Below are 113,241 nucleotides of genomic sequence, written 5' to 3'. Positions count from 1 at the left end.
GCATTTATCGGAAATTCGTCATACGAAAGGGAAATCCCTAATGAAAAACCTGGATGTATTGGTTGATCGGCGCTAGCTAGTGGCTTAGGATAGCCGGGTAGTTAAAAAAAACCGATTTCATAAATGAAATGAAAAGAGAGACATCCATCATCCCAGCCGCGCCGCGCAAGCCCGCAAGACCCGCGCTTCGCTCCGCAGGAATCGAATGAATTACGAATTCGATTTTGACAGTGCGCTGGCCCACCGGCCCATGTTCCTGGACGGCGCCTGGATGACTTTGCAGATGCCGTTCCGGGCGACCCTGGCGGGCTTTGTCATCGGCGTCCTGTGCGCCGTGGCGCGCAGCGGCGGGCCGCCGTGGCTGCGCAGGGTGGCAGGCGCCTATGCCGAAGCCATCCGCAATACGCCATTGTTGATGCCAAGCCATTCCGGAAAACGTCCCGAGCGCCGGAAAATGACCGGGGCGATACAGAACCAGCGCGGCGCATGGGGCGCCGCGCCTTGCGACTATTGAATTGGAGTAGACAATGGCAGGTCGTTTGGCAGGAAAAACCGCAGTCGTCACCGCGGCGGGGCAGGGCATAGGCCGGGCCACCGCCGAGGCATTCATTGCGCAAGGCGCGCAAGTGATCGCGGCCGACATCAACGAGCACTCGCTGGCCAGCCTGCAAGGCTGCCAGGCGCGGCGCCTGGATGTGACCAAGCCGGCCGAGATCGCCGCCCTGGCCAGCGAACTGGGCAGCATAGACATCCTGTTCAATTGCGCCGGCTATGTGCACGACGGCAGCATCCTGGACTGCGATCTCGATGCCTGGAATTTTTCCATGGATCTGAACGTCACGGCCATGTACCACATGATCAAGGCTTTCCTGCCCGGCATGCTGCAACGCAAGCAGGGCTCCATCATCAACATGTCTTCGGCGGCCTCCAGCATCAAGGGCGTGCCCAATCGTTTCGTCTATGGCACGAGCAAGGCCGCCGTGATCGGCTTGAGCAAGGCGGTGGCGGCCGATTTCGTGTCGCAGGGCATACGCTGCAACGCGATTTGCCCCGGCACGGTCGAGTCGCCTTCGCTCAGGGGACGGATCGCGTCGCAAGCCAGCAAGTATGGCAAGACGGAACAGGAAATACAGGCGGCCTTCGTGGCCCGCCAGCCCATAGGCCGCGTCGGCAAGCCGCAGGAGATCGCCGCCCTGGCCGTTTACCTGGCGTCGGACGAATCATCTTTCACCACCGGCACGACACATATTATTGATGGCGGCTGGTCCAACTAGCCGCCGAATTTGAAAGGAAGGAAGTCATGAAATTATTACGTTACGGACCCGTTGGAAGCGAAAAGCCAGGATGCCTGGATGCGCAGGGCAAGCTGCGGGACCTCTCGGGCAAGCTGCCCGACATCACCGCGCAGACCCTGGACCCGGCGCAGCTGAAAAGCTTGCAGGCCATCGATGTTGCCAGCTTGCCGCTGGTCGAGAATCCCGGCCGCATCGGCACGCCCTATTCGGGGATAGGCAAATTCATCTGCATAGGGCTCAACTATAGCGACCACGCCGCGGAAACCGGCGCCGAAGTGCCCAAAGAACCTATCCTGTTCAATAAATGGTCGGTGCCCACGGGGCCCAACGATCCGGTCGTGATACCCAAGGGTTCGCTGAAAACCGACTGGGAAGTCGAGCTGGGCGTGGTGATAGGCTCCAAGGCGCGCTATGTCAGCCTGGACGAGGCGCTGAAGCACGTGGCCGGCTATTGCGTCGTCAACGACGTCTCCGAGCGCGAATACCAGATCGAGCGCGGCGGCACCTGGGACAAGGGCAAGGGCTGCGACACCTTCGGCCCCGTGGGCCCCTGGCTGGTCACCGCGGACGAAGTCGCCGACCCGCAAAACCTTGCGATGTGGCTCGAGGTGAACGGCAAGCGCTTCCAGGACGGCAGCACCAAAACCATGATTTTCGACGTGGCTTATCTGGTTCACTACATCAGCCAGTTCACCACGCTTTACCCCGGCGACTTGATCTCCACGGGCACGCCGCCGGGCGTCGGGCTGGGGCAGAAGCCGCCGCTCTACCTGAAGGCCGGGGACGTCATGCGCCTGGGCATAGAAGGCCTGGGCGAGCAAGAGCAGAAGGTCCACGCCTGGGACGCGAGTTTGCTGGACTAGCGCTACAAAAAGACAAAAACAACCTGCATCTTTTTTTATGAAAGACCGGAGAGAGACAAAATGACAAATAGATTCCTGCTCAAATCAGCATTGGCCCTCGCAGCGGGCCTGATCGTCGGAACGGCGCAGGCCGCCTGGCCCGAAAGGCCGATCACCATGATAGTGCCGTGGGGCGCTGGCGGCGGGACCGACGCCACGGCCCGCATCATCGCCGCGGAGCTGGAAAAGCAACTGGGCCAGCCCGTGAACGTGGTGAACCGCACGGGCGGCAATGGCGTGGTCGGCCACTCTGCCATCGCCAAGGCCAAGCCGGACGGCTACACCCTGGGCATGCTTACCGTCGAGATCGCCATGATGAAACGGCAGGGGCTGACCAAATTGGCCCCCGCCGACTACACGCCCCTGGCGCTGATGAATGTGGATCCCGCCGCGGTGTCGGTCAGTTCCACCGCGCCCTATAAAACCATGGCCGAGCTGGTGGAGGCCATCAAAGCCAATCCGGGCAAGCTGAAAGCGTCCGGAACCGGGCAGGGGGGCATCTGGCATATCGCGATGGCCGGCCTGCTCAAGAATATCAAGCTGGATCCCAAGGACGTGCCTTTCATCCCCTCGAATGGCGCCGCGCCCGCCATGCTGGAACTGGCGGCCGGCGGCATAGAAATCGTGCCGACTTCGCTGCCGGAAGCGCGCTCCATGATCGAGGCCGGCAAGGCCAAGCCCCTGGCGGTCATGTCGGCCCAGCGCGAGCCTATGTATCCCGATGTGCCGACCCTGCAGGAGTCGATAGGCAGCGACTGGACGATAGGCGTATGGCGCGGCATTGCCGGGCCCAAGAACCTGCCCGCCGACGTGACCCAGAAGCTGGTGGCCGCGCTCAAGAACGTCAATGAAAGCAAGGAATTCAAGGACTTCATGAAGTCGCGCGGCTTCGGCGTCGGGTATGCCGGGGGAGCGGATTACGGCGCTTTCATGCAGAAGTCGGAACACGACCTTGGCGAGGTCATTGCCGCCATAGGCATGGCGCGCGAACCTGCCCAGTAATCCGCCCGGCAATTTTCCGTAGACATTTCCGATGAAGGGGCCGGCAGCGCTGCAGGGCCGGCGCCCTCATCTTTTCTGTGAGCGACGATGAAAATCAATGACGCCCTCATCGGCTTGATACTCGGCATTTTTTCCATTCTTGTCTTCTTGATGGCCCAGACTTTTCCGGTCATTCCCGGCCAGAACTTCGGCGCGAGCCTGTTTCCCACGATCATTGGCATCGGGATGCTGCTGTGCTCCCTGTTGCTGATCGTCCACGGCATCAAGAACCGGAAGACCGATGCGCCCATGGCGATGCCCGCCTGGCTGCGCAACAGGGCATCCGTCCTGCGCTTCCTGCTGATCCCCGCCACATTGGTGTTCTATTTCGAAGCCGCGGATTTTCTCGGCTTCCTGATAGCCGCCAGCCTGCTGCTGCTGGTGCTGTTCCTGGCCTTCAAAGTGCGCTGGCCCATAGCGATCGCCGTGGCCGTGATAGGCGCGCTGGTCATTCATTTCATGTTCTACAGCGTGCTCATGGTGCCTTTGCCATGGGGCTTGCTTGAACCGGTTGCGTGGTGATGCGATGGAATTGACAAATATCCTGGCGGCCTTCCAGCAAGTCTTCGACCCCTTCGTCCTGGGCGTCATTCTCATAGCGGCCATATTCGGCCTGTTCGTCGGGGCGGTGCCGGGGCTGAGCGCCACCATGGCCGTGGCGCTATTGGTGCCCATCACCTTTTTCATGGATCCCGTGCCGGCCATCGCGATGATGGTCACGGCAACGGCCATGGCGATCACGTCCGGCGACATCCCGGGCTGCCTGCTGCGCATTCCGGGCACCCCTTCTTCGGCGGCATATACCGACGAAGCCTTTTCGATGACCAAGAAGGGGCAGGCCGATATCGCGCTTGGAGCCAGCATTATTTTCTCGTTCGTGGGGGGATTGTTCGGCACCGTGGTGCTGATAGTCGCCGCCCCGGTGCTGGCGGACATCGCGCTCAGTTTTTCCTCGTACGAATTTTTCTGGCTGGTCGTGCTGGGCCTGTCCTGCGCCATCTTCATTTCGCCCGCCAGCACCTTGAAAGGCTTCGTGTCGCTGTTCATAGGCCTGCTGCTGGCCTGCGTGGGCATGAACAATCCGGCGGCCTTTCCGCGCTTCACTTTCGGCAACGAAGCGCTGCTCAATGGCGTTACCCTGCTGCCCATGATGGTGGGCATGTTCGCCATATCCGAAGTGCTGCGCTATGCCACGGATTCCGAGCAGAAGCGGGTGGAAATCAAGACCAGCGTGGGCAACATCTTCACCGGCATGTGGAGGCTGACGCGCAAATATCCCAAATCGATATTGCGCGGATGCGTATTGGGCACGGCGGTGGGGGCGTTGCCGGGCGCCGGCGCCGATATCGCGGCCTGGATGTCCTATGGCGTGAGCAAGAAGTTTTCCAAGGAGCCGGAAAAGTTCGGCACCGGCCATGTGGAAGGCATCGTGGAAGCGGGCGCCGCCAACAATTCGGCCCTGGCCGGCGCCTGGATTCCGGCGCTGGTATTCGGGATACCCGGCGATTCCATTACCGCTATTGTCATCGGCGTGCTGTACATGAAGAACATGGCGCCCGGCCCGATGATCTTCACCAACAGCCCGGTCGAGATGTATTCGATTTTCATCGTGTTCATCCTGGCCAACATCATCATGCTGCCTCTGGGCTATCTGGCCGTCAAGGCGGCCAAGAAAGTCCTGAACGTGCCCAGGAACATCCTGATGCCGCTGATACTGATATTTTGCATCGTAGGCGTGTTCGCCATCGACAACAGTATTTTCGATGTGGTCGTCATGCTGTGCGTGGGCCTGCTTGCCTACCTGATGGAAGAGAACGAATTCCCGATCGCGCCGGCGGTGCTGGGCGTGGTCCTGGGCGGCATGCTCGAAGAGAACTTCGTCTTTTCGATGATCAAGGCGGATGGCGATTTCATGATGTTCTTCAGCCGGCCGATAGCCTGCGGCCTGGGGATTTTCGCCATCCTGATTTGGGTCATGCCCTTGTTGAAAGGGCTTTATAAAACGGTTGCGGGCTCGCGGAGGGCGGTGGCATGAATGATTTGCAAGACAAGGTGGTTCTGGTGACGGGCGCCTCCACAGGCATAGGCGCGGCGGTCGCGCAGGAATTCGGCAGGCGGGGCGCCAGCGTCGTGGTCCATTACTTTTCCTCGCGCGATGCCGCGAATTCGGTGGCCGGTCAGATCGACGCTACCGGGCAGCGCGTGCTGGCCGTGCAGGGCGACCTGCGCCACACCCGCGACTGCGAGGCCCTGGTCGCGGAAACCGTCAAGAAATTCGGCCGCATCGATGTCCTCGTCAATAATGCCGGCGCCCTGGTCAAGCGCGTGCCCGTCACCGACATGACGGACGAGATATTCGAGGACGTGGTGAATCTGAATGTCCGTTCGGTGCTGATGTGCACCCGGTACGCCGTGCCCCACATGCCGCAGGGGGCGTCGATAATCAACCTGACCAGTGTCGCCGCGCGCAGCGGCGGCGGCCCGGGCTCCAGCCTGTACGCGGGGTCCAAAGGCTTCGTGAGCACGATCACCAAGGGGCTGGCGAAAGAACTCATCCCCAGGCGGATACGGGTCAATGCCGTGGCGCCCGGCGTCATCACCACGCCATTCCACGAAAAATTCACCACCGCGCAACAACTGGAGGCAATGATGGCGTCCATACCGATGGGGCGCCTGGGCACCGCCCAGGAATGCGTGGGCGCCTTCCTGTATCTGGCCTCCAATGCGCTGTCGGGCTATGTCACCGGCCAGATCATTGAAGTCAACGGCGGCCAGTACATGCCCTGACGATGTGCCGCGGTCTCATTCTATAAGCAAACCTATCGGGAACCTCGATGCTGGAAAATGACAAGAACAAGATGACGCGCAGTGTGGGAAAAGGGGCCGATCTGCTGTTCAGGCTGCTTACGGTGGTCATGGCCCTGAGCCTGCTGCTGATGCTGGTCCTGGTGTTCGGCAATGTGGTGATGCGCTATGCCTTCAATTCGGGCATCATGATTTCCGAAGAAGTGGCGCGCATGACCTTCGTCTGGCTGATTTTCATCGGCTCCGTCCTGGCCTTTCGCAGCAAGCAGCACCTGGCGGTGAATATGCTGGTGTCGCGGCTGCCGGCCAAGTGGCAGAAGATCATACATGTGATACGCCAGTTGTTCATCCTGGCGATACTCTGGCTGCTAATAGACGGCGGATGGGCGCAGACCGTGATAGGCATGAGCACGGTGACGCCGGTCGCGGGCGTGCCCATCGCGATTTTCAGCGCGGCTGTCTGGTTTTGCGCCAGCGCAATGGCCTTGATGATAGTCGCCGATTTGTTCGTGGCCATAAGGGCGCCGGCGACGACGGAAAACATCCCCAAGTTCCAGACATCCTATGACTATATCGAAGATGTCTGAGCCCGGCATGGCCCGGCCATCTTTCCATGCGTCACATGCCCGCTGTCGCGCCGGCGCGGAACTATCCGCCGGCGCGAATCAACCAATAAGAAATAGAGTGTCATGACAGTATTAATCTTTGTAGGCGTCCTGCTGGGCTTCATGGCTTTCGGCGTGCCCATCGCATTCGCCTTGCTGCTGAGCGCCATAGCGCTGATGTTCCACCTGTCTTTCTTCGACGCGCAGATCCTCGCCCAGAACATGCTCACCGGCGCGGACAGCTTCGCCTTGATGGCCGTTCCGCTGTTCATGCTCGCGGGCGAGGCCATGAATGCCGGCGGCATGTCGCGCAGAATGGTATTCCTGGCCAGCACCTTTGTCGGGCATATCAAGGGGGGCCTGGGCTATGTGGCCATCATGGCCAGCATCCTGCTGGCCGCGCTTTCCGGCTCGGCCGTTGCCGACGCCGCCGCCCTGGCCTCCATGCTGGTTCCCATGCTGCGCAGCCGCGGCTATGACATGAACCAGGCTACGGGGCTGATCGCCGCGGGCGGCATTATTGCGCCTATCATTCCGCCGTCGATTTCCTTCATCATTTTCGGGGTGGCGGCCAATGTATCCGTGACCAGGCTTTTCATCGCGGGCATCGTGCCGGGCCTGCTGATGGGGCTGACCCTGGTGCTGGTCTGGGCCTTTATTTCGGCCAAGTCCAAAACCATCCAGTCGTCTCCCAAGGAGCCCTGGCCCATCCGCGCGAAAGCCATGAAAGAGGCCGGCTGGGCCTTGCTGCTGCCCATCATCATTATTGGCGGCCTGCGCGGCGGCATCTTTACCCCCACCGAAGCCGCCGCGGTCGCCGCCGTCTACGCGCTGTTCGTGGGCATGGTGGTCTACAAAGAGATCACGATCAAAAGCCTGTACCCCCTGCTGGTCAATGCGGCGATGACGACCGCGGTCGTCATGTTCCTGGTCGCCGCGGCCCTGGTCACGTCTTATATGATCACCTTGGCGGATTTGCCGCAATCGCTGATCGAAATGCTGGGCCCGCTGGTGGACTCGCCCATGCTGCTGATGTTCGCGATCGTTATCCTGCTCACCCTGGTGGGCACCGCGATGGACTTGACGCCCACCATCCTGATCCTGGCCCCGGTGCTGATGCCGGTCATCAAGAAGGCCGACATAGACCCTACCTATTTCGGCGTCATTTTCATCATGGTCGGCTGCACGGGCTTGCTGACGCCGCCGGTGGGCACGGTTCTTAATGTGGTCTGCGGCGTGGCGAAAATCAGGATGGAAGACATCATCAAGGGTGTCTGGCCATATGTTGTGGCGTATACGGGACTGATAGCATTGCTGGTGATATTTCCAGAAATAGTATTGGCTCCGATGCGCTGGTTTTATTAATAACGATATAAAGGTAGAGACAAATGTCTGTTTTGCTCAAGAAAAAGTTCAATCTCAAGAATATCGTCGTCGGCTTGACCGCGGCCGCCGCCCTGGGGCTTGCGTCGCACAGTGCGCTGGCCAAGGATGTCAAGACGCGCATCGTGCGTTTCGGCTATGGCCTGGCGGACGACAGTCCCGCCGGCCAGGCGACGCGCTATTTCGCCGACGAGGTCAAGCGCCTGAGCGACGGGAAAATAAACGTCAAGACCTATGGCAACGGCGCCCTGGGCTCGGACGAACAGATGCAGAATGCCCTGATAGGCGGTTCGCAGGAAATGACTTTCGTCTCGACGGCGCCGCTGGCGGGCATGGTCAAGGAATTCGGCGTTTTCGATCTGCCTTTCCTGTTCGACAACGACAAGGTCGCCGACTACGTGCTGGATGGCCCTGAAGGCAAGAAGCTGCTCGACAGCCTGACCGGCAAGGGCCTGATCGGCCTGGTGTACTGGGAAAACGGCTTCAGGAATATCACCAACTCGCGCCATGAGATTTCCAAGGCCGGGGATATCAAGGGCATCAAGCTGCGCGTCATGCAGAACCAGGTCGCCCTGAGCGTATTCAATGGCCTGGGCGCGAACGCCATCCCCATGCCTTTCACCGAGCTGTTCACCGCGCTCGAAACCAAGACGATAGACGGCCAGGAAAATCCGCTGAGCACGATACAAACCAGCAAGTTCTATGAAGTGCAGCCTTACCTGACCATCTCGAATCACGTATACACTCCCTTTGTGCTCCTGGCCTCCAAGAAGTGGTGGGACGGCTTGTCCGGCGACGAGAAAGGCATCATCCAGACCGCGGCCGCCGATGCGCAGCAGTTCCAGCGCAAGACCAGCCGCGATGCGGCCATTTCATCCCTGGCCTACCTCAAGGACAAGGGCCTGAAGGTATCCGAATTCTCCACCGCCGAAAAGGAGAAGATCCGGGACGCCCTCGCGCCCATACTGGCGGATCTCACGGTCAAGATCGGCGAGCCGACCGTAACCGCGATTCTGGCCGAGGCCAAGAAAGGCCAGGACCAGAAATAGCCGCCGCATCAGTTTTCATACGCATACCTCAAGGGGAATCCAGCCATGGCCATATCAGACAACAAACCGCTACGCAGTCGCCGCTGGTTCGATAATCCGTCAGACCCGGGAATGACGGCTTTGTATCTCGAACGCTATATGAACTTCGGCATCACGCGTGAAGAATTGCAATCGGGCAAGCCCATCATCGGGATAGCCCAGACCGGGTCAGACCTGTCCCCATGCAATCGCCATCATATCGACCTGGCTACGCGGGTGCGCGACGGGATACGCGACATGGGAGGCATCCCCCTGGAGTTTCCCGTGCATCCCATTCAGGAGACCGGCAAGCGTCCCACCGCCGCCCTGGACCGGAACCTGGCGTACCTGGGCCTGGTGGAGATACTGCACGGCTATCCCCTGGACGGCGTGGTGCTGACCACGGGCTGCGACAAGACGACGCCGGCCTGCCTGATGGCGGCGGCCACGGTCAACATTCCGGCCATCGTGCTGTCGGGCGGCCCTATGCTGGACGGGTGGTGGAAGGGCAAGCTGGCGGGTTCGGGAACGGTGGTCTGGGATGCGCGCAAGCGTTTCTCGGCCGGTGAAATCGGCTATGACGAGTTCATGAACAATGTGGCGTCCTCCGCGCCGTCGGTGGGGCACTGCAATACCATGGGCACGGCCTTGTCCATGAATTCGCTGGCCGAAGCGCTGGGGATGTCCTTGCCGGGTTGCGCCGCCATTCCGGGCCCGTACCGCGAACGCGGCTGGATGGCGTATGAGACCGGCCGCCGGATCGTCGGCATGGTCCATGAAAACCTGCGTCCGTCCGACGTCATGACCAAGGCCGCTTTTGAAAACGCGGTGGTCGCGGCGGCGGCGCTTGGCGCTTCTTCGAACTGTCCCATCCATATGATCGCCATCGCGCGCCACATGGGCGTCGATCACACCCTGGACGACTGGCAGCGCCTGGGCCCGCAGATACCTTTGCTGGTGGATTGCCAGCCGGCCGGGCGCTACCTGGGCGAAGCCTTCCATCGCGCGGGCGGCGTGCCGGCGGTCATGAAGGAATTGCTCGAGGCCGGGAAAATCGATGGCAGCGCGCTGACGGTAACCGGCAAGTCCGTCGAAGAGAACCTGCGGGACGTGGCCGAACCGGACCGCGACGTCATCCGCGCCTACCAGACGCCCCTGCGGCTGGCGGCCGGCTACGTCGTCCTCAGCGGAAATCTGTTCGAAAGCGCGGTGATGAAAACCAGCGTGATCGACGCCAAGTTCAGGGAACGCTTCCTGTCGGACCCCGAGCATCCCAATGTGGTCGACCTGAAGGCCGTGGTTTTCGAGGGACCCGAGGACTACCATGAGCGCATTGAAAGCCCCGGCCTCGGCGTGGACGAAAAGACCTTGCTGGTGATCCGCAACTGTGGCCCGGTGGGTTATCCGGGCGGGGCGGAAGTGGTCAACATGCAGCCGCCGGCGTCCCTGCTTGCCAAAGGCGTGGACACCTTGCCCACCATGGGCGACGGGCGCCAGAGCGGCACGTCGGCAAGCCCGTCCATCCTGAATGTCACGCCGGAATCGGTGATAGGCGGCGGCCTGGCCCTGGTGGAGACCGGCGACCTGATACGGATAGACCTGAACAACTGCAAGGTGGATTTGCTGATATCGGACGACGAGCTCGCGCGGCGCAAGGCGGCATGGGTCCAGCCCGTGCTGCTCAACCAGACGCCCTGGGAGGAGATCTCGCGCAGCATGGTGGGGCAGCACGGCACAGGCGCCTGCCTGGAGCCCGCGACGCTGTATCTGAACATCATCGAGCAGCGCGGCGAAGCCAGGAATAACCACTGATGCGGCGGTCCGGGCCGGCGGCGCATGCCCCCGGCCCGGACGGGTGTGCTATTTCAAGCGAGGGATCCCAGAGCAATCGCCGTTATACTGATCCTGTGTGACCGCAACCAGGAGCGATGTATGGATGTCAACGCGCTATTGCTGGCCCGGATCCAGTTCGGCTTTACGATCTCTTTCCACATCATATTCCCGGCCATCACGATAGGCCTGGCCAGCTACCTGGCGGTGCTCGAAGGGTGCTGGCTCAAGACCCGCAATCCGGTGTACCGGGACCTCTATCATTTCTGGATCAAGATCTTTGCCGTCAACTTCGGCATGGGCGTCGTATCGGGGCTGGTCATGGCCTACCAGTTCGGCACCAACTGGAGCTATTTCTCGGATTTCGCGGGGGGCGTGACCGGGCCGCTGCTGGCCTACGAGGTGTTGACCGCCTTTTTCCTGGAAGCGGGCTTCCTGGGGGTCATGCTGTTCGGCTGGACCCGCGTCGGGCCCGGCCTGCATTTCTTCGCCACTATCATGGTGGCGCTCGGCACCCTGGTCTCGGCGACATGGATACTGGCCTCCAACAGCTGGATGCAAACGCCGGCCGGCTACGAAATCATAGCCGGGCGGGTCGTGCCGGTCGACTGGCTGGCGGTCATCTTCAATCCCTCTTTTCCCTATCGCCTGGCGCATATGGGAGTGGCCGCCTTTCTGGCCACGGCGCTGATCGTGGCGGCCGCGGCCGGCTGGCAACTGCTGCGCGGCAACGACAACCCGGCCATCCGCAAGATGCTGTCCATGGCCATGTGGATGATACTCATCGTGGCTCCCTTGCAGGCGGTCATAGGCGACTTCCATGGCCTCAACACCCTCAAGCACCAGCCGGCCAAGATAGCGGCCATCGAGGGGCACTGGGAGAACAGGCCGGCCGGCGAGGGGGTTCCCCTGACGCTGTTCGGCTGGCCCGACATGCAGGAAGAAAAGAATCATTTCGCTGTCGAGATTCCGCGCCTGGGCAGCCTCATCCTGACGCACAGCTGGGACGGGCAGTTTGCGGGCCTGAAAGAATTCGCGAAAGCGGACCGGCCCAACTCGACGGTGGTGTTCTGGACTTTCCGCGTCATGGTCGGGCTGGCCTTGTTGATGATAGCCCTGGCGCTCTGGGCTGCCTGGGCGCGCTGGCGCGAACGGCTATACGACTCCAGGGGGCTGCTGCGTTTCGCCCTGTACATGGGGCCCAGCGGCCTGGCCGCCATACTGGCGGGCTGGTTCACCACGGAAATCGGGCGCCAGCCCTGGATAGTCTATAACGTGATGCGCACCGCCGATGCGGTGACGCCGCATGGCGCCCTGGAGGTAGGGGTGACGCTGGCCCTTTTCGTCATCGTTTATTTCGTCCTGTTCGGCGCGGGCATCATCTACATCTTGCGCCTGATGCGCAAGGGTCCTGTCCCGCACGAAGGCGACGCCCCGCCGCAAGGCGGCCCGGGCGAACGGCATACGCCCAGCCGGCCGCTGTCGGCGGCGCCCGACAATGACGCCGCCGATACGCTGGCGCAGGCAACTCGAGGATAAGGCTATGGGTATCGATCTGGCCCTGCTATGGGCGATTATCATTCTGTTCGGCATCCTCATGTACGTCGTGATGGACGGCTTCGACCTCGGCATAGGGATACTCTATCCCTTCATCAAGGGCAAGGACGACCGCGATGTCATGATGAATACCGTGGCCCCCGTCTGGGACGGCAACGAAACCTGGCTCGTGCTGGGCGGCGCCGGTTTGCTGGCCGCCTTTCCCCTGGCCTATTCGGTGATACTCAGCGCATTCATGCTGCCGCTCATCTTCATGCTGCTGGGCCTGATTTTCCGGGGCGTGGCCTTCGAGTTCCGTTTCAAGGCGCACGAGAACCGCCGCCATCTGTGGGACAAGGCATTCATCGGCGGGTCGATAACGGCCACCTTCTTCCAGGGGGTGACGCTGGGCGCCTACATCCAGGGCATCAACGTCGTCAACCGTGCCTACGCGGGAGGCCCGCTGGACTGGCTGCAGCCCTTCGCGATCTTTACCGGCCTGGGGCTGGTGGCGGCTTATGCCTTGCTGGGGTGCACCTGGCTCATCCTCAAGACCGAGGGGCCTTTGCAGGACCGCATGCGGCAGCTCGCGCGCCCGCTGACGCTGATCCTGCTGGCGGTGATAGTCGTGCTCAGCATATGGACGCCCATGGCCCATAGCGACATCGCCCGGCGCTGGTTCAGCCTGCCCAACTTGTTCTGGTTCGCTCCCGTGCCTATACTCGTATTGCTGGCGGCCTATTACCTGCTGCGCTCCTTGAACAACGATCCCCACGGCGGGCCCTTCCTGCTGACGCTGGCGCTGATCTTCCTGGGGTATAGCGGGCTGGGCATCAGCGTGTGGCCCAATATCATCCCGCCCGACATCAGCATCTGGGACGCTTCCGGGCCGGCGCAAAGCCAGGGCTTCACCCTGGTCGGCGCCTTGCTGATCGTGCCCCTCATCCTTATGTACACGGCCTGGTCGTACTATGTATTCCGCGGCAAGGTCAAAGCGGGCGATGGTTACCACTGATGCCGCAGCCGCCCAAGAAAGACCGGCCCTCCTGGGGCAGTCGCGTGGCCTGGCTCATAGGCATCTGGGCGGCCAGCATAGGCGTGCTGGCCATCGCGGCCTATCTGCTGCGGCTGCTGATGAATTGGGCGGGAATGACGGCCGGGCACTCTTGATTTGGATCATGGGTAGCCTTGCCCGCGTGTGATACCGTCGTCGATTGCGCATTTTATTTCCGCCGCCGGCCCTGCTTCCTACAGGCCTCGGCGCGGGCACCAAGGATCAAGACATGCAACAAATGGAAAACACAGCGATAGCGCTGGCGCAGCCGCAGGACATCTCCACGGAAGTGCTCATCGAGAAATACGCCAAGGGCGGCGAAACCAGCATTACCGAAGTGCGCGCGCGGGTGGCCGACGCGCTGGCGCAGGTGGAGGACCCCAGGCAGCGCAAGAAATACGCCGGGGAATTCCTCTGGGCGATGCAGCATGGCTTCATTCCCGCCGGCCGCGTCAACAGCGCCGCGGGCACCGATCTGCAAAGCACGCTGATCAATTGCTTTGTGCAGCCGGTGGGCGACTCGATCACCGAGCGCGTCGATGGCAAGCCGGGCATATACACCGCGCTGGCCCAGGCCGCGGAAACCATGCGGCGCGGCGGCGGCGTGGGCTACAATTTTTCCGCCATCCGGCCGCGCGGCGCCATGGTCAAAGGCACCGGCAGCAGCGCTTCGGGCCCGATCTCGTACATGCGGGTTTTCGACCGTTCATGCGAAACGGTCGAATCCGCCGGCGCCCGCCGGGGCGCGCAAATGGCCGTCATCAACGTCACCCATCCCGACGTCATGGAATTCATCACCGCCAAGCAAGAGCGCGGCCAATTGAATAATTTCAATGTTTCCGTCGGCGTCACGGACGAATTCATGCGGGCCGTCGAAGCCGATGACTGGTTCGAGCTCACCCATGCGACCGAGCCCAATGGCGACTTGAAAGGCAAGGGAGCTTACCGGCGCGACGACGGCCAGTGGGTCTATCGCAGGGTACAGGCCCGCGAGATATGGGACCTGATCATGCAAAGCACCTATGCCGCGGCCGAGCCCGGCGTGCTGTACCTGGACCGCATCAACGCCGAAAACAACCTGGCCTATTGCGAAACCATAGAAGCCACCAATCCTTGCGGCGAACAGCCGCTGCCCGATTATGGCTGCTGCTGCCTGGGCAGCCTGAACCTGACCGCCTACGTCGCTGCGCCCTTCACGGCCAACGCCTCTTTCGACTTCAAGCAATTGCGCAAGGCCACCCGGCTCGCGGTGCGCATGCTGGACAACGTGCTGATGGCCACCAAATGGCCTCTGGACGAACAGAAGCGCGAAGCGGACGCCAAGCGCCGGCTGGGCCTGGGGTTCACCGGGCTGGGCGACACCCTGATCATGCTCGGGGTACGCTACGATTCCGAGCAGGGGCGCGAACTCGCCGCCGATATGGCGCGCGAGATGCGCGACGCCGCCTACGAGTCCTCGGTCGAACTGGCCGGGGAGCGCGGCGCCTTTCCTTTGCTGGATGCCGAAAAATACCTGCAGGGCGGCTTTGCGTCGCGCCTGCCCGAGGGCATCCAGGAAGCCATACGCAAGCACGGCATACGCAATTCCCACCTTACGTCCATTGCCCCCACAGGCACGATTTCCCTGGCTTTCGCCGATAATGCCTCCAATGGCATAGAGCCCGCGTTTTCGTGGTTTTACAACCGCATGAAGCGCATGGCCGATGGCAGCAAAAAAGACTATACGGTGGAGGACCATGCCTATCGGGTCTATCGCGCCCTGGGCGGCGACGTGAACGACCTGCCTGCCGCTTTCGTATCGGCGCTGGAAATCTCCGCGATCGATCACATGCTGATGGTGGCCGCCGTGGCGCCTTATGTCGACGCCGCGATCTCGAAAACGGTCAACGTGCCGGCCGATTATCCTTACGACGAGTTCAAGGACCTCTACATGCAGGCGTGGCATCGCGGACTCAAAGGCATCACCACTTACCGGCCCAACAATATCCTGGGCGCGGTATTGTCGGTTCCCGCCGAAGCCAGCACGCCGCAGCCCATCACCTTGTCGGAGCAGGACAAGCGCCTGGTGCTGACCGAAGTCGCCATGTCGCCGCCGCTGGCATCCCTGCGCTGGCCGTCCCGTCCCGGCCTGCCCGCGGGCGCTTCCGGCTGGGTCAGCGAGACCATACATACGCCCCAGGGCGAATTCGCGGTGGTGGTGGCCGACCAGGCCAGCGTGCCGTTCGAGGTGTGGGTGCTGGGCGGCCAGCCGCCGCGGGGGCTGGACGCCATCGCCAAGACCCTGTCGACCGATATGCGCGCCAATGATCGCGGCTGGCTGCGCAAGAAGCTTTCGGTGCTTTCCAGCGCCTATGGCGACGGCTTCCAGATGCCCATGCCGCCCAGGGGCGAGCTGGTGCAGGTTCCCAGCGCCACGGCGGCCCTGGCCCGGCTGGTGGAGTGGCGCTACAACGACCTCGGCGCGCTCGAAGCCCAGGACGACGATCCGACGCCGGTGCTCAATGCGCTCTTCGCCCCGCACGAGCCCAAGACGGGCACCGACGGCACCCTGGCCTGGGTCGCCGACGTGCGCAACCCTTCCACTCAGGACGACTTCGTGCTGATGCTCAAGGAATTGCAAATGCCCGACGGCAGCCGCCGCCCTTACAGCATGTGGCTGACCGGCGCGCACCCGCGCGCCCTCGATGGCCTGTGCAAGCTGCTTAGCCTGGACATGCGGGTGGTCGATCCGGCCTGGATAGGCATGAAGCTGCGCAAGCTGCTCAACTACGCCGAACCGCGCGGCGATTTCCTGGCGCGCGTGCCCGGCAGCGAAAGGCAGGCCAATTATCCTTCCACGGTGGCGTATGTGGCGCAATTGGTGATACACCGCTACGCCATGCTGGGCATCCTGACCGAAGAGGGCATGCCCATCAACGCCATGGGCGTCGTGGCCGACGAGCCCGCGCAAGGCTCTTCCGGCAACACGGCCATGGTGGGCAAGCCTTGCAACGAATGCGGCAATCACACGGTCATCAAGAAAGACGGCTGCGATTTCTGCACGGCCTGCGGCGCGATAGGCAGTTGCGGATAAGGTTGTTCAGGGCCGGCCGGAGGCCAGCATCTTCGCAAGGTCAGGCGCCGGCCAGGCGCAGCGCCTTGCCGAAGAAGGCGCTGCTTTCCCGGGCGAGTTCATTGAGGATGTCGAAGTGATCGCAGCCGGGAACGGTGTGGCGCTCGATAGGTCTTTCGGACGTGGCGTAGCGGCGGGAGTAAAGGTCGGCCTGGCGATGGAATTCCGCGGATTCGGCGCCCCCGCAGACCACTAGCTGCGGCGCAAGCGGGTGCGGGGGATGGTTGACCGGGCTTAACTCGCGCGCTTCGGTGCCGTCCATTTGCAGCGCATCGTTGATGGACGTGCGGCGCAGCGGCGCCAGTTCGTACACGCCGGAGATCGGAATCCCCCCTTTGACCAGGTCTTGCGGCAGGCCGGAGCCTATCGCCGGCCAGTCGGCGGCCATGATCATGGCGGCGAGATGGCCGCCCGCCGAGTGCCCCATCACGAACAGCTGCCCGGCCGACAGGCCCAGCCTGCCGGCGTGGCGCCAGATCCATGCCAGGGCGCCGCGCGCCCTGGCGGTGATGTGGGACAGCGAGACGGCGGGGCACAGGTCGTAATTGACGATGACGACGGAGACGCCGTTCTTGACGAAAGGCTCGGCAATGAAGCTGTATAGGGATTTGTCCCCGCGCTGCCAATAACCGCCATGGAAATAAACCAGGGTCGGGCGGCGGCTGGCGTCGGCGGCGGGAAAGACGTCCAGGCGCTCGCGCGGACCCGGGCCATAGACGACATCCAGGCTGCACGGCGCCGCCGCCCGGTAGGCGGCGCTGCGCCGCGTCCAGTCGGGCAGGACGGCCAGGCCATAGTCGGGGCGGCCCGCCAGCGCGTTGTATTGCGCTTCGATGTCGGCGTCTTGCTTCAAGGCCGGCGCGCCGTGCGGTGCTTGACGGTTTTCCCGTCGTAGACATAGACGTCGACCGCATCGGGCGTATGCGGGCTGGGGGTCTGCAGGGTAAGCTGGCGCCCTTTGGCGCTGACCTTGATCTGGTCGTTGCAGGAGCCGAATTCGGGCGACAAGGTATAGCCGGATTTATCGAGCACTATCCAGCGGTAGGAGATGGGGCAGCCATTATTGCCGCTATTGATGGAAACCAGCGCCGCCTGCGCCGCGGGCATGTTGAAGGCGTAGGTGATATTGAGAATGCCGCGGACTTGCGGATCGACGTCGGTGTTGTCGACCTGCAGGCGGGACTCGTATACGTATTCGCTGCTGGCGACATGCAGGTCCCCATAGGGCGTGGATAACTGCAGGCGCGACGGGCTTACCGGCCAGGTGGGGGGTGCGGCCGCGAGGGCCTGGCTGCCAAGCAGCAGCAGTATGCTGGCCAGGAGCCGTGGAACTGGAGCGGGTATGGCGGGACTCATATCAGGCCGATTGTTACGATGTTGCGCGTGAATACCACGCTTTGTAAAGCCTATTACATTTCATTTTGCGTGGACTTGCAAGTGGCTTTCGGCCGACTTCGAAAAAGAATTAACCATGGGCTCTAAGTCGTAGTAATCATTAGGTATAAGAGCGCCACGGTCATGAGAGAAAAGTAGACTATCACCCCGGCCACCAGGCTTTTCAGCACATTCTTGAATTTTTCGGAAAAGGTGGGTGTAAGGGAGCGGCGCAGGCGCTGCACGTTCCACCACCATGTGCCGGCCGCCGCGAGCATGCTGAGCAGGATAATTGCGATTTTCATGCGCTCATTTTAGCCAGGGAAGGCCGGGAACGGTTTCAGGCGCTAGTAGAAAGCCCCGCCCGCCGGCGCGAGGGTGGTCAGCCACCAGACGCCGGCCGCGATCGCCGCGGCCAGGGCCGCCGCTCCCAGGCGCACCAGCCAGGTGTCCTGCGCGCCTTGAACAGGCGCGCCCGGCTCAGCGGCGACCTCGGCATCCCCATGGATCATGGGGCCGAGCAGATCCTGATGGCGTTTCAGGCGATACCACAGGATGGCCGCGACATGCAGGGCGATCAGGGCGATCATGACCCACTCGTTGAGCTTGTGCAGCCCGGTCAGGGTGGAGGACCATTCGTCGCTCAAATAGGCCAGCGGCCCGGAGGTCAGGACGTCGTCGTTGGCGAACAGCCCGCTGACCGCCTGGAAGCCTATGGACAGCAAAAGCGCCATGACCGAATAGGCGCCCAGTGGATTGTGGCCCGCGAGATGGGCCGATTGCCCGCGCAGATAGCGCCAGGCGGCCGCGGGGCCGCGCAGGAACTGGCTGAAGCGGGCATAGCGCGGGCCTACCAGGCCCCATACCAGGCGAAAGGCCATCAACCCCAGGGTGACCAGCCCCAGCCAGACGTGCCAGTCCATCCACAAGCCGCCAAGCTTGACGGTAATGTACGAGCCGATGACGCAGCACACCAGCACCCAGTGGAACAGGCGGGTGGGAAGATCCCAGACGCGGATGCGGACGGTATTCGTGGCCATGGCTGCGGCGGCTATGGGTTCGCGGCGCGGAGCGCCCATTCAATGCATGCTGGTTTCATTGCTGCGCTTGAGCAGTGCTATCAGCTTCTGTTTCAGGCCGGACGAAAAGATGGGCACGAGCAGCAGCTTGCCTTCGGCGTCCACGGTCGATTTGATCTCGATGAACTGATTGACGAAGGCGGAGGTGTTGCGGGCGTTTTTTTCGTAGGCCTGGAGCAGTTTGTTGGCGGCGGCTTGGGCCTGGAAAAGCACGGTCTCGGGCTGCTCGGGCGTCTGGCTGGCGTAGTGGGTGATCAGCACATCCATGTCGTCCAGGAACAGGCTTAGCGCGTAGCTGCCGCGACAGTCGGCGCGTTCATAGCCCCATTGCTTTGTAGTCATGTTGACTCCCTGGTTGAAGGCGTAGGCGGATGATAAGGGGCAAGGCTTAGTTGATGCTGCGCGACGCGTGCTGCTGAGCCTGCATTTCGATGATCAGTTGTTCAAGATGGGGCGAGGTCTGCAGAGCCAGGACGGGCGCCGTTTCCGGGTCGGAATCGTCGCGCTCCAGCTGCAGCAGGATGGTCTGGCCTTCGAAGGCGCCGGGATTGGCCTGGATCTGCACGTATTGGTTCAGCAGGCGGTCAACGGCCTTTTGCGCTTCGAACAATTGTACGGACAGCGGGGACTGCGCATGCAGGGTGAACTGCTGCTCTATGGTTTTGGCCAGATCCCAGCTGAAAAACATCAAGGCCTTCTGGCCGTGGCATTCGGGATGCAGGAATCCCCAGGATTCGTTTGGTGTGGTATTCAAATTTCGTATCTTTCAGGTTAAGCCGCGACACCCGCCGTGTTGCGGCGCCGCCGCGGCGCGAGCCTTGATTTTATCCGCGTTTTGCATGTTGCGGTTTGCGCCCGCATAGGCGTATGCATCCCGGGACGGCGCGACGGTGTTTGTTATGTAAGTTCTGCGTAAGTTTCAAATTGTATTTCTAATACTGGCTTGATGGCATGCGCGCAATTGCGCAGCCGGGCTGAATAATTAACGCCGCCGCATCCGCGTATGCAAGACGGCAATAAATACGAGACAAGCATTTTGTAGCAAAGTTTCCCTAGACCGACCATTCCGGCATTTTATGCCGGAAGTCTGCGGTTAATCATATCGCTTTACGATATCGTAGAACGATATAAATACGGGGAAAAGCGGGCGGGCGAGGCATTGCCCGGTAGTCTTCAAGCCGGCAAACAGACCGGCGGCGGCACAAGCACCATTTTTGGCACATCACAAAGGAGAAACAGGATGGACGACAGAAAATCAAGCAATAGCGCGAGGGCGGGCGTAGGCCGCCGCTCCATGTTGAAGATGGGCGCGGGCACGGCGGCCGCCGCGCTGGTGCCCGGGCTGCCGGGCGTCGCCCTGGCAGCGGATGAAAAGAAGCCGGTGGGCAACTATCCGGCGGGCGTGGCGGGCGATTCGGTGTTCGTAGGACTGACGCTCGATCTGACCGGACCCTATTCGGCCGAGGGCGCCGACGAGCGCAAGGGCTATGAACTGGCTATCGAGCAACTGAACGCCGGGGCCGAGCAGATCAGGAAAATTTCGCCGCTGACCAAGAAAGGCATTCTGGGCAAGACGGTCAAGTCCGGTGTGGCGGACGCCGAAACCAAGCCCAACACCGCGGTCCAGGCCGCCAGCCGCTTCATCCACGACAACAAGGCCATGATGATCTCCGGCAGCGTCAGCAGCGCTGTGGCGATTGCGCTGCAGAAAGTCTGCGACCGCGAAAAGACGATCTACCTCTCGGCCATCAGCGGCTCCAATGAAACCACCGGCGTCGATTGCCAGCGCTACGGGTTCCGCCTGTGCCATTTCGCCTATTCGGCTTCCAAGGCGATCGCGCCGGTGCTGGCCAAGAACCTGGGCAAGGACCGCAAGGCCATCTACCTGGTTCCCGACTACACCTATGGCCACACCACCTACGACTCGATGGTCGAGTTCACGGAGAAGCAGGGCTGGAAGACGGTCGGCGAACAGGTGCACCCCCTGGGCGCCAAGGATTACAGCTCATACCTGATCAATATCGCCAACAGCGATGCCGACACCCTGGTCGTCGTGGCCTACGGCGCCGACGCCGCCAACTCGATCAAGCAGGCCAAGCAGTTCGGCATCCTCGACAAGATGTCGCTGGTCGTGCCTTACATGGCGCCCTTCCTGGGCGAGGAGGTCGGGCCGGAAATCATGCAGGGCGTGTACGGCGCGACCGGCTTCTGGTGGACGCTGCAGGACAAATACCCGATCGCCAAGGATTTTGTCGAGGCCTTCGAGAAGAAGTTCGGCGGCAAGCCCCATGATTCCGCCTACATCGCCTATTTGCAGACGGCATTGTGGGCCGACGCCTGCGAGCGCGCGGGCAGCTTCTATCCGCCCGACGTGATCAAGGCCTACGAAAAGGGCGAGAAGCGCCAGGGCCCCGTCGGCGAGGTCTACTTCCGCGGGGAAGACCACCAGGGCATCATCAACTTCCCCATCGTGCGCGGCAAGAAACCGGCCGATATGAAAAGCAAGGAAGACCTGTTCGATATCGTCGAAGTGATCAATGGCGCCGATGTCGTACCGGCTTTGGGTGTCCTGGGCTGCAAGCTGGGCGCGTACGCATAGGTTTAGCGACTGCGTTTAGCGCACTTACCGCAAAAGGAGGAGCTTGAATGCCGAGCATGTCGTTGTTCTTGTCGCAGCTATTCAACGGGCTGGCAACAGGCCTGTTGCTGGCGCTTATCAGTACCGGTTTGACCATTATCTACGGCACGCTCGGTGTTGTGAATTTCGCGCATGGCGCCCTGTTCGTCGTCGGGGCCTATGCCGGCTTTACGGCCTATGGCATGACGGATTCGTTCGTCATCGCCATTGTCGCCGGCGCGCTGGTCACGCTGTTCGTCGGCCTGGTCATCGAGCGCGGCCTGATGCGCCTGTATTACGGCCGTCCGCCCGAAGACCAGATCCTGGTGACCTTTGGCATAGGCATCATTCTCATCGAGGCCGTGCGCGCCATCTATGGCGGCATCAGCCAGTCCGTGCCGACCCCCGCATGGGGGCAGGGCATAGTCCATATCGGATCGCTGGTCTATCCGCTGTATCGCCTGCAGGCCCTGGCGATCGCCGCCGGCACGCTGGGGGTGCTGTATTTCATCCTGTACCGCACCAGCCTGGGGCTGATCGTGCGCGCCGGAATTGAAGACTCGCAAATGGTCAATGTCCTGGGCATCAATGTCAAACGCACTTTCCTGCTGGTGTTCGGCATCGGCGCCATGGCGGCCGGCTATGCCGGCGTGATCGATTCCCCGATTGTCACCCTGGCGCCCGATATGGGGCACCGGATACTCGTCGATTCGTTCGTGGTTGTCGTCATTGGCGGTGTGGGGTCGTTTCCCGGCGCCATCATCGGCGGCATCATCGCGGGCGAAATTCTCAGCCTGACTTCCATGTTTGATCCCGCCTATTCTGATGTGATGCTGTTCGTCGTGATGGCCCTGGTGCTCATCTTCCGTCCGCAGGGCTTGATGGGCCAGGAGGGCCGCGAATGAGCACGCATAATCTACCTGGCGCCTTTGCGCGCCGCCAACTGCCCGAACTGATCGTGGGCGTCTGTCTGCTTGCCGCGCCATTCGCGCTGCCGTATCTGGGCATGAGCCCCGATCTGCTGACGCGCATATTGATCTGGGGTCTGTTCGGCCTGGGCTTCGATCTGCTGTTCGGCTACACCGGCCTGCTGTCCTTCGGCCAGGCGGCTTTCTACGGAACGGGCGGCTTCGTGGCGGCCTATCTGCTGACTTCCGGCCTGGTGCCGCATATGCTGCTGGCCCTGCTGATCGGGACGGTGGTGGCGGCGTTTGCCGGGCTGGTCATCGGCTACCTGACCCTGCGGCGCACGGGCATCTATTTTGCAATGAGCACGCTGGCCTTCGGCGAGATGTTCTACTTCCTGCAGAATTCGTCCTTCAAGCGCTACACGGGGGGCGAGAACGGCATTGCCGGCGTGCCTCCGCCGGAAATAGACCTGGGCTTCACGACCATCCATATTTCCAGCGGCTGGCCCATGTACTGGTTCGTGGCGATCTTCTTTTTCGTCGGCTACCTCATCGCGCGCCGCATCGTCCGTTCGCCCTTCGGCGCGGTGCTCAAGGCCATACGCGGCAATCCCAAGCGCGCCATGGCCCTGGGCCACGCCATACAGAACTACAAGCTGACGGTTTTTGTGATCGCCGCGGCGTATGGCGGCCTGGCCGGCGGGCTGCTCGGGGTGTTCCAGGCTTATATGCCGCCGGACGCCTTCGCGCTGGATACCTCGTCGCAGCTGGTGATCCAGACGGTCATGGGCGGCGCGGGAACCTTGCTGGGGCCGCTGTTTGGCGCCACCATCTGGCTTTACCTGTACGAAGGGCTGCAGCAGGTGGCGAATATCGGCGCCTACTGGAAGCTGATACTCGGCATCGTGTTCGTGGTGCTGGTCACCGTGTTCCGCCATGGCGTGGCCGGCGGCGTGCTCGATTACGTCAAGCGCCGCCGCCGCAGCAGCCAGGTGGTCGATCCGGAGGCCGATTCCAAGGTCAGCTCGCAGCTCGATATCGTCGCGCCGGCGGCGGGAGGGCGCGTGGGCGCGCCGGTACTCGAAGCCCGCGGCATCACCAAGCAATATGGCGGCCTGACGGCGGTCAACGATGTAACCTTCGCCTTGGCCGAGGGCGAGCTGCGCGGCGTCATCGGCCCCAACGGCGCCGGCAAATCGACTTTCTTCGCCATGCTGGCGGGCGAGCTGGCGACGACCACTGGCCAGGTGTTCTTCCGCGGCCAGGAGATCACCGGCATCGGCGTCACGGCGGTCTGCCAGCTGGGCATGAGCAAGAGCTACCAGATCAACCAGCTTTTCGAGTCGCTCACTGTCAGGCAGAACGCCATGATCCCGGTTCTGGCGCGCAGCCGCGGCAAGTTCCGCGGCGATATGCTGCGCGGCCTGCATCGCTCGGAAGGCCTGGACGGGCAGGTCAATGCCGCGATCGAGCTGGTGGGGCTTACGCACCAGGCCGATACCCTGGTTTCCGAGCTTCCTTATGGCGAAAAGCGCCGGCTGGAAATCGGCCTCGCCCTGGCCACCGGCGCCAATGTGCTGCTGTTCGACGAGCCCCTGGCCGGCCTGGGGCCGGAGGAACGCATACACGTCGTCGCTTTACTTAAATCGATACGCAAAGGCCGCAGCATGGTCATCGTCGAGCACGACATGGACGCCATGTTCGAACTGGCCGAGCGCATCACCGTACTATATGAAGGCCGCAAGCTGGCAGAGGGCACCCCCGACGAAATTCGGATGGATCCCGCTGTGCAGGCAGCCTATCTCGGAGGGATGGACGAGCATGAGTCTGCTTGAGGTCGACAAAATCAACAGCTACTACGGGGATTCCCACATCCTTTTCGATGTCTCCATGCGCGTGGAGGAAAACGAGGTGGTGGCCCTGCTGGGGCGCAATGGAGCAGGCAAGAGCACGACGCTCAAGTCCCTGATGGGGATGGTGCAGCCCAAGAGCGGCGTCATCCGCCATAACGGCGTCGAAGTGCAGCACCTTCCCCCCTATCAATTGGCCAAGCGCGGCATCCAGCTGGTGCCGGAGGAGCGGCGCATTTTCGGGCAGATCACGGTCCAGGAAAACCTGCAGCTGGCCGCGATGACGGCGCCGCAAGCCCGTTCGCTGGAAGAAATTTACGAAACCTTCCCGCGCCTGGCCGAGCGCAGGCGCAACCGCGGCAAGCAGCTTTCGGGCGGCGAGCAGCAAATGCTGGCCATCGCCCGCGCCATGATACGCAACGCCAGCATCATCCTGCTCGACGAGCCTTTTGAGGGCCTGGCCCCACTGATCGTGCGCGACCTGATCGAGGTCTGCCGCAAGCTGGCTCAAAGCGGGAATACCATAGTCATCGTGGAGCAGAACGTGCGCGCCGCCTTGTCGCTGGCCCATCGCTGCTACATCATCAACAACGGCCACATGGTGTACGAGGGAACACCGGCCGAATTGCATGGCGACAATACCGTCATCGAGAAGTACCTGGGGGTCAAGGTCTGATTGTCCGGCTGGCGGGACGGTGAAAACCGGCAGCGCCTACTACTCCCGGCCTCATTGCGGAAGTATCATTAGGCTTGTGCTTGCGGCTTCCATCGGAGCCGCAAGCGAGCTCAAGCCTGCGGTGCGCCCGGAGTCCGGGCCTGCGCGGCACCGCCGCCCAAGAGTGTTAACCTCGGGTTTCTTTCTGTTTTGAGGTTATTTATGCTGCCCTTGCACGGCGCTGACGCTGGCTTAGTAGAAAACGAAAAATCGGGCGATGAGCCGGGCGGGCCGGCGGGCCAGCAGCTGGACTACATCACATCGAGCAAGCTGCCCACCCCCTGGGCGACGTTCGGCATCCATGTCTTCGTCGAAGCTGCCACCGGCAAAGAGCACCTGATGCTCACCCTGGGCGAGGTCGGCGACGGCGAGCCGGTGCTGGCGCGCGTGCATTCGGAATGCCTCACGGGCGACGCCTTGTTCAGCCAGCGCTGCGATTGCGGCGCCCAGCTTGAAACGGCGCTCAAGGCGATTGCGGCGCAAGGCCGCGGCGCTTTGCTGTACATGCGCCAGGAAGGGCGCGGCATCGGGCTGGTGAACAAGATACGCGCCTACCGCTTGCAGGACGCGGGGGCGGATACGGTCGAGGCCAACGAGCAGCTGGGTTTCCCGGCGGACATGCGCCGCTATGATTTATGCAAGCCCATGCTGGATCATTTCGGCATCGCGTCTTTGCGCCTGATGACCAACAATCCGCGCAAGGTGGATACGCTGGAAAGCCTGGGGGTGCCAATAGTGGAGCGCATCCCCATCCAGGTGAATCGCAACCCCTTCAATGAAAACTACCTGAGCACCAAGGCGGCCAAGCTCGGGCACTGGCTGAAAGAGCGACTTTAAGCTTTAAGCTCAGATTTCCGACATGAAGCGCATCCTGAAGCGTCGGCCCTTGATGTTGCCGGCGCTCAGCTTGGCAAAGGCTTCTTTCGCTATCCGCCGGTCCAGCGCGACGAAGCTGACGAATTCCAGGATATTGATCTTGCCGATCTGGTCGGCGGCGAAGCCGGCGTCCTTGGTCAGCGCCCCCAGCAGATCCCCGGGCCGCAGCTTGTCCTTTTTGCCGCCTTGGACGCAAAGCGTGATCATGGGCGGGTTCAAGCGGCCGCCCGGCGCGGGCTTCAGGGTGCCGGGGCTGGCCCAGACTATGGGCTGCCCCTGATATTTCTCGATCTGGCTGGCCCAGCGCATTTCGTCGGGCGAGCACAGGCTCAGCGCCAGGCCTTTGGCCTGCCCGCGGCCGCTGCGGCCGATGCGGTGTATATGGACTTCGGCGTCCGGCGTGACGTCGACATTGATCACCGCGTCCAGTGTCTGGATGTCCAGGCCGCGCGCGGCGACATCGGTGGCCACCAGCACCGAGCAACTGCGGTTGGAGAATTGCACCAGCACGTCTTCGCGCTCGCGCTGCTCGAGGTCGCCGTGCAGCGCCAGGGCGCTGAAGCCGCGTGATTCCAGGTACTGCATCAGTTCGCGGCATTGCGCCTTGGTGTTGCAAAACGCCAGGGTGGAAACCGGCCGGAAGTGTTCCAGCAGCTGTCCCACCACGGCGAGGCGGCGGCCGGGCTCTATTTCATAGAATAGCTGCTCGATCTGGCTGGCGTCGTGGACCGACTCCACCTTGACCTCGGCCGGCTTCTTCAGGAATCGGGCGCTGGCCTTGCGGATGTCGTCGGCATAGGTGGCCGAGAACAGCAGGGTCTGGCGCTGGGCCGGGCAGGCGCCGACGATGTGGGTCACATCATCGTAAAAGCCCATGTCCAGCATGCGGTCGGCTTCATCCAGCACCAGGCTGCGGATGCCGGATAGATCCACCGTGCCGCGATCGATATGGTCCATCAGCCGGCCCGGCGTGGCGACCACGATATGGGCGCCGAACTTCAGCGATTCGACCTGCGGGCGTATCGGGGTGCCGCCGCATAGCGTGATGATCTTGGTATTGCCCACGGCGCGGGCCAGGCGCCGCAGTTCATTGGCGACCTGTTCGGCCAGTTCGCGGGTGGGGCACAGCACCAGGGCCTGCGTTGCCGACAGGGCCGCGTCCAGGGTATGGACTATGCCCAGGCCGAATGCGGCGGTCTTGCCGCTGCCGGTTTTGGCTTGCGCGATCAGGTCGCGGCCCGCCACGATGAGCGGCAGGGCTTGCGCCTGGATGGGCGTCATGGCCTGGTAACCGAGGTTATCAAGATTATCGAGTATGGCGCGCGAAAGCGGCAGGGAGGAAAAGGAGAGGGGGGTCACAATAGGCAGGCAATCTGTGCGTCTGGCCCGGGACCAGGATTGGTTCAGGGTCGAGACGGCTGGCTTGATTGTAGCCCCTGATTGAAATCCGGCCGCCAGGCGGGCAAGGCGGCCGGCAGCGCGCTGCCGGCGCCGGACTCAGGCCGCGGCTTCGGCCGATTCGGGGACGAACGAGCTGGTGGCCAGGACCTTGATGCATTCATCCGCCGTCTGCAAGGCGTTTGCAAGGCTCTCGGCGCCCATGGCGGTGCCTTCGGCGCGCACGACGCGCACATCGGTGATGCCGAAGAAACCAAATATGGTCTTCAGATAGGTTTCCTGGTGTTCCATGGCGCGGCCGGCTTCGCTGGTCGAGTAGATGCCGCCCCGGCTAAGCGCCGCGATCACGGTCTTGCCCTTGGCCAGGCCCACCGGGCCGTTTTCGGTATAGCTGAATGTGCGGCCTGCCTGGGCAAGGCGGTCTATCCAGGATTTGAGCTGGCTGGGTATCGAGAAGTTGTACAGGGGGGCGCCCACTACAATCACGTCGGCGGCCAGGAATTGCGAAACCAGGGCTTCGGACAGGGCATTTTCGCGGCGCTGGGCGTCGGTCAAGGCCTCGGTCGAAGGCGGCAGGCGGAAACCCATGGCGTCGCTGGAAAAGTGGCTGGGCGTGTCGGCGGCCAGGTCCAGGTATTGGACCTCGGTGCCGGGATGGTCGGCCATCCATTGCGCCACGATATCTTTGGTGAGCTTGCGCGAAATGGAATTGGCGCCGTTGATGCTTGAATCGACATGCAGCAGTTTCATGATTTCTCCGGGTTGGTTTGCAACAATGCATGGTCACATTGTGCATTCGCACCGCGACATTGATAAGTCAGTGAAAATGCGATAGATTGTCCTGAATTTGAGGCGAATGGAAAGGCGATGCAAGACTTGAACGACATGCTGTATTTTGCCGAGGTGGTCAACGCGGGCGGCTTCGCCGCGGCGGGGCGCGCGCTGGGCCTGCCCAAATCGCGGCTGTCGCGGCGCATAGCCAGGCTGGAGGCGCAACTGGGCGTGCGGCTGCTCCAGCGCACCACGCGCAAACTGTCTCTGACCACGGCGGGCGAGCTGTATTACCGCCACTGCGCCGCCATGTGCGACGAGGCCGAGGCCGCCGCCGCCGCGGTCGCCCACGTGCAGTCCGAACCTCGCGGCATCGTCCGGGTGGTATGTCCGGTGACCGTCGCGCAAACCGTGCTGGGCCCCATCCTGCCGGACTATCTGGCGCAGTATCCGGCGGTCCAGGTCCACATGCAGGTCAGCAACCGCGTGGTCGATCTGGTCGAAGAAGGGGTGGACGTCGCCTTGCGCGTGCGCTCGTCGCTCGCCGACAGCGGCAGCGTCGTCGTCAAGCACCTGGGCCTGACCCAGGCCTTCCTGGTGGCCAGCCCGCGGCAGCTCGAGCGCCAGGGCAGCCCCGGCGATCCCAGCGACCTGACGCTGCTGGACTCGGTATCAATGTCGGTCAACGATGGGCGCGCCTTGTGGCAGCTGTTCGGCCCCAACGGCGGGCAGTATACCGTCACGCATCGCCCCGCCTTTGTCGCGGATGATCTTCTGACGCTGAAGTTCGCGGTGCTGGGCGGCATAGGCATGGGCATCCTGCCCGACTATATGTGCCGCGATGAACTCGCCGACGGCAGGCTGGCGCTGGTGCTGCCCCATTGGGCGCCCCAGCCCGGCATCGTGCATGCGGTGTTCGCGTCGCGCCGCGGCCTGGTGCCGGCGGTGCGCTCTTTCCTGGACTTCCTGGGCGAACGCCTGGCGCCGGAGGCGCAACCATGAATTCCCGGATTACCCGGGAGCGCCGCGCTTATTAGCGGGACAGCAGGCGCCGCATCCAGTCCAGCAGGACGGTGGGCAGCAGTTCGGGTTTGGGCAGCAGGGCATATTGGCGCGGCCCGAATACGGCCGGCAGATAGCTGGCGGCTTGCCGGTCTATGGTCAGGCAGAAGGGAAAGATCCCTTGCAGCTTGGCTTCGCCGACGGCGCGCCGCATGTCCTCCACGCCATAGCGCCCTTCATAATCGTCGGCGTCATTGGGTTTGCCGTCCGACAGGAGCAGCAGCAGCCGGTGCTGAGACGCTTCTTTCATCAGCAGCATGCTGGCGTGGCGCAGGGCGGCTCCGGTGCGCGTATAGCGCTCGGGCTCCAGGGCGGCGATGCGCCTGGCGATCTGCATGTCGTAGCGCTCATTGAAGTGCTTGACGGCGCTCACCGTGACGCCCTGGGGCCCTTCGCCGGAGAATGCCTGGACGGAGTAGGGCTCGCCCAGCCCTTCGAGCGCCGTGCACACCAGCAGCAGCGCTTCGCGCTCGACGTCGATGACGCGCTGCGTGGCCGACAGCCAGGAATCGGTGGAACCGCTGATGTCTATCAGCAGCATGATGGCCATATCGCGCTTGCCGGGGCGCTGGCTTTCGTAAAGCGCTTGCGGCATGGCGCGGCCGGCGCGCCTGTCCGCAAGCGCCTCGATGTAGGCGGCCAGGTCTATGCCGTCGCCTTCCCGCTGTTTGCGCAGCCGCGTGCGCTCGGGCCTCAGCATTTCGAAGCGCCGGCGGATCACGTCCAGCCTGCAGCGGTGCTTTTCCAGGGTCTGCTCCACCCATTCCGCGGACGCGGCCCCGGGCGCCAGCAGGTGCACGGTCGTGCCGGGGTCGCGGTAGGCGCCGAGCCGGTAATCCCATTCGGGATAATGGACGCTGGCGGCCCCGGCCTGCATGCTTTCCGGCCGGGTGGTGGCATGGCCGTCCGGCGGATCGTCGGACAGCAGGATGTCCTTGGGGCGCCCCGGCGTGGAAACCAGCCTGGCCTCGGCCAATTCCGAAAGGGAATCGGCGAACTCCTCGGCGGGCGTTTGCTCGTCCCGGTCGGTGGGCCGCTGCATGCCCATGGGGTCTTCCGCATGTTCCATGGGCTGGGACGGCTGTACCATCCAGACCCCTTGCCGTTCGTCGTCTTCGTCCTTGGCGGCGGCGCGCGCTTTGGGGCGGCGCGCCAGCCTGGCGCTGCGCGGCGGCTTGCCGGGCCCGCCAGTGTCGCCCTGGTCCATGGCATTGAAGCCCGAGGCCGGCGCCGCGGCCGGTACGACATCCCCGGTCCAGTAATCCTTGAGCACGGCGGCGGCGCCCCATCTGGACGAAGCCAGGTCTATGGCGGCCAGCCGGGGCGCCAGCCGCCTCGCGCGCGCGATCGACAGCGCCGGCGTGGCGCAGCCGGCGATGCCGTCCGGCGCCGCCCCGCAGCGGCTTTGCAATATGGAGCGCAGCAACAGTTCCAGAGGGCGGTACCACGGTGAAATCGTCTCCAGGGGGGGCCGCGCCGCCAGCGCGCTGGCGCGCAGGGCGTGTATGGAATCGGCCAGGCCGGGCAGCATGCGTGCCAGCGCCTCGTCGCTGGCGCAGGCTTCCAGCAGCAGGCAGATATCGCGCTCGAGCGGCGAAGGCAGGGCGGCGATGGCCTGGACGCCGCCGCGCCGCGCCCGCATGGCTTGTTGCAGCGCCATGGTGCGGAACCGTTCCAGGCTGGCGTCGAAGTCGCTGCTTTGGAAATCGCCAGGCAGCCACAGGGAACTGCCGTCGGTGGCCGGTATGGCGCGCGCCGGCAGAGGCAGATCACCCCTGCGGAATAGCGCCGCAAGCGCGGTGCGAGGCGCGGCCGGCTGGGCGACGCGCAGGGAGTAGCGGACCCCGAAGACCGCGCCTATCAATAAATCCACGCGGTCGGCGACATCGGCCAATTGTATGATGCCGGGGGCGTCCGGCTTGTGGCGGCGGCGCTGCCAGAGCTGCCGGGCGAATATGGTCGCATGGCGCGCGGCGTCGGTGATCAGGTCTTCCGCTTCCGCCATCGCCAGTCCCCGGGCGCCGGCTCAGGCAAAACTCAGGTCGACCAGGTCGCGCATGGCGCCGACCAGCGAGCCGTCGTCCGACAAGGGCGCAACCAGCCCGGCATAGCAGGCCCGGCGCAGCGGAATGCCGCCGGCTATCAGCTTGGCCGTGGCGACCAGCAGGCGGGTGCTGGGCACCTCCGCCAGCCCGCGGTCCTGCAGGCCGCGCAGCTTATGGGTCAGCGTGACCAGCGCATGCGCCGTGCCGGCGTCGACGCCGCCCTCGTGCACCAGGATGGCGATTTCGCGCTCGGCGGGCGGGAAGTCGAAATCCAGGGCGACAAACCGCTGCCGCGTGCTGGGTTTCATGTCTTTCAACATGCGTTGATACCCCGGGTTGTACGACACCACCAGTTGGAAGCCGGCGGCGGCATGGATGAGTTCGCCGGTTTTCTCCAGCGGCAAGGTGCGCCGGTAATCGGTCAGCGAGTGCAGGACCACCACCGTGTCCTGGCGCGCTTCGACCACTTCATCCAGATAGCAGATGGCGCCATGGCGCGCGGCGCTGGCCAGCGGCCCGTCCTGCCAGACGGTATCGTCATGGTGAATCAGGTAGCGGCCGACCAGATCGCCGGCGCTGAGGTCGTCGTGGCAGGAAACCGTGATCAAGGGCCGGCCCAGCCGCCATGCCATGTATTCCACGAAGCGCGTCTTGCCGCAGCCGGTCGGCCCTTTGAGCATCACCGCCAGCTGATGGGCGTGGCACTGCTCGAATACCGCCACTTCATCGCCCGAAGGGATGTAGTAGGGCTCCGCCACCTCAGCCCGCCCGCCCGCCGCTTGCCGGCGCCACGCCCAGAGGCGTGGCGCCGGCTTCGACGCCGGCGGCATCGAGGCGCGGCGCATGCCGGAAGAAATCATAGATGAACAGGCCGACGCCAATCGCGAACAAGGACGCGCAGGCGATCAGCATGACGAAGTGCACCTGGATTTTCAGCTGCACATCGAGGTAGCCTATGCCCAGCACCCGTTCCAGGTAGACCTGCCCTATGCCCGCCGTGGCGAAAGACAGCGTCATGCCGAACATCCCGCTGACCTGCAGCCAGAACGCCCAATAGCCTATGCTGCTGCCCTGCTCATCGCTGTCGCGGGTCATGGATGGCATGGCATACGAGATCATCGCCATCACGATCATGGCGTAGGCCCCGAAAAAGGCGGCGTGCCCGTGCATGGCGGTAATCAGCGTGCCGTGCGTCCATTTGTTGATGTCGGGAAAGGTATGCGCCAGGCCGAGCAGCCCGGCGCCGAACAGGCCGAAGACGGCGCTGCCCAGGGTCCAGTGCAAGGCCAGGGTGTTGGGGTGGTTTACCCCCGAGCGGCGCATGGCGTAATAGGCATACATGGCCATGCCCAGCAGGGCCAGGGGCTCCAGCGCGCTGAAAAAGCCGCCCAGGGGCAGCCAGTAGGCCGGCACGCCTATCCAATAGTAGTGGTGCGCCGTGCCCAGGATGCCGGCAATGAACACCAGGCCCACGATGACGTACAGCCACTTTTCCATGACCTCGCGGTCCGCGCCCGACAGGCGGATGAGCAGGTAGGCCAGGAAGGAGGCCTGTATCATTTCCCACACGCCTTCGACCCACAGGTGTATGGTCCACCAGCGATAAAAAATCGAGACAATGTAATTTTCGTAGTGCAGGAGGGCGGGCAGGTAGAGGACGGCGGAGCTGCCCAGGCCCAGCAGGAGCACGCCCTCCGTGGTGGTGAACCGGCCCGATCGCTTGATGGTCATGCCTATGTTGTACAGGAACATGAGCATCACGACGACGATGACGATCTTGTGGGGCAGGGGCTGCTCGAGGAATTTGTTGCCGGTTCCGTAGCGGAAGAAATAGCCGATCACGGCGGTCACGCCCATGACCGCCCATAGCGCCAGCTGGATATAAGCCAGCTTCACGCTGTAGATTTCGCTGCGCGATTCATCGCTCACCATCCAGTAGGTGGCCCCCATGAAGCCGGTCAGCAGCCACACGATCAGCAAATTGGTGTGGATGGTCTTGGTGACATCGAAGGGCATGATGTTCAGGAAGGGATCCGGCCCCAGGTACTTGGTCGCCGACAGCAGGCCGAACACGATTTGCAATCCGAACAAGATCAGCGCAAGTGCAAAATACCAGTAGGCAACAGATTGAGATTTATAACGCATGGCGACTCCTAGTCTAGATGTCGGTTCTGATTCTTTTGCGTGTCATTTGAAGCTTGCCAGGTAGGCGACCAGGTGGTCGATCTGTTCCGGTTTGAGATCCTTTGCATAAGTGGTCGGCATGAACGAGGCGCCATTGGCCGAATACATGGCGCCCGGATGCAGGTAGGCGCTGGGCTCGACGATGGATTCGTGGATGAATTCCGCCGCGGTCTTGGCCTTGCCTTTGTACTCGGGCGAGGCTATGGTTTCCTGGGCGCGCGTGGCGATGCCCGCCAGCGTGGGTCCGGCGAGGTTCACGCCCGGCGCGGTGGAATGACAGGCGGCACAGGCCGGCGTGGCAGTGCGGAAAAGGGCCTCGCCCAGGGCAACGGGATCGTTGGCGCTGCTGACGGGCGCGGCGCCCGGCGGCAGCTTGCTGGTGGCCGCGGGGTTGCCGGACTGCTGCGCCACTGATAGATCGGTGCCTGGTATGGAGCCGCCGGACACCAGTATGGGGCGCGGCGGCCAGCCCTGGTTGTCGACCTTGCTGACCCAGTCCATGAAGGCGATGAGGTCGGCGATGTCCTGGTCGTCGATGTCTTGTTTGGGCATCAGGCGGCGATGCTTGGTTTCATCGTAGAACTGCGAGGGGTCTTTCAGGAAGGCCGTCAGATAAGGCGTGCCGCGGTGCTGGGTGATCTTGGTCAGGTCGGGGGCGTAATAGGCGCCCTCGCCGAGTATGGTGTGGCAATTGATACAGTTGTTCTTGTGCCAGACGTTCTGCCCGCGGATGACACTATCGGTGATATTTTCCGAATGTGTCAGTTTGGGAAACTGGCGATGGCTGTCCAGGGTGAGCCCCAGGAAAATCACGACGGCGACGCCGGTCGAGGCCAGGGCGAAAATGCGGGTCTGCCTTTTATTCATGTCGGCCTCCGCTCATACACCGATACCGGACCAGTACTTGACTGCGATAACGGCGGCATAACAGATGGCCAGCCCTCCCAGAGCTAGAACAACATGGCTCACGATTCTAAGTGTTTGATACGGCGTCGAACCTTGCATGAATGCACTCCCCGTTGTTGACCAAGAATGGCGAAACGATAAGGTGGATCGGCATGACCTGTGTGTTGTTGTCGCTACACTACCTCTTTAACATTCTTTATGGTGTAACTTTTAATAACTAAAAAGCCGTTTCAATCAATGACCTTGCTCGGGAGTGGGAGGGTTCGCGGGGCCGCCGGCCTTGCGCCGCCGCTAGCCGTTCCGGTTCAGGACGCCCCGGCCTGATGCGCCTAGCGCGTCTTGAGCGTGCGCCGGATGAACATCAGGCACATGGCAAGCAGGCCGAGCAGGCCTATCCATTTGCCCGCCGTGGCAAACCCCGGTCCGACCAGCGCCAGGGGAGCGTCGCTGCCCCCGGATCCCACCGACACGACTATCACCATGGCCAGCACGACGCCTATCAGGCTTTCGCCGACGATAAGGCCGGAGGCGAACAGGGTGCCCTTGCGCTCCGCTTGCGCCAGCCGGGCGCTCAGGGCGGCCGGCCGGCCCCCGCTGGCGGCGTGGATGCGCCGCTTCACGAACCACGAAATCAGCGAGCCGACGAACAGCGCCACCACGATGGAGGGCGGCAAGTACAAGCCCATGGCCACCGCCAGCGAGGGCAGGCGGCAACGCGCGGTGTAGCGGCCCAGCAGCACGTCGATGACAATGACGGCGATCCCGCCGCCTATGCCGATCAGGATATAGGTCCAGTCCAGGGTGCTGGCGAACAGGCCGGTGGCGATGGTGATCATCAGGGTGGCCTGCGGCGCGGCCAGCGCCTGCAAGGGATCCATGTCGCTGCGCGGCAGGGCTCCAAGAAACCCATAGGCGTTGTACAGCAGTTCAAGCACGGGCGGAATGGCCAGGGCGCCCACCACGCAGCCGATGATCAGCGCGGCCTGCTGGCGCCAGGGGGTGGCGTGAACCAGCCAGCCTGTCTTGAGGTCCTGCAGATTGTCGTTGGAGATGGCGGCGACGGCCACCACCACCGAGGTGCAGAAAATCGTCAGCGCGGTAAAGAACCGGACATTGGCGGGGTCGGCCAGCAGGCCCTGCGATTGGGCGATTCCAATGAAAATCAGGGAAATGGCGATGATGGAAATGATGGCGATGCCCGAAATGGGACTGGCCGACGAACCGACCAGGCCGGCCATGTAGCCGCAGGCGGCGGCCACCAGAAAGCCGAAGAGAAACGATACCAGCGTACCCACCAGCACCAGTGTCCAGGCCATGCCCGCCGGCAGGCCGGATGTGGAAATAAAGGAATAAAAGGTGCCCGCCAGCAGCGCCAGCATCAGCAGCGTGACGCGCAGCAGCGTCCTGGGCGACAGATCGGTATCGCGGCGGGCAAGGGTGGCGGCGCCCGGGCCGCTCCTGAGCACCGAAAAAGAAATCTTCATGCCTTCGTACATGGGCTTGATCAATGTCAGCAAAGTCCAGAGCGCGGCGATGCCTATCATGCCCGCGCCGATCAGCCGGACTTTGGAGACCCATACGCCCACCGCGAAATCCGCCATCGAGGCGCCTTCCGGCATGGGACCGATGGCCGTCAGCCAGGGCACCGCCACGCCCCACGACAGCAGCACGCCCAGCAGCATGGCCATGCCGCCCACTATTCCTACCAGATAGCCCGCGCCCACCAGGGCGAAGGAAAATCCCATGGGCACTTGAAAAATGGCGCGTCCGGCGCTGAACCAATAGCTTGCGCTGTCGGCGGCGACTTTGAAGCCATTGGTGAGCAGGCTGAAGCCGCCCGCGACCGTTGCGCCGGCAAGGATTTCCCGCAGGCCGTTGCCGCCGCCCTCGCGGTTGCCGGCGCGCAGGATCTCGGCCGCCGCCACGCCTTCCGGATATGGCAGGTCGCTGTTGACCACCAGGGCATGGCGCAGCGGCACGGTGAAGATGACGCCGAGTATCCCGCCGCAGGCGCAGATCATGGCGGTCTGCAACACGGGAAAGCCTTGCCAGTACCCCAGCATGAGCAGGGCCGGCAAGACGAAAATGATGGACGACAGGGTCCCGGCGGCCGATGCCTGCGTCTGGACGATGTTGTTTTCCAGGATGTTGGAATCCTTGAAGGCGCGCAGCAGCGCCATGGAAATGACCGCGGCCGGAATCGACGATGCGAAGGTCAGCCCGACCTTGAGCCCGAGGTAGACATTCGATGCCGTGAAAATCAGCGTAATGATGGCGCCCAGGACGACGCCGCGCAGCGTAAGTTCTTTCAAGGAGGGTTCGGTGTTTGGCATGGGCGTGTGCTGGCTTTTCGGTATTGGGAATGGCCGGGCCGCCACCGGGAAAAGCCCGCTGGCGTGGTCCGGACCAGTGCGAATTGTAGGCGCAGTTCGGCCGCGGCGCGGAAAAGCTACCCGGATTCCCCACTATGCTTTAAGCTTCAATATGCGCGGCCGGCTGGCCCGGCGCTGTTCGACAGCATGGCGGCGGCCGGCATGATTATTCTCAAACATCGATTTTCAGTCAGGGGAGTGTCCATGAGGATATTGCTGATATTTTTTGCATTTGTAGGCTCGCTGCTGGCGGCGCCGTCTTTCGCTGCCGATGCGGCCCCGCAGCGGGGCACGGTCACCTATACGCCCGACATCACGTTCACCCTGCGCACCAATATTGCCGATGGCAAGCTGGTTTTCGTGGGCGACGCGGGCGCTATCGCCGGCAAAGTCAATCCCGATCTGCAGGTGCCCGAAAACGCCGTGGTGCAAATCAACGTCATCAACGGCGATGGCGCGATCCACGATATCAGCGTGCCCGAATTCGGCGCCAAATCCGACCAGATCACCGGCAAGGGCGCGGCCACGGCCATTGTGTTCCGGGCCAACAAGAACGGTACTTTCGAATACCTGTGCACCTTGCCGGGGCACAAGGCGGCGGGGATGTTCGGCAAGCTTGTCGTGGGCGAACCGCAAGAGCAGGCCGAGAGCGCCGCGCTCGATATCGCCCAGGACCCCACCGCGGTCGGCGAGCCCGTCGGCAAGCGCGGTCCCCAGAAAGTCGTGGTGAACCTGGAGACGACCGAGGTCGTGGGCCAGCTTACCAGCGGCAGCACCTACAAGTACTGGACTTTCAACAACAAAGTCCCCGGCCCGCTGGTCCGCGTCCGGGTGGGGGATACCGTCACCGTCAATCTTTCCAATGCCAAGGAGGCGACGCATATCCACTCCGTGGACTTCCACGCGGTGACGGGGCCCGGCGGCGGCGCCGCGGTGACGCAGGTCGCGCCCGGCCAGACCAAAAGCTTCACTTTCAAGGCCATGCACCCGGGCCTGTTCGTCTACCATTGCGCAACGCCCATGGTCGCCCAGCACATCACCAACGGCATGTACGGCATGATACTGGTCGAGCCGGAGGGCGGCCTGCCCAAGGTCGACCGCGAGTTTTATGTCATGCAGGGGGAACTCTACACCGCGCAGAAGCACGGCTCGCAAGGCATGCAGGAATTCTCGCTGGAAAAGCTGCTCGACGAGAACCCCGAACACCTGATGTTCAATGGCTCGATGAATGCCTTGACCGACAAGTACAAGCTGCAAGCCAAGGTGGGCGAATCCCTGCGCATCTTCTTCGGCGTCGGCGGCCCCAACCTCACCTCCAGCTTCCATGTGATAGGCGAAGTCTTCGACAGGGTATACGACAAGGCTTCGCTTACCAGCCCTCCCTTGACCGACGTGCAGACCACGCTGGTTCCGCCGGGCGGCGCGACCATGGTCGAATTCAAGGTGGATGTGCCGGGCAACTACATTCTTGTGGACCATGCCTTGTCGCGCGTCGAAAAGGGGCTGTCGGGCGTGCTTTCCGTTACGGGCGAGGAAAATCACTCGATCTTCCATTCGACCGAGGCGGTCGACCACACCTCCGGGCATTAGGCGCGCATGGCAGCCTGCCGTTGCAGGCTGCCAGCGGCGGCGGGATGCCGGCCGGGAACGGTATTTGCTCGCACGGCTGTATCGCGACAGGCGCATTGCTCAAGGAGATCGTTATGGCTTGGCACAAGTTGTTTGGCGAACGGGCCACGACCAAGATTGCCGCAGTGTTCGACTCCGAAGCGGCAGCCGAGGAGGCCGCGGCGTCCGTAAGATCCCAGGCGGGCCTGCAGGCCACCCAGGTGCTGCTGGTGCAGCCCCATGAAAAAGAGTATGCCAGGAAACTGGAGCCGGAGCCCCAGGGCGTGGCGCGCACGGCGCTGCGTTCCCATATGATCCTGGGGCTGGCCGGATTGGTGGCGGGCGCCATCGTCTGGATGGCCTTGTATGTGGCGGACCTTCCCGCGATCCTGAGCTCACCGGGGGTGAGCGCCTTGTTTGTGCTGTTTCTGGGCGCTATCGCCGGCCTGCTGCTGGGCGGGCTGATCACCGCGCGTCCCGATCACCAACTGGTGATACAGCGGGTGCAGACCGCCACCGAAGAGGGTCGCTGGTCCCTGGTGGTCCACCCGCGCGACGCCCGCCAATGCGACGCCGTCATGGCGGCCCTGGCCGCTTCCGGAGCGGACGTCGCCCGCAGCGTTTGAAAGGCCGCGGCCGCCCTTGCCGGCCCCCGTTTCATACTGTATCGGCCGGAATGCGGTAACCTTCCTGCTTGCGCCGCCGGGGTGAGCGAACCAGCGCTCGCGCGGCTGGACGCCAACGAGGACAATGACAGGTGAATCGAGCCGGTTCGCCGGGAAAGACGAGGTATATATGCGGACAATGAACAGGATGGCGGCATTGCTGGCCATGGGCGCGGGCGTGGCGGGGTTTGCCATGCTGGCGGCTTGCGCGCCGATGCTGACGGGGCAAATGGCCGAAGCGGGCTACAACGCGGCCAGGGCCTCGCTGGGCGGCGGGGCGGCTTCCGCGGACGCCGAGCAGCGCCAGAAGGGCCTGCAGGCCATCATGAATTCGGTCGAGATCGGCCAAGAGGTAAAGCCCATACTCGAATCCATGGGCGAGCCGCCCAAGGAAAAGTCGGGCAATGCCTACGGCTATACCTGCTATGAATATGCCGCGGTTTATTCCGCCACGGAAGCCGCCGTCATCATGGCCAAAGAGGGCAAGGTGGTGTTCTATGGCAATTCCCGCTGCAGCGCCGAAATGCAGGATGCCAACTTCAGGAACAGCGGCAAGTACATGTCGGGCGCCGCGCCCGGCTGACGCCAGGCTCATTTCTCCAGCAGGCTGCGTACCCTCTTGCCCAGGCTGGCCATCACGAAAGGCTTGGTCATGACCGACATCCCGGCGTCAAGAAATCCCTTGCTCATGATGGCGCTTTCAGCGTATCCGGTCACGAACAGCACTTTCAGCCCGGGCCGGTTGACGCGGGCCGCGTCGGCCACCTGGCGGCCGTTCATCCCCCCGGGAAGGCCGACGTCGGTGATCAGGAGATCCACCGGCATGCCCGATTGAAGAATTTCCAGGCCGCTGGGCCCGTCCCCCGCTTCGAGGGCAATGTAGCCGCTTTCTTCCAGCACTTCGATGATCAACATCCGTATTGACGGTTCATCGTCGATGACAAGAACCGTCTCGCCCCTTCCCGCATTGGCGGCGGCGACATCGAGCTCGCTGGAACGATCCGCATTCCCGGCATGGCGCGGCAGATAAAGGCGCATGGTAGTGCCGCTGCCGACTTCGGAACAGATCTGGACCTGGCCGCCGGACTGCCGGACAAAGCCGTAGATCATCGACAGGCCCAGGCCGGTGCCCTGGCCGAGGGGCTTGGTGGTGAAGAAAGGGTCGAACGCCTTGGTGACGACGTCGGGCGGCATGCCCGATCCCGTGTCCGTGACGCTGAGCGATACATATTGGCCGGGCGGGAGCCCTTGTTCCCGTGCGCCCCGCTGATCCAGACATTTATTGGCGGTCTCGATGGTCAGGCAGCCGCCGCCGGGGAACATGGCATCCCGGGCGTTGATGCAGAGATTCAGCAGGGCGTTTTCGAGCTGCGACGGATCGATCAAAGTCGCCCAAATGCTGTCGGCGCCCGCAATCTTCACGTCGATGTCCGGGCCTACGGTGCGCCGGATCAGATCTTCCATGCCGGCTATCAGCCGGTTCGCATCGGTGGACTTCGGATCGAGAGTCTGGCGCCGGGAAAAGGCCAGGAGCCGCTGCGTCAGGCTTGCCGCGCGCCGCGCGGAGCCTTGGGCGCCGGCGATATAGCGCTCGAGGCCGGCGACGCGGCCCTGGGCGAGACGGGTTTCCAGAATCTCGAGATTGCCGCTGATGCCGGCCAGAAGGTTATTGAAATCATGGGCAATGCCGCCCGTCAGCTGGCCGATGGCCTCCATTTTTTGCGACTGGCGCAGCTCATCGCGCGCAATGGCGAGTTCTTCCTCCGCCTCTTTCTGGCTGGTGATATCGCGGCCGATGCAGTAATAGGCATCGTCGAACGGGGCGGCGGCCCAGACGAACCAGTTGTAGCCGCCGTCCTTTCTGCGATAGCGGTTTTCAAACCGCAGGATGGAATGGCCGGCCTTCAGGCGCTCGAACGCCTCGCGGCTTCGTTCGCGATCGTCAGGATGGAGCATCTCGAAAACCGACATTGACTGCACCTCTGCTTCGCTCCAGCCCAGCGCCGTTCCCCAAGCGGGATTGGCGCTGCCGAAATAGGCATCCGGCCTGAGGACGCCCAGCAGGTCGGGGCTGATCTGCCAGAAGCGGCCGCCCACCGCTGAGCGCGCGATCGCCTCGCGCTCGAGATCAGCGTTCAATTCGCGCAGGCGCGCCTCGCTGTCGCGCAGCGCGGCGTGGGCCAGCGCCTGGTCCGTGACGTCGAAGCCCTCGACGAAAATGCCAGTCACCGCGCCTTCGGCGTCGACGATGGGCTCATAGATGAAATCAATGAACCTTTCCTCGAACGGCGCGCCGGGGGTGCGCGCCAGGCATATCGGTTTCTGTTGCGCCACAAACCGCTCGCCGCTGGTAAAGACGCGATCCAGCAGTTCGAAATAGCCCTGGTCCTGGAGATCGGGAACGGCGTCCTTGACTGTCTTTCCTATGAAATTGCGGTCGCCCGCCAGGCGAATGTAGGCGTTGTTCACGAATTCGAAGACATGCTCCGGGCCCCGCAGGATGGCGATGAAGCCGGGCGCGCACTGGAAGAGGCGTCTTTGTCTTTCGATTTCCTCGGCCAGGCGGCGCTTGGCCTGCACTTTGCGCGTCGTCTCGGTGCAGACCACGAGGACGCCGCCAACGCCGCTGGGCGCCGTTTCGTCGTCGATGGGACTGAAGCTGTAGGTCCAGTAGACGTCTTCGCGCCGGCCATGGCGGGTGATCGGCACCAGGTGGTCCTCATGCCAGGTGGCGCCCCCGCCGCCCATTACATGCTCGATCTGCGGGCCTATGATGTCCCATATCTCTTCCCATACCTGGCGGGCGGGCTGGCCCAAGGATAGCGGATGACGCTCGGATCCTATCGATTCGCGGTAGGCGTCATTGTAGAGACAGGCCCCATCCTGGCCCCACCAGATATACATGGGATGGCCGGTATTCAGTATCAGGCGCACAGCCGTGCGCAGCGACTGCGGCCAGTCAGCGGGCTGCTTCAGGGATGAGGAAGACCAGTCATGCGCCCGCATCCGCGCGCCCATTTCCCCGCCGCCGCGAAGAAAATCGGCGGCCGGAGGGGCCGCAGTGGTGGTGCGTGGAGCATTGATATATCCTGAGGCCATGATTGCGCTTGAAATAGTTGAACATCCATCAGACTGATCGTCGGTCCGTTATGACCGGAAAGGCGGCCCGGGCGTATTTTCTGCCGGGGACGGGCATGCGGCCGCCTGTCGCCGGGCCAGGCATGAATGGCGGGCCGGCTTGCGCAGCGCTTGGCAATGCCGCCGGGCGGACGGCTGGCCCTGGGCGGGCCCTCTTCAGGCAGGATTTTTTTCCCTTTTTGTTATTTTCGCGCCTGTTGAGCGCTGTCGTTCGGCGTGTTCCGATACCTCTCGCTGCTGGAAGCGCCAAGATTCTGATAGTTATTGCTGGTGCCGCTCGACTTGCTGTCCGAGTTCCTGAATGCATCTTTCGACGATTCCTCCGTTTTGCTATGGTCGGCCTCGCTGGTCCGGCCGCGGCCCTCGCTTGCGCCGGTCCGGGCTCCCTCGTTAGGCCTGGCATTGGCGCTCTTGCCGGAGTCCGGGCTGTCGGAAGGGGGCTTGCCGCCCTGGGCGTCCGCGGTGGACGCCCAGGCGAGCGTCAGCGAACACAGGGCAATGGTCATCAATTTTTTCATGGCGCCCTCCGGGTGGCGGCGAATGACTGCTTGGATTCCAACCAGCAAGCGCTGTGCCAGGGCTGTTTTTTCAGTCAGCGTCGCTATACGGTACGAATCGCCCCGTGGCTGGATCGCGGATGAAAAGCAGGCCCGTGCCGACGCCAAAGTAGGCGCCGTGCAAGGTGAGCGTTCCTTCTTCGACCGCGTCGCGAACGGCGGGGAACGTCATCAGGTTTTCGAGGCTGTAGTCGACGACGCCCCACTCGAGCCGCTGTATCCAGCCTTGCCGGTCGCCGGCGGGCGGGCCGACGCGCTCCGCAACCGGCGCGATCTGCGACATCCACTTGCCGATGAAATCGCGCTTCGTCAATGGGGCCGCATTGTTGGCGAAGGCCGAAACGCCGCCACAACTCGCATGGCCGAGCACCACGATATGCTTGACCTTCAGCGCGTTTACGCCGAACTCGATCGCGGCGCTTGTGCCGTGGAACGAGGTTTCAGTGTCAGGCTCGCAGGGCGGGACGAGGTTGGCGATATTGCGTATCACGAATATTTCGCCGGGGTCCGCGTCAAAGATCGTCTCGGGGGCGACGCGCGAATCGCCGCAGCCGATGACCATGATTTCCGGATGCTGTCCGGACTTGGCGAGTTCTTCATAACGCTCCCGCTCGCGGGAGAGGCGGCCGTTCAAAAAAGACTGGTATCCGGAAGTTAGCCGTGATGGAAACACTATGAGTTCCTTTTGTTATTTGAGGCTTATGGATTTTACTCCTGCGCCGGGCACTAAAAAGGGCACATATTTCTATGTGCCCCGTCTAGCGCCACATGGCGTGGCGTTGTGTTAGCTGGTGGAGTCGGCGGGAATTGAACCCGCGTCCGCAAGCCCTATGCAGGCAGTTCTACATGCTTATTCGGTTCATTTTGAGTTTTAACCTTGGATCATGCCAACCGACAGGCCCTTCCTCGGCGATTCACATTAATTTAAGATCAGGCTGAGTGACCCAGCAAGACCCGATTCTTTGTAAATGACGCTGCTGTAGGTTTTACCCTACCTAACCCAAAGACAAATTAGTGCAGCGGCTTACCGCACTAGGCGGCTAAAGCGAAACGCTCGTCGTTGGCGTTTGTAGTGTTCCAGTGGATTTACGAGCTTACTGGTGCTCGGCATGCCCTGCTCTGTTTCGCGACCCACGTCGAAGCCGGATCGACCCCAGAAGTTGTATTGTAACGCATATGGCGGCATTTAGACAGCATGGCGGCCGCCGCCGGCTTGCGGGAAGCGCGTGAGGCCATTTAACAACGGCCCGCCTTCTAGCGTGTCGCCGCCCATTGCCGTATGGCGGGCCAGATGTCTTGCGGCGATTGGGCTATGGCGTCGGCCTGCCAGGCATGCAGGGCGGTTTCCTGGCCGCAATAGCCATAGGCGGCCACGATGGTGGCCATGCCGGCCGCCTTGCCGGCAATGATGTCGCGCTCGTCGTCGCCCACATAGACGCAATCGGCGGGATCGAAGCCGGCTTCCTTGGCGGCGTGAAGCAGCGGGGCGGGGTGCGGCTTGGTATGGTCGGTGGTGTCGCCGCCCACGGTGACCGCGCAGTCGGTGTACAAGCCCAGGTGCACGACCAGCGGCACCGCCAGGTATTCCATCTTGTTGGTGACTATGCCCCATGCGTAGCCGTTTTCCTTGAGCGTCGACAGCAGCGACTGCACGCCGGGAAACAGCGTGGTGAGCGTGGTCATGTCCTGTTCATAGTCTTGCAGGAACTGCTGGCGGCAGGCTTCGTATTCGGGATGGCCGGGATCCATATCGAGCCCCGCCTTGAGCAGGCCGCGCGCGCCGTGCGAGGCATAGGGGCGGAAGGTTTCGTAGGGGAGGGGCCCCAGGCCTTTGCGGGCCCTTTGTTTATTGGCTGCCGCCGCCAGGTCGGGGGCGGTATCGGCCAGGGTGCCGTCAAAATCGAATAAAACCAGTTTTTGCATGGATATCAGCTTTCCCGGCGGCTGGCGAGGAGGTAATTGACTGAAGTGTCGCGGGTGAGTTTGTAAAGGTCGGTGATGGGGTTGTATTCCATGCCGGCCAATGTCGTCGTTGCCAGGCCCGCCTGGCGCACCGCGGCGGCGAGTTCGCTGGGCTTGATGAAGTTTTCGTAGCTGTGCGTGCCGCGCGGCAGCAGGCGCAGCAGGTATTCGGCGCCGATGATGGCGAACAGAAAGGACTTGGGGTTGCGGTTGAGCGTGGAAAAGAACACCCAGCCTCCCGGTTTGACCAGGGTGGCGCAGGCCTGCACGATGGAGGCGGGGTCGGGCACGTGTTCCAGCATTTCCATGCAGGTGACGATATCGAACTGGCCGGGGTGTTCGCTGGCCATCTGCTCGGCGCTGATCGCCTGGTAGCTGACCGGCACGCCGGACTCCAGCCCGTGCAGCCGGGCCACGGTCAGTGACTTTTCGGCCAGATCTATGCCGGTGACCTGGGCGCCGGCCTTTGCCATGCTTTCGGCCAGGATGCCGCCGCCGCAGCCGACGTCCAGCACCTTCTTGCCGTCCAGGGGGCCGGCCTGGTCCAGAATCCAGCCCAGACGCAAGGGATTGATGGCATGCAGCGGCTTGAATTCGCTTTCAGGGTCCCACCAGCGCGAGGCCAGGGCGCTGAACTTGTCGAGTTCGGCCTGGTCCACATTGGATGCGTTGGATTGTGCGGAAGTGGCGCTGGCGTTCATGAGCTGTCCGAGGCTGGGATTAGGGGGTGCAGGCGGGGCGGGCGAACGGGCCGGCCGGCAAATGAATAAGGGCCCCGCAGTGCGGAGCCCTTATTGTAGCGTTTAACGCCACAAGTATTACAACGAGGTATTACTTGCGGACGCCAACGATCTCGATCTCTACGCGACGGTTCTGTGCGCGGCCTTCACGAGTCTTGTTGGTAGCAACAGGGCTCAATTCGCCTTTACCTTCAGCATAGATACGGTCGGCAGGGATGCCTTTGGTGATCAGGTAGTTCTTGACCGTGTTGGCACGGCGTTCGGACAGGCCTTGGTTGTACTTTTCAGTACCGATGGAGTCAGTGTGGCCAGTTGCGATCAGCGTTTCCAGATTGATCGTGTCGGCTTGCGCGGCGACCTGATCAAGGATTTGGCGACCTTCAGGTTTCAGTGTGGCTTTGTCGAAATCGAAGAAGGTGTCAGCATTCAACACAACTTTGGTTGAGGTAGGAGCAACCACTGGAGCTTGCGCCTGGGCAACTGGTACGCCGTCGCAGCCGGGAATGCCGGTGGCGGGGGTCCAGAAGTTGTCGCGCCAGCACAATTCGTTGGTGCCGTTTTTCCAAACGTCGCCGAACGGGTTTTGCCAGTTATCGACAGTTTGCGCAGATACTGCACCAGAAGCCGAAGTGGCTGCAATGGCGAGTGCTAGTGCGATTTTGGAGGGTTTGTTCATGTTTCTCCTCGTTGAGCTTAATGCTGGTAAGTGACCGCAGCGAACCCCCGCCGCATATCAAGAAAACGGAGCCAGTATAGCAACGCTATGAGTTAATAGAATTGCGCTGGGTTTCATGCGTGTTAGGGCGAATCTTACGGCATTTCCGGGCGGTTAGTTAAGCCTGAACCACGCATATCGCCCAGATATTCGGATTTCTACCCTATCTCCGCATTTATCGTTGGTTTTTGGCAACATCGCTACCGGCTTAAAGTGGTTTGTGAACAGCGCGCGGGGGACGGCCGGGATTGGGGCGCCAGGGTCGGCGCAGGGCCGGTCCTGGACAAGCTCTGTATGACATGAGCCGGCGGCGCAGGAGCAAGTGTTAGAATTTCCTATTCGCCCGTCATCGGTCCAGTTTCACGATTTTTACGTTTTAGACAATCTATGGATTCCTTTGCCAAGGAGACCCTTCCAATTTCGTTGGAAGAGGAAATGCGCCGCAGTTACCTTGATTACGCCATGAGCGTGATCGTGGGGCGCGCCTTACCGGACGTTCGGGATGGCCTGAAGCCAGTGCATCGGCGGGTGCTGTTCGCCATGCACGAGCTGAACAATGATTGGAACCGGGCCTACAAGAAGTCGGCGCGGATTGTGGGTGACGTCATCGGTAAATACCACCCCCACGGCGATTCGGCGGTCTACGACACGATAGTGCGCATGGCCCAGGACTTCTCGCTGCGCTATATGCTGGTCGACGGGCAGGGCAACTTCGGCTCCATCGACGGCGATAACCCGGCAGCCATGCGCTATACCGAAATCCGCCTGTCCAAGATCGCCCACGAACTGTTGGCGGACATCGACCAGGAAACGGTGGATTTCGGCCCCAACTATGACGGCAGCGAACAAGAGCCGCTGCTGCTGCCTTCGCGCCTGCCCAATCTGCTGGTCAACGGCAGCTCGGGCATAGCCGTGGGCATGGCGACCAACATTCCGCCGCACAATCTGTCCGAGGTAATAGAAGGGTGCCTGTATTGTCTGCGCAATCCCGCTTGCACCATAGATGAGCTGATAGAACTCATCCCGGCGCCCGACTTCCCCACGGGGGGCATCATTTACGGCATGTCCGGCGTGCGCGAAGGCTATCGCACGGGCCGCGGACGGGTCATCATGCGCGCCAAGACCCACTTCGAAGACATGGAAAAGGGCAATCGGCAGTCCATCGTCATAGACGCCATTCCCTACCAGGTCAACAAGAAGACGCTGCAGGAACGCATCGCCGAGCTGGTCAACGAGAAAAAAATCGAAGGCATTTCCGACATCCGCGACGAGTCCGACAAGGACGGCATGCGCCTGGTCATCGAACTCAAGCGCGGCGAAGTCCCGGAAGTCATACTGAACAATCTGTACAAGCACACGCAGCTTCAGGACACCTTCGGCATGAATATGGTGTCGCTGGTCGACGGCCAGCCGCGCCTGCTGAACCTGAAGCAGATGGTGGAATATTTCCTGTTCCACCGCCGCGAAGTGGTAACGCGCCGCACCGTATTCCAGCTGCGCAAGGCGCGCGAGCGCGGGCATGTGCTGGAAGGCCTGGCGGTGGCCCTGGCCAATATCGACGATTTCATCGCGATCATCAAGGCGGCGCCGACGCCGCCGGTGGCGCGCCAGGACTTGATGGCGCGCACCTGGGACTCATCCCTGGTGCGTGAAATGCTGTCGCGCGCCGACGAAGGCGCCACGCCGGGCGGCCGCGCGGCCTACCGGCCCGAAACGCTGCCCGAAGGGTTCGGCCTGCAGGGCGACGGCTTGTATCGCCTCAGCGATATCCAGGCGCAGGAAATCCTGAACATGCGCCTGCAACGCCTGACCGGCCTCGAGCAGGACAAGATCGTCGGCGAGTACAAGGACATCATGGCGACGATCGCCGACCTGCTCGATATCCTGGCGCGTCCGGAACGCATCACCACGATCATCAGCGACGAACTCATGGCGATCAAGCTGGAGTTTTCCACCAACGCCAAGGATGAGCGCCGTTCGGAAATCGAGCACAACGCCACCGAGCTGGACACCGAAGACCTGATCACGCCCATGGACATGGTGGTTACCCTGTCGCAGACGGGCTACATCAAGAGCCAGCCATTGTCCGAATACCGCGCGCAAAAACGCGGCGGGCGCGGCAAGCAGGCGACCACCATGAAAGAAAACGACTGGATAGATCAGTTGTTTATCGCCAACACGCATGATTACCTGCTGTGCTTCTCCGACCGCGGGCGCCTCTACTGGCTCAAGGTCTGGGAAGTCCCGCAAGGTTCGCGCGGCTCGCGCGGACGCCCCATCGTCAATATGTTCCCGCTGCTCGACGGCGAGAAAATCACCGTGGTCCTGGCGGTCAAGGAATTCAGCGAAGACCATTACGTATTCATGGCGACATCGCGCGGCACGGTCAAGAAGACGCCCCTGTCGGATTTCTCCAATCCCCGCAAGGCCGGCATCATTGCCGTTGCCCTGGACGATGGCGATTACCTGATCGGCGCCGACCTGACCGACGGCAAGCATGACGTCATGCTCTTTTCGGACTCGGGCAAGGCCGTGCGTTTCGATGAAAACGATGTGCGCCCCATGGGCCGCACGGCGCGCGGCGTGCGCGGCATGATGCTGGAAGAAGGCCAGTCGGTCATCGCCATGCTGGTGGCGGGCGACGAAAAGCAAAGCGTATTGACCGCCACCGAGAACGGCTTCGGCAAACGCACTTCCATTATGGAATACACGCGCCATGGCCGCGGCACCAAAGGCATGATCGCCATCCAGACTTCGGCGCGCAATGGCAAGGTGGTGGGCGCCGTGCTGGTCGAACCATCCGACGAAATCATGCTCATCACGACGGGCGGCGTGCTGGTGCGCACGCGCGTCTCGGAAATCCGTGAAATGGGCCGCGCGACGCAAGGCGTGACCCTGATCAGCGTGGACGACGACAGCATGCTGTCGGGCGTGCGCCGCGTGGTCGAAAGCGACGCCGACACGGACGATGATTCCGTCGAACTCGGCGACGGCCAGGAAGCGGCGCCGGATGCGGGGCAAGTCCCTGCCGGCCAGGCGGATACAAGCGCCGGCGAGCAAGACGATTCCGGCCAGGACGATTCCCATCAAGACGATTCCCATCAAGACGATTCCCATCAAGACGATTCCCATCAAGACGATTCCCATCAAGACGATTCCGAGGATAAGAGCTGATGCGCCCGTGGAATTTTTCGGCAGGCCCCTCGGCCTTGCCGCTGGAAGTGCTGCAGCAAGCCGCTGCCGAAATGACCGACTGGCATGGCTGCGGCATGTCGGTAATGGAAATGAGCCATAGGGGCCGGCAGTTCACCCAGATACGGGACGAAGCCGAAGCGGACCTGCGCGAACTGCTGGCGGTGCCCGATGACTACGAAGTCCTGTTCATGCAGGGCGGGGCCACCGCCGAGAACGCCATCGTGCCGCTGAACCTGATAGCGCGCGGCGGCTCGGGCAAGGCCGACTATATCCTGTCGGGCATCTGGTCGAACAAATCGCACAAGGAAGCGCAGCGCTATGGCGACATCGCCATAGCCGCCTCCAGCGGCACCGAGCAGGTCCTGGACGGCATTGCGCAGGCTCCCTGGACCTGGTTTCCCGGCGCGGATACCTGGACGCTGCGGCCCGATGCGTCCTATCTGCATTTGTGCAGCAACGAGACCATAGGCGGAGTCGAGTTTTCCGACTGGCCGGACATGGCCGCGCTGGGCGCGCCCGATGTGCCGCTGGTGGTCGACGCCTCGTCGCACTTCCTGTCCCGCGCCATCGATTTTTCCAGGGCGGCCATGGTGTATGCCGGCGCCCAGAAGAATGCGGGGCCGGCCGGCGTTACGGTGGTCATCGTGCGCAAGGACTTGCTGGGGCACGCCCTGCCTGTCTGCCCCTCGGCCTTCGACTACGCGAATGTGGCGGGCGCCGATTCCATGTTCAATACGCCGCCGACCTATGCGATCTATATTGCCGGCCTGGTGTTCAAGTGGCTCAAGAAGCAGGGCGGCGTGGCCGCCATCGAAGCGGCCAACGCCGCCAAGGCGCGGGCCTTGTACTCGTATCTGGATACTTCGGACTTTTATCTCAGCCCCGTCCATGCCGCCTCGCGCTCGCGCATGAACGCCCCGTTTTTCCTGCGCGATGAAACCTTGAACGGCGATTTCCTGGCCGAGGCGGACGCCGCCGGGCTGATGCAGCTCAAGGGCCACAAAAGCGTCGGCGGCATGCGCGCCTCCATCTATAACGCGGTGCCGCTGGAAGGGGTGCAGGCGCTGATTTCATACATGCAGGATTTTGAGCGCCGCCATGGATAATTCTTTACAAGCGCGTTTGCTGCCCGTGCGCAAGCAAATCGATGCGCTCGATGAACAGATCCTCGATCTGCTGAACCAGCGCGCGGTGGCGGCGCAGGAAGTCGGCAAGATCAAAGAGGATTTCGACCTCGATGGCCCGGTGCTCAAGCCCGAGCGCGAGGCAATGGTCATACGCCGCCTGCAGGCGCTGAACCAGGGTCCGTTCACCGCCCAGGCCATAGACGCGGTATGGACCCAGATCATCTCCACCTGTCGCGGGCTGGAAAGCGTGCTGACGGTCGCCTATCTGGGGCCGCAGGGCTCGTTTTCCGAACAGGCCGCGCTCGAGCATTTCGGCCACGCGGTAACCCGCCTGCGCTGCGATTCCTTCGATGAAGTGTTCCGCGCGGTCGAAGCGGGCCAGGCGGACGTGGGCATGGTGCCTGTGGAAAATTCCACCGAAGGCGCGGTGAACCGCACCCTGGATCTGTTGCTGAATTCCCCCCTCAAGGTGCTGGGCGAGCGCTCCATCAAGATCCATCACAACCTGATGACGCAGTCGGGCACGCTGGACGGCGTGACGCGCATCATGGCCCACCCGCAGGCGCTGGCGCAATGCCAGGCCTGGCTGACGCAGCATTACCCCAAGCTGGCCCGCGACGCGGCCTCCAGCAACGGCGAGGCGGCGCGCCTCGCCGCGCAGGACGCCACGGTGGCCGCCATCGCCGGCGCTACCGCGGCGCAGGCCTGGGACCTGCAGGTGGTGGCTTCGGGCATACAGGACGACCCGCAAAACCGCACGCGCTTCCTGGCCGTGGGCGCCATAGAAACCTTGCCCAGCGGCAACGATAAAACCAGCATCATCCTGGCGGTGCCGAACCGCGCCGGCGCGGTGTACGACATGCTGGCGCCCCTGGCCGCCAACAAGGTCTCCATGACGCGCCTGGAATCCAGGCCAGCCCGCACCGGGCAGTGGGAATACTATTTTTATGTCGATCTGCAAGGCCACCGCAACGAGCCCGCAGTGGCCCAGGCTTTGGCCGACCTGAAAAAACAGGTCGCTTTTTTCAAAGTGCTGGGATCTTATCCCAGCCAGTAAAGACGGGGCTACGCATGAATATTGACATCCTTGAAAGCGCGGCCGCGGGCGCGGCCCTGGCCGATTGCCTTCTTTGCGGCTCATGAGCGCGGCTTCCCGCGAGCCTGCCGAGCCCCTCGTGCCGGTCCTGGCGGTGGTCGGCGTGGGTTTGATAGGCGGCTCGTTCGCCGCGGCGCTGCGCGATCGGGCCGGCGTGGGCCGCGTGCTGGGGGTGGGGCGCCAGGCGGCCACGCTGGCGCAGGCGCGCGACCTGGGCCTGATCGACGAGGTCGCGAGCCTGGAACAGGCGGCGCAGCAGGCGGACCTGATTTTTCTGGCCATGCCGGTAGGCGCCACGGAAGCGGTGCTTTCCCGCCTCGAGCCTCATTTGCGCCCGGACACCCTGGTTACCGACGCCGGCAGCACCAAGGCCAACGTGGCGGCGGTGGCCCGCGCCGTGCTGGGCGAACGCATCGGCCAGTTCATCCCGGGGCATCCGATAGCCGGCGCCGAACGCACCGGTCCCGAAGCGGCCGAAGCCGGCCTGTACCGCGGGCGCACGGTGGTCCTGACGCCGCTCGAGGAAAACACCAGCGCGTCCAAGGCCTATCTGACGCGCGTATGGGAATGCTGCGGAGCGCGCGTCATGGCCATGGACGCCGAGGTCCATGACACGATACTGGCGTCGGTGAGCCACGTGCCGCACCTGCTGTCCTCGGTGTTCATGTGGCAGGTGGCAGGCGCGCACGATTCCGATTTGCGCATGACCCTGGCCGGCAGCGGGTTTCGCGACTTTACGCGGATTGCCGCCGGTTCGCCCGAGATCTGGCGCGACATCTTCCTGGCCAACCGCTCGGCGGTATTGTCTGAATTGCAGGAGGTCAAGGCCGCATTGGGGCGCGCCGAACAGGCTTTGCAGGATGCCGACGGCGACCAATTGCAGGATTTTCTGGAACGCGCGGCGCTGGCTCGCCGCTTTTGGGGTAGCAGGAGCGGTTTGACATGACAGTGAGTCCCAGCTTGTGTTTGCCACCCGTCAGCCTTGCGGCTGGCCAGGTGCATCTTCCCGGATCGAAAAGCATATCCAATCGCGTGCTGCTGCTGGCGGCCCTGGCCGATGGCGCGACGCAGCTCGACGGTCTGCTCGATTCCGACGATACGCGCGTGATGCTGGCGGCGCTGCGGCAACTCGGCGTGGCGGTCGAGGACGCGGGCCCGGGCCGGGCGCGGCTGCGGGGCGGCAGCCCGTTCGCCGTACGCCAGGCGGACCTGTTCCTGGGCAATGCCGGCACGGCATTCCGGCCGCTGACGGCGGCCCTGGCCCTGATGGGCGGCGACTACCGCTTGTCGGGGGTCGCGCGCATGCATGAAAGGCCGATAGGCGACCTGGTCGATGCGCTGGCCGGGCTGGGCGCGGACATCCAGTACCAGGGCAATCCCGGCTACCCGCCTCTGCATATCGGGCAGGGCGCGATCCAGGCGCGCCAGCCGGTCAAGGTCAAGGGCTCGGTGTCCAGCCAGTTCCTGACGGCGCTATTGCTGGCGGCCCCCATTTACGCCGCGCAGGCGGAGCATGACCTGCTCATCGACGTCGAAGGCGAATTGATTTCCAAGCCCTATATCCTGATCACGCTGAACCTGATGGCGCAATTCGGCGTCCAGGTGCAACGCCAGGGATGGCAGCGCTTCATCGTGCCCGCGGGCGCGCGCTACCGCTCGCCGGGCCAGGTCCACATCGAAGGCGACGCCTCCACGGCATCGTATTTCATGGCCCTGGGCGCCATAGGCGGCGGCCCCATCCATATCCACGGCGCCGGCTCGCAAAGCATACAAGGCGACATGGCATTCGCCGATGTCATCGAAGCGATGGGAGCCAGCGTCATACGCCATCCGGACTCCATCGAGGTCAGCGGGCCGCGGGTGGCGCAGGGCGGCAGGCTCAAGGCTTTCGACCGCGATTTCAACCTGATACCCGATGCGGCCATGACCGCCGCCGCGCTGGCCCTGTATGCGGACGGGCCTTGCACGCTGCGCAATATCGGCAGCTGGCGGGTCAAGGAAACCGACAGAATCCACGCCATGCATACCGAACTGGAGAAGCTGGGCGCCAAGGTGGAATCCGGCCCCGACTGGATACGCGTATATCCGCTGGCGCCGTCGCAATGGAAGCCGGCCAGCATAGCCACCTACGACGACCACCGCATGGCCATGTGCTTTTCCCTGGCCGCATTCGGGCCCGTGCCGGTCACCATTCTCGACCCGGGCTGCGTCAGCAAGACCTTTCCGGATTATTTTTCGGTCTTCCGCGGGCTGGTGCGGGCATGAGCGCCGCCGCGGCCAGGATTCCCGTCATCACCATAGACGGCCCCACGGCTTCGGGCAAGGGCACGATCGCGCACCGGGTGGCCCAGGCGCTGGGGTGGGCGGTGCTCGACAGCGGCGCGCTTTATCGCCTGACCGCCCTGGCGGTGCAGCAGCAGGGCGTGGACGAGGACGACGAAAACGCCGTGGCGCAGGCGGCGCAGCGCCTGGACGTGGCGTTCCAGGGGGAGCAGGTGCTGTTGTCGGGTATCGATGTGGCCGGCCTGATCCGCCAGGAAAGCGTCGGCAACCTGGCCTCGAAAATCGCCGCCTACGCGCCCTTGCGGCAGGCTTTGCTGGAGCGCCAGCGGGCCTTCCGGCTGGCGCCCGGGCTGGTCGCCGACGGGCGCGACATGGGCACAGTGGTGTTTCCGGACGCGCCCTTGAAGATATTTTTAGTGGCCGATGTGCGCGCGAGGGCGGAAAGGCGCTGTAAGCAGTTGAAGGAAAAGGGGTTTTCTGCTAACCTAACGCGCTTGTTGGAAGACATGCGAGAGCGCGATGAGCGCGACCGCACACGGGCGAATGCGCCGCTGCTTGCGGCGGCAGATGCCAAAACGGTCGATTCGTCAGCTTTAAGTATCGATGAAACGGTCAATGTAGTGCTCGATTTCTGGTCGAGTCTGGGGTTCCCGGCGGCACAATAGCAGCATTGCCACATCTGCCGCTCGGAATTATTTTCTACTCCACTGGGGCGTCTGCCCTGGTGTGTTTTTAACAGCCATCCTGGCTTATGGATTTCATTTAATGTCCACCATTTCCACCCCTGCCGCCTCTGGCGGTGAAAGCTTTGCCGACCTGTTTGCCGAAAGCATCAAAAACCAGGACATGAAGTCCGGTGAGGTCATTTCCGCCGAAGTCGTGCGCATCGATCACAATTTCGTCGTGGTCAATGCCGGCCTCAAGTCCGAGGCCCTGATACCCCTTGAAGAATTCCTGAACGATCAGGGCGAGCTCGAAGTCCAGCCTGGCGATTTCGTCTCGGTCGCCATTGATTCGCTCGAAAACGGCTATGGCGACACCATCCTGTCGCGCGACCGGGCCAAGCGCCTGTCGGCCTGGCTGCAACTGGAACAGGCCCTCGAGTCCGGCGAAATGGTCACCGGCACCATCACCGGCAAGGTAAAGGGCGGCCTGACGGTCATGACCAACGGCATCCGCGCCTTCCTTCCCGGTTCGCTGGTCGACCTGCGTCCCGTCAAGGACACCACGCCCTACGAGGGCAAGACCATGGAGTTCAAGGTCATCAAGCTTGACCGCAAGCGCAACAACGTTGTGCTGTCGCGTCGCTCGGTGCTTGAAGCCAGCATGGGCGAAGAGCGTCAGAAACTGCTCGAAACCCTCAGCGAAGGCGCCGTGGTCAAGGGCGTCGTCAAGAACATCACCGACTACGGCGCATTCGTCGACCTCGGCGGCATCGACGGCTTGCTGCACATCACCGACATGGCATGGCGCCGCGTCCGCCATCCTTCCGAAGTCCTGCAAGTGGGCCAGGAAGTCGAAGCCAAAGTGCTCAAGTTCGACCAGGAAAAAAGCCGCGTCTCGCTGGGCGTCAAGCAGCTGGGCGAAGATCCATGGGTCGGCCTCGCCCGCCGCTACCCGCAAGGCACGCGCCTGTTCGGCAAGGTCACGAACCTTACCGATTACGGCGCATTCGTTGAAGTCGAAGCCGGTATCGAAGGCCTGGTGCACGTCTCCGAAATGGACTGGACCAACAAGAACGTCGATCCGCGCAAGGTAGTCACCCTGGGCGAAGAAGTCGAAGTCATGGTCCTGGAAATCGACGAAGACCGCCGCCGCATTTCGCTGGGCATGAAGCAGTGCCGCGCCAATCCCTGGGAAGAGTTCTCCATCAACTTCAAGCGCGGCGATAAGGTCCGCGGCGCCATCAAGTCCATTACCGACTTCGGCGTGTTTGTCGGCTTGCCCGGCGGCATCGATGGCCTGGTGCACCTGTCCGACCTGTCCTGGACCGAAACCGGCGAAGAAGCCGTGCGCAACTTCAAGAAGGGCGACGAAATCGACGCGGTGGTCCTGGGCATCGACACCGACAAGGAACGCATCTCGCTGGGCATCAAGCAGCTGGAAGGCGACCCGTTCAACAACTTCGTTGCAACCTACGACAAGGGCGCCGTGGTTCCTGGCGTCATCAAGTCGGTCGAGGCCAAGGGCGCCGTGGTGACGCTGTCGCTTGACGTCGAAGGCTACCTGCGCGCATCGGAAATCTCCACGGGCCGCGTGGAAGACGCCACCACCGCGCTCAAGGCCGGTGAGAACGTCGAAGCCATGATCGTCAACATCGACCGCAAGACGCGCTCGATCCAGTTGTCGATCAAGGCGCGCGACACCGCCGAAACCGCCGACACCATCCAGCGCATGTCCGACGCCAGCGCTTCGTCGGGCACCACCAATCTGGGTGCCTTGCTCAAAGCCAAGCTTGATCAGCAGCGCGACGACGGTTAATTGGTGTGACCAAGTCAGAACTGATAGCGATACTCGCCAGTCGCTACCCGCAACTGGCAGTGCGCGACACGGATTATGCTGTCAAGACCGTGCTCGACGCGATGACCCAGGCCCTGGCCGGCGGTCAGCGCATCGAGATCCGCGGTTTCGGAAGCTTTTCCCTGTCCGAACGCTCGCCGCGCGTTGGCCGCAATCCGAAGTCCGGTGAAAAAGTCATGGTGCCTGGCAAACAGGTGCCGCACTTCAAAGCCGGCAAGGAATTGCGCGAGCGCGTCGATTCCGCCTACGACGAGGAAGTCAAGGCGGCGGGCGAATCCGCCTTCACGTTGGGGCAATTCGACACGCGCATCATGCACGGTTAGAGGGGGAGCGGATCAGCGCCAACGGCGCATAATCCGGCTTCGCTGCAGGACGTCTACGGGCCCTCCATTGCGAGGGCCCGTTTTTATTTCGCGCTCTGAAAGCATTGCCGGCGATTCCCCTTACAATTGTCGAAATCCTGGTTTATTGGAGTATTCGTTATGCGCTATCTGGTTTGGATATTGCGACTGCTGGTGTTCATCGTCGTCCTGATGTTCGCCCTTAAAAACACCGGCCCGGTCGACGTCAATTTTTTCGCCGATCATGTCATAACGGGTGTGCCGCTGATCGTGGTGATGCTGGCCGTCTTCGTGCTGGGCGTCGTCTTCGGCCTGCTGATCGCCGCGCCGTCCATCATGCGCCGCCGCCGCGAGGCGAGCAAGCTCAGGCGCGACGTGGCGCGCCTGGAAGACCAGCTCAGGCATCCCAATGTTCCCGGCGAGGCCCTGGCGCCTGAAACGGTTGCGCCTCTGGCGCCCCTGTAAATTATCTGAGGTCAAGAGTGGATTTTGAACCCTGGTGGTTGATTTTTTTGCCCTTGCTGTTTGCGCTGGGCTGGATAGCCGCGCGCGTCGACATCCGGCAAATGCTTTCCGAAACGCGCACCCTGCCGAATTCTTATTTCAAGGGGCTCAACTTCCTGCTCAATGAAGAGCCCGACCGCGCCATCGACGCTTTTGTGGAGGTGGCCAAGCTCGACCCCGAAACCACCGAACTGCATTTCGCCCTGGGCAGCCTGTTTCGCCGCCGCGGCGAAATGGAGCGGGCCATACGGGTGCATCAAAGCCTGCTGTCGCGCGCCGACCTCGCGCAAGCCGACCGCGAAACCGCCCAGCACGAGCTGGCGCAGGATTTTCTGAAGGCCGGGATGCTGGATCGCGCCGAGCAGGCGTTCGAACAGGTGCTCGATACGCGTTTCGCCGTGCCCGCCGTCAGGGCCCTGATCCGCATCTACGAGTCCGAACACGACTGGCCGCGGGCGATCGAAGCGGTCAAGCGCTTGCGCGCCCTGGTCGATGAGCCGGTGCCGCAACTGGTGCATTACCAGTGCGAACGCGCGGTGGCGGCCATGGCCGTCAAGCCGCCGAATAATCCGGCCGCCGAAGAGGCGCTGGACGCCGCCGACAACGCGGCAGGCGCCATGCGGGGCCAGGCGCGCGGCCAGGCTTCGGAAGCCCGGATCGCCATGCTGCGCGCGCACCTGGCCAGGCTCAACCAGAAGCCGGAACGCGAACTGAGCTACCTGGTGTCGGTGCTGAACATCGCGCCGGAATATGCCAGCCTCGTGGCGGCCGACATCCTGGAAAGCTACAGGCGCATGGGGCAGCAGGTGGAAGGGCTGCAGTTGCTGCGCAATCACTATATGCGCTACCCCTCGCTGGACACATTCAATGTGGTGTTTCGCGAGCTGCGCGCGCAGGAAGGCCACAAGGTGGCCTGGGCTTTTGCGCGCGAGGCCTTGCGCGCCCATCCCTCCTTGCTGGGGCTGGACCGCCTGCTGGAGGCCGAACTGGCCAGCGCCCAGGCATCCGCGGCCCCCGGCGCACCGGCGGGCGCCGGCGCGCCGGGCGGCAATGCCATCGCCTCGGTCGCCACGGCCGTGGATATCGCGGCGGGCGCTGACCTGAGCCTCTTGCGCTCCCTGATCCATAAACATACGCAGCGCCTGGATCGCTATTCATGCCGCGTGTGCGGCTTCGAAGCGCGCAACTTTTATTGGCAGTGCCCGGGCTGCAATTCCTGGGAAACCTACGAGCCGCGGCGCCTGGAGGAAATGAAATGACGCTGTTTCCGGCACAGGCGGTAAGCCGTGTAAGAATCCTGGTCGCGGGAGATGTCATGCTGGATCGCTACTGGTTCGGCGAGGTCGAGCGTATTTCGCCCGAAGCGCCCGTGCCGGTGGTGCGGGTGGCCCGGCGCGAGGACCGCCTGGGCGGCGCCGCGAACGTGGCGCGCAACATCGTGGCGCTCGGGGCGCAGGCCAGCCTGCTGGGCCTGGTCGGCAACGACGAAGCGGGCGACAAGGTCAGGGCGCTGGTGCTGGAGGCCGGGATCCACCCCTGCCTGGTGACCGACCCGGTGGCGCCGACCACCCTGAAAATGCGCGTACTGGGGCGCCAGCAGCAACTCTTGCGGGTGGACTTCGAAGAAGGGCCGGGCGCGCAAGGCCTTGCCGAGCTTGAATCGCGCGCGCGCGAGCTGGTCGCGCAGCACGACATCCTGGTGCTGTCGGACTACGCCAAGGGCGCGCTTGCGCAGGTCGACGCCTTGATCCGCATGGCGCGCGAAGCCGGCGTTCCCATCCTGGTCGACCCCAAAGGGCATCTTTACCAGCGCTATCGCGGCGCCACCATGATCACGCCCAACCGGGCCGAAATGCAAGAGGCGGTGGGCCGCTGGCAGACCGAGCAGGAACTCGAGGAACGCGCCCAGAAATTGCGCGTCGACCTCGGGCTCGATGCCTTGCTGGTGACGCGCTCCGAGCAGGGCATGACCTTGTTCACCAAGGATGGGCGCCAGCATACCGACGCCCATGCGCACGAAGTATTCGATGTGTCCGGCGCCGGCGATACGGTGCTGGCTACGCTGGCGGTCACGCGCGCCGCTGGCCTGGACTGGTTTGACGCGGTCCGCTGGGCCAATCGCGCCGGCGGCGTCGTCGTCGGCAAGCTGGGCACATCGGTCGTTACAGCAGAGGAATTATCATGATAATCGTCACCGGAGGCGCCGGCTTCATCGGCAGCAATCTCGTCCGCGGCCTGAATCGCCGCGGCCATACCGACATCCTGGTCGTCGACGACCTGACCGAGGGCGACAAATTCGTCAATCTGGTCGATTGCCAGATCGCGGACTACATGCACAAGGACGAGTTCCGCGAGCGCATCGCGCGCGGCCAGCTTGCCAATATCGAAGCCATCCTGCACCAGGGAGCATGTTCCGACACGACCGAGCGCAATGGCCGCTACATGCTCGACAACAACTACCGCGTCACGCTCGAGCTGTTCCAGTTTTGCCAGGCCAAGCACATACCTTTGCTATATGCCTCGTCGGCAGCCGTGTACGGCGCCGGGCCGGTCTACGTCGAAGACGCGCTGTATGAATCGCCCTTGAATGTCTACGGCTATTCCAAGTTCCTGTTCGACCAGGTGCTGCGCCGCCATCTCGAGACCCTGACGGCCCCGGTGGTCGGCTTGCGCTATTTCAACGTATACGGCCCCAGCGAGCAGCACAAGGGCCGCATGGCGTCGGTCGCTTTCCACAACATGAACCAGTTCCAGGAGCAAGGCCATGTGCGCCTTTTCGGCGGATGGGACGGCTATGCCGACGGCGGCCAGTTGCGCGACTTCGTCTACGTGGACGACGTCGTCGACGTAAACCTGTTCTTTCTGGACCACCCCGAAAAATCTGGCATTTTCAATTGCGGCACCGGGCGGGCGCAGCCATTCAACGATGTGGCGCGCACCGTGGTCAATACCCTGCGCGTCCATAAGAACCAGCCGGCCTTGTCCCTGGCCGAGCTGGTGGACCGCCAGCTGCTTCGATACATCCCCTTTCCCGATGACCTCAAGGGCCGCTACCAGAGCCACACCGAAGCGGACCTGTCGCAGCTGCGCGGCGCGGGCTACGACAGGCCTTTCCGCGATGTGCAGACCGGCGTGGCGGCCTATGTGACGGCGCTGCTCGGGCAAGGGCGCATTTAGCTTACGGTAAGTCTACGCATGGACTATTGCGTTTCGGCCGGCTATGCGCCGGCCCGCAATGCCGCGATCATTGCAGTCAGGAAGCGCGGATCGAATCAGGTGGCCGCATCCGTCGACTACGCCGCGCTTCCGTTCCCTTTTTTCGGAGGCTGCAAATGAACCCTTTTACCGAATCCACCGTGGCCCATCCCTTGGCGCGGGGCGCCTCGCCCCGCGCGGCAGGCGCGCCGGGCGCCGGCGGCAGGAAAAAACGCCGCTCGCTGGTGGGATGGGCGCTGGGCGCCATGGGCCTGGCAACCAGCCTGGGGCTGCCCCAGGCGGGCGCCTTGCCGGCGGGCGCATTGCTTGCCCGGGCGGGCATGCTGGCCAGCGTTGTCGCGCCCGGCGCCGCGCATGCCATCGATGTCAATAGCGCCACCCAGGAACAGCTCGAGAGCGTGCGCGGCATAGGCCCCAAAACAGCGCAGACCATCATAGACGAACGCGCGCGCGGCGGGCGCTATGAATCATTCGCGGACCTTTCCGAGCGCGTCAAGGGCATAGGCCCCAAGAAGGCCGTCAGCCTGCAGGCGGCGGGCCTGACTTTGGGCGGGCAGGGGGCCGGCAAGCCGCCCGACCCATCCCAGGATGCGACGGCATCCGGCGGGTCCGGGGCCAGGCTGGAACCAGGCGGCGCCGACGCGGCCCGCAAGCCGGGCAGGACGGGCGCCGCGCCGCGCGCCCTGAAAAAATCGCCCTAACTTGCCCGGAATGGCGCCGCCGGCGCGCCGTTTGCCCGTCGGGTTGACGGGTTTTTATGCCGGCGTAAGCCTGATCGGTGTATGATTTCCCGCATGAAAAAGTACCTCACCATCGAAGACACCATAGGCGCCACGCCGCTGGTGCGTCTGCAACGCATTCCGGGCGGCGTGGGCGAGCCGCGCGGCAATGTCATTCTGGCCAAGCTGGAAGGCAATAACCCGGCGGGGTCGGTCAAGGACCGCGCGGCCAGCTCCATGATCCGCCACGCCGAAGAGCGTGGCGATATCAGGCCGGGCGATACCCTCATCGAGGCGACCAGCGGCAATACCGGTATTGCGCTGGCCATGATGGCCGCGGTGCGCGGCTACAAGATGATACTCATCATGCCCGACAACCTCTCGGTCGAACGGCGCGCCTCGATGACGGCCTACGGCGCCCAGCTCATTCTTACGCCGGCCAGCCAGGGCGGCATGGAATACGCGCGCGACCTGGCCACCAGGATGCAGGCCGAAGGCAAGGGCAAGGTGCTGGATCAGTTCGCCAATGCCGACAATCCCCGCGCGCACTTCGAAAGCACGGGCCCCGAATTGTGGCAGCAAACCGACGGGCGCATCTCCCATTTCGTCAGCGCCATGGGGACTACCGGCACCATCATGGGTGTGGCGGCCTATTTGCGCTCGCGCAATCCCGCCGTCCGCATCGTGGGCGCGCAACCCGCCGAAGGCGCGCAGATTCCCGGCATACGCAAATGGCCTGAAGCCTATCAGCCCGCCATCTACCAGCCGGCCGAGGTCGACGAATTCGAATCGATAGGCCAGGCGGAAGCCGAAGGCATGGCGCGCCGCCTGGCGGCCGAGGAAGGCATTTTCGGCGGCATTTCATCGGCCGGCGCCCTGGTGGCCGCCATGCGTGTGGCGGCCCGGGTCGAAAACGCCACCATCGTGTTCATCGTCTGCGACCGCGGCGATCGTTATTTGTCCACCGGCGTCTTCAATTAGCCCGCTTCGCCATGATCAGTCCGGGCCGCCATAACCCATGCGGTCCGCCAGCGCCTGCGCCAGGTCAGCCACCGAGGTGGCGTAGAAATAGCTGCGGTTGTAATGGGTGATCGCGAAGAAGTTCGGCGTCCCGGCCCGGTATTCAGCCAGCTTGCGCGGCTCGTCGAGCAGGTCGACCACGCCCAGCTTGTAATTCTTCCAGTTGGCCGCGGCGCCGGCCGGCGCTGGCCCGCCCTGAGCCGTACCGTTATCGACGCGGTTTCCCGCCTGGGGCCGCAGCGTGGCGCCCTGGTTCTGCAAAGCCGTCCAGTCATAGGTGGGGTACAGTCCGCCCGCCACCAAAGCCTGCGGGTTCGCGGGCAGGACGAGCGGCGCAAAAACCGGCAGACCCGGCTCCCAGCCGTGCTGCCTCAGGAAACTGGCGACGGACACGATGGCGTCGTCCACGCTGGCCAGCAGGTCGATGCGGCCGTCATTGTCGCCGTCGGCCGCATAGCGCATCAGGCTGCCCGGCATGAATTGCGGCAAGCCTATGGCGCCGGCGAATGATCCCTGGACCACGCGCGCATCCAGCTTTTTCTCATAATCCAGCTGTATCAGGTCCGCCAATTGGTCGCGGAACAGCTGGCTGCGCTCGGGCCGGCTGCTGTCGGGATAGCGGAAGCCCAGGGTGGCCAGGGCGTCGAGCACGCGGAAATTGCCGGTGTTGCGGCCGTATATGGTTTCCACACCGATGATGGCCACGATGATGGATTGCGGCACGCCATAGTCGCGCGCCGCCCGGTCCAGCGTGGCCTTGTGCTCGGACCAGAATTCGACGCCGCCATTGATGCGCACCGGCTCGACGAAGCGGTTGCGGTAAGTCACCCAGCTGCGCCGTATGCGGGCCTTGGCGGGCGCCATGAGCCTTGCCGCGGTGGCGCTGTACTGGGCGTTCCGCAGGATGGCGGCGACATGGGGCAAGGGAATGTGGCGCGTCCGGGACACCTCCAGCGCGTAGGCCTGGATGTCGGGGACGAGTTCGCCGCTTGCCAGCAAGAAGCCGCCGCCATCGGCGCTGGACGTTCCCGACTGGATCGAAGGGCTGGGGCTAGTGGCGCTTGGCGGGGCCTGGTTTGCGGGCTGGCTTTCGAGCGGGGCGCCGGCTGCCGCGGCTTGCTGCCGGGCGGGCGTAAGGGCGGAGGTCTGGGTGGTGCCGCAACCGGCGATCAACAGGAAAACAGAAGTAGCTTGCAAAATACGCAGGGGTTTGAACATAATCATCCTTATGGAGACTCTATATATTACTCATCCCGCATGCCGCCTGCATGAAATGGGAAACTGGCATCCGGAATGCCCGCAACGGCTGGATGCCATCAACGACCAGTTGCTGGCCAGCGGGGTGATGCCTTTCCTCGAGCAGCAGGAAGCCCCCCTGGCCAGCCAGGCCGATATCCTCAGGGTGCATACCCACGAACACCTGGCCTATCTGCGCAGCCATTCCCCGGCGGCCGGCTACTTCGCCATCGACCCGGACACCATCATGAACCCGCATACGATAGAGGCGGCGCGGGCCGCCGCCGGGTCGGGGATAGCCGCCGTCGATGCCATCATGGCGCAAAAGGCGCGCACGGCTTTTTGCGCCGTGCGCCCGCCCGGCCATCATGCGCGCCCCGATGCCGCCATGGGCTTCTGTTTCTTCAACAATATCGCCATAGCGGCCGCCTACGCGCTTGAAAAGTACCAGCTCGAAAGGGTCGCCATCATCGACTTCGATGTGCACCACGGCAACGGCACCGAAGAAATGTTTTCCGAGGACCCCCGTGTGCTGATGTGCAGCTTCTTCCAGCATCCTTTCTTTCCCAACATATGTCAGGGCCATCCCGCCGAAAACATGGTAAATATACCGGTCGACGCCTATACCAACGGGGATGCCTTGCGCCTGCTGGCGAGCGACATCTGGCTGCCCCGGCTGGAGGCCTTCAGGCCCGAGTTCATTTTCATCTCCGCCGGTTTCGATGCCCACCGCGAAGACGACATGGGCCAGCTGGGCATGGTCGAAGCCGACTACGCCTGGATCACCGAGCAGGTCGTGCAACTGGCCGGGCACACGGCGCAGGGCAGGGTGGTCAGCTTCCTGGAGGGCGGGTACAACCTGTCGGCCCTGGGGCGCAGCGCGGTGGCCCACATCAGGGCGCTGGCGACGTTGTAGAATAAGAAGGTTTACGTGAATATCTTGTCCGGCAGGCAAGCCTGGGCGCAGCGCCGCGGGGCGCTCGGCCGTCCGCTTGCGATGCCGGGGTGGCAGCTTTTTTTTTAATCCTTGGAGAATGCTCGATGAAGGTATTGGTACCTGTCAAGCGTGTGGTTGATTACAACGTCAAAGTGCGCGTGAAATCCGATCAAAGCGGTGTGGATATCGCCAATGTGAAAATGTCCATGAACCCATTCGACGAAATCGCCGTCGAAGAAGCTACGCGCCTCAAGGAAAAGGGCGTCGCCACCGAGATCATCGCCGTTTCTTGCGGCGTTGCGCAATCCCAGGAAACCCTGCGCACCGCCATGGCCATTGGCGCCGACCGCGCCGCCCTGGTGCAGACCGATGTCGAACTGCAGCCCTTGGCCGTGGCCAAGCTGCTCAAGGCGCTGGTGGACAAGGAACAGCCTGGGCTGGTCATTCTGGGCAAGCAGGCGATCGACGACGACGCCAATCAGACCGGCCAGATGCTGGCCGCCTTGCTGGGCTGGCCGCAGGCCACTTTCGCCAGCAAGGTCGAAGTCTCGGGCGATACCGTGGCGGTGACGCGCGAAGTGGACGGCGGGCTCGAAACGCTGTCGCTCAAGCTTCCCGCCATCATCACCACCGATTTGCGCCTGAACGAGCCGCGCTACGTTACCCTGCCCAATATCATGAAGGCCAAGAAAAAGACGCTGGACGTCATTACGCCCGAGGAACTGGGCGTCGATGTCGCCCCGCGCTTGAAGACCCTGAAAGTTTCGGAGCCGCCCGCGCGTTCTGCGGGCATTATCGTGCCCGATGTGGCCGCGCTGGTCGACAAACTCAAGAATGAAGCGAAGGTGGTTTAAATGACGATACTTGTAATTGCTGAGCACGACAACGCGCACCTGAAGGTGGCGACCCTCAATACCATCGCGGCGGCGGCCAAGCTGGGCGGCGATATCCACGTGCTGGTGGCGGGCAGCGCCGCGCAGGCCGTTGCCGACCAGGCGGCGCAAGCCGCCGGCGTGGCCAAAGTGCTGCTGGCCGACGGCGCCGCGCTGGCCGACGGCCTGGCCGAGAATGTTGCCGCCCAGGTGCTGGCGCTGGCCGGCGGATACAGCCACATTCTGTTCCCCGCCACGGCGGCGGGCAAGAACGTGGCGCCCCGCGTGGCGGCCAAGCTCGATGTGGCGCAGATCTCCGATATCATTTCGGTCGAATCGCCCGACACCTTCACGCGCCCCATTTATGCCGGCAATGCCATCGCCACGGTGCAATCGGCCGATGCGATCAAGGTCATTACCGTGCGCACCACGGCATTCGACGGCGTCGCAGGCCAGGGCGGCAGCGCGGCGGTGGAATCGGTGGAAGTGGTGGCCGATTCCGGCTTGTCGTCGTTCGTCGGCCGTGAAGTCGCCAAAAGCGATCGTCCCGAGCTGGCCGGCGCGGCAGTGGTGGTTTCGGGCGGCCGCGGCCTGGGCAGCGCCGAGAACTTCAAGATTCTCGATCCGCTGGCCGACAAGCTGGGCGCGGCCCTGGGCGCCTCGCGCGCCGCGGTCGATGCGGGCTATGCGCCCAATGACTGGCAGGTCGGCCAAACAGGCAAGATCGTCGCCCCGCAGCTATACGTCGCCGTGGGAATCTCCGGGGCCATCCAGCATCTGGCCGGCATGAAAGACTCCAAGGTCATCGTTGCCATCAACAAGGACGCCGAGGCGCCGATATTCGGCGTCGCCGATTACGGCCTGGTGGCGGACCTGTTCCAGGCGGTGCCTGAACTGGTCGAGGCGCTGTAGTCCCTCAGGCTGGCCCGATGCAGGCGGGCAAGGCCCCGGCGGCTTGCCGCTGCGCGGCGGTGCTGTTCACCTGCCTGCATGCCGCTCGGATGAGCCAGGCACTGAACAGTCCGCAGGGACTGTTCAGTGCCTGGCTCATCCCCGGGGCCTTTTCAGTACAGCACCCGGCAGCCCAGCCAGCGCTGCTCCAGGATCAACTGCTTGATCAGCCCCTTGCATAGATTGATGACTTTGCTTACGGCCGGCGTGAGCGGCAGGCTGTCGCTCGAACATAGAACGATCTCCCGCGAAAGTTCGACATCCATTGAATGCGAGGTGATCGCGCCGTTGGCGATCTCGGGCTGAGCCGCCGAATACGGCAGCATGGTGGCGGCCAGTCCTTCCCGGACCGCGGGTATGAGGATGGCCGAGGTGCTGGCTTCGGCGAACAGGTTGTAGGTGAGCCGGGCTGCCAGGAATACATGATCGACGCGCGCCCTGAGCTTGTTGGGCAGGCTGGGCAGAATCAAGGGCAAGGCCGAAATGCTCTTGATCGTCACATTCTTTTCAGGCAGCTTCAGGCTGGGATGGGTAAGCAGGAACAAGTCTTCGACCAGCAGGGGGGTGAGCGAAATGCCCTTGATGGGCTGTTGATCGGGCGAAAGCGAAAAATCGACTCTTCCCTGAAGCACCAGCCGGGTCAGGTCGGCGCTCGGGATATCGACGATCTCCAATACGATTCCCGGAAACTCCTGTTTGACGAGCTTCATGAGCGGAAGGGCGATCATGCGCGCCGTGCTCGAGGCCAGGCCGATCGATACGGTGCCCGCGATCTGGTCATCGGTCCTGGCCAGCAGGCTGCGCGTGCTGTCGACCTGCCGGAGTATGGTCTGGGCGTGCCGGTAGAGCAGGACGCCCTCGGCCGTCGCATGCACCCCCTTGGACCCGCGCACCAGCAAACGCACTCCCAGATCTTCCTCCAGCAGGGCGATCTGCTGGCTCAGCGCGGGTTGCGCGACGTACAGGCTTTCCGCCGCGCGGGTCATGTTCTGCATTTCGAACACACGCACAAAGTATTGGAGTTGCCGCAGGTTCATGATCTGGCCTTGTCGTTACGTCCATTAATGAAATAAGTTTATCTTATGGTTCTATCGTTAAAAAGTATTTTTATTGCTTGCTATCTATACCTAGAATCGATGATGCTTAAAAAGGAGAGAAGCAAGATGAGCCTTCCATTATCTGGATTGAAAGTGCTGGATCTGACCCGCGCCCTGTCCGGGCCTTTCAGCACAATGATCTTGGCGGATCTCGGGGCCGAGGTGATCAAGGTCGAGCCCATGCCGGCGGGCGACATGGTGCGCCAGTGGGGGCCGTTCGACGAGGACATAAGCGTTTATTATCTTAGCGCCAACCGGAATAAAAAGGGAATTGGAATCGACTTCCGCAGCGCGGAGGGCCTGGCCCTGATCAAGGAAATGGCGCTCAAGTCCGACATCGTGGTGGAAAATTTCAAGGTGGGCACCATGGAAAACATGGGCCTGGGCTACGACGAGCTTTCCAGGGAAAAGCCCGGAATCATCATGGCGTCGATTTCCGGTTTCGGCAGCAAGGGCCCGGCGAAGGACTGGGCGGGCTTCGACCAGATTGCCCAGGGCTATTCCGGATTCATGAGCCTGACCGGCACCGATGAATCGGGCCCCACGCGGGTCGGCACCGCGATAGGCGACCTCACCGCGGGCATGTGGATAGTCATCGGGATACTGGCCGCCGTGGTCGAGCACAAGAACAGCGGCCGCGGGCAGCATGTGGAAACGTCGCTGCTGGCCAGCCTGATGGGTCTGCTCAGCGTCCAGGGCCAGCGCTACCTGAGCGTCCAGGAGGTGCCGCAGCCCTGCGGCAACGTGCACCCGGTCATTGCGCCATACGGCACTTTCGAGACGGCCGACGGTCCGCTGAACCTGGCGCCGGCGACTCACGCGATGTGGGGCAAGCTGTGTTCGATACTCGGCCTGGAAGCGCTTGCCTCCGACCCCCGCTTCCTGACCAATGCCGACCGGATGCAGAATCGCCATGCGCTCAAGGAACTGCTGGAAGCCAGCCTGAAGCGCCGCAGCCGCATGGAGTGGACGCCCCTGATGATAGAAAACGGCATCCCGGCGGGTCCCATCAACACGCTGGACGATGTGTTCAGCGACCCGCAGGTACTGGCCTGCAAGCTGGTCCAGACGGTGGAGCATCCGGTGCTGGGCGAATTGAAACAGGTGGGGCTGCCGCTGAGCATGACCCACATGGAAGACGGTTCGTCGGTGCGCACCGCCCCGCCGCTGTTCGGCCAGCACACCAGCGCCGTGTTCGCGGACTATGGTTTTGCGCCGGCGGAAATCGAACGCCTGCTTGGGCAAAAAGTGATACACCAGGCCGGCTGAGCAAAATCCAATATATCGACAGGCAAGCATGTCAGACACCAGCAGCGCCAAAGACGACACATCGAGAGACACTCCCGGCGGCGCGACCGCGCCGCAACTGGCCGTGGACGGCCCCATCGCGACCATCCGGCTGCGCAAGCCCGAATACGCCAACCGCCTGAGCCCCGGCGACCTGCAAACGCTGCGCGGGCATATCGCCACGGTAAACCAGGCGCCGCAGGTGCTGGTGCTGCGGTTCACGGCCGAAGGCAAGTATTTCTGCAGCGGCTACGACATCTCGTCGCTGGCGGCCGCGAACGCCCCCAGTTCGCTTTTCTTCGGGGAAACCATGGACCTGATAGAAAGCGCAAGGCCCGTCACCATCGCGGCGGTCAACGGCGGCGCCTACGGCGGCGGGACGGATCTCTGCCTGGCTTGCGACTTCCGCATCGGCACGCCGGCGGCCAATATGTTCATGCCCGCGGCCAGGCTCGGCCTGCATTTCTATCCCGGCGGCATGGCCAGATATATATCCAGGCTGGGCCTGAACCAGGCCAAGCGCCTGTTCCTGACGGCCGAGAAAATCGATGCCGGGGAAATGCTGCGCATCGGCTTCCTGACGGAAATCGTCGAGGACGACCGCTTGATGCCGCGCGTGGATGAGCTCAGCCAGCTGCTGGCGGGCATGGCGCCCATTGCCCTGCTGGGCATAAAGAAACATTTGAATCTGATCGCGAGGGCGCAGATCGACAGCCGGGACATCGACCAGGGAGTGCTTCTTTCGGAAAGCTCCAGCGATATCTCGGAAGGGGCGCTGGCCTGGAAGGAAAAACGGCCGCCGCGCTTTACCGGCGCCTGAAATACCAATAAACAGCAAAAGGAGACAGCAATGAAAGGGATCAAGGAAGTATGTTTTGCATGCATGGCGCTGGGCGTCGTGGCGACGGCCCAGGGCGCTGAAAGCTATCCCGCCCGGCCGATCACTCTGATCATCGGCTTTCCCCCCGGCGGGGGCGCCGATAATGTCGGCCGCATATATGCCAACAGCCTGTCCAGATTATTGAAGCAGCCCGTCGTCATCGAGAACCGGCCGGGCGCCGGATCGACCATAGGGGCGGCCCAGGCCGCAAAGGCCAAGCCCGACGGCTATACCCTGTACCTGGGCAATTCCAGCGTCATGGGCAGCGACAGCGTGCTTTACAGCGTCAGCTATACCCCCGACGACTTCATGCCGGTGGCCCGGCTCACCATCGCGCCCATGATACTGATCGCCAGCAAGAAATCGGGCATCAGCAGCGTGGAGGACCTGCTGCAGCGGGCCAGAAAGGCGCCCAATACGATCAACGTGGCCTCGTCCGGCAACGGCGTCATCACCCATCTCGCGGCGGTGGAATTCATGAGCGCCAGCGCCACCAAGCTGATGCATATCCCTTTCAAGGGCGGGGCGCCCGCCACCCAGTCGGTTGCCGCCGGCGATACGGATATTTCCTTTGCCACCGCGCCTTCGGCCCGCAGCGCCATCGATACCGGCAAGGCCATAGGCCTGGGGATCACCACCGCCCAGCCGTCCAGCCTTATTCCCCAGTACCGGCCTATTGCCGACCTTGGCGTTCCCGGCTACAACATTGCCAACTGGTGGGGCATCTTCGTGCCCAAGGGCACACCCGCGGCGGCGGTGGACGTCCTGTTCAAGGCGACCAATGAAATACTGGCGGACAAGGACGTGCGCCAGAACTTCGCCTCCGGCTACGAGGATGTCGCGCCGTCGGCCTCCGTCGAGGAATTCGCCAAGTTCGCGCGGCAAGAGGGAGAGCAGGGCCTGCGGCTGGCCAAAGCCAGCCGCGAAACCGCCAATTAGGCTGGCGCGGGCCGTCCGGCCCGAAGCTTGAAGAATAAAGAGAATATCCATCAACAGGAACAGGAGACCTACCTTGGGCAATTCATCTCAGGCGGCCGCGGCCGCGATATCGCTGGCGCAGCGTCTATCGGGATACCATCTGATCGGCGGCCGGTTCACGCCGGCCCTTTCAGGGGCCAGCTTTCCGGTCCTCAATCCCGCCACGGGCAAGGAAATCGGCCGCGCCGCGGAAGGCGCCGCGGCCGATGTGGATGCCGCCGTCGAAGCCGCCTTCAAGGCGCAAGCCGCCTGGGCCCGCACATCGGCGCGCGAGCGCGGCAAGGCCTTGCATGAATGCGCCCGGCGCCTGCTGGAGCACTCGGAAGAAATCGCCCAGCTCCTCGCCCTGGAAACCGGCAAGGCCATCCGCAGCGAAAGCCGGGGCGAAGCGACGCTGGTGGCGGAAAGCTTCAGTTTCTATGGCGGCCTCACCAGCGAACTCAAGGGCGAAACCGTGCCCTTCGATCCCAAGATGCTGACGCTGACGCAGCGCGAGCCGATAGGCGTGGTCGCCGCCATCATCCCCTGGAATGCGCCCCTGATGCTGATGGCATTCAAGATCGCGCCGGCGCTTGCGGCTGGCAACACGGTGGTGGTCAAGTCCGCCGAAGAGGCGCCCCTGGCCGCCTTGCGGGTAATGGAAATCCTCAATGAAGTGCTGCCGGCCGGAGTGGCCAATATCCTGTCCGGGGATGGCCCGGCTTGCGGCGCGCCGCTGGTGGATCACCCCAGGATAGGCAAGGTGACCTTCACCGGATCGGTCGAGACCGGCAAGCATATTGCCCGTGCGGCCGCCGAAAAGCTGATTCCGGTCACCCTGGAGCTGGGCGGGAAAAGCCCCATGATCGTCATGGGCGACGCCGACCTGGACAAGGCGGTGGCCGGGGCCGTGGCGGGCATGCGTTTTACGCGCCAAGGCCAAAGCTGCACCGCCGCTTCCCGCATGTTCGTGCACGAATCCATCGTCGATGCGTTTGTCGAGAAGGTCAAGGAAAAGGTCAACGCCATGAAAATGGGCGACCCGCTCGATGAGGCCACCGATATAGGCAGCATTATTTCGCAGGCCCAGTTCGAACGCGTGCATTTTTACATCAAGCTGGGCGAGCAAGTGCCGGGGGCGAAATCCCATCGCTTGTCCGCGGTGCCCGATGGCCCGGAATTCAAGGACGGGCTTTTCGTCCAGCCCGTGATCTTCACGGGAGTGTCCAACGACCATCGACTGGCCCGCGAAGAAATCTTCGGCCCGGTCACTTGCGTCATCGCTTTCAAAGACTACGAGGACGCCATCCGGCAGGCCAATGACTCGGACTTCGCGCTGGCCGCGACCATCTGGACCAGCAACATAACGCTGGCGATGGATGCGACGCAGCGCCTGCAGGCCGGCTTCGTACAGGTCAACCAGAACATCGTCGCGCAGCCAGGGCTGTCCTACGGTGGCATAAAGCAGTCGGGCCTTGGAAAGGAAGCATCACTGGAGGCGATGCTGGAACACTTCACCAACAAGAAAACCATCATTATTAATCTAGCCTGACCACAGGCATCGAAACCAACGGAGACAACACATGAAAAAGAACATTATGGCCTTGGCGCTGGCCGCCAGCTTTGCCGCGGCGCCGGCTTTCGCCGCCGGCGATGTCATGCGCATCGGCGTCCTGAATGATCAGTCCGGACTGTATTCCGACTTCGGCGGCGTCACGTCCGTGGTCGCCGCCAGGATGGCGGTGGAAGACTTCGGCGGCACCCTGCTGGGCAAGAAGATCGAAGTCCTTTCCGCCGACCACCAGAACAAGACCGATATCGCCACTTCCACGGCGCGCAAGTGGTTCGACGTGGACAATGTCGAGGTCATTGCCGACCTGACCAACTCCGCCGTCGCCCTCGCCGTCCAGGGGCTGGCCAAGGAACGCGGAAAAATAACGCTGGCGTCCGGGCCGTTTTCGACCCGGCTGACCAATGAAAGCTGCTCTCCCACGGGGTTTCATTGGACCTTCGATACTTATGCGTCGTCGGTCGGGACCGCCCGCGGCGTCCTGCAGGAAGGCGGGAAAGACTGGTTCATCATGGCCGCCGACTATGCATTCGGCGCGCAGATGGCGGCGGACCTGACGAAAACGGTGGTCGCCAATGGCGGCAAGGTGCTGGGCCAGGTCAACCACCCGGTCAATACCGCCGATTTCGCCTCTTTCCTGCTGCAGGCGCAGTCTTCCAAGGCCAAGATCGTGGGCCTGGCCAATGGCGGCACGGACACCGTCAACTCCATCAAGCAGGCGGCGGATTTCGGCCTGGTCGACCAGGGGCAGCGGCTGGTGGCCCTGGCCCTGGTCATCAGCGATGTGCATGCGCTGGGCCTGGCCAAGGCGAAAGGGCTGGTCGCCACGACGGCCTATTACTGGGACCGGGACGACGCGAGCCGCGAGTTCGCGCGGAAATTCGAAGAGCGCACCAAGCGCAAGCCGGGCATGGTGCAGGCAGGCGTGTATTCGTCCGTGCTGCACTATCTGAAGGCCGCCAAGGCGGCTGGAACCCTGGATGGCAAGGCGGTCGCGGAAAAAATGCGGGAACTGCCGGTGAACGACTTCTTCGCGCACAACGGCAAAGTGCGGGCGGACGGACGCATGGAGCACGACATGTTCCTCATCCAGGTCAAGACGCCCGAAGAGTCCAAGGGCCCCTGGGATTACTACAAAATCCTCAGGACCATCCCGGCGGCCCAGGTCACCATCCCGCTAGCCGAGAGCAAGTGCGAGCTGATAAAGCAAAAAAGCTGAACAAACAGGAGGAGCATTATGTCGACCATTGCCTTTATTGGATTGGGCAACATGGGCCAGCCCATGTGCGGGAACTTGTTGAAAGCCGGGCATGCCGTCATCGGCTTTGACCTGGTCAGCGGGAATTGCGATCGCCTGGCGGCCGCGGGCGGCCAGGCCGCCGCTTCGATCGCGGATGCCGTGGCGGGGGCCGATATCGTCATTTCGATGGTCCCCACCGGCAAGCATGTGCGCGCGGTCTATGAAGGGCCGGACGGCGTATTGCAGAATGCGCGCCCGGGCGCGCTATTGATAGACAGCTCGACCATCGATGTCGAGAACTCGCGGGCGGTGAGCAAGGCGGCCGAGGCGGCGGGTTTTGTCATGGTCGACGCCCCGGTTTCGGGCGCCGTGCCGGCCGCGCAGGCCGCCACCCTGGTATTCATGGTGGGAGGAAGCCGGGAAGCCTTCGACCGGGCGGCGCCGGTGCTGCAATGCATGGGCTCGTCCCTGGTCCATGTGGGCCCCGCGGGCTGCGGCCAGGCCATGAAGATCTGCAACAATATGATGGCCGGCATGAGCATGGTGGCGCTCAGCGAGGTTTTCACCCTGGCCGAGCGCCTGGGCCTGGATTACCAGACCGTGCACGACGTCATGACCAAGGCATCGGGCAATTGCTGGGCCTTGCAGGCGTATTGCCCGGTGCCCGGCCCGGTTCCCGCTTCGCCGGCCAACCGGGACTATGCCGCCGGGTTTTCCATGGGCCTGATGCTCAAGGACATGCGCCTGTCGCAGAGCGCGGCGGCCGACGCGGCCACCTCCACCCCCATGGCCGCAAGCGCCGCCGCCCTCTATCAGAAAGCCGTCGACGAGGGATACGCCGCCAAGGATTTCAGTTTCATTTTCAAGCTGGTTTCGGGGCGCGCCGGAGCCTGAACCCGGTTGCCGGCGGGGCCGGCTTGCCGATTTCCCGCCGGCCGGTATCCAGGCGCGTCCGGCGCCGGGAAAGTATGGCAAAATGATTTTCGCAGATCGTCCACGAAAACCGGGCCCTAGTTCGAATAAATCTGCTATTCGGCCGTTTAAAGCATGGAGAAAAAGTGACTTACCGCGCGCCTACCCAAGATATCCGTTTTGTCCTGAAAGAACTGGCCGACCTCGATGGCGTGCTGGCATTGCCGGGTTTTGAAGAAGTGTCCGAGGACCTGGTCGATGCGGTGCTTCAGGAAAACGCCCGCTTCGTCGAGCAGGCCATTGCGCCGCTGAACCGCGCCGGCGACACCACGCCCGCCAAATGGAACGACGGGGCGGTGACGACTTCGCCGGGCTTCAAGAAAGCCTTCGCCGAGTTCGCCCAGGGGGGCTGGCAAGGCCTGCAGCACGAACAGGAATGGGGCGGCCAGGGCCTGCCCAAGCTGGTGGGCGCGGCGGCCAGCGAAAACATCAATGCCGCCAACCTGGCGTTTTCCTTGTGTCCCTTGCTGACCGACGGGGTCATCGAAGCCCTGGCCGCGGTCGGCACGCAGGAACAGCAGTCGCGATTCATTCCGCCCATGCTGGAGGGCCGCTGGACGGGCACCATGAACCTGACCGAGCCGCAAGCGGGATCCGACCTGGCCCAGGTCGCCACCAGGGCGGTGAAGCAGGGCGATGGCGCCTACCGCTTGTCGGGGCAGAAAATCTTCATCACCTACGGCGAGCACGATATGGCCGAAAATATCGTGCACCTGGTCCTGGCCCGGACTCCCGACGCGCCCAAAGGCGTCAAGGGGATCTCGCTGTTCATCGTTCCCAAGTTCCTGGTCAACGAGGACGGTTCCCTGGGCGCGCGCAACGATGTCTGGTGCGCGTCGCTCGAACACAAGCTGGGCATACATGGCAGCCCGACCGCCGTCCTGCTGTACGGCTCGGGCAAGGGCGAGGCCGGAGAGGGCGCGGTCGGCTATCTGGTCGGCGAGGAAAACCGCGGCCTCGAGTACATGTTCATCATGATGAATGCGGCGCGCTACGCCGTAGGCATACAGGGCATCGCCGTGTCCGAGCGCGCCTTGCAGCACGCCATGGCCTATGCCCATGAGCGCCTGCAGGGCCAGGCGCTGGAAGGCTCGGCGGGCCCGGTCGCCATCGCCGACCACCCCGATGTGCAGCGCATGCTGCTGACCATGAAATCCTTGACCGAAGGCGGGCGCGCCCTGGCCTATGTCGCGGCCGCGGCCTGCGACAAGTCGCGCCGCCACGCCGATCCGGCCGTGAGGGCGAAGAACAAGGCGGTTTACGAATACCTGGTGCCCATCGTCAAGGGGTTCTCGACGGAATCGTCGGTCGAGGTGGCTTCCCTGGGCGTGCAAGTCCACGGCGGCATGGGCTTCATCGAAGAAACCGGCGCGGCGCAGTATTACCGCGACGCGCGCATCCTGCCCATATACGAAGGCACGACCGCCATCCAGGCCAATGATTTCGTCGGCCGCAAGATCTTGCGCGATGGCGGCGCCGTGGCCCAGGGACTGGCCCTGGAAATGCAGGCCACGGTGGCGCAGCTGGAGGCCGCCGCCGCCCGGGGCGGCGCTGGCGCCGATGGCCTGGCGCTTATCGCGCGGCGCCTGGCCGCGGCCGTTGCCGCTTACGAAAGCGCCACCGGGTTTGTCCTGAGCAGCGCCAAAGACGCGCTGCGCGCCGTCTTCCTGGGCAGCGTGCCGTATCTGCTGCTGGCGGGCGTGGTAAATGCTGGCTGGCAGCTGGCGCGGGCCGCCCTGGTTGCCAGCCAACAGGCCGATGCGGGCAAGGGTTCGGACTTCTATACTCAGAAACTGGCCACCAGCATATTCTATGCGGCCCACATCCTGCCGCGCGCGGAATCCCTGTCGATTGCCGTGCTTGAAGGCGGGGTGGCCAGCCAGTATGCCGGGCTTGCGGTCCACGCATAAGTTTATGCTTAAAGGTTATTTCCTTTAGGTTTCTTATACTGCCAAAATCTAAGGCATACCTTTTTCATTTTGTTCTACGACTAAGAGAGCCATCATGACAACTTTGCGCCTGGGCGACACCGCCCCTGATTTTGAACAGGATTCCTCCATCGGCAAGATCCGCTTTTACGACTATCTGGGCGACAGCTGGGGCGTGCTTTTCTCGCATCCGGCCGACTTCACGCCCGTATGCACCACGGAACTGGGCTACACGGCCATTGTGTCCGGCGAGTTCGCCAAGCGCAATGTCAAGGTGATTGCCGTTTCGGTCGACGATGCCGAGTCGCACAAAAAGTGGATCGAGGACATCAACGACACGCAGAACACCAAAGTGGATTTCCCCATCCTGGCCGACCAGGACCGCAAGGTGTCGACGCTGTATGACATGATCCACCCCAATGCCAGCGCCACCGCCACGGTGCGTTCGGTGTTCATCATCGACCCCGCCAAGAAGATACGCCTGACCCTGACCTACCCCGCCAGCACCGGACGCAATTTCAATGAAATCCTGCGCGTCATCGATTCGCTGCAGCTTACCGACAGCCACAGCGTGGCCACGCCGGTGAACTGGGAAGACGGCGACGACGTCATCATCGTCCCATCCCTGAAGGACGAAGCCGTGCTCAAGGAAAAATTCCCCAAGGGCTATACGGCCGTGCGCCCCTACCTGCGCATCACGCCCCAGCCCAATAAATAAGGGTCTGTTCCCAAATAAGGGCCGCCTCCAGTAAAAAATCCCGTCCTTGGACGGGATTTTTTTTTGCCGCCGGGATGAGCCCGGACACAGGACAGTCCCTGCGTGAACTGACCCCCAAAAGTTGGACACGACTCTAACCTTTGGGTGTTGTGCATGGCGAATCCGAGCGGCATGCAGGCCGCGAGGTGGATAGCGAGCCGCGTAAGCGGTGAAGCGTGGGGCTTTTTTTGCTGCGGCTGTGGTATTTGCAGCACAAAAGCATAAAACGCTTGCAAAGACTACTGTTGTTTTATACAGTCCATCAAGGAACAGCTGTATTTTTAAACAGTATCGCTCGCAGCGTGGCGCTTGCCGCCCAAGCCGGTTTTTCAGGCTGGCGCCGCCTACGCTGCGGCTTACCCGGAGACCGTCCCATGCAAACCTACCAGCCCAAAAAAGCGCCATCCAAATGGCCATTTCCGCCGCGTCCCAGCCGCAGCAAGTCGTCCCGGCTCACACGCGGCGCCATGGTTACCGATATTTGCCTGGTGGCCGTATGGGGGGCGACGATTCCTGGCCTCATGTGGCTGGGGGCCGCAGGCGGCTTTTAAAATAAGCCGATTGCTTGTACAATGATCGGCTTTGCTAACTCATCCTCTGTCGGGCTTTGCCATAAACCAAAAATTGGCCCGCGTCATGATGAAATCTGGAGCTTTACCGTGAATTTGATCGAAACCCTCGAACAAGAAGAAATCGCCCGCCTTACCGGCGGCGAAGCCAAACCCCAGTTTGGCCCCGGCGACACCGTCATCGTCAACGTAAACGTGGTCGAAGGCGCCCGCAAGCGCGTCCAGGCCTATGAAGGCGTGGTCATCGGCCGCCGCAACCGCGGCTTGAATTCGTCCTTCATCGTGCGCAAGATTTCCTCGGGCGAGGCGGTGGAACGTACGTTCCAGCTTTATTCCCCGCAGATCGCCAGCATCGAAGTAAAGCGCCGCGGCGATGTCCGCCGTGCTAAACTTTATTACTTGCGCAGTCGTTCGGGTAAGGCCGCTCGCATTAAAGAAAAGCTGGTTCGCAACCCCAAGAAAGCAGCCGCCAAATAAGCAGCGCGTTTCCGGTTTAAACCAGCAAAGGCACCCAAGGGGTGCCTTTGCTTTATGAATTTATGTCGCAAAGCATTTTTCCTCCTCGAAGCAGGCGTGTGGTGGTGCCGGGTTTTGATCCCCAGGCCCAGCCTGTTGTCCAGAGCGAAATACTGCCGCCTCTTTCGGAAGCGTCCATCCAGCTCGATTTCATCTGCTCGGCTTTTGCCTGTCCTGTCGAATGGCAGGTCGAGCCGGTTTTCAGCGATTCCTTCCAGGCCGATTTCCCGGACAGCCAGGATGCCATCCGGGCTGCGGTGCTTTTCCCCTTGGTGCAGCGTCCGTCGGGCCTGCACGTGCTTTTTACGCGCCGCGCCTCGCATTTGCATGATCATGCCGGGCAAATCAGCTTTCCCGGCGGGCGCATTGAACCGACGGACCGCGATGCGATGTCCGCCGCCTTGCGCGAAACCTACGAGGAAATCGGCGTGCCGCCGGATTTCATCGAGCTTATCGGCACGCAGCCCAGCTTTCTGACGTCGACCCGTTTCACCATGAAGCCCATCATCGGCTTGATACGCCCCGGTTTTACGATAACGCCGGACGTGACGGAGGTCGCGGAGGTGTTCGAGGTGCCCCTGTCGGTGCTGATGGACACGCGTCTGCATCGCCTGCACGAGGCCCAGTTGCCCGAAGGCGGCCATCGTTATTATTTTTCGATGACATGGCACTCTTATTTCATCTGGGGCGCTACAGCGGCTTTGATCCGTAATTTCTACCATTACCTCGCCGCCGCCCAGGCCAAGTTCCATCCATAACCCTGGCGCCTGCGCGTGTGATGTGTGCTTGATCTTGGCGTTTTGTCGTTATTCTTCTGGCACGTGATTGGTTCTTAAGACGTATGCCGGTTCTTGATCTGTTGCTATTCTTCTGACGTATGCCGGTTCTTGATCTGTTGTTATTCTTCTGACGTGTGCCGGTTCCTGGGGGCCTTGTTCTGCGACGCGTTGCCGGTCCAGCACCTGCGCGCTGGACACCGCCCCGCCTTGCTCGTCCGCCCCGTTCGGGGCTCCCTTCGCGATCGGCTGGCTCGGCCCCGGACGTCGCGCCACAAGGCCCCCAGGACCCGACCCACTGCGTATCATTAATTGTTTCGCCGCTGGGGCGGGCGGGGTGCTTGGCATTTTTGCGTGATGCTGCTGGCTGGCAGAAGAATTTGCGGGGCCGCCAAAAAGTCGATCCCCGCCGGATCGCCTTTTTGGCATACGGGCAGGTAGGTTGAGAGGCTGCTGGATTTGAGGTTTGCCTATACTGGGTTGACGCTTGTCTATACTGGGTTTGAGGCTCGCTTATATTTATTTGATCGTTAGATCGTTAATTGGATCGCTGCCTGAATGTTGGGATCGGTAGAATCTCAGCTTTCATTGCTTTAAACACAAAAATACTGACAGTCCCACAGGTCCGGGTAAGTTGTTGCCAAGTTTGATCGGCGCAATACAACATCGAATACAACACCGTAGCCTGGCCAGCATCGTAGGCCGTATCAGCCCCAATGCCCAAGCGGGCCGGCTGGCGGCCCGCGCCGGGCGAGCGCGCAAGCTTTTCTGCCAGCCGCAGCCATCACAGAAAAATGCCAAGCACCCGACCCGTCCCGGCAGAGATACAAACCCTGCGATGCAGTCGTTGGCGCGGTGGTGGAAGGTAGCGGTCCGTCCGGGGCCGAGCGAGCCGATCGTGAAGGGAGCGCGAAGGCGCGGACGAACTAGGCGAGGCGGGGTCCGGCGCGCGGGGCGCCGGACCAGGCAACGCGGACCGCTACCTTCCACCACCGCGGCAGCGGCGTGTCAAGAACCGGCAAGCGTGTCAAGAACCGGCAAGCATGTCAAGAACCGGCAAGCGTGTCAAGAACCGGCAAGCGTGTCAAGAACCGGTAAGCGTGTAAAGAAGAACCACAGTTCCATCAGCACGGCGGCGTCTAAGGCGTCCTAGTCGGCGGCGGCTATCAAATCAATACCGTCCCTGCGCCTCGTTCTCCGCCAATATCCGCTTGTAAAGCTCATGGCGTTGCGTCGTGATGGCGCCTTGCTCTATCGCCGCCAGCACCCCGCAGCCCGGCTCATGCCGGTGCGTACAGTTATAGTAGCGGCAATGCTCGATCGCATCCTTGAACTCGGGAAAGCCCCGTTCGATATCCGTCGCGCTCAAATGATAAAGACCGAAAGCCTGAAAACCCGGCGAATCGATGATATCGCCCGGCTGGTCCGGCAGATGATACAAATGCGTGCTCGTCGTCGTATGCTTGCCGGCCCCCAAAGCCTGCGAATGCTCCTGCGTATGCGCCCTCGCGTCCGGCACCAGCGCATTCAGTATCGTCGACTTCCCCATGCCGCTCTGCCCCAGCAACAGCGTGCAGCGGTCGCGCAGCAGCGGCAGCAGCGCGGCGCGCATCTCTTGCGGCGCATGAGCGCTCAACTCGACGATATGGATGTCCAGCCCCGCCAAAGTCGCCAGGCGCTTGCGCGCCCCGGCCACGCTGCTTTCGAGATCTATCTTGTTCAGGACCACTATCGGCGCTATGCCCGCGCTCCAGGCCGCCACCAGCGCCCGGCCGGTCAGGTCGTCCGAAAAAGCCGGCTCCGGCGCCACCACTATCAGCAGCTGGTCCACATTGGCCGCGAATTGTTTCGTGCGCATATCGTCCGAACGGTACAGCAGATTGCGGCGTTCCAGAATGCGGTCTATGGACCCTTCGTCGGCGCCTTGCGGACTGATGACCACATAGTCGCCCACTGTCGCGCCCGCCTTCTTGCCGCGGGGAAAGCATTTGCGCAAGCTGCCGTCGGGCAGTTCCACCGTGTAGTGGCGCCCATGGGCGGCGATAATGCGGCCCTGGAGGGCGGGGGCGTCAGCCATGTTTCAAGTTCTGTATGCGTAGCACGGCGGGAGGATGACTGTCGTAAAACGCCGAGTGTACCGGATCGGGCGTCAGGGTGGCGGCGTTGTCGTCATAAAGCTTGACCAGGGCAGACACCAGCGCATCCGCGGAACACTGCCGCGCCGCGTACCGGTCGGCCTGGAACTCGTCGCGCCGCGAGAACCAGCTGGCCAGAGGCGTGAACCAGAACGTGAAAACCGGAATGACCAGAAAGAAAAGTATCAATGCCAGGGCATCGTTGGGGCGGCCCAGTTGCGGCACGACGCCCAGTTGCACATAGAACCATACCTGCGACGAAAGCCAGCCCAGCAGCAAGGCGAACACGAGGGCCAGGCCGAAGCTGACGACCATGCGCTTGAGGATGTGCTTGTGCTTGAAGTGGCCCAGTTCATGCGCCAGCACGGCTTCGACTTCGTCGACATTCAGGCGCGAAAGCAGCGTGTCGAAAAAAACGATGCGCCGCGCTTTGCCGAAGCCGGTGAAATAGGCATTGCCGTGGGCCGATCGCTTCGAGCCGTCCATCACGAACAAGCCTCCCAGCGAAAACCCGCAACGCTGCGCCAGGCGGTGGATGCGGTCCGCCATTTCCGGATTGTTCAATGGCGTGAATTTGTTGAAAAACGGCGCAATCACGGTGGGGAAGAGCCAAAGGATCAGCAAGTTGAAGGCCACCCATGTGCCCCATGCCCACCAGACCCAATTGGCGCCGGCATTGGCCATGATCCACAAGACGCAGGCCACCAGGGGCGTGCCCAGGAGCAGCGTCAGGAACAAGGTCTTCAGGGCGTCCAGCACGAACAATTTGGGCGTCATGCGGTTGAAGCCGAAGCGGGCCTCCAGCTTGAATTTTTTCCATATCGAAAAAGGCAGGCCCACGACGCCCAGCAGGGCCAGTACGGCGCCTATCAGGGCCAGCTGGCGCAGCATTTCGTTTTCTATCAGGTAGCCCAGCCGCAGATCGAGAAATTGCAAGCCGCCCAGCAGGGTGAACGCCACCAGCACGGCTGCTTCGACGACCCGTTCGACCATGGAGATCCGCATCTTGGCCGCCGTGTAGTCGGCCGCGCGCTGATGGCTGTACAGCCCTATGCGGTCGGAGAACTCGGCGGGCACCTCCGCGCGGTGCCGCCGCACATGGCGAATCTGGCGCGATGCCAGCCAGAGCCGCAACGCGACATCGGACAGTAAGAAGACAATAAATGCCAAGGTGAACATAAGAAGCGCCAGTATGCGAGAATCTGTGTTTTAAGGAAGGATTATATGGCGGTAAACGAACAGCGTTTGGTGTGGCTAGATATGGAAATGACCGGCCTGGATCCTGAAAAGGAGCGGATTATCGAAGTGGCGGTGGTTATTACCGAGCCTGACCTGACCTTTGTCGCTGAAGGTCCAGTGCTCGTTATACACCAGAGCGATGAATTGCTCGACGCCATGGACAAATGGAATCAGTCGACGCACGGCAAAAGCGGCCTGATCGACAAGGTCAAGGCGTCCACGCTGACCGAAGCGCAGGCCGAAGAGCAATTGCTGGATTTCCTCGCCCAGTACGTGCCCGCCGGCAAATCGCCGATGTGCGGCAATACCATAGGGCAGGACCGCCGCTTCATGGTCAAGTACATGCCGCGGCTCGAGGCGTTTTTCCATTACCGCAATCTCGATGTCAGCACCCTGAAAGAACTTTCCTTGCGCTGGAAGCCCGAGGTCTACCGAAGCTTCGTCAAGAAAAGCCGGCACGAAGCCTTGGCCGACATCTACGAATCGATCGAAGAGCTCAAGCATTATCGCGAGCATTTCATCAAGCTGTAGGCCGGGCTAGGCCGCGGCTTGCTTGCCGGCCCGCCGCGGCCGGCCTCCGAAGCGCTTGTACACATAGGGCTTGGCCGCCTGGTAGCGGGCGGAGTCCTGGTCCAGCAGCTGGTTCAAATGCTGCTCGGCCAGGTCGAATACCGCCCAGTACAGTTCACCGCATAGCTCCCGGGCCGCATGGCCGGGCCATTGTATGGGCAGCATCTGGCTGGGCAGCTGCGGGTCATGCAAAACGATGCGGCGCCATTCGTGTATGGTCAGGGCGCGCACCGCAAAGGCCTGCGAAGGGCGTATGTCTTCGTTGACGGCCCGGAGCATGGGGCCGAATGTATCCGAAAATTCCCGGTACTGGCGCGCCACGCCGTCCAGGTCCCAGCATTGCGAAATCAGCGAACTGATGACCAGGCCATTGCCCTGGTTCATTTCCTGGGCGCTGAGCACCAGGGCGTTGTCCGACAGCTTCAATTTGCCGAGCACTTTCCGGGCGACGCCGGCATGGTCGCGGGGCAGGGCGAAGATGCCGGGGGCAATGGCGCCAAAGCCGGCCCAGATCAGTTCGCGCCGGACTTCGCCGCGCTTGCTCAGGCTGCCGTTGCCAAAGCGCGGCAGGATCACCAGCGTCCAGTCGCCTTCCCATTGCGCCGGGGAGCCTTCGTAGATGCGGCTCGACGCCTGCCGGGTGAGTTCCTCGCCCTGTTCGCTCAAGCGATAAAGGCTGCGGCGCCCATGGCGCTCGGATTGCAGCCAATCCTGCGCCACCAGCCGAAAAACGCTGGTGCGCAGCAGTCTTTCGTTGATGCCCAGGGGCGTCACCAGTTCGATCAGGTCGCTCAGCCATATGCTGCCTCCGTGCGGGCCGATGGCGTCGCCCAGCAGGGTGACGCACAGGGACTTGGCCCGCGGCGGGTCGCGTTCGAGCAGGGAATGGATCAGGCGCTGCAGCGTGCTTTGCGAGTCTTGCATGACTAAGGGTATCCATGGACTGAACAGCCATCTTATACGAAGCTGCCACCGGCTTATTTGATACTAAAATATAATTGACATCAATATTTTTGTATTAAATAATGAAGACATAAAGCTTGTGCAAGATTACTAGGAGACTGCCATGTATGCCCAGCTCGTGGAAACCGGGGTTAAAAGCGTTCGTTCCGTCGATCAGCTGACAGGGCCAGAGCTGGCGTTCCAGCAGCGCATCGATGACGGCATCCGGATCGAGCCCAAGGACTGGATGCCCGAGGCCTACCGCAAGACGCTGGTGCGCCAGATTTCACAGCACGCGCATTCGGAAATCGTCGGCATGCTGCCCGAGGGCAATTGGATCACCCGGGCGCCGTCGCTCAAGCGCAAGGCCATCCTGCTGGCCAAGGTGCAGGACGAAGCCGGCCATGGCTTGTATTTGTACAGCGCCGCCGAAACCCTGGGAGTCTCCCGCGATGATCTGGTCGACGACCTGCATGCGGGCAAGGCCAAATACTCCAGCATTTTCAACTATCCCACACTGACCTGGGCGGACATCGGCATGATAGGCTGGCTGGTCGACGGGTCGGCCATCATCAACCAGATTCCGCTTTGCCGCTGTTCCTACGGCCCTTATGCGCGCGCCATGGTGCGCGTCTGCAAGGAAGAATCGTTCCACCAGCGCCAGGGCTATGACCTGCTCATGCAAATGTGCCTGCACGGCACGCCGGCTCAGAAAGACATGTGCCAGGAAGCCTTCAACCGCTGGTGGTGGCCGGCGCTGATGATGTTCGGCCCGTCGGACGCCGACTCCCCCAACAGCGCGCAATCCATGCAATGGCGCATCAAGTTGTTCAGCAATGATGAGCTGCGCCAGAAAATGGTGGACCAGACCGTGCCGCAGGCCGAATACCTGGGCCTGAAGGTGCCCGATCCCGACTTGAAGTGGAACGAGGAACGCGGCCATTACGACTTCGGCGAAATCGACTGGCCCGAGTTTTATGCCGTGATCAAGGGCCATGGGCCCTGCAACCGCGAACGTCTGTGGGCGCGCGTCAGCGCCCACGAAGAGGGCGCCTGGGTGCGGGAGGCTTTTTCCGCCTACGCCGACAAGCAGGCCCGCAAGCGGGCCGCCGCCTGACGATTGTTTATTGACCGCAAGGCGCGCCGTCAGCGGCGCCGGGGATACGAAAATGAGCCAAAACGGATGGCCCCTCTGGGAAGTCTTCATACGCAGCCAGCACGGCCTGGCCCACAAGCACGTAGGCAGCCTGCACGCGCCCGATGCGGAAATGGCCATCAACAATGCGCGCGATGTCTACACGCGCCGCAATGAAGGGCTGAGCATCTGGGTCGTCAAGGCGGCCGACGTGGCCGCCAGCAGCCCGGGCGACAAGGAGCCGCTGTTCGAGCCGGCCAACAGCAAGGTTTATCGCCACCCGACCTTCTTTCCCATGCCCGACGAAATCAAGCACATGTAGGAGCTGCCATGGATCATGCCTTGTTCCAGTATCTGCTGCGCCTGGGCGATACGACGCTGATACTTTCGCACCGCTTGTCCGAGCTGACGGGCCATGGCCCGGCGCTCGAGGAAGACCTCGCCATGACCAATGTGGCGCTCGACCTGCTGGGCCAGTCGCGCCGGTGGCTGACGCTGGCGGGCGAAGTCGAGGGCCGGTCGCGCGACGAGGACCAGCTTGCCTATTTGCGCGACGCTCCGGAATTCCGCAACTACCTGCTGGTGGAGCGGCCCAATGGCCATTACGGCGACATCATCGCTCGCCAGTTCCTGTTCGATGTCTGGCATTATTTTCTGCTCAAGGAACTCTGTTCGTCGTCCGACGAGCGGGTGGCGGCGATAGCCGGAAAGTCCCTCAAGGAAGTGGGGTACCACGTGCGCCGCTCGTCGGATATTATTGTGCGCCTGGGCGATGGCACGGCCGAAAGCCACGCCAGAATGCAGGAAGCCGTCGACGACGCCTGGCGTTTCGCCGGCGAACTGTTCGCCGACGACGAAATCGTCGCGGCCATGGCTGATCGCAGGGCGGCTCCCCGCCACTCGCAGCTGTGGCCCGCCTGGTTCGAGCATGTGCGCTCGACGCTGCAGGAGGCGACGCTGCGGGCGCCCGACGCCGACGGCGCCAATCATCCCGCCTATCGCGGCGGGACCAGCGGCCGCCATACCGAGGCGCTCGGCTACATCCTCGCCGAGATGCAGCATCTGCAGCGCGCCTATCCGGGAGCGGCGTGGTGAACGTCAGCGCAAGCCCCTACACCATCGACGAGGTCATGCATTGGCTGAGCCAGGTCCCCGACCCGGAAATTCCGGTGCTGTCCGTGGTCGACCTGGGCCTGATCCGCGATGTCGCGTGGGACGGCCGGGCCTGTGTGGTCACCATCACGCCCACTTATTCGGGATGCCCGGCCATGCAGGAAATTTCCGCCGATATAAAAAACACCCTGCTGGCGCACGGCATCGAGCAGGTGCGAATCGAAACCCGGCTCGCGCCGGCCTGGACCACCGACTGGATGACGCCCAAGGGCCATGAGGCGCTGCGCGGCTTTGGCATTGCGCCGCCCGGCGAAAAAGCCATCGATGTTTCGGGCATCACGCGGCGCGCCGCGGGCGTGGTGGTGCCTTGCCCCTTGTGCGGTTCCAGCCATACCCGCCTGATCAGCCATTTCGGCTCGACCTCCTGCAAAGCCCTGTATCGCTGCAGCGATTGCCGCGAACCCTTCGACTACTTCAAGGCGCACTGATGAATTCCTTCTATTCATTGAGAGTGGCTTCGGTCGCCAAAAATACGCGCGACGCGGTGGTGGTGACGTTCGACGTACCCGGCGGCCTGGACGACAAGTTTTCCTTCCGCCCCGGGCAATACCTGACGCTGCGCGCCACGGTCGACGGCGAAGAGCTGCGCCGCTCCTATTCGATTTGCGCGGCTCCCGGCGACAGGCAACTGCGCGTGGCCATCAAGCGCATGAATGACGGCGCCTTTTCCAGCTGGGCCAACCAGCATCTGCAGGCGGGCCAGGTCATAGACGTGATGCCTCCCGACGGCAATTTCACCATCGAGTTTTCGCCCGGCAACGCGCATCGCTACGCGGCCTTCGCGGTGGGCAGCGGCATCACGCCCATCCTGTCCCTGATCAAGACGGCGCTCGATACCGAGCCCGGCAGCAGCTTCACCTTGTTCTTCGGCAACCGCGCCTCGTCGGCCGTGCTGTTCCGCGAAGAAATCGAAGACCTCAAGAACCGCTACATGACGCGGTTTTCCCTGGTCTATGTGATGAGCCGCGAGCATCAGGACATCGAGCTGTTCAACGGCCGCCTGGACGGTCCCAAGGTCGAGCAGCTGCTCAGCCTGTGGATGGACCCGGCGCTGATCGATTACGCCTTTGTCTGCGGTCCGCAGGACATGACGGAGTCGGTCACGCAGGCGCTGGCCGCCAAGGGCCTGGATAAATCGCGCATCAAATTCGAGCTGTTCGGCTCGCCCAAGGGTCCGCGCGCCCTGCGCACCGGCCAGGACGCGCCCAAGGCGCCCGGCAAGGCGCTGTGCGAAGTCACCGTCATACAGGACGGCGTCACGCGCACGCTGACCATAGAAAAGAATCGGGACAGCCTGCTGGATTCGGCCCTGGCGCAGGGCATCGAACTGCCTTATTCCTGCAAGGGCGGCGTCTGTTCCAGCTGCCGCTGCAAGGTGATCGAAGGCGAAGTCGACATGGATGCCAATTTTGCGCTCGAAGACTATGAAGTGGCGCGCGGCTTTGTTTTATGCTGCCAGAGTTTTCCGGTAACGGACCGGCTGGTCATCGATTTCGACCAGGAAACCTGATCCAATAATCAACAGGAGTAAGCCCAGTGTCCACCGATTTCTTCAATACGCATCAGCAAATGCTCGAACAGGCGGTAGCCGCCGCGTCGGCGCGCGGCTACTGGAGCCCGTTTTCGGAATCGCCCAGCCCGCGCGCCTATGGCGAAACCGCCAATGACGATGGGCGCGCCGCCTTCGAGGCTTATCGGGGCGGGGATTTTCCTTTGCGCCAGGATGGCGCCGCGGGCAGCGTCGGCGGCGAGGTGTCGCCTTTCGGCCTGGAGCTGAATATCCGCTATCCGCAAGTTCCGGCGCAAGCGCTGATCGGGCAGTCCGAAAAGGCGCTCGATTCCTGGCGCGAGGCGGGCCCGCGCGCCTGGGTGGGCGTGGCGCTGGAAATCCTCAAGCGCCTGAACCAGCGCAGCTTCGAAATGGCCTATGCGGTGCAGCACACCACGGGGCAGGGCTTCATGATGGCTTTCCAGGCGGGCGGCCCCCATGCGCAAGACCGCGGCGTGGAAGCGGTGGCGTATGCCTGGCAGGAAATGGCACGCATCCCGGAGCTGGTGTCCTGGGAGAAGCCGCAAGGCAAGCAGGACCCCATCAAAATGCAGAAGCAGTTCACTATCATTCCGCGCGGCGTCAGCCTGGTCATCGGCTGCTCCACCTTCCCCACCTGGAATGCTTATCCGGGGCTCTTTGCCAGCCTGGCGACCGGCAATACGCTGATCGTCAAGCCCCATCCGGCCGCCATCCTGCCCTTGGCGATTACCGTCGGCATCGCGCGCGACGTGCTGGCCGAGGCGGGCTTCGATGCCAATGTCGTGCAACTGGCGGCCCACAGCGCCAGCGACGACACCGCTCAGGCGCTGGCCTTGAGCCCCGCGGTCAAGCTGATCGACTTCACCGGCAGCAGCGCCAACGGCCAGTGGCTTGAAGACCACGCCCGCCAGGCCCAGGTGTATACCGAGAAGGCCGGCGTGAACCAGGTCATTATCGATTCGGTGGATGACTTCAAGAGCGTGGCCCGCAACCTGGCTTTTTCCTTTGCCTTGTATTCGGGCCAGATGTGCACGGCGCCGCAGAATGTATATATCCCGCGCGACGGCATCAGGACGGCCGAGGGGCGGCTGGGCTTCGACGAAGTGGCGGCCGGCCTGGCGCTGGCCATCGAAAAGCTGACGGCCGATCCCGCGAAGGCGGTCGAAGTCACCGGCGCGATCCAGAATGCCGCGACCCTGCGGCGCATCGAAGAGGCCAGGGCGCTGGGCTTGCCGGTGCTCAGCGACAGCCGCAGCCTGGCGCATCCGCAGTTCGAAGGCGCCACGGTGCGCACGCCCCTGATGCTCAAGGCCGATGCCGACAACCCGGCGATCTTGCGCGAATGGTTCGGCCCCATCGTATTCGTGGTGGCAACCGATTCCACCGGGCACAGCATCGAACTCGCCCGGCAAACCGTCATCGATCATGGCGCCTTGTCCCTCTCGGCCTATACCACCGACGAGGCGGTGGCCGGGGCAGTGCAAAAAGCCGCCGAGCGCGCCGGCGTATCCTTGTCGCTGAACCTGGCCGGGCCGGTATTCGTCAACCAGACGGCGGCATTCAGCGATTTCCACGGCACCGGCGCCAACCCGGCGGCCAATGCGTCGCTTTCCGATTCGGCTTATGTGGCCAACCGCTACCGCGTCGTGCAAACGCGCTGGCACGCCTGATAAAACACCATAAACATAAAGGGACACAATGAGCTACGAGAACATCGAATTCGAACTGGCGGACGCCATCGCGCGCATTACCTTGAACCGCCCCGACAAGCTCAACAGCTTTACGGCGGCCATGCACGGGGAACTGGCGGATGCGCTGGCCCAGGTCGAAACCCGCGGGGCGCGCGTCCTCGTCTTGTCGGGCAAGGGGCGCGGTTTTTGCGCCGGCCAGGATTTGTCCGAACGCCAGATGAGCGCGGGGTCGGCGCCTGTCGACCTGGGCGCCACCATAGAAAAATATTATGCGCCCCTGGTGCGCCGCCTGCGCGCCCTGCCCATGCCGGTGGTGGTGGGGGTCAATGGCGTAGCCGCGGGCGCGGGCGCCAACCTGGCCTTGGCCGGCGATATCGTCATTGCCAGGCAGTCGGCCAGTTTCATTCAGCCGTTTTGCCGACTGGGCCTGCTGCCCGACACCGGCGGCACCTATGCGCTGCCGCGCCTGGTGGGGCAGGCGCGCGCCATGGGGCTTGCCTTGCTGGGCGATAAGCTGAGCGCCGAGCAGGCCGCGCAATGGGGCTTGATCTGGCAATGCGTCGCCGATGACCAGTTCGATGCCCGCCTCGAAGAACTGGCGCTGCACTTCGCCCAGGCCCCCACCAAAGGCCTGGCCTACACCAAGCGCGCCCTGAACCTGAGCCTGGGCAATTCGCTGGACGAGCAATTGGACCTGGAGCGCGACCTGATGCGCGAGCTGGGCGCCAGCGCGGACTACGCCGAAGGCGTGGCGGCTTTCCTGGGCAAGCGCCCGCCCGTTTTCAAAGGACAGTAATGAATTCCCCGCCATCGGCGCGCGGCGCGGCGCCGTTCGAATTGCCCGGCGATCCCCAGGAACTGGCCGAGCTCGCGGCAAGAACCATGTACGACAACGATGCCGCCACGCAGGCGCTGGGCATGCGGCTGCTGTCCGTTGCGCCAGGCCAGGCCAGCATGGCCATGACGGTGCGCGCCGATATGCTCAATGGCCATAAAACCTGCCATGGCGGCTTCATTTTCGCCCTGGCCGACAGCACTTTCGCGTTCGCCTGCAATTCCCGCAACATGGCCACGGTGGCGTCTGGCTGCGCCATCGACTACCTGGCGCCCGGATTCGAAGGCGATGTGCTGACGGCGCGGGCGGCGGAGTATTCGCTGGCCGGGCGCACCGGCGTGTACGACGTCCATGTCAGCAACCAGGACGGCAAGCGCATCGCCGTCTTCCGCGGCCGTTCATACCGGATAAAAGGCCAGGTTGTAGGCGATTAATGTAGTTGACCATAATGAAGCAAGGGTGGAGTCAGACATGTCAGAATCGAAAACGTCGAATGCCGGGCGCGAGGCCATCGAGCATGCCAGCCAGGATGAACTGCGGGCCTTGCAGCTCGAGCGCATGAAGTGGTCGCTGGCGCACGCCTATGAAAACGTGCCGCATTACAGGAAAGCCTTCGATGCGGCGGGCGTCCATCCGGACGACTTGAAGCAGCTGTCCGACATTGCCCGCTTTCCGTTCACCACCAAGCAGGACTTGCGCGAGAACTACCCGTTCAAGATGTTTGCCGTGCCGCGCGAACAAGTCATGCGGATTCACGCCTCCAGCGGCACGACCGGCAAGCCGACCGTGGTGGGCTATACGGCCAGGGACATCGATACCTGGGCCGACCTGGTGGCGCGCTCGATATGGGCGGCGGGCGGCCGCCCCGGCGATATCGCCCATATCGCCTACGGCTACGGGCTGTTCACCGGCGGACTGGGCGCGCACTACGGCGCCGAGAAACTGGGCTGTTCGGTGGTGCCGATGTCGGGCGGGCAAACCGAGAAGCAAGTCCAGCTGATCCAGGACTTCCAGCCCGCCATCATCATGGTCACGCCCTCGTATTTCTGCAATATCCTGGAGGAAATGGAGCGCGCGGGGCTGGACCCGCGCGACAGTTCGCTGCGCATAGGCATCTTCGGCGCCGAGCCCTGGACGGCCAGGATGCGCGACGATATCGAACAGCGCGCCGGCATCGACGCGCTGGATATCTATGGCTTGTCCGAGGTCATGGGACCCGGGGTCGCCATGGAATGCGTCGAATCCAAAGACGGTCCCGTGGTCTGGGAGGATCATTTCTACCCTGAAATCATCAATCCCGATACCGGCGAGCCCGTGGCCGACGGCGAGTCGGGCGAACTGGTGTTCACCTCGCTCACCAAGGAAGCCATGCCGGTCATACGCTACCGCACGCGCGACCTTACCTGCCTGCTGCCCCCGACATCGCGCAGCATGCGCCGCATCGGCAAGATCACCGGCCGCAGCGACGACATGCTGATCGTGCGCGGCGTCAACCTGTTCCCGACCCAGGTCGAGGAAGTCGTGTTGCGGATTCCCGAGCTGGCGGCGCAATATCAGTTGGTGCTGACGCGCAGCGGCAACTTGGACGAGCTCGAGATCCTCACCGAAGTGCGCTCCGAGTTCGATCACCTGAGCGTCGCCGACCGCGATGTCCTGGCCGTCAAGCTCCAGCATGCGGTCAAGACCTATATCGGCGTTTCGGCGCGCGTTACGGTGCAAACCTCCGGCCTGGTGGAGCGCACCCTCACCGGCAAGGCCCGCCGCGTCGTCGACAAGCGGCAAAGGTAGTAAAGCCGGGCCGTTTTTTTTCATACCCCCCACAAGGTATCATTCCATAATTCGGACCGCGCCACGGCTGGCGCGGCGCAAGGATGAACCACCGGATGGGTAAATGATCGCGCAGGCAGGAAAAGGCAAGGTCGCCGGCATAGGCGTGGATCTGTTGCGGGTCGACCGCATAGCGCAGGTCTATGCCCGCCACGGGCGGAAATTCGTGGAGCGCATCCTCGGCCCCCAGGAAATCGAAAAATTCCAGCGTAGATACCAGCGCGATCCGCAGCGCGGCATCCGTTTCCTGGCTACGCGCTTCGCCGCCAAGGAAGCCTTTTCCAAGGCCATAGGCCTGGGCATGCACAGCCCCATGTCGTGGCCGCGCATGCAGACGCTCAACGAAGCCAGCGGCAAGCCGCTGGTCCAGCTGTCCGAGCCGCTGGCCGGCTGGTATCGCCAGCGCTTTGGCGCGGCGCATGTTTCAATTACGGATGAAAGCGATACCGTCGTGGCCTTCGTCATGATAGAAACGCTTCCCTCCCTTCAGGATCAAACGGATAAAACAGTATGACAGCCCAGAAGACGCGTGCAAGCCTGCCGCCTGGACCGGTGATGGTGGATGTGCAAGGCACGGCGCTGACCGATCACGAACGCGCCCGCCTGCGTAATCCGCTGGTGGGCGGGGTGATCCTGTTCGCCCGCAATTTCGACCATCGCGAACAATTGGCGGACCTGTGCCGCGCCATCCATGCCGAGCGCGATGAACCGCTGCTGATCGCGGTCGATCACGAAGGAGGCCGGGTGCAGCGCTTTCGCACCGACGGCTTCACCGAAATCCCGGCCATGAGCGTATTCGGCGAATTATGGTCGGAAGACTCGCTGGCAGCCATGCGCCTGGCCTCGGAGACCGGCTATGTGCTGGGGGCCGAACTGCGCGCCTGCGGCGTGGACCTGAGCTTCACGCCCGTGCTGGACCTGGATTACGGCGTCAGCAAGGTCATAGGCAATCGCGCCTTTCACCGCGACCCGCGGGTGGTCACCATGCTGGCCCGGGCGCTGATACAAGGGCTGATGCTGGCCGATATGGCGGCCTGCGGCAAGCATTTCCCGGGCCATGGCGCCGTCGAGGCCGATTCGCACCACGAAATTCCCGTCGACCAGCGCAGTTTCGAGGACATCATGCAGGAGGACGCCGCGCCGTACGCCTGGCTGGGCGACATGGTGCTGCCTTCGGTGATGCCTGCCCATGTGATCTACCCCAAGGTGGATCCGCATCCGGCCGGCTTTTCGCGCCACTGGATAGGCAAGGTCTTGCGCCAGGACCTGGGCTACGGCGGCGTCGTGTTCTCGGACGACCTGACCATGGAAGGGGCCACCGTGGCGGGCGATATCCTGGCCCGCGCCCAGGCCGCCCTGGGGGCCGGCTGCGACATGGTGCTGGTATGCAACCGCCCCGATCTGGCCGACGACCTGCTGGCCCGCCTGCAGGCCGAGTCCAGCCCCGAATCCATCCAGCGCATCCGGCGGCTGATGCCGCAAAAGCCCGCCTGCGACTGGGAAACCCTGCAAGCCGATGAACGCTACCAATATGCCAGACGACTTCAATCTCAAATCGTTTCTGGCTGACCTGCCGCATCTGCCCGGGGTATACCGGCATATCGATGCGCAAGGGGAGGTGCTGTACGTAGGCAAGGCGCGCGATCTGAAAAAGCGCGTGAATTCCTACTTCCAGAAAACGCCCGACAGCCCGCGCATCGCCCATATGGTGGCGCGGGTCGTGCGGCTGGAGGTCACGGTCACGCGTTCGGAAGCCGAGGCCTTGCTGCTCGAGAACAACCTCATCAAGCGCCTGAAGCCTCGCTACAACATTCTGTTCCGCGATGACAAGTCCTATCCCTACCTCATGCTCAGCGCCCATGCCGCGCCGCGCATTGCCTACTATCGCGGCAGCACCAGCGGCAAGGGGCGGTTTTTCGGGCCTTATCCCAATGCCTGGGCGGTGCGCGAAACCATACAGATCCTGCAGCGCGTATTCCGCCTGCGCACCTGCGAGGACAGCGTGTTCGCCAATCGCTCGCGGCCCTGCCTGCTGTATCAAATCGGACGCTGTTCCGCGCCTTGCGTGAACCTGATCTCCCCCGCGGACTACCAGGCCGATGTCGAGCGCGCCGTGCAGTTCCTGGACGGCCACGCCAAGGAGGTCATGCATGATATCGAGGCGCGCATGCGCAAGGCGTCCGAGGCGCTGGACTTCGAGCAGGCCGCCGTGCTGCGCGACCAGATGGGGTCCCTGGCCAAGGTCTTGCAGCAGCAGTCCATGGAAAAAGTCGGCAACGACGATGTCGATGTCATTGCGCTGGCGTCGGCGGGCGGGCGCGTGTGCGTGAATCTCGCCATGGTCCGCGGCGGCCGGCATCTGGGCGACAAGCCTTTCTTTCCTTCGCACACGAACGACGACAGCCCCGGCGATGTGCTGGCCGCCTTCGTGGGCCAGCACTATGTCGAAAGCATCATGCCGGCGGTGCTGGTGTGTTCACATCCCTTGCCCGACCCGGATCTCGTCGCGCTGGTGGCCGGGCAGGCGGGCGTCAAGGCGCGCATGATCATCAAGCCCCAAGGCATACGCAAGACCTGGCTGGAGCAGGCCATGAAGAATGCCGAACTGGCGCTGGCGCGCCTGTTGACCGAGTCCAGCGCGCGCGCCGCGCGCACCCTGGCCCTGGCCTCGGCGCTCGAACTGGACACCGACGAGGCGGCATTGGACGTCCTGCATATCGAATGCTTCGACATCAGCCATACCGCCGGCGAAGCGACGCAGGCTTCCTGCGTCGTGTACCGGCACCACGACATGCAGCCGTCCCTGTACCGCCGCTACAACATCGCCGGGATCACCCCGGGGGACGACTACGCGGCCATGCGCCAGGTGCTGACGCGCCGCTTCAGCCGCGTGGCCGATGGGCAGGCGGACATGCCTGATATCGTGCTGATCGACGGCGGCAAGGGCCAGGTCGAAATCGCGCGCCAGGTCTTTGTGGAGCTGGGCCTGGATACGCGCACGATAGTGGGTGTATCCAAGGGCGAAGGGCGCAAGGTCGGCCTGGAGACGCTGGTGTTTGCCGACGGGCGCGAACCCGTGGCCCTGGGCATCGAATCGGCGGCGCTGATGCTGGTGGCGCAGATCCGCGACGAGGCGCACCGCTTCGCCATTACCGGCATGCGCGCCCAGCGCGCCAAGGCGCGCAACGTGTCGCGCCTGGAAGAAATCGAGGGCGTGGGCGCCAGGCGCCGCCAGAAGCTGCTGGCGCGTTTCGGGGGCTTTTCGGGCGTGGTGGACGCCAGTGTCGACGACTTGCGCTCGGTGGACGGGATTTCGGCGGATCTGGCCGAACGTATCTATCAAGCGCTGCGATAAGGTAGTATTCAACCTATGCCTTTCAATTTACCTATCGCCCTGACTTGGCTGCGCATAGCCATGATCCCACTGATCGTGGGGCTTTTCTATATTCCGTCCGACTGGATACCCCTGCCGGTGCGCGATATGGTCGGCGCGCTCGCCTTCATCATCGCCGCCCTGACCGACTGGTTCGATGGCTGGCTGGCGCGGCGCTGGAACCAGACCTCGTCCTTCGGCGCCTTCCTGGACCCGGTGGCCGACAAGCTGATGGTATGCGCCGCCTTGCTCATCCTGCTCGACCTGAACCGCGTGGATTCATTCATCGCCCTGGTCATCATCGGACGGGAAATCACCATATCGGCATTGCGCGAATGGATGGCTAAAATAGGCGCGAGCGGCAGCGTGGCCGTGCACCGGCTGGGCAAGTTCAAGACAGTCGCCCAGATGGTGGCCATTCCCTGCCTGCTTTACTGGCAGCCGCTGTATGGGGTGTCCACCAGGATGGTGGGGCAGGTGCTTATCGTGGTGGCGGCCATCCTGACCGTATGGTCCATGTGCTATTACCTGCGCCGGGCCTGGCCGGAAATCCGCGACAAGGGCGGCAGCTCGGCTTAGCCCGCGCCACGGCGCAAGCCGGCAATGATCTCGGTTTATACAAGAAGGCTTACGCATGAGTTCCGCAACCCTCGACCCTCTCCCCGACGACTCCGACCTGAAGCGCAAAGACTGGCTGATCATCAGCCTGGTGGGCGCGGTGCATGCCAGCTCGCACTTCTTTCAACTGGTGCTGCCCACGCTGTATCTCTCGCTGGCCCATGAATATGGCTATGATTTCGTCAAGCTGGGCTTGCTGGCGTCGGCCTTCTTCCTGGTTTCATGCCTGGGGCAGGCCTCGTCGGGCTTCGTGGTCGATCGCATCGGACCCGCGCCGGTGCTGCGCTTCGGCCTGACATGCTTTGTGCTGTCCGGCATATTGATCGCCGTCTCCAACGGCTACCTGATGCTGCTTCTGGCCGCGGTGATCGGCGGCATAGGCAATTCGATTTTCCATCCGGTGGATTATTCCATACTCAACCACAGGGTAAGCGCGCGCCGGCTGGGCCATGCCTTCAGCACCCACGGCTTGACCGGCAACCTGGGGTGGGCGCTGACCCCGGTATTCATGGCGACCATCATCTATCTGTCGAATTGGCGTGTCGCGGCGTTTTCCGCCGCCGCCCTGGTGGCGGTGGTCTTGCTGCTCACCTGGCTCGGCCGCGGCCTGCTGGCCGGCAAGAACCAGGTGCAAGCGCTCGCCGCCGATGACGGCCCCGCTGCCGCCCCGGGCGCCGGGCAGGCCGACCTGGCCAACCAGACGGCCATGCAGACCCTGGTCACCTTGCTGGCCCAGCCCTCCCTGTGGGGCGCCTTCCTGTTTTTTGCATTCACCTCCATGGCCTTGTCGGCCGTGCAGAACTACACCATACCCATGCTGGGCGAGGTCTACGGCATCGACAAGATCCTCGCCGGAACGACCTTGTCGGCCTATATGGTCGCGGCGGCCCTGGGCATGCTGGCGGGAGGCTTCCTGGTCGGCGCCACGCCCAATACCGAACGCACGGTGGCGGTTTCGCTGGTCATGGCGGGGCTCCTGCTGGTGGTGCTGGCCTACGGCGCGGTGCCGCCATCCTTTGCTGTCGTCCTGGTGGCGCTGGCCGGCTTTTGTTCGGGCGTATCGGCGCCATCGCGCGATATGCTGATCCGGCGCGTCACGCCCAAGGGCGCGACAGGCACAGTGTATGGCCTGGTCTATTCCGGCATGGATGTCGGCTCCTCGCTTGCGCCGGCGGGATTCGGCCTGATGCTTGACGCCGGCCTGGTGCGCGGGCCATGGTTCGGAGCGGCCACGGGCTTCGGCGTGGCGGCCATGCTGGCCTTGTGGGTGGCCAGGTCGGCCAGCGGCGCCACGCTGCGCACCGCGCGCGCCTAGCCGTTCATTGCCTTACGGTGCGGACCTGGCTGACGCTGGCCGGCCGGCTGCTGCGCCAGGGGTTGATATCCAGGCCGCCGCGGCGCGTATAGCGGGCGTAGACCAGCAGGGATTCCGGCTGGCAGGCTTGCCAGATATCGCAATACATTTGCTCGACGCAGTGTTCATGGAACTCATTGTGGCGGCGCAGCGAAACAATGTATTCGAGCAGGGCGGCGCGATCGATCTGCGGCCCGGTGTAGCGCACCTGCACGCTGCCCCAGTCGGGCTGGCCGGTGACCGGGCAGTTGGACTTGAGCAGGTCCGACATCAGGGTTTCGCTGACCAGCGCGGCGTCGGGCTGGCAGCGCAGCAGGCCGGCCGAAGGCCGGTAGGCGCTCACATCGATGTCGGCATCGTCGATGCGGATGCCTTCCATCGGCCGGCATAGCTGGGTGCTCTGCCCGATATGGGTATCGATTTCGACTTCGACAGGTGCCCCGGCGGCCTCGGCCAAGTCCCGCGCCAGGCATGCGCGCACCAGGCCGCTGTGCTCGAAGCGCTCTTCGTTCAGTGAATTCAAATACAGCTTGAAAGACTTCGATTCCACCAGCCGCGGGCTGTCGGCGGGAAAGGTGAAGCGCGCCACGCCCGCCACCGGCTTGCCCTTGGGCGTAAGCCAGGACATCTCGTAGGCATTCCAGATGTCGTCGCCATGCCAGGGATGGGGAATGCGCAGCTTTTCGCGATTGGCGGCGCGGTCTATCGGAAAAAGCAGGGCAGGGTCGTACGAGTCCGGGTAGGAAACGTCTTGCCCCAAAGGGGCGCGGGCGAGAATAGGATCAGGCATGGCAAAAGAATGGGACGGGCATCGACCGTCCATTGTACCCCCGCCGGGAGGCTGTATTCCACATTATGAAAATTTGTTCGCGACATGTGAAATGGCCGTGCTGCATTGCACGATAGGATGTTTCACAGCAAAGAATATCGTTTCGTATTGTGGAAATAAATTCATATATCATTGATTTTAAAGAAATATATTTTTTGTCTTATATAAGACATAAGTGCCATCCGCCACGCAGCAAAGGCGTAGACTTTTCTCAACGGTTTCCCCTTCTGTCTTTGTCTTACTTTACAAGGAATAGCATCATGAGCACACGAGAAAATGAAATTCGCAATTTGCAGAAAAGCTGGGCGGAAGAGGCCCGCTGGCAAGGCATCAAGCGCGGCTATGGCGCCGAGGAAGTCATACGCCTGCGCGGCTCGGTCGTCGTCGAGCACACCCTGGCGCGCCGCGGCGCCGAGAAATTATGGGGCTTGCTGCATTCCGAGCCCTTCGTCAATTCGCTGGGCGCGCTGACCGGCAACCAGGCCATGCAGCAAGTCAAGGCCGGGCTGAAAGCCATCTATCTTTCGGGCTGGCAAGTGGCGGGAGACGCCAACGGCGCCGGAGAAATGTACCCCGACCAGTCGCTGTACCCCGCCAATTCGGTGCCACAGGTGGTAAAGCGCATCAACAACGCGCTGACGCGTTGCGACCAGATCCAGTGGATGGAAGGGACAAACCCGGGCGACGAGGGCTACCTGGATTATTTCGCGCCTATCGTGGCCGACGCGGAAGCGGGTTTCGGCGGCGTGCTCAACGCCTTCGAACTGATGAAATCCATGATAGAAGCCGGCGCCGCGGGCGTGCATTTCGAAGACCAGTTGGCGTCGGTGAAGAAATGCGGCCATATGGGCGGCAAGGTGCTGGTGCCGACCCGCGAAGCCGTGGCCAAGCTGGTTTCCGCCCGGCTGGCCGCCGACGTGCTCAACGTGCCCACCTTGCTGCTGGCGCGCACCGACGCCGACGCGGCCGACCTGGTGACCAGCGATATCGATGAAAACGACAAGGCCTTCATCACGGGTGAGCGCACCGTCGAGGGCTTTTTCCGCACCCGCCCGGGCATAGAGCAGGGCATTTCCCGCGGCCTGGCCTATGCGCCCTACGCCGATCTGCTGTGGTGCGAAACCTCGACCCCCAACCTGGAATATGCGCGCCGCTTCGCGGAGGCGATCCACCGCCAGTTCCCCGGAAAAATGCTGGCCTACAATTGTTCGCCATCGTTCAACTGGAAAAAGAACCTGGATGACGCCACCGTAGCCAAGTTCCAGCGCGAGCTTGGCGCCATGGGGTATAAGTTCCAGTTCATCACCCTGGCCGGCTTCCATGCCCTGAATTACGGCATGTTCGAACTGGCTCACGGTTACGCCCGCCGGCAAATGAGCGCCTTCGTGGAGCTGCAGCAGAAAGAATTCGCCGCGGCCGAGCTGGGCTTCACGGCGGTCAAGCACCAGCGCGAAGTGGGTACCGGCTATTTCGACGCCGTGACGCAAGCCATCGAAGGGGGCCAGTCTTCCACGACGGCGCTGACCGGCTCGACGGAAGAGGCCCAGTTCGAAGGCGCCGCCGGCCAGGCCGGCCTCAAGGTCGCCTGACGCCGGCCTGCGCGGCGCTGTGAGCCGGCCGGCGGGATAATCCCCGCCGGCCGGCGTTTTGCGCGCCGCCGGAATTGATCTACATCAATACGGGGTTTCCCTTATTTGCTATAGTGCGCTTCATGCGCGCCTTCTCGATCTTTTCCACCCCTCAAGGCTTGTCTGGCCCGGGCCGTCAGAAACGCCGCCATATGCTCGCCCGCATGGGCCTGGCGTGGCTGGCCATGATGCAGGTGATGATGTTCGCCTTCCCGGGCTACTTGCGCAGCGACAGCATGGCGCCTGACAATCTCCAGTTGCTGGATCAGGCCATCTTCATCATGAACTGGATCAGCCTGGTATTGACCGTGCCGGTGGTGCTCTACTGCGCCTGGCCGGTCTGGGGCGGGGCGTTCGGCCGCATGCTGCGGGGCCGCGTCAGCATGGATGTGCCGGTTGCGCTGGGCATCGTCGCGGCCTTCATTCCCAGCGTCCACGCCACGTGGACCGGGCGCGGCGAAGTTTATTTCGATTCGGTCACGATGTTCGTGGCCTTTTTGCTGACAGCCCGCTATCTCGAGCTTTGCGCGCGCCAGGCGATAGGCGTCGGCGGCGCGCACGCGGTCATTGAAGCCTTCAGGGTCAGCGTTACCCAGCGAGCGAACCAATTGGCCTTCTGGTTTGTGGTGGTCCAGCTGGCGCTGGCCTTTGTGGTGGGCGGCATCTGGTACGCCTACCGGCCTGAGCACGCCATCGGCGTCATGGTGGCATTGCTGGTAATGAGCTGTCCCTGTGCCATGGCGATGGCCGTTCCCACCGCCGTGGCCGCCGCCCATGCCAGCCTGTCGGCCCGCGCCCGCGGGCCGGATTTCGACATGCTCCGCCTGACCCAGGCCACCGGCAGGGTATCCCGGCAAAATCTTTATGCCTCGGTGGCATGGCATCTGCTCATGGCGCCGCTGGCGGCCCTGGGGTGGGTGGCCCCCTGGCTGGCGGCCGTCTCCATGCTGCTGTCGTCGCTGGCCGTTGCCGCGAATTCATGGCGCCTGTTTCACCGGCAGACGCGCGCGCGCGCCGGCGATTGGCAGCCCGCGGCAGTCCAGGGCTAGCGCATGGCCTCTTCCCTTTTTTTGTTGTTGCCGATATCCCTGGTTTTCGTCATCGCGATCGGGGTGTTCTTCTGGTGGGCGATTTTCTCGGGCCAGTTCGACGACAGCCAATCGGGCGGCGACTCCATTCTGCTGGACCAGGACAGGCCCGACGAAAACCCCGCCGGCCTGGCCGGCGGGCAGGAAAACAGGCCGCAGGAGAAGGCGGCCGCAGGCAGGGATGCCGGATAAGGGCGGAACGCCGTCCGCGCGTCTCGATTCAGTTTATTTATCAAGTGTGGTGCGAAAACGTCAGCCTATCCAGCGGGAATCTGATCTTGATTCAAATCAAAGTCAGCTTCCGGGGCATGCTGGATGATGTTCAGCTTAAGCACTATTTATTTGTTCTAGGGGAAGCTCATGGGCACTTCCGATGCAGTCGGAAAAAACGCCGAAATCTTCAACTACGGCGTGGTTCGTCAATTTACGATCATGACCATAGTCTGGGGTGTAGTCGGCATGGCGGTCGGCGTGTGGATCGCCGCGCAACTCATATGGCCGGAGTTGAATTTCAACATTCCATGGCTCAGCTACGGCCGCTTGCGGCCCTTGCACACCAATGCGGTGATCTTCGCCTTCGGCGGCAGCGCCCTGTTCGCCACTTCGTACTACGTTGTGCAGCGCACCTGTCAGGCGCGCCTGTTCAGCGACAAGCTTGCCGCCTTCACCTTTTGGGGCTGGCAGGCGGTCATCGTCGGCGCCGTCATCACGCTGCCCCTGGGCTACACCACCACCAAGGAATACGCCGAGCTTGAGTGGCCCATCGATATCCTCCTGACCCTGGTCTGGGTGGCCTACGCGGTGGTCTTCTTCGGCACCATCGTCAAGCGCCGGGTCAAGCATATATATGTGGCGAACTGGTTTTATGGTTCGTACATTCTGACCATTGCGATTCTGCACATATTCAACAACCTGGAACTGCCGGTCTCCATGTGGAAATCGTATTCCGCCTATGCCGGCGTCCAGGACGCCATGGTGCAGTGGTGGTACGGGCACAACGCCGTGGGCTTCTTCCTGACCACCAGCTTCCTGGGCATGATGTATTACTTCGTGCCCAAGCAGGCCGAGCGCCCGATTTATTCCTACCGCCTGTCCATCGTGCACTTCTGGGCGCTGGCCTTCACCTATATGTGGGCCGGCCCGCACCACTTGCTATATACCTCGCTGCCCGACTGGACCCAGTCGCTGGGGATGGCGCTCTCGCTGATTCTGCTGGCGCCATCGTGGGGCGGCATGATCAACGGCATCATGACCCTGTCGGGCGCCTGGCACAAGCTGCGCACCGACCCGATCCTGAAGTTTCTGGTGGTGGCGCTGTCGTTCTACGGCATGTCCACCTTTGAAGGCTCGATGATGTCGATACGCACCGTCAACGCCTTGTCGCACTACACCGACTGGACCATAGGACACGTGCATTCGGGCGCCCTGGGCTGGGTGGCCATGATCACCTTCGGTTCGCTGTACTACATGATTCCCCGCCTGTACGGCCGCACGGCCATGGCCAGCGTGAAGCTGATCGAGCTGCATTTCTGGCTGGCCACGCTGGGCGTGGTGATGTATATCAGCGCCATGTGGATCGCCGGCGTGATGCAAGGCCTGATGTGGCGCGCCACGGGCGTGGACGGCATGCTCACCTACAGCTTCGTCGAAGCGGTCAAGGCCACTTATCCCTTCTACATCATCCGCATGCTGGGCGGCTTGTGCTTCCTGGGCGGCGTCTTCGTCATGGCCTGGAACACCTGGATCACCATCAAGGGCCAGACCAAGGTCGATCCCGTCGTGCCTTTGTACAGCCCGGACGCGCGCGATCCGGCCTTGCTTGGCCCCGCGTCGGCAACCGCTTGAGGAGAACCCGAATGTCCAAGCAAAATACTGGTTTCTTTACGCACAAGACGCTGGAAAAGAACGTCGGCCTGCTGATCATCTTCAGCATCGCGGTGGTGTCGTTCGCCGGCCTGGCGCAAATCATCCCGCTGTTTTTCCAGCACTCGACCACCACGCCGACCGCCGGCGTGATGCCTTACGAGCCGCTCAACCTCATCGGCCGCGATATCTACATCCGCGAGGGCTGCGTCAGCTGCCACTCGCAGCAGATCCGCATGCTCAGTTCGGAAGTGCAGCGCTACGGCCCTTATTCGCTGGCGGGCGAATCCAGGTACGACCACCCCTTCCTGTGGGGCTCCAAGCGCACCGGTCCGGACCTGGCCCGCGTCGGCCAGCGCTATTCCGATGATTGGCATCGCGTCCATCTGCGCAACCCGCGCGATGTCGTGAAAGAGTCGAACATGCCCGGCTACCCATGGCTGCAGCGCAATTCGGTCGCCAACGAGAATGTGCAGGACCGCATGCGCGTGCTGCGCACGCTGGGCGTGCCTTACACCGATGAGCAGATCGCCAAGGCGCCCGAGCAACTGCAGGGCAAGACTGAAGAAGACGCGCTGATCGCCTATCTGCAGGGGCTGGGCGTAGCCGGGCGCGACGCCGCGGCCAAGGCCGTTTCGGAGGGGGGCTTGTAATGGCCATAATCAACGGAATCATGACTATCGTCGCCATGCTGACCTTTCTGGGCATTGTATGGTGGGCGTTTTCACGCGGCCGGGCCGACGCGAACCACGAAGCATCGCTTCTGCCGTTTGCCGTGCCCGACGAGCGTTCGATGGATCAACAAGAAGGGGGCTCCCATGAGTGATTTTGTCAGTAGCTTCTGGAGCTACTTTATCGGCGTGATCGCCCTGGGCGGGATTGCTTTTTGCGTATGGCTGCTGTTTTCCCAGCGCGCCTGGCTCAAACAGGGCGTCAAGCAAGTCGAGGACACCGGCCATGTATGGGACGGCGACCTCACCGAACTCAACAACCCGGTTCCGCGCTGGTGGACGGTGATGTACCTGGGCCTGTGCGTCATCGCCCTGGCGATATTGTTCCTGTACCCTGGCGTGGGAAGCTACAAGGGCAAGCTGGAGTACACCGCGGCCAAGCAGGTCAAGGCCGAGCAGGTGGCGCTCAATGAGCGGATCAAGCCGGTATTCGAGCGCTACCAGAAAATGCCTATCACGGAAGTCGCGCACGACGCCGACGCCCGCGAGATCGGCCAGCGCCTGTTCCTGAACAACTGTGCCCAGTGCCACGGGTCCGATGCCAGAGGCAGCGGCAGTTTCCCCAACCTGGCCGATGGCGATTGGCTGTACGGCGGCGAGCCCGAGCAGATCCTGCAGACCATCACCAAGGGCCGCCATGGCATGATGCCGCCCTGGAGTTCGCAGATCAAGCCCGCCGAGGCCGCCGATATCGCGCAGTATGTCCGGTCCTTGTCGGGCCTGGCCAGCGATCCTTTGCGAGTCGTTCCCGGCAAGCGCGGCTTCGACACCTTCTGTGTGGCTTGCCACGGAGCCGAGGGCAAGGGCAATACGGCGTTGGGGGCGCCCAATCTGACCGACGGCATCTGGCTGTATGGCAGCTCGGAAGCGACTATTGTCGAAACCATCCTGAACGGTCGCCAGAACGTCATGCCGGCGCAGGAAGGCCTGCTGACCGAAGACCAGATCCGCATGCTTGCGGCATGGGTATGGGGCTTGTCCAACCAGAGCGCGAACGTAGCGGCACAATAGGCGTCACAATAGCGGCACAATAGAGGCATATCATGAGCAGCGAACCATCTGTAAACCCTGACCGGGGATCATCGTCCGCGGAGGTGCCGGCCTGGCAGCCGCCGCGGGTGTCCAGGGTCGGGGCCGGTTCGTCGCCGCAGGTCGAGAAAGCGCTGGCGGACGTGCGCAGCAAGATTTATCCGCGTTCGGTTTCGGGCATCTTCGCCCGCTGGCGCGTCTTGATGGTCGTCCTCACCCAGCTGGTTTTCTATGGCTTGCCGTGGCTGCAGTGGAACGGCCGGCAGGCCGTCCTGTTCGACCTGGCCGCGCGCAAGTTCTATATATTCGGCATGGTGCTGTGGCCCCAGGATGTGATTTACCTCGCGGTGCTGCTGGTGCTTTCCGCTTTCGCCCTGTTTTTGTTCACGGCCATGGCGGGCCGCCTGTTTTGCGGCTACGCCTGTCCTCAAACGGTCTACACCGAGATCTTCATGTGGGTGGAGCGCCGCATCGAGGGCGACCGCCTGGCGCGCATCCGGCTGGATGAACAGCCCTGGTCGTGGCGCAAGCTGCGCCTGAAGGTCAGCAAGCATATCGTCTGGATACTGATCGCCTGGTGGACGGGCTCGACCTTCATCGGCTATTTCGCGCCGATACGCGAACTGGGCATGGGCCTGCTGACCTTGTCGCTGGGCCCATGGCAATGGTTCTGGATGGCGTTCTACGCCTTCGCCACCTGGGGCAATGCGGGTTTCATGCGCGAAGCGGTCTGTAAATACATGTGCCCTTATGCGCGCTTCCAGAGCGTGATGGTGGATGACGACACCTTTGTGGTCACCTATGACCATGTGCGCGGCGAACCGCGGGGCGGGCGCTCGCGCCGCGTCGACCACAAGGAAGCCGGCATGGGCGATTGCGTCGACTGCAGCCTGTGCGTGCAGGTCTGTCCCACCGGCATCGATATCCGCGACGGCCTGCAATACATGTGCATAGGTTGCGGCGCCTGTGTCGATGCCTGCGACCAGGTCATGGACAAAATGGACTACGACAAGGGCCTGATCCGTTATACGTCCGGGCGCGCCATTACCGACGGCCTGACGCAAAGCCAGGTGCGCAAGCGCATGTTCCGGCCGCGGGTGCTGGCCTATATGGCCATACTGTCGCTGATCGGCATCGCCTTCGTGGTGTCGCTGGCCACGCGCACCACCCTCAGGGTGGATGTGATACGCGATCGCGGCGTCCTGGGCCGCGAAGTGGCCGGCGGCATGATAGAAAACGTGTACCGCCTGCAGATCATCAATACGACCGAGTCGCCTTTGACGCTTACGCTGGGCGCCGGCGGCGTGCCCGGGCTTTCCATCATGACGGCCGACCATGGCTCGACCACGGTCGGCATAGATCCGTCGTCGAACCGGCTGGTGCCGGTGGTGGTGCGCGCCCCGGCGCAGCAGGTCAAGCCCGGCCTGTATGATATCGAGCTCACGGCCGTGGCCCGATCGCCCGAAGGGGACGAAACAGTCGTCGTCGAACGGTCCAGTTTTTTCGTACCCAAATAAACATGCTCAGGAAGGATGGCACCATGTCTCAAGCGGAAATGAAAGACGGCCAGGAGCCCGAGGGTGGCAAGCCCTGGTGGCGCGAGCCCTGGCCGTGGATACTCATGGCGGGCCCGGCGGCCGCGGTGATCGGTTGTATCATTACGATCGTCCTGGCCGTGCAGAACTTCGGCGATCAGGCGATCACCGACGGCGGCGTCAAGCACGGCCTGGTGGTGAGCAAGCCGGCTGCGGCGCCCGCGCCGGCGCCGGCCGCTCGCTGATGCCGGCAATAAAATACAGGGGACTGCAGTATGAAGTGGCGTGCATTGATGTGGGTATTATGGCCATCGTTCCTGATCGCCGGGGCGACCAGCGCCACGGTTTTCGCGCTGGTCGATCCGCTGGATATCAAGTTCCTGGGCTATATACAGGTTAGCCGCCAGCTCGCCTATGCGGTCGGCTTCTTCCTGTTCTGGATGATGGCAGCGATGTCCAGCGCCCTGACGCTGCATATGGCGCCGCGCGGCCCCTTGGTCGACGAGTTCGGCGACCCGATATAGCGTTGATGGCGGCGGCCCCGCGGGCGGGCCACCCGCAAGGCTTAGCCGCAGTCGGTTCCGGCCAGGGTGCGCAGGGTGGGCATATCGACGATATGCACCTGGCGCTGCTGGATGTGCAGCACTCCTTCGCGGGCGAAGCGCGAAAAAAGCCGGCTGACGGTTTCCAGCGTCAGGCCCAGGTAGTTGCCGATTTCTTCGCGGCTCATGCGCAGCACGAACTCGCTGGATGAATAGCCCAAGGTCGCCAGCCGTTGCGAGAGGTTGATCAGGAAGGCCGCCAGCCGCTGCTCGGAACGCAGCGACCCCAGCGACATGACCAGTTGATGCGAGCGATTGATTTCCTTGCTCATCAGGCGGCGGAGCTGCTGGTGCAGGACGGGGATGTGCTGCGACAGCTGGTCCATCTCGTCGATGCGTATGACACAGACTTCGCTGTCTTCCAGCGCGATGGCGTGCGATACCTGCCTGTTTTCCAGCAGGCCGTCCATGCCTATGATTTCGCCCGGCAACAGGAAACCGGTGATCTGCACCTGGCCGCCCGCGTCTTCCAGCTGGGTCTTCAAGGAGCCCGAGCGGATGCCGAACACCGCTTCCGCCTTGTCGCCCAGATGGAACAGGGCGGAGCCTTTAGGGATGCGGATGCGTTCCTTGATCAGCTCATCCAGCTTGGCCACATCGTGCCGCGCCATGCCCAAAGGCAGGCAGATTTCGCTAAGCATGCAGGTAGAACAGCGCGTTGAATCGGGTGTAACAGAGATTTTTTTTTGCATACGGTCGCATCGACAAGCTAGTAAAGCTGTTTGCACAGCACTTTGAGGCCATTCGCCGCAAATTGCGGGGATTTTACTGCAGTTGCCCGATAAGCCGGCGTTTGATTTATATCAAGTATACGGGATCGCCGGGCAATTGCTGTGAAACGCTTTGCTATCGATGTGGTATTTCCGCTAATGGGTTTTCCAGTAGGAGGGGTCCGCGTAGCGGGCGCGCAACATATCGACGAACAGGCGCACGCGCAAAGGCAGATGCTTGCGTTCGGGCAGCATCGCGAAGATGCCATTGGCCGGCGCGGCGTAGTCGTCCAGCACGCTGACCAGGCGTCCCGAAGCCAGGTCTTCGTGCACTTCCCACAATGAGCGCCACGCCAGGCCATAGCCCGCCAGGGCCCACTGGTGCAGCACGGCGCCATCGCTGCAGGCCAGGCTGCCCTTGACGCGCACGGCCCGCACTTGGCCGTCCTGCCTTAGCAGCCAGCCCTTGGACTGGTTGCCCTGGCTGCCAAAGGACAGGCAGTTGTGCTGGGCCAGGTCGTCGGGGGTATTGGGCCGGCCGTGCGCGCCCAGATAGGAGGGGGCGGCGACGATCACGCGTTTGTTGTCGGCCAGCCGCAAGCCGACTATCTGCGAATCATCGAGTTCGCCGATGCGAATCGCGCAGTCATAGCCTTCTTCGATCAGGTCGACCAGCCTGTCGCTGAGGTCCAGCGCAAGGGTGACTTCGGGGTAGCCGGCGGCAAAGTCGGGCAGCAGCGGCGCCACGTGGCGCCGCCCGAAGCCCGCCGGCGCGCTGATGCGCAGGTGGCCGCTGGGCTTGACGCTGCCCTGCGCGATACGGGTTTCGGCGTCGTTCAGGTCGCGCAGAATGCGTTGGGCCTCTTCGAAAAAGGCGCTGCCTTCCGATGTCAGGGACAGGCGGCGGGTCGAGCGCAGCAGAAGCTTGATCCCCAGCCTGGCCTCCAGGGCATTGATGCGCCGGCCCATCATGGCCGGCGCCACGCCTTCGGCGCGCGCGGCGGCCGACAGGCTGCCCAGGGTGGCGGCGGCCACGAAACTTTTGAGTTGCTTGAATTTGTCCATGGCGCTTGAGAAAGGTCGGATAGTCCAGGGCGCGGCGGGCTGGGCGGAATATCGGTATGGCTACCGTGCGCGGCTGGCCCGTGGATTCAGGTCTTGAAGATCAGCGCCTGGAGTTTGGCCCGCACCTGGGCGAGTTCGTCGGAGTCGACCCGGCCACGGTGGCTGATCTTGGTGTGGGCCCAGTCCAGGCTCTTGACCTGATCGGCGAGCACGGCCAGGGCCTTGTCGGGCCCGATGGCGACCTCGAACGGATAGCCCTTGATGTGCGGCGTGATCGCGCAGCACACGATGAGCCCGGTTTTTTTATTGTACGAGGAAGGGCTTAGAATAAGGGCTGGTTTGTAGTCCTGTGCCGTGCTTGCCTTGGGCAAGTCGAAATGCAGCCAGATGATATCGCCGGTATTGGGGATATAGCGTTTGCTCATGGAGGCTCCCGGATCAGGTGTCGGCCACGCCGAAGTCGATCTCGGCATGAATGTTTTTGCTCTTGATGCCGCTCAGCAACTGGGACAGCAGGTATTCCTGGGCGCGCACCGGCTCGATGACGATGCATCCGCGTTCGACCCGGATATCGATGACATCCTCCAGGTCGATCTTGAGGGTTTTCATCATGGAGGAGGGCAGTCGGACCGCGGCGCTATTGCCCCATTTTTTAATGACTCCGCGCATGCTGGGCTCCTTGCAGTAAATCTCGATTTTGCCAGCTTACCAGTTTAGACGGTGTGTAAACAAGAGGGGTCGGAGCAGGAGATTCAGACTTTGTCGACGGGCGGTTTGCGCCGGTATTCACTTGAAATTCCTTGTTGTGGCCGCACATATTCACTATTCGAGCCTAGCCGCTCTCTTTTCTTGTGAAATGACTATGCGATTCGACAAACTAACCACAAAATTCCAGCAAGCCATCGCCGATGCGCAGAGCCTTGCTGCCAAGCATGACAACCCCTACATCGAACCGGCCCACGTGCTGGCGGCCCTGCTGGCCGACGCCGACAGCGGCGCGGGCAGCCTGCTGGCCCGCTCGGGCGTCGCGGTCAACCGCCTGGGGCCCGCGCTCAATACCCTGATCGAAGGCTTTCCGCAGGTCAAGGGCAGCGAGGGCAATATCCAGGTCAGCCGCGAGCTGCAGGCCGTCTTCACCCGCACCGACAAAGAAGCCGCCAGCCGCGGCGACAGCTACATCGCCAGCGAACTCTTCCTGCTGGCGCTGGCCGACGACAAGGGCGAGACCGGCCGCATCCTGCGCGAAGCCGGTTTGCAGCGCAAAGCCCTGGAAGCCGCTATCGAGGCGGTGCGCGGCGGATCTTCGGTGTCCGACTCCGAAGGCGAATCCAATCGCGAGGCCTTGTCCAAATATACGACCGATCTGACCGACCTCGCCCGCCAGGGCAAGCTGGACCCGGTCATCGGCCGCGACGATGAAATCCGCCGCTCCATCCAGATACTGCAGCGGCGCACCAAGAACAATCCGGTGCTTATCGGCGAACCGGGCGTGGGCAAGACCGCCATCGTGGAAGGCCTGGCGCAGCGCATCGTCAACAATGAGGTGCCTGAAACGCTGAAAGGCAGGCGGGTATTGTCCCTGGACCTGGCGGCCTTGCTGGCCGGCGCCAAGTATCGCGGCGAATTCGAAGAGCGGCTCAAGGCCGTGCTCAAAGAGCTCGCGCAGGATGGCGGCGATTCCATCGTCTTTATCGACGAGCTGCACACCATGGTCGGCGCGGGCAAGGCGGAAGGCGCCATGGATGCCGGCAATATGCTCAAGCCGGCGCTGTCGCGCGGCGAGCTGCATTGCATAGGCGCGACCACCCTGGATGAATACCGCAAGTACATCGAAAAGGACGCCGCGCTGGAGCGCCGTTTCCAGAAGGTTTTCATCAACGAGCCCGATGTGGAATCGACCATCGCCATATTGCGCGGCTTGCAGGAGCGCTACGAACTCCACCACGGCGTGGCGATCACCGACCCGGCCATCGTCGCGGCGGCGGAATTGTCCAATCGCTACATCACCGACCGCTTCCTGCCGGACAAGGCGATCGACCTCATCGACGAGGCGGCCGCGCGCATACGCATGGAAATCGATTCCAAGCCCGAGGTCATGGACAAGCTCGACCGGCGCATCATCCAGCTCAAGATCGAGCGCGAAGCCGTCAACAAGGATACTGACGAGAGCTCCCAGCGCCGCCTGAAAGTCATTGAAGACGAGCTGCTCAAATTGCAGCGCGAGTACAACGATTACGAAGAAATCTGGAAAGCCGAAAAAGCCGCTGTGCAGGGCTCGCAGGCCATCAAGGAGGAAATCGAAAAGACCCGTTCCGAGATGGCCGAGCTGCAGCGCAAGGGCCAGTTCGACAAGCTGGCGGAACTGCAGTACGGCAAGCTGCCGGAACTGGAAGGGCGCCTGCAGGCCGCCGAGGCGGGGCAGCAGGCGGCCACCGAGAACGACCGCCCGCGCCTGCTGCGCACCCAGGTCGGGGCCGAGGAAATCGCGGAGGTGGTGTCGCGCGCCACAGGTATTCCGGTTGCCAAGATGATGCAGGGCGAGCGCGCCAAGCTGCTGGGCATGGAGGATTTCCTGCACCAGCGTGTGGTGGGCCAGAATGAAGCCGTCAGCCTGGTGGCCGACGCCATCCGCCGCTCGCGCGCCGGCTTGTCCGACCCTTCGCGCCCTTATGGCTCGTTTTTGTTCCTGGGGCCCACCGGCGTGGGGAAAACCGAATTGAGCAAGGCGCTGGCCAATTTCCTGTTCGACTCTGACGACCATATGATACGCATCGACATGAGCGAGTTCATGGAGAAGCATTCCGTATCGCGCCTGATAGGGGCGCCCCCGGGATATGTGGGCTACGAGGAAGGCGGCTACCTGACGGAGGCGGTGCGCCGCAAGCCGTATAGCGTGATATTGCTGGACGAAATCGAGAAGGCGCATCCTGATGTCTTCAATGTGCTGCTGCAGGTGCTGGACGATGGCCGCCTGACCGACGGCCAGGGCCGCACGGTGGATTTCCGCAATACGGTGATCATCATGACGTCGAATCTGGGCTCGCAGCATATCCAGAGCATGTCGGGCCAGCCCTACGATGTGATCAAGGAGGTCATCTGGGACGAGCTGAAGACGTCGTTCCGGCCTGAATTCCTGAACCGGATCGACGAGGTGGTGGTGTTCCATGGCCTGGATGTCAAGCACATCGAGGCGATTGCGCGGATACAGGTTCAACGCCTGGGGCAGCGCATGGCGCAGCAGGAAATGCGCTTGGAGGTTTCGGACGCGGCGCTGGCGCAGTTGGCCCGCACGGGTTTCGATCCGGTGTTCGGCGCCCGTCCGCTCAAGCGCGCGATCCAGCAGTACATCGAGAATCCGGTTGCCCGCCTGATACTGGAAGGCAAGTTCGGGCCCAAGGATGTGGTGCCGGTGGATTGGCAGAACGACAAGTTCGTTTTTTCGCGGACTTTGCAGTAAGCGTTGAGGCGCCTGGCCGGGTTGGGGCCGCGGGGTCGCAACCCGGCGGCGCCACCGGTTTTGCCGACTTCTTATATTCGATTATTCCTTGGAGCGAGCGCCAGACCTCTTGTCTGGCGCTCGCTTTTTTTGTTGTTGATGTTCTTCCGATGCGCTGGCATTTCCTTGGACGCGCTATTGTTTATTCGGACTTGCGGCTTACCTGAGGGTACGCGCTACGCGCCTGGGCGCCGCATCCTCCCGTCCCGGCATAGTCCTTTGTGGTATTAGGTTCAGACAAATACATCTTCGATGCGCTGGGCATCCAGCACGTTCAACGACCAGTCTTGTAGTTGATCGGCGCTGGATCGCGAGAGTTGAGTTTGGTAGTGTCGCGGCACAGGGCCGAATTTGCGTTCGAGCAGGCGGGTAAGGAGTTGGATTTGGCCTTCGTGGCGCGCATAGTCCAGCCCGTCTTCGTAATCGACCAGGGCCTGTTCGCGGCGCTGGGCCATCAGGCGCAACTCTTCGTCGGAATACATCGTTTCCAGATGCGCCAGGGCTTCTTTGACCGGAGGGTGGGTGATTTCGTTCATGACAGCCTCATCCAGGTTGTGCAGCAGGCAGGCAATCCAGGCCGATAATGGCACGGGCAGCTTGCCCAGTGTTTCGGCCTTGCGTAGCTCGATTATATGCACTTGCAGCGCTTGATCCAACTGTACTTGCGGATACTGCGTATCGCGCAGGGTGAAGTGCCAGTCGGCCTTGGCGGGGTGATCGGTAAAAAGATCATGGACGAGGAGGCTGATGCCGATGGCAGGCCTCAAGTGCCGGTAATCCTGGCCCGCCTGCAATTGATCGGCCAGGCCGCGGGCCACGCCGTACACACTGCGCTGCGGCCAGTCGGCGGCGTGGGGCCGGCCTTGGCGGCATCGGCAGGCGGCTCTGGCCGTAAAGAGTCGTTGGGTGAAGACATGCCTGCCGGTCCATAATTGATTTGCCAACAGGCAATCTAGAACAAACCGGAAGAAAAAAACATTGGACGGATTGGTCCGGCAGATGGAAAAATCATCGCCGGCATTTTTCTCGCCGCTTGAACCGCACCCCATCCCACGGCCGCGGTCAAGAAACCCACTGCACTGGATTTAAAAGAACATAGCCCGCTGCGCCTTCATCCCTGCCTTACTTCTGCGGCATCGTCGGCGGAGGATTCAGTTCGAGTTCGTCCTTGCCATAGAACTTGATGCCTATCTTCACGCGATCGCGGCCTTGGGTGCGGCGGTGGCGGTTCGTGTCGCGCAAGGCATAGTATTCAAACCGTCACAGTGCTCTAAACCCGGGGCGGTGGGCTGGTGCTTTCGTTCTAGCGTTCTTAATCCGGTGCCGCAAGTTGGTGCTTTCTTCCCAGCATTCTTAACCCGTCGCCGTGGGCGGGTGTGGGTTGGGCTCAATGTCGCTGCGGTCCCGGGCTTCGCCCGTGACTGCCCGCGCAGTCAACCTGTTTCGGGGCGCCCGCGAACTCGCGGAACGGACAGCCCCCGGCTGTCCGTAAGCGTCCCGCTCA

The 113,241-nt window shown here is 62.8% G+C and carries 106 protein-coding genes, 1 other RNA gene and 3 pseudogenes; 78 read left to right on the top strand and 32 right to left on the bottom strand.

Going from position 1 to position 113,241, the window contains the following annotated elements; genetic code table 11:
- Window positions 1–205 precede the first annotated feature (205 nt).
- The 15 genes from BUB23_RS02635 to BUB23_RS02565 all read left to right on the top strand — a co-directional run bounded on the left by BUB23_RS02635 (window position 206) and on the right by BUB23_RS02565 (window position 16,591).
- Complete coding sequence (locus BUB23_RS02635; RefSeq protein WP_073101492.1) at window positions 206–514, top strand: ABC transporter permease subunit; 309 nt, start codon at window positions 206–208, stop codon at window positions 512–514.
- Window positions 515–527: 13 nt separating this feature from the next.
- Window positions 528–1,274: an SDR family oxidoreductase gene (locus tag BUB23_RS02630; RefSeq protein WP_073101491.1), complete on the top strand. Its 747-nt coding sequence runs from the start codon at window positions 528–530 to the stop codon at window positions 1,272–1,274.
- A 26-nt stretch (window positions 1,275–1,300) separates the two neighbouring features.
- Entirely contained in the window at window positions 1,301–2,158 is an 858-nt protein-coding gene (locus tag BUB23_RS02625; protein ID WP_073101490.1) for a fumarylacetoacetate hydrolase family protein, read from the top strand.
- Between the two features lie 60 nt (window positions 2,159–2,218).
- Window positions 2,219–3,199 (top strand): tripartite tricarboxylate transporter substrate binding protein, encoded by a 981-nt coding sequence (locus BUB23_RS02620; RefSeq protein WP_073101489.1) that lies wholly within the window; start codon window positions 2,219–2,221, stop codon window positions 3,197–3,199.
- 87 nt (window positions 3,200–3,286) lie between these two features.
- A complete protein-coding gene (locus tag BUB23_RS02615) occupies window positions 3,287–3,760 on the top strand; it encodes a tripartite tricarboxylate transporter TctB family protein (RefSeq protein ID WP_073101488.1) in 474 nt (157 codons plus the stop codon).
- Between the two features lie 4 nt (window positions 3,761–3,764).
- The gene (locus BUB23_RS02610) at window positions 3,765–5,273 is read left to right on the top strand and encodes a tripartite tricarboxylate transporter permease (protein WP_073101487.1); all 1,509 of its coding nucleotides are present in this window, start codon (window positions 3,765–3,767) and stop codon (window positions 5,271–5,273) included.
- Complete coding sequence (locus BUB23_RS02605) at window positions 5,270–6,025, top strand: SDR family NAD(P)-dependent oxidoreductase (RefSeq protein ID WP_073101486.1); 756 nt, start codon at window positions 5,270–5,272, stop codon at window positions 6,023–6,025. Before BUB23_RS02610 ends, BUB23_RS02605 begins: the two co-directional genes overlap by 4 nt.
- Window positions 6,026–6,072: 47 nt before the next feature.
- Window positions 6,073–6,630, top strand: coding sequence for a TRAP transporter small permease (locus BUB23_RS02600; RefSeq protein WP_245801137.1), 558 nt, complete (start codon window positions 6,073–6,075; stop codon window positions 6,628–6,630).
- Window positions 6,631–6,732: 102 nt separating this feature from the next.
- Window positions 6,733–8,013, top strand: a complete 1,281-nt coding sequence (locus BUB23_RS02595) for a TRAP transporter large permease subunit (protein ID WP_073101485.1) — start codon at window positions 6,733–6,735, stop codon at window positions 8,011–8,013.
- A 23-nt stretch (window positions 8,014–8,036) separates the two neighbouring features.
- Window positions 8,037–9,080 (top strand): TRAP transporter substrate-binding protein, encoded by a 1,044-nt coding sequence (locus tag BUB23_RS02590; protein ID WP_073101484.1) that lies wholly within the window; start codon window positions 8,037–8,039, stop codon window positions 9,078–9,080.
- Window positions 9,081–9,125: 45 nt separating this feature from the next.
- Complete coding sequence (locus tag BUB23_RS02585) at window positions 9,126–10,910, top strand: IlvD/Edd family dehydratase (RefSeq protein WP_073101483.1); 1,785 nt, start codon at window positions 9,126–9,128, stop codon at window positions 10,908–10,910.
- Between the two features lie 120 nt (window positions 10,911–11,030).
- Window positions 11,031–12,467 carry a cytochrome ubiquinol oxidase subunit I gene (locus tag BUB23_RS02580; protein ID WP_073101482.1) on the top strand — a complete coding sequence of 479 codons (1,437 nt, stop codon included), beginning with the start codon at window positions 11,031–11,033 and terminating at the stop codon, window positions 12,465–12,467.
- Between the two features lie 4 nt (window positions 12,468–12,471).
- On the top strand, window positions 12,472–13,479 hold the full coding sequence (cydB, locus tag BUB23_RS02575) for a cytochrome d ubiquinol oxidase subunit II (protein WP_073101481.1): 1,008 nt from the start codon (window positions 12,472–12,474) through the stop codon (window positions 13,477–13,479).
- Window positions 13,479–13,634, top strand: coding sequence for a DUF2474 domain-containing protein (locus BUB23_RS02570; RefSeq protein WP_073101480.1), 156 nt, complete (start codon window positions 13,479–13,481; stop codon window positions 13,632–13,634). Before cydB ends, BUB23_RS02570 begins: the two co-directional genes overlap by 1 nt.
- Before the next feature lie 113 nt (window positions 13,635–13,747).
- Complete coding sequence (locus tag BUB23_RS02565) at window positions 13,748–16,591, top strand: adenosylcobalamin-dependent ribonucleoside-diphosphate reductase (protein WP_073101653.1); 2,844 nt, start codon at window positions 13,748–13,750, stop codon at window positions 16,589–16,591.
- A gap of 40 nt (window positions 16,592–16,631) precedes the next feature.
- On the opposite strand, the gene BUB23_RS02560 is transcribed toward BUB23_RS02565, so the two are convergent.
- The 6 genes from BUB23_RS02560 to BUB23_RS02535 form a co-directional block, all read right to left on the bottom strand.
- Window positions 16,632–17,483 carry an alpha/beta hydrolase gene (locus tag BUB23_RS02560; protein WP_073101479.1) on the bottom strand — a complete coding sequence of 284 codons (852 nt, stop codon included), beginning with the start codon at window positions 17,481–17,483 and terminating at the stop codon, window positions 16,632–16,634.
- Window positions 17,480–17,986 (bottom strand): hypothetical protein, encoded by a 507-nt coding sequence (locus BUB23_RS02555; protein WP_073101478.1) that lies wholly within the window; start codon window positions 17,984–17,986, stop codon window positions 17,480–17,482. The genes BUB23_RS02560 and BUB23_RS02555 overlap by 4 nt, the downstream gene beginning before the upstream one ends.
- A gap of 122 nt (window positions 17,987–18,108) precedes the next feature.
- Window positions 18,109–18,309, bottom strand: coding sequence for a hypothetical protein (locus tag BUB23_RS02550; protein WP_073101477.1), 201 nt, complete (start codon window positions 18,307–18,309; stop codon window positions 18,109–18,111).
- 42 nt (window positions 18,310–18,351) lie between these two features.
- Entirely contained in the window at window positions 18,352–19,044 is a 693-nt protein-coding gene (locus BUB23_RS02545; RefSeq protein WP_073101652.1) for a cytochrome b/b6 domain-containing protein, read from the bottom strand.
- 39 nt (window positions 19,045–19,083) lie between these two features.
- A complete protein-coding gene (locus tag BUB23_RS02540; protein WP_073101476.1) occupies window positions 19,084–19,425 on the bottom strand; it encodes a hypothetical protein in 342 nt (113 codons plus the stop codon).
- Window positions 19,426–19,471: 46 nt separating this feature from the next.
- Window positions 19,472–19,837, bottom strand: coding sequence for a hypothetical protein (locus BUB23_RS02535; protein ID WP_073101475.1), 366 nt, complete (start codon window positions 19,835–19,837; stop codon window positions 19,472–19,474).
- Between the two features lie 486 nt (window positions 19,838–20,323).
- Between BUB23_RS02535 and BUB23_RS02530 the strand changes: the two genes are divergently transcribed.
- From BUB23_RS02530 to ribA, 5 genes are all read left to right on the top strand, one after another.
- The gene (locus BUB23_RS02530; protein WP_073101474.1) at window positions 20,324–21,682 is read left to right on the top strand and encodes a substrate-binding protein; all 1,359 of its coding nucleotides are present in this window, start codon (window positions 20,324–20,326) and stop codon (window positions 21,680–21,682) included.
- A gap of 47 nt (window positions 21,683–21,729) precedes the next feature.
- Complete coding sequence (locus tag BUB23_RS02525; protein WP_073101473.1) at window positions 21,730–22,605, top strand: branched-chain amino acid ABC transporter permease; 876 nt, start codon at window positions 21,730–21,732, stop codon at window positions 22,603–22,605.
- The gene (locus tag BUB23_RS02520) at window positions 22,602–24,443 is read left to right on the top strand and encodes a branched-chain amino acid ABC transporter ATP-binding protein/permease (protein WP_073101472.1); all 1,842 of its coding nucleotides are present in this window, start codon (window positions 22,602–22,604) and stop codon (window positions 24,441–24,443) included. Before BUB23_RS02525 ends, BUB23_RS02520 begins: the two co-directional genes overlap by 4 nt.
- Window positions 24,430–25,134 carry an ABC transporter ATP-binding protein gene (locus BUB23_RS02515; RefSeq protein WP_073101471.1) on the top strand — a complete coding sequence of 235 codons (705 nt, stop codon included), beginning with the start codon at window positions 24,430–24,432 and terminating at the stop codon, window positions 25,132–25,134. The genes BUB23_RS02520 and BUB23_RS02515 overlap by 14 nt, the downstream gene beginning before the upstream one ends.
- Window positions 25,135–25,338: 204 nt before the next feature.
- Window positions 25,339–26,010: a GTP cyclohydrolase II gene (ribA, locus tag BUB23_RS02510; protein WP_425439517.1), complete on the top strand. Its 672-nt coding sequence runs from the start codon at window positions 25,339–25,341 to the stop codon at window positions 26,008–26,010.
- A 9-nt stretch (window positions 26,011–26,019) separates the two neighbouring features.
- On the opposite strand, the gene dbpA is transcribed toward ribA, so the two are convergent.
- Together dbpA and BUB23_RS02500 are read right to left on the bottom strand one after the other, a co-directional pair.
- Window positions 26,020–27,408: an ATP-dependent RNA helicase DbpA gene (dbpA, locus tag BUB23_RS02505; protein ID WP_073101470.1), complete on the bottom strand. Its 1,389-nt coding sequence runs from the start codon at window positions 27,406–27,408 to the stop codon at window positions 26,020–26,022.
- A gap of 138 nt (window positions 27,409–27,546) precedes the next feature.
- On the bottom strand, window positions 27,547–28,197 hold the full coding sequence (locus BUB23_RS02500) for an FMN-dependent NADH-azoreductase (RefSeq protein WP_073101469.1): 651 nt from the start codon (window positions 28,195–28,197) through the stop codon (window positions 27,547–27,549).
- Between the two features lie 117 nt (window positions 28,198–28,314).
- On the opposite strand from BUB23_RS02500, the gene BUB23_RS02495 reads away from it, so the two are divergent.
- The gene (locus BUB23_RS02495; protein ID WP_073101468.1) at window positions 28,315–29,220 is read left to right on the top strand and encodes a LysR family transcriptional regulator; all 906 of its coding nucleotides are present in this window, start codon (window positions 28,315–28,317) and stop codon (window positions 29,218–29,220) included.
- A 31-nt stretch (window positions 29,221–29,251) separates the two neighbouring features.
- On the opposite strand, the gene BUB23_RS02490 is transcribed toward BUB23_RS02495, so the two are convergent.
- From BUB23_RS02490 to BUB23_RS02470, 5 genes are all read right to left on the bottom strand, one after another.
- A complete protein-coding gene (locus BUB23_RS02490) occupies window positions 29,252–31,285 on the bottom strand; it encodes a nitric oxide reductase activation protein NorD (RefSeq protein WP_073101467.1) in 2,034 nt (677 codons plus the stop codon).
- 21 nt (window positions 31,286–31,306) lie between these two features.
- The gene (locus BUB23_RS02485) at window positions 31,307–32,185 is read right to left on the bottom strand and encodes a CbbQ/NirQ/NorQ/GpvN family protein (protein ID WP_425439512.1); all 879 of its coding nucleotides are present in this window, start codon (window positions 32,183–32,185) and stop codon (window positions 31,307–31,309) included.
- Window positions 32,085–33,470 carry a cbb3-type cytochrome c oxidase subunit I gene (locus BUB23_RS02480; RefSeq protein ID WP_084135643.1) on the bottom strand — a complete coding sequence of 462 codons (1,386 nt, stop codon included), beginning with the start codon at window positions 33,468–33,470 and terminating at the stop codon, window positions 32,085–32,087. The genes BUB23_RS02485 and BUB23_RS02480 overlap by 101 nt, the downstream gene beginning before the upstream one ends.
- 42 nt (window positions 33,471–33,512) lie before the next feature.
- The gene (locus BUB23_RS02475; protein WP_073101466.1) at window positions 33,513–34,376 is read right to left on the bottom strand and encodes a c-type cytochrome; all 864 of its coding nucleotides are present in this window, start codon (window positions 34,374–34,376) and stop codon (window positions 33,513–33,515) included.
- Window positions 34,377–34,744: 368 nt separating this feature from the next.
- Window positions 34,745–36,748 carry an OPT family oligopeptide transporter gene (locus BUB23_RS02470; protein ID WP_073101465.1) on the bottom strand — a complete coding sequence of 668 codons (2,004 nt, stop codon included), beginning with the start codon at window positions 36,746–36,748 and terminating at the stop codon, window positions 34,745–34,747.
- A 201-nt stretch (window positions 36,749–36,949) separates the two neighbouring features.
- On the opposite strand from BUB23_RS02470, the gene nirK reads away from it, so the two are divergent.
- The 3 genes from nirK (at window position 36,950) to BUB23_RS02455 (ending at window position 39,643) form a co-directional block, all read left to right on the top strand.
- The gene (gene nirK, locus BUB23_RS02465; protein WP_245801136.1) at window positions 36,950–38,377 is read left to right on the top strand and encodes a copper-containing nitrite reductase; all 1,428 of its coding nucleotides are present in this window, start codon (window positions 36,950–36,952) and stop codon (window positions 38,375–38,377) included.
- Between the two features lie 113 nt (window positions 38,378–38,490).
- Window positions 38,491–39,021 carry a hypothetical protein gene (locus tag BUB23_RS02460; protein ID WP_073101464.1) on the top strand — a complete coding sequence of 177 codons (531 nt, stop codon included), beginning with the start codon at window positions 38,491–38,493 and terminating at the stop codon, window positions 39,019–39,021.
- A 169-nt stretch (window positions 39,022–39,190) separates the two neighbouring features.
- On the top strand, window positions 39,191–39,643 hold the full coding sequence (locus tag BUB23_RS02455) for a hypothetical protein (protein WP_143160849.1): 453 nt from the start codon (window positions 39,191–39,193) through the stop codon (window positions 39,641–39,643).
- 8 nt (window positions 39,644–39,651) lie between these two features.
- Here the strand turns inward: BUB23_RS02455 and BUB23_RS02450 are convergent, their stop codons facing one another.
- The 7 genes from BUB23_RS02450 to ompA form a co-directional block, all read right to left on the bottom strand.
- Window positions 39,652–42,159, bottom strand: a complete 2,508-nt coding sequence (locus BUB23_RS02450; RefSeq protein ID WP_073101462.1) for a hybrid sensor histidine kinase/response regulator — start codon at window positions 42,157–42,159, stop codon at window positions 39,652–39,654.
- A 221-nt stretch (window positions 42,160–42,380) separates the two neighbouring features.
- Window positions 42,381–42,716, bottom strand: a complete 336-nt coding sequence (locus BUB23_RS02445; RefSeq protein ID WP_073101461.1) for a hypothetical protein — start codon at window positions 42,714–42,716, stop codon at window positions 42,381–42,383.
- Window positions 42,717–42,786: 70 nt separating this feature from the next.
- Window positions 42,787–43,428: a carbonic anhydrase gene (locus BUB23_RS02440; protein WP_073101460.1), complete on the bottom strand. Its 642-nt coding sequence runs from the start codon at window positions 43,426–43,428 to the stop codon at window positions 42,787–42,789.
- A 116-nt stretch (window positions 43,429–43,544) separates the two neighbouring features.
- Window positions 43,545–43,910, bottom strand: a transfer-messenger RNA (tmRNA) gene (ssrA, locus tag BUB23_RS02435).
- A gap of 99 nt (window positions 43,911–44,009) precedes the next feature.
- A complete protein-coding gene (gph, locus tag BUB23_RS02430) occupies window positions 44,010–44,678 on the bottom strand; it encodes a phosphoglycolate phosphatase (protein ID WP_073101459.1) in 669 nt (222 codons plus the stop codon).
- A gap of 5 nt (window positions 44,679–44,683) precedes the next feature.
- Entirely contained in the window at window positions 44,684–45,418 is a 735-nt protein-coding gene (gene ubiG / locus BUB23_RS02425) for a bifunctional 2-polyprenyl-6-hydroxyphenol methylase/3-demethylubiquinol 3-O-methyltransferase UbiG (protein ID WP_073101458.1), read from the bottom strand.
- Between the two features lie 130 nt (window positions 45,419–45,548).
- Window positions 45,549–46,133, bottom strand: a complete 585-nt coding sequence (gene ompA, locus BUB23_RS02420) for an outer membrane protein OmpA (RefSeq protein ID WP_073101457.1) — start codon at window positions 46,131–46,133, stop codon at window positions 45,549–45,551.
- A 426-nt stretch (window positions 46,134–46,559) separates the two neighbouring features.
- Between ompA and gyrA the strand changes: the two are divergent.
- From gyrA to cysM, 14 genes and pseudogenes are all read left to right on the top strand, one after another.
- A pseudogene (gene gyrA, locus BUB23_RS02415) lies at window positions 46,560–49,169 on the top strand (DNA gyrase subunit A); the annotation flags it as partial.
- 176 nt (window positions 49,170–49,345) lie between these two features.
- A complete protein-coding gene (serC, locus tag BUB23_RS02410; protein ID WP_143160848.1) occupies window positions 49,346–50,473 on the top strand; it encodes a 3-phosphoserine/phosphohydroxythreonine transaminase in 1,128 nt (375 codons plus the stop codon).
- The gene (pheA, locus tag BUB23_RS02405) at window positions 50,466–51,551 is read left to right on the top strand and encodes a prephenate dehydratase (protein ID WP_073101648.1); all 1,086 of its coding nucleotides are present in this window, start codon (window positions 50,466–50,468) and stop codon (window positions 51,549–51,551) included. Before serC ends, pheA begins: the two co-directional genes overlap by 8 nt.
- 82 nt (window positions 51,552–51,633) lie before the next feature.
- Complete coding sequence (locus tag BUB23_RS02400) at window positions 51,634–52,536, top strand: prephenate dehydrogenase (protein WP_073101455.1); 903 nt, start codon at window positions 51,634–51,636, stop codon at window positions 52,534–52,536.
- Window positions 52,533–53,855, top strand: a complete 1,323-nt coding sequence (gene aroA, locus BUB23_RS02395; protein WP_073101454.1) for a 3-phosphoshikimate 1-carboxyvinyltransferase — start codon at window positions 52,533–52,535, stop codon at window positions 53,853–53,855. The genes BUB23_RS02400 and aroA overlap by 4 nt, the downstream gene beginning before the upstream one ends.
- Window positions 53,852–54,538, top strand: coding sequence for a (d)CMP kinase (cmk, locus tag BUB23_RS02390; RefSeq protein ID WP_073101453.1), 687 nt, complete (start codon window positions 53,852–53,854; stop codon window positions 54,536–54,538). Before aroA ends, cmk begins: the two co-directional genes overlap by 4 nt.
- 100 nt (window positions 54,539–54,638) lie before the next feature.
- Entirely contained in the window at window positions 54,639–56,354 is a 1,716-nt protein-coding gene (gene rpsA / locus BUB23_RS02385) for a 30S ribosomal protein S1 (protein WP_073101452.1), read from the top strand.
- Window positions 56,355–56,359: 5 nt separating this feature from the next.
- Window positions 56,360–56,716, top strand: a complete 357-nt coding sequence (locus tag BUB23_RS02380; protein WP_073101451.1) for an integration host factor subunit beta — start codon at window positions 56,360–56,362, stop codon at window positions 56,714–56,716.
- Between the two features lie 159 nt (window positions 56,717–56,875).
- Window positions 56,876–57,199: a LapA family protein gene (locus BUB23_RS02375; protein WP_073101450.1), complete on the top strand. Its 324-nt coding sequence runs from the start codon at window positions 56,876–56,878 to the stop codon at window positions 57,197–57,199.
- A 17-nt stretch (window positions 57,200–57,216) separates the two neighbouring features.
- Window positions 57,217–58,497, top strand: coding sequence for a lipopolysaccharide assembly protein LapB (gene lapB, locus BUB23_RS02370; RefSeq protein WP_073101449.1), 1,281 nt, complete (start codon window positions 57,217–57,219; stop codon window positions 58,495–58,497).
- Window positions 58,494–59,423, top strand: coding sequence for a D-glycero-beta-D-manno-heptose-7-phosphate kinase (gene rfaE1, locus BUB23_RS02365; protein ID WP_073101448.1), 930 nt, complete (start codon window positions 58,494–58,496; stop codon window positions 59,421–59,423). Before lapB ends, rfaE1 begins: the two co-directional genes overlap by 4 nt.
- The gene (gene rfaD, locus BUB23_RS02360) at window positions 59,420–60,415 is read left to right on the top strand and encodes an ADP-glyceromanno-heptose 6-epimerase (protein ID WP_073101447.1); all 996 of its coding nucleotides are present in this window, start codon (window positions 59,420–59,422) and stop codon (window positions 60,413–60,415) included. Before rfaE1 ends, rfaD begins: the two co-directional genes overlap by 4 nt.
- A 155-nt stretch (window positions 60,416–60,570) precedes the next feature.
- A complete protein-coding gene (locus BUB23_RS02355) occupies window positions 60,571–61,155 on the top strand; it encodes a ComEA family DNA-binding protein (RefSeq protein ID WP_084135641.1) in 585 nt (194 codons plus the stop codon).
- A gap of 93 nt (window positions 61,156–61,248) precedes the next feature.
- Entirely contained in the window at window positions 61,249–62,154 is a 906-nt protein-coding gene (cysM, locus tag BUB23_RS02350; protein ID WP_073101646.1) for a cysteine synthase CysM, read from the top strand.
- 15 nt (window positions 62,155–62,169) lie between these two features.
- Here the strand turns inward: cysM and mltB are convergent, their stop codons facing one another.
- Window positions 62,170–63,411, bottom strand: coding sequence for a lytic murein transglycosylase B (mltB, locus tag BUB23_RS02345; protein ID WP_073101446.1), 1,242 nt, complete (start codon window positions 63,409–63,411; stop codon window positions 62,170–62,172).
- Between the two features lie 10 nt (window positions 63,412–63,421).
- Between mltB and BUB23_RS02340 the strand changes: the two genes are divergently transcribed.
- The 3 genes from BUB23_RS02340 (at window position 63,422) to BUB23_RS02330 (ending at window position 66,150) form a co-directional block, all read left to right on the top strand.
- Window positions 63,422–64,345, top strand: coding sequence for a histone deacetylase family protein (locus tag BUB23_RS02340; RefSeq protein ID WP_073101645.1), 924 nt, complete (start codon window positions 63,422–63,424; stop codon window positions 64,343–64,345).
- A 125-nt stretch (window positions 64,346–64,470) separates the two neighbouring features.
- Window positions 64,471–65,220, top strand: a complete 750-nt coding sequence (locus tag BUB23_RS02335) for an electron transfer flavoprotein subunit beta/FixA family protein (RefSeq protein WP_073101445.1) — start codon at window positions 64,471–64,473, stop codon at window positions 65,218–65,220.
- The gene (locus BUB23_RS02330) at window positions 65,221–66,150 is read left to right on the top strand and encodes an electron transfer flavoprotein subunit alpha/FixB family protein (protein ID WP_073101444.1); all 930 of its coding nucleotides are present in this window, start codon (window positions 65,221–65,223) and stop codon (window positions 66,148–66,150) included. It abuts the gene before it with no gap.
- Window positions 66,151–66,302: 152 nt separating this feature from the next.
- Here the strand turns inward: BUB23_RS02330 and BUB23_RS02325 are convergent, their stop codons facing one another.
- Window positions 66,303–67,226 (bottom strand): LysR substrate-binding domain-containing protein, encoded by a 924-nt coding sequence (locus BUB23_RS02325; protein WP_073101443.1) that lies wholly within the window; start codon window positions 67,224–67,226, stop codon window positions 66,303–66,305.
- 126 nt (window positions 67,227–67,352) lie between these two features.
- On the opposite strand from BUB23_RS02325, the gene BUB23_RS02320 reads away from it, so the two are divergent.
- The 11 genes from BUB23_RS02320 to BUB23_RS02275 all read left to right on the top strand — a co-directional run bounded on the left by BUB23_RS02320 (window position 67,353) and on the right by BUB23_RS02275 (window position 78,720).
- The gene (locus BUB23_RS02320; protein WP_073101442.1) at window positions 67,353–68,555 is read left to right on the top strand and encodes a CaiB/BaiF CoA transferase family protein; all 1,203 of its coding nucleotides are present in this window, start codon (window positions 67,353–67,355) and stop codon (window positions 68,553–68,555) included.
- A gap of 28 nt (window positions 68,556–68,583) precedes the next feature.
- On the top strand, window positions 68,584–69,393 hold the full coding sequence (locus tag BUB23_RS02315) for an enoyl-CoA hydratase/isomerase family protein (protein ID WP_084135639.1): 810 nt from the start codon (window positions 68,584–68,586) through the stop codon (window positions 69,391–69,393).
- 30 nt (window positions 69,394–69,423) lie between these two features.
- Window positions 69,424–70,392, top strand: coding sequence for a Bug family tripartite tricarboxylate transporter substrate binding protein (locus BUB23_RS02310; RefSeq protein ID WP_073101441.1), 969 nt, complete (start codon window positions 69,424–69,426; stop codon window positions 70,390–70,392).
- A 73-nt stretch (window positions 70,393–70,465) separates the two neighbouring features.
- Complete coding sequence (locus BUB23_RS02305) at window positions 70,466–71,962, top strand: aldehyde dehydrogenase family protein (RefSeq protein WP_178372251.1); 1,497 nt, start codon at window positions 70,466–70,468, stop codon at window positions 71,960–71,962.
- A 31-nt stretch (window positions 71,963–71,993) separates the two neighbouring features.
- Window positions 71,994–73,199 carry an ABC transporter substrate-binding protein gene (locus tag BUB23_RS02300; protein ID WP_073101440.1) on the top strand — a complete coding sequence of 402 codons (1,206 nt, stop codon included), beginning with the start codon at window positions 71,994–71,996 and terminating at the stop codon, window positions 73,197–73,199.
- Window positions 73,200–73,217: 18 nt separating this feature from the next.
- Window positions 73,218–74,114, top strand: a complete 897-nt coding sequence (gene mmsB / locus BUB23_RS02295; protein ID WP_073101439.1) for a 3-hydroxyisobutyrate dehydrogenase — start codon at window positions 73,218–73,220, stop codon at window positions 74,112–74,114.
- A 164-nt stretch (window positions 74,115–74,278) separates the two neighbouring features.
- On the top strand, window positions 74,279–76,102 hold the full coding sequence (locus tag BUB23_RS02290; protein ID WP_073101438.1) for an acyl-CoA dehydrogenase: 1,824 nt from the start codon (window positions 74,279–74,281) through the stop codon (window positions 76,100–76,102).
- A 94-nt stretch (window positions 76,103–76,196) separates the two neighbouring features.
- Window positions 76,197–76,838 carry a peroxiredoxin gene (locus tag BUB23_RS02285; RefSeq protein ID WP_073101437.1) on the top strand — a complete coding sequence of 214 codons (642 nt, stop codon included), beginning with the start codon at window positions 76,197–76,199 and terminating at the stop codon, window positions 76,836–76,838.
- 413 nt (window positions 76,839–77,251) lie between these two features.
- Window positions 77,252–77,428 carry a hypothetical protein gene (locus BUB23_RS26960; RefSeq protein ID WP_178372250.1) on the top strand — a complete coding sequence of 59 codons (177 nt, stop codon included), beginning with the start codon at window positions 77,252–77,254 and terminating at the stop codon, window positions 77,426–77,428.
- 108 nt (window positions 77,429–77,536) lie between these two features.
- Window positions 77,537–77,923 (top strand): 50S ribosomal protein L19, encoded by a 387-nt coding sequence (gene rplS / locus BUB23_RS02280; RefSeq protein WP_073101436.1) that lies wholly within the window; start codon window positions 77,537–77,539, stop codon window positions 77,921–77,923.
- Between the two features lie 62 nt (window positions 77,924–77,985).
- Window positions 77,986–78,720, top strand: coding sequence for a CoA pyrophosphatase (locus BUB23_RS02275; protein WP_073101435.1), 735 nt, complete (start codon window positions 77,986–77,988; stop codon window positions 78,718–78,720).
- A 1,189-nt stretch (window positions 78,721–79,909) separates the two neighbouring features.
- Here the strand turns inward: BUB23_RS02275 and rsgA are convergent.
- Window positions 79,910–80,815 (bottom strand): ribosome small subunit-dependent GTPase A, encoded by a 906-nt coding sequence (gene rsgA / locus BUB23_RS02270; protein ID WP_073101434.1) that lies wholly within the window; start codon window positions 80,813–80,815, stop codon window positions 79,910–79,912.
- A complete protein-coding gene (locus BUB23_RS02265; RefSeq protein WP_073101433.1) occupies window positions 80,808–82,052 on the bottom strand; it encodes a M48 family metallopeptidase in 1,245 nt (414 codons plus the stop codon). Before BUB23_RS02265 ends, rsgA begins: the two co-directional genes overlap by 8 nt.
- A 45-nt stretch (window positions 82,053–82,097) precedes the next feature.
- On the opposite strand from BUB23_RS02265, the gene orn reads away from it, so the two are divergent.
- Entirely contained in the window at window positions 82,098–82,643 is a 546-nt protein-coding gene (orn, locus tag BUB23_RS02260; protein WP_073101432.1) for an oligoribonuclease, read from the top strand.
- Window positions 82,644–82,649: 6 nt separating this feature from the next.
- Here the strand turns inward: orn and paaX are convergent, their stop codons facing one another.
- Complete coding sequence (gene paaX / locus BUB23_RS02255) at window positions 82,650–83,606, bottom strand: phenylacetic acid degradation operon negative regulatory protein PaaX (protein WP_073101431.1); 957 nt, start codon at window positions 83,604–83,606, stop codon at window positions 82,650–82,652.
- 142 nt (window positions 83,607–83,748) lie between these two features.
- Here paaX and paaA point away from each other — a divergent pair, with 142 nt between their 5' ends.
- The 14 genes from paaA to BUB23_RS02185 all read left to right on the top strand — a co-directional run bounded on the left by paaA (window position 83,749) and on the right by BUB23_RS02185 (window position 97,122).
- The gene (paaA, locus tag BUB23_RS02250) at window positions 83,749–84,741 is read left to right on the top strand and encodes a 1,2-phenylacetyl-CoA epoxidase subunit PaaA (protein WP_073101430.1); all 993 of its coding nucleotides are present in this window, start codon (window positions 83,749–83,751) and stop codon (window positions 84,739–84,741) included.
- A gap of 52 nt (window positions 84,742–84,793) precedes the next feature.
- On the top strand, window positions 84,794–85,081 hold the full coding sequence (gene paaB / locus BUB23_RS02245) for a 1,2-phenylacetyl-CoA epoxidase subunit PaaB (RefSeq protein ID WP_073101429.1): 288 nt from the start codon (window positions 84,794–84,796) through the stop codon (window positions 85,079–85,081).
- 8 nt (window positions 85,082–85,089) lie between these two features.
- Window positions 85,090–85,854, top strand: coding sequence for a 1,2-phenylacetyl-CoA epoxidase subunit PaaC (paaC, locus tag BUB23_RS02240; protein WP_073101428.1), 765 nt, complete (start codon window positions 85,090–85,092; stop codon window positions 85,852–85,854).
- A 35-nt stretch (window positions 85,855–85,889) separates the two neighbouring features.
- Entirely contained in the window at window positions 85,890–86,360 is a 471-nt protein-coding gene (gene paaD, locus BUB23_RS02235) for a 1,2-phenylacetyl-CoA epoxidase subunit PaaD (protein ID WP_143160861.1), read from the top strand.
- The gene (gene paaE / locus BUB23_RS02230) at window positions 86,360–87,442 is read left to right on the top strand and encodes a 1,2-phenylacetyl-CoA epoxidase subunit PaaE (RefSeq protein WP_073101427.1); all 1,083 of its coding nucleotides are present in this window, start codon (window positions 86,360–86,362) and stop codon (window positions 87,440–87,442) included. The genes paaD and paaE overlap by 1 nt, the downstream gene beginning before the upstream one ends.
- 26 nt (window positions 87,443–87,468) lie before the next feature.
- A complete protein-coding gene (gene paaN / locus BUB23_RS02225; RefSeq protein WP_073101426.1) occupies window positions 87,469–89,133 on the top strand; it encodes a phenylacetic acid degradation protein PaaN in 1,665 nt (554 codons plus the stop codon).
- A gap of 28 nt (window positions 89,134–89,161) precedes the next feature.
- A complete protein-coding gene (gene paaG, locus BUB23_RS02220) occupies window positions 89,162–89,950 on the top strand; it encodes a 2-(1,2-epoxy-1,2-dihydrophenyl)acetyl-CoA isomerase PaaG (protein WP_073101425.1) in 789 nt (262 codons plus the stop codon).
- The gene (paaI, locus tag BUB23_RS02215) at window positions 89,950–90,423 is read left to right on the top strand and encodes a hydroxyphenylacetyl-CoA thioesterase PaaI (protein WP_073101424.1); all 474 of its coding nucleotides are present in this window, start codon (window positions 89,950–89,952) and stop codon (window positions 90,421–90,423) included. The genes paaG and paaI overlap by 1 nt, the downstream gene beginning before the upstream one ends.
- Window positions 90,424–90,460: 37 nt before the next feature.
- Window positions 90,461–91,777 (top strand): phenylacetate--CoA ligase PaaK, encoded by a 1,317-nt coding sequence (gene paaK / locus BUB23_RS02210; protein ID WP_073101423.1) that lies wholly within the window; start codon window positions 90,461–90,463, stop codon window positions 91,775–91,777.
- A gap of 103 nt (window positions 91,778–91,880) precedes the next feature.
- Window positions 91,881–92,330: a holo-ACP synthase gene (gene acpS / locus BUB23_RS02205; RefSeq protein WP_073101422.1), complete on the top strand. Its 450-nt coding sequence runs from the start codon at window positions 91,881–91,883 to the stop codon at window positions 92,328–92,330.
- Window positions 92,327–93,385, top strand: a complete 1,059-nt coding sequence (nagZ, locus tag BUB23_RS02200) for a beta-N-acetylhexosaminidase (RefSeq protein ID WP_073101421.1) — start codon at window positions 92,327–92,329, stop codon at window positions 93,383–93,385. The genes acpS and nagZ overlap by 4 nt, the downstream gene beginning before the upstream one ends.
- Window positions 93,348–95,171, top strand: a complete 1,824-nt coding sequence (gene uvrC / locus BUB23_RS02195) for an excinuclease ABC subunit UvrC (protein ID WP_073101420.1) — start codon at window positions 93,348–93,350, stop codon at window positions 95,169–95,171. The genes nagZ and uvrC overlap by 38 nt, the downstream gene beginning before the upstream one ends.
- Window positions 95,172–95,186: 15 nt before the next feature.
- Window positions 95,187–95,768, top strand: coding sequence for a CDP-diacylglycerol--glycerol-3-phosphate 3-phosphatidyltransferase (gene pgsA / locus BUB23_RS02190; protein ID WP_073101419.1), 582 nt, complete (start codon window positions 95,187–95,189; stop codon window positions 95,766–95,768).
- Window positions 95,769–95,823: 55 nt separating this feature from the next.
- A complete protein-coding gene (locus tag BUB23_RS02185) occupies window positions 95,824–97,122 on the top strand; it encodes an MFS transporter (protein WP_073101418.1) in 1,299 nt (432 codons plus the stop codon).
- Between the two features lie 4 nt (window positions 97,123–97,126).
- On the opposite strand, the gene queF is transcribed toward BUB23_RS02185, so the two are convergent.
- Window positions 97,127–97,951 (bottom strand): NADPH-dependent 7-cyano-7-deazaguanine reductase QueF, encoded by an 825-nt coding sequence (gene queF / locus BUB23_RS02180; RefSeq protein WP_073101417.1) that lies wholly within the window; start codon window positions 97,949–97,951, stop codon window positions 97,127–97,129.
- A gap of 299 nt (window positions 97,952–98,250) precedes the next feature.
- Between queF and aceA the strand changes: the two genes are divergently transcribed.
- From aceA to BUB23_RS02130, 10 genes and pseudogenes are all read left to right on the top strand, one after another.
- On the top strand, window positions 98,251–99,579 hold the full coding sequence (gene aceA / locus BUB23_RS02175) for an isocitrate lyase (RefSeq protein WP_073101416.1): 1,329 nt from the start codon (window positions 98,251–98,253) through the stop codon (window positions 99,577–99,579).
- A gap of 122 nt (window positions 99,580–99,701) precedes the next feature.
- Entirely contained in the window at window positions 99,702–100,667 is a 966-nt protein-coding gene (locus BUB23_RS02170) for a P-type ATPase actuator domain-containing protein (RefSeq protein WP_073101641.1), read from the top strand.
- A 3-nt stretch (window positions 100,668–100,670) separates the two neighbouring features.
- Window positions 100,671–100,811, top strand: a pseudogene (ccoS, locus tag BUB23_RS27745) (cbb3-type cytochrome oxidase assembly protein CcoS); the annotation flags it as partial.
- Window positions 100,812–101,066: 255 nt separating this feature from the next.
- On the top strand, window positions 101,067–102,551 hold the full coding sequence (ccoN, locus tag BUB23_RS02160; RefSeq protein WP_073101414.1) for a cytochrome-c oxidase, cbb3-type subunit I: 1,485 nt from the start codon (window positions 101,067–101,069) through the stop codon (window positions 102,549–102,551).
- 11 nt (window positions 102,552–102,562) lie between these two features.
- Window positions 102,563–103,222: a cytochrome-c oxidase, cbb3-type subunit II gene (ccoO, locus tag BUB23_RS02155; RefSeq protein WP_073101413.1), complete on the top strand. Its 660-nt coding sequence runs from the start codon at window positions 102,563–102,565 to the stop codon at window positions 103,220–103,222.
- Window positions 103,222–103,395 carry a cbb3-type cytochrome oxidase subunit 3 gene (locus BUB23_RS02150; protein WP_073101412.1) on the top strand — a complete coding sequence of 58 codons (174 nt, stop codon included), beginning with the start codon at window positions 103,222–103,224 and terminating at the stop codon, window positions 103,393–103,395. Before ccoO ends, BUB23_RS02150 begins: the two co-directional genes overlap by 1 nt.
- The gene (gene ccoP / locus BUB23_RS02145; protein ID WP_073101411.1) at window positions 103,388–104,311 is read left to right on the top strand and encodes a cytochrome-c oxidase, cbb3-type subunit III; all 924 of its coding nucleotides are present in this window, start codon (window positions 103,388–103,390) and stop codon (window positions 104,309–104,311) included. Before BUB23_RS02150 ends, ccoP begins: the two co-directional genes overlap by 8 nt.
- Window positions 104,312–104,343: 32 nt before the next feature.
- Window positions 104,344–105,846: a cytochrome c oxidase accessory protein CcoG gene (gene ccoG, locus BUB23_RS02140; RefSeq protein ID WP_073101410.1), complete on the top strand. Its 1,503-nt coding sequence runs from the start codon at window positions 104,344–104,346 to the stop codon at window positions 105,844–105,846.
- A gap of 23 nt (window positions 105,847–105,869) precedes the next feature.
- Window positions 105,870–106,109, top strand: a complete 240-nt coding sequence (locus BUB23_RS02135) for a FixH family protein (RefSeq protein WP_245801134.1) — start codon at window positions 105,870–105,872, stop codon at window positions 106,107–106,109.
- Window positions 106,110–106,139: 30 nt separating this feature from the next.
- Entirely contained in the window at window positions 106,140–106,388 is a 249-nt protein-coding gene (locus BUB23_RS02130) for a hypothetical protein (protein ID WP_073101408.1), read from the top strand.
- A 41-nt stretch (window positions 106,389–106,429) separates the two neighbouring features.
- Here the strand turns inward: BUB23_RS02130 and fnr are convergent, their stop codons facing one another.
- The 4 genes from fnr to BUB23_RS02110 form a co-directional block, all read right to left on the bottom strand.
- Entirely contained in the window at window positions 106,430–107,158 is a 729-nt protein-coding gene (fnr, locus tag BUB23_RS02125; protein WP_073101407.1) for a fumarate/nitrate reduction transcriptional regulator Fnr, read from the bottom strand.
- 174 nt (window positions 107,159–107,332) lie between these two features.
- Window positions 107,333–108,241 (bottom strand): LysR family transcriptional regulator, encoded by a 909-nt coding sequence (locus BUB23_RS02120; protein ID WP_073101406.1) that lies wholly within the window; start codon window positions 108,239–108,241, stop codon window positions 107,333–107,335.
- A gap of 86 nt (window positions 108,242–108,327) precedes the next feature.
- Entirely contained in the window at window positions 108,328–108,666 is a 339-nt protein-coding gene (gene mazF / locus BUB23_RS02115; RefSeq protein WP_073101405.1) for an endoribonuclease MazF, read from the bottom strand.
- A gap of 13 nt (window positions 108,667–108,679) precedes the next feature.
- Window positions 108,680–108,910 carry an AbrB/MazE/SpoVT family DNA-binding domain-containing protein gene (locus BUB23_RS02110; protein WP_073101404.1) on the bottom strand — a complete coding sequence of 77 codons (231 nt, stop codon included), beginning with the start codon at window positions 108,908–108,910 and terminating at the stop codon, window positions 108,680–108,682.
- A 193-nt stretch (window positions 108,911–109,103) separates the two neighbouring features.
- On the opposite strand from BUB23_RS02110, the gene clpB reads away from it, so the two are divergent.
- Window positions 109,104–111,698, top strand: a complete 2,595-nt coding sequence (gene clpB, locus BUB23_RS02105; RefSeq protein ID WP_073101403.1) for an ATP-dependent chaperone ClpB — start codon at window positions 109,104–109,106, stop codon at window positions 111,696–111,698.
- 272 nt (window positions 111,699–111,970) lie between these two features.
- Here clpB and BUB23_RS02100 read toward each other — a convergent pair whose 3' ends face one another.
- Entirely contained in the window at window positions 111,971–112,681 is a 711-nt protein-coding gene (locus BUB23_RS02100; RefSeq protein WP_178372249.1) for a PD-(D/E)XK nuclease family transposase, read from the bottom strand.
- Between the two features lie 178 nt (window positions 112,682–112,859).
- A pseudogene (locus BUB23_RS27740) lies at window positions 112,860–112,985 on the bottom strand (epoxyqueuosine reductase QueH); the annotation flags it as partial.
- Between the last annotated feature and the right edge of the window lie 256 nt (window positions 112,986–113,241).

The organism is Pollutimonas bauzanensis (assembly GCF_900129885.1).
GTDB classification, from domain to species: domain Bacteria; phylum Pseudomonadota; class Gammaproteobacteria; order Burkholderiales; family Burkholderiaceae_B; genus Pollutimonas; species Pollutimonas bauzanensis.
The sequence above is the reverse complement of the archived record's forward strand: the minus strand, read 5'-3'. Positions and strand labels throughout refer to the sequence as shown.

Excerpts from the sequence above, each read along its gene's own strand:
- mltB (WP_073101446.1), bottom strand. The coding sequence starts at position 63,411 with ATGTTCAAACCCCTGCGTATTTTGCAAGCTACTTCTGTTTTCCTGTTG.
- BUB23_RS02525 (WP_073101473.1), top strand. The coding sequence starts at position 21,730 with ATGCCGAGCATGTCGTTGTTCTTGTCGCAGCTATTCAACGGGCTGGCA.
- BUB23_RS02625 (WP_073101490.1), top strand. The coding sequence starts at position 1,301 with ATGAAATTATTACGTTACGGACCCGTTGGAAGCGAAAAGCCAGGATGC.
- paaX (WP_073101431.1), bottom strand. The coding sequence starts at position 83,606 with ATGCAAGACTCGCAAAGCACGCTGCAGCGCCTGATCCATTCCCTGCTC.
- BUB23_RS02570 (WP_073101480.1), top strand. The coding sequence starts at position 13,479 with ATGCCGCAGCCGCCCAAGAAAGACCGGCCCTCCTGGGGCAGTCGCGTG.
- BUB23_RS02150 (WP_073101412.1), top strand. The coding sequence starts at position 103,222 with ATGGCCATAATCAACGGAATCATGACTATCGTCGCCATGCTGACCTTT.
- BUB23_RS02310 (WP_073101441.1), top strand. The coding sequence starts at position 69,424 with ATGAAAGGGATCAAGGAAGTATGTTTTGCATGCATGGCGCTGGGCGTC.
- BUB23_RS02340 (WP_073101645.1), top strand. The coding sequence starts at position 63,422 with ATGGAGACTCTATATATTACTCATCCCGCATGCCGCCTGCATGAAATG.
- BUB23_RS02500 (WP_073101469.1), bottom strand. The coding sequence starts at position 28,197 with ATGAAACTGCTGCATGTCGATTCAAGCATCAACGGCGCCAATTCCATT.
- BUB23_RS02565 (WP_073101653.1), top strand. The coding sequence starts at position 13,748 with ATGCAACAAATGGAAAACACAGCGATAGCGCTGGCGCAGCCGCAGGAC.
- BUB23_RS26960 (WP_178372250.1), top strand. The coding sequence starts at position 77,252 with ATGCAAACCTACCAGCCCAAAAAAGCGCCATCCAAATGGCCATTTCCG.
- BUB23_RS02630 (WP_073101491.1), top strand. The coding sequence starts at position 528 with ATGGCAGGTCGTTTGGCAGGAAAAACCGCAGTCGTCACCGCGGCGGGG.
- BUB23_RS02135 (WP_245801134.1), top strand. The coding sequence starts at position 105,870 with ATGTCTCAAGCGGAAATGAAAGACGGCCAGGAGCCCGAGGGTGGCAAG.
- aroA (WP_073101454.1), top strand. The coding sequence starts at position 52,533 with ATGACAGTGAGTCCCAGCTTGTGTTTGCCACCCGTCAGCCTTGCGGCT.
- BUB23_RS02110 (WP_073101404.1), bottom strand. The coding sequence starts at position 108,910 with ATGCGCGGAGTCATTAAAAAATGGGGCAATAGCGCCGCGGTCCGACTG.
- BUB23_RS02300 (WP_073101440.1), top strand. The coding sequence starts at position 71,994 with ATGAAAAAGAACATTATGGCCTTGGCGCTGGCCGCCAGCTTTGCCGCG.
- ccoN (WP_073101414.1), top strand. The coding sequence starts at position 101,067 with ATGGGCACTTCCGATGCAGTCGGAAAAAACGCCGAAATCTTCAACTAC.
- acpS (WP_073101422.1), top strand. The coding sequence starts at position 91,881 with ATGATCGCGCAGGCAGGAAAAGGCAAGGTCGCCGGCATAGGCGTGGAT.
- BUB23_RS02445 (WP_073101461.1), bottom strand. The coding sequence starts at position 42,716 with ATGAAAAAATTGATGACCATTGCCCTGTGTTCGCTGACGCTCGCCTGG.
- BUB23_RS02315 (WP_084135639.1), top strand. The coding sequence starts at position 68,584 with ATGTCAGACACCAGCAGCGCCAAAGACGACACATCGAGAGACACTCCC.
- BUB23_RS02400 (WP_073101455.1), top strand. The coding sequence starts at position 51,634 with ATGAGCGCGGCTTCCCGCGAGCCTGCCGAGCCCCTCGTGCCGGTCCTG.
- paaC (WP_073101428.1), top strand. The coding sequence starts at position 85,090 with ATGGATCATGCCTTGTTCCAGTATCTGCTGCGCCTGGGCGATACGACG.
- clpB (WP_073101403.1), top strand. The coding sequence starts at position 109,104 with ATGCGATTCGACAAACTAACCACAAAATTCCAGCAAGCCATCGCCGAT.
- BUB23_RS02330 (WP_073101444.1), top strand. The coding sequence starts at position 65,221 with ATGACGATACTTGTAATTGCTGAGCACGACAACGCGCACCTGAAGGTG.
- rpsA (WP_073101452.1), top strand. The coding sequence starts at position 54,639 with ATGTCCACCATTTCCACCCCTGCCGCCTCTGGCGGTGAAAGCTTTGCC.
- BUB23_RS02450 (WP_073101462.1), bottom strand. The coding sequence starts at position 42,159 with ATGGCCTCAGGATATATCAATGCTCCACGCACCACCACTGCGGCCCCT.
- paaB (WP_073101429.1), top strand. The coding sequence starts at position 84,794 with ATGAGCCAAAACGGATGGCCCCTCTGGGAAGTCTTCATACGCAGCCAG.
- BUB23_RS02335 (WP_073101445.1), top strand. The coding sequence starts at position 64,471 with ATGAAGGTATTGGTACCTGTCAAGCGTGTGGTTGATTACAACGTCAAA.
- BUB23_RS02490 (WP_073101467.1), bottom strand. The coding sequence starts at position 31,285 with ATGGCGGAAGCGGAAGACCTGATCACCGACGCCGCGCGCCATGCGACC.
- BUB23_RS02480 (WP_084135643.1), bottom strand. The coding sequence starts at position 33,470 with ATGCGTTATAAATCTCAATCTGTTGCCTACTGGTATTTTGCACTTGCG.
- BUB23_RS02355 (WP_084135641.1), top strand. The coding sequence starts at position 60,571 with ATGAACCCTTTTACCGAATCCACCGTGGCCCATCCCTTGGCGCGGGGC.
- ompA (WP_073101457.1), bottom strand. The coding sequence starts at position 46,133 with ATGAACAAACCCTCCAAAATCGCACTAGCACTCGCCATTGCAGCCACT.
- BUB23_RS02530 (WP_073101474.1), top strand. The coding sequence starts at position 20,324 with ATGGACGACAGAAAATCAAGCAATAGCGCGAGGGCGGGCGTAGGCCGC.
- rfaE1 (WP_073101448.1), top strand. The coding sequence starts at position 58,494 with ATGACGCTGTTTCCGGCACAGGCGGTAAGCCGTGTAAGAATCCTGGTC.
- BUB23_RS02485 (WP_425439512.1), bottom strand. The coding sequence starts at position 32,185 with ATGATTTCTTCCGGCATGCGCCGCGCCTCGATGCCGCCGGCGTCGAAG.
- BUB23_RS02635 (WP_073101492.1), top strand. The coding sequence starts at position 206 with ATGAATTACGAATTCGATTTTGACAGTGCGCTGGCCCACCGGCCCATG.
- paaK (WP_073101423.1), top strand. The coding sequence starts at position 90,461 with ATGTCAGAATCGAAAACGTCGAATGCCGGGCGCGAGGCCATCGAGCAT.
- BUB23_RS02605 (WP_073101486.1), top strand. The coding sequence starts at position 5,270 with ATGAATGATTTGCAAGACAAGGTGGTTCTGGTGACGGGCGCCTCCACA.
- fnr (WP_073101407.1), bottom strand. The coding sequence starts at position 107,158 with ATGCAAAAAAAAATCTCTGTTACACCCGATTCAACGCGCTGTTCTACC.
- cysM (WP_073101646.1), top strand. The coding sequence starts at position 61,249 with ATGAAAAAGTACCTCACCATCGAAGACACCATAGGCGCCACGCCGCTG.
- ccoG (WP_073101410.1), top strand. The coding sequence starts at position 104,344 with ATGAGCAGCGAACCATCTGTAAACCCTGACCGGGGATCATCGTCCGCG.
- nagZ (WP_073101421.1), top strand. The coding sequence starts at position 92,327 with ATGACAGCCCAGAAGACGCGTGCAAGCCTGCCGCCTGGACCGGTGATG.
- paaA (WP_073101430.1), top strand. The coding sequence starts at position 83,749 with ATGTATGCCCAGCTCGTGGAAACCGGGGTTAAAAGCGTTCGTTCCGTC.
- BUB23_RS02545 (WP_073101652.1), bottom strand. The coding sequence starts at position 19,044 with ATGGCCACGAATACCGTCCGCATCCGCGTCTGGGATCTTCCCACCCGC.
- BUB23_RS02595 (WP_073101485.1), top strand. The coding sequence starts at position 6,733 with ATGACAGTATTAATCTTTGTAGGCGTCCTGCTGGGCTTCATGGCTTTC.
- serC (WP_143160848.1), top strand. The coding sequence starts at position 49,346 with ATGCGCCCGTGGAATTTTTCGGCAGGCCCCTCGGCCTTGCCGCTGGAA.
- BUB23_RS02495 (WP_073101468.1), top strand. The coding sequence starts at position 28,315 with ATGCAAGACTTGAACGACATGCTGTATTTTGCCGAGGTGGTCAACGCG.
- gph (WP_073101459.1), bottom strand. The coding sequence starts at position 44,678 with ATGCAAAAACTGGTTTTATTCGATTTTGACGGCACCCTGGCCGATACC.
- queF (WP_073101417.1), bottom strand. The coding sequence starts at position 97,951 with ATGCCTGATCCTATTCTCGCCCGCGCCCCTTTGGGGCAAGACGTTTCC.
- BUB23_RS02470 (WP_073101465.1), bottom strand. The coding sequence starts at position 36,748 with ATGCCAAACACCGAACCCTCCTTGAAAGAACTTACGCTGCGCGGCGTC.
- paaE (WP_073101427.1), top strand. The coding sequence starts at position 86,360 with ATGAATTCCTTCTATTCATTGAGAGTGGCTTCGGTCGCCAAAAATACG.
- BUB23_RS02320 (WP_073101442.1), top strand. The coding sequence starts at position 67,353 with ATGAGCCTTCCATTATCTGGATTGAAAGTGCTGGATCTGACCCGCGCC.
- BUB23_RS02520 (WP_073101472.1), top strand. The coding sequence starts at position 22,602 with ATGAGCACGCATAATCTACCTGGCGCCTTTGCGCGCCGCCAACTGCCC.
- BUB23_RS02555 (WP_073101478.1), bottom strand. The coding sequence starts at position 17,986 with ATGAGTCCCGCCATACCCGCTCCAGTTCCACGGCTCCTGGCCAGCATA.
- ubiG (WP_073101458.1), bottom strand. The coding sequence starts at position 45,418 with ATGAACGCCAGCGCCACTTCCGCACAATCCAACGCATCCAATGTGGAC.
- cmk (WP_073101453.1), top strand. The coding sequence starts at position 53,852 with ATGAGCGCCGCCGCGGCCAGGATTCCCGTCATCACCATAGACGGCCCC.
- BUB23_RS02185 (WP_073101418.1), top strand. The coding sequence starts at position 95,824 with ATGAGTTCCGCAACCCTCGACCCTCTCCCCGACGACTCCGACCTGAAG.
- pheA (WP_073101648.1), top strand. The coding sequence starts at position 50,466 with ATGGATAATTCTTTACAAGCGCGTTTGCTGCCCGTGCGCAAGCAAATC.
- BUB23_RS02550 (WP_073101477.1), bottom strand. The coding sequence starts at position 18,309 with ATGAAAATCGCAATTATCCTGCTCAGCATGCTCGCGGCGGCCGGCACA.
- nirK (WP_245801136.1), top strand. The coding sequence starts at position 36,950 with ATGATTATTCTCAAACATCGATTTTCAGTCAGGGGAGTGTCCATGAGG.
- BUB23_RS02620 (WP_073101489.1), top strand. The coding sequence starts at position 2,219 with ATGACAAATAGATTCCTGCTCAAATCAGCATTGGCCCTCGCAGCGGGC.
- BUB23_RS02455 (WP_143160849.1), top strand. The coding sequence starts at position 39,191 with ATGCGGACAATGAACAGGATGGCGGCATTGCTGGCCATGGGCGCGGGC.
- mmsB (WP_073101439.1), top strand. The coding sequence starts at position 73,218 with ATGTCGACCATTGCCTTTATTGGATTGGGCAACATGGGCCAGCCCATG.
- BUB23_RS02325 (WP_073101443.1), bottom strand. The coding sequence starts at position 67,226 with ATGAACCTGCGGCAACTCCAATACTTTGTGCGTGTGTTCGAAATGCAG.
- rsgA (WP_073101434.1), bottom strand. The coding sequence starts at position 80,815 with ATGGCTGACGCCCCCGCCCTCCAGGGCCGCATTATCGCCGCCCATGGG.
- aceA (WP_073101416.1), top strand. The coding sequence starts at position 98,251 with ATGAGCACACGAGAAAATGAAATTCGCAATTTGCAGAAAAGCTGGGCG.
- BUB23_RS02610 (WP_073101487.1), top strand. The coding sequence starts at position 3,765 with ATGGAATTGACAAATATCCTGGCGGCCTTCCAGCAAGTCTTCGACCCC.
- paaD (WP_143160861.1), top strand. The coding sequence starts at position 85,890 with ATGCATTGGCTGAGCCAGGTCCCCGACCCGGAAATTCCGGTGCTGTCC.
- ccoP (WP_073101411.1), top strand. The coding sequence starts at position 103,388 with ATGAGTGATTTTGTCAGTAGCTTCTGGAGCTACTTTATCGGCGTGATC.
- BUB23_RS02590 (WP_073101484.1), top strand. The coding sequence starts at position 8,037 with ATGTCTGTTTTGCTCAAGAAAAAGTTCAATCTCAAGAATATCGTCGTC.
- BUB23_RS02285 (WP_073101437.1), top strand. The coding sequence starts at position 76,197 with ATGACAACTTTGCGCCTGGGCGACACCGCCCCTGATTTTGAACAGGAT.
- orn (WP_073101432.1), top strand. The coding sequence starts at position 82,098 with ATGGCGGTAAACGAACAGCGTTTGGTGTGGCTAGATATGGAAATGACC.
- uvrC (WP_073101420.1), top strand. The coding sequence starts at position 93,348 with ATGCCAGACGACTTCAATCTCAAATCGTTTCTGGCTGACCTGCCGCAT.
- BUB23_RS02515 (WP_073101471.1), top strand. The coding sequence starts at position 24,430 with ATGAGTCTGCTTGAGGTCGACAAAATCAACAGCTACTACGGGGATTCC.
- rfaD (WP_073101447.1), top strand. The coding sequence starts at position 59,420 with ATGATAATCGTCACCGGAGGCGCCGGCTTCATCGGCAGCAATCTCGTC.
- cydB (WP_073101481.1), top strand. The coding sequence starts at position 12,472 with ATGGGTATCGATCTGGCCCTGCTATGGGCGATTATCATTCTGTTCGGC.
- BUB23_RS02120 (WP_073101406.1), bottom strand. The coding sequence starts at position 108,241 with ATGGACAAATTCAAGCAACTCAAAAGTTTCGTGGCCGCCGCCACCCTG.
- paaG (WP_073101425.1), top strand. The coding sequence starts at position 89,162 with ATGAGCTACGAGAACATCGAATTCGAACTGGCGGACGCCATCGCGCGC.
- BUB23_RS02475 (WP_073101466.1), bottom strand. The coding sequence starts at position 34,376 with ATGAATAAAAGGCAGACCCGCATTTTCGCCCTGGCCTCGACCGGCGTC.
- BUB23_RS02375 (WP_073101450.1), top strand. The coding sequence starts at position 56,876 with ATGCGCTATCTGGTTTGGATATTGCGACTGCTGGTGTTCATCGTCGTC.
- BUB23_RS02580 (WP_073101482.1), top strand. The coding sequence starts at position 11,031 with ATGGATGTCAACGCGCTATTGCTGGCCCGGATCCAGTTCGGCTTTACG.
- pgsA (WP_073101419.1), top strand. The coding sequence starts at position 95,187 with ATGCCTTTCAATTTACCTATCGCCCTGACTTGGCTGCGCATAGCCATG.
- ccoO (WP_073101413.1), top strand. The coding sequence starts at position 102,563 with ATGTCCAAGCAAAATACTGGTTTCTTTACGCACAAGACGCTGGAAAAG.
- BUB23_RS02585 (WP_073101483.1), top strand. The coding sequence starts at position 9,126 with ATGGCCATATCAGACAACAAACCGCTACGCAGTCGCCGCTGGTTCGAT.
- BUB23_RS02130 (WP_073101408.1), top strand. The coding sequence starts at position 106,140 with ATGAAGTGGCGTGCATTGATGTGGGTATTATGGCCATCGTTCCTGATC.
- BUB23_RS02265 (WP_073101433.1), bottom strand. The coding sequence starts at position 82,052 with ATGTTCACCTTGGCATTTATTGTCTTCTTACTGTCCGATGTCGCGTTG.
- mazF (WP_073101405.1), bottom strand. The coding sequence starts at position 108,666 with ATGAGCAAACGCTATATCCCCAATACCGGCGATATCATCTGGCTGCAT.
- BUB23_RS02615 (WP_073101488.1), top strand. The coding sequence starts at position 3,287 with ATGAAAATCAATGACGCCCTCATCGGCTTGATACTCGGCATTTTTTCC.
- BUB23_RS02600 (WP_245801137.1), top strand. The coding sequence starts at position 6,073 with ATGCTGGAAAATGACAAGAACAAGATGACGCGCAGTGTGGGAAAAGGG.
- BUB23_RS02170 (WP_073101641.1), top strand. The coding sequence starts at position 99,702 with ATGCGCGCCTTCTCGATCTTTTCCACCCCTCAAGGCTTGTCTGGCCCG.
- BUB23_RS02540 (WP_073101476.1), bottom strand. The coding sequence starts at position 19,425 with ATGACTACAAAGCAATGGGGCTATGAACGCGCCGACTGTCGCGGCAGC.
- paaI (WP_073101424.1), top strand. The coding sequence starts at position 89,950 with ATGAATTCCCCGCCATCGGCGCGCGGCGCGGCGCCGTTCGAATTGCCC.
- BUB23_RS02460 (WP_073101464.1), top strand. The coding sequence starts at position 38,491 with ATGGCTTGGCACAAGTTGTTTGGCGAACGGGCCACGACCAAGATTGCC.
- BUB23_RS02275 (WP_073101435.1), top strand. The coding sequence starts at position 77,986 with ATGTCGCAAAGCATTTTTCCTCCTCGAAGCAGGCGTGTGGTGGTGCCG.